This window comes from Solibacillus sp., from assembly GCF_040273735.1.
Taxonomy (GTDB): domain Bacteria; phylum Bacillota; class Bacilli; order Bacillales_A; family Planococcaceae; genus Solibacillus.
On record NZ_JBELZM010000002.1, the window covers coordinates 1 to 115,343 of the forward strand.

At 38.8% G+C, this 115,343-nt stretch carries 104 protein-coding genes, 2 pseudogenes, 2 riboswitches and 2 other annotated features (1 of these 110 running past the window's edge); of the genes and pseudogenes, 86 read left to right on the forward strand and 20 right to left on the reverse strand.

Translation table 11 applies throughout. The features are described from left to right. The 3 genes and pseudogenes from ABS917_RS02150 to ABS917_RS02160 all read right to left on the reverse strand — a co-directional run. Positions 1–164, reverse strand: a pseudogene (locus tag ABS917_RS02150) (GNAT family N-acetyltransferase); the annotation flags it as partial. After that, on the reverse strand, positions 164–844 hold the full coding sequence (locus ABS917_RS02155) for a GNAT family N-acetyltransferase (protein ID WP_350477467.1): 681 nt from the start codon (positions 842–844) through the stop codon (positions 164–166). The gene ABS917_RS02155 and the pseudogene ABS917_RS02150, both read right to left, overlap by 1 nt. Then, the gene (locus tag ABS917_RS02160; protein ID WP_350477468.1) at positions 834–1,712 is read right to left on the reverse strand and encodes a carbon-nitrogen hydrolase family protein; all 879 of its coding nucleotides are present in this window, start codon (positions 1,710–1,712) and stop codon (positions 834–836) included. The genes ABS917_RS02155 and ABS917_RS02160 overlap by 11 nt, the downstream gene beginning before the upstream one ends. Positions 1,713–2,018: 306 nt before the next feature. Between ABS917_RS02160 and ABS917_RS02165 the strand changes: the two genes are divergently transcribed. The 15 genes from ABS917_RS02165 to ABS917_RS02235 all read left to right on the forward strand — a co-directional run bounded on the left by ABS917_RS02165 (position 2,019) and on the right by ABS917_RS02235 (position 19,312). Beyond that, complete coding sequence (locus ABS917_RS02165; RefSeq protein ID WP_350477469.1) at positions 2,019–3,470, forward strand: aldehyde dehydrogenase family protein; 1,452 nt, start codon at positions 2,019–2,021, stop codon at positions 3,468–3,470. 393 nt (positions 3,471–3,863) lie between these two features. Beyond that, a complete protein-coding gene (locus ABS917_RS02170) occupies positions 3,864–5,060 on the forward strand; it encodes an HD-GYP domain-containing protein (RefSeq protein WP_350477470.1) in 1,197 nt (398 codons plus the stop codon). Positions 5,061–5,170: 110 nt separating this feature from the next. Next, on the forward strand, positions 5,171–6,355 hold the full coding sequence (locus tag ABS917_RS02175; RefSeq protein ID WP_350477471.1) for a zinc metalloprotease: 1,185 nt from the start codon (positions 5,171–5,173) through the stop codon (positions 6,353–6,355). A gap of 215 nt (positions 6,356–6,570) precedes the next feature. After that, positions 6,571–7,395: a methyl-accepting chemotaxis protein gene (locus ABS917_RS02180; RefSeq protein WP_350477472.1), complete on the forward strand. Its 825-nt coding sequence runs from the start codon at positions 6,571–6,573 to the stop codon at positions 7,393–7,395. Between the two features lie 442 nt (positions 7,396–7,837). Then, complete coding sequence (locus ABS917_RS02185) at positions 7,838–9,286, forward strand: aryl-sulfate sulfotransferase (RefSeq protein WP_350477473.1); 1,449 nt, start codon at positions 7,838–7,840, stop codon at positions 9,284–9,286. Positions 9,287–9,349: 63 nt separating this feature from the next. Further along, positions 9,350–10,357 carry an ABC transporter substrate-binding protein gene (locus tag ABS917_RS02190; protein ID WP_350477474.1) on the forward strand — a complete coding sequence of 336 codons (1,008 nt, stop codon included), beginning with the start codon at positions 9,350–9,352 and terminating at the stop codon, positions 10,355–10,357. Between the two features lie 17 nt (positions 10,358–10,374). Then, positions 10,375–11,154, forward strand: a complete 780-nt coding sequence (locus ABS917_RS02195) for an ABC transporter ATP-binding protein (RefSeq protein ID WP_350477475.1) — start codon at positions 10,375–10,377, stop codon at positions 11,152–11,154. A gap of 35 nt (positions 11,155–11,189) precedes the next feature. Continuing rightward, complete coding sequence (locus ABS917_RS02200) at positions 11,190–12,008, forward strand: ABC transporter permease (protein ID WP_350477476.1); 819 nt, start codon at positions 11,190–11,192, stop codon at positions 12,006–12,008. Between the two features lie 200 nt (positions 12,009–12,208). Continuing rightward, complete coding sequence (gene cobA / locus ABS917_RS02205) at positions 12,209–12,988, forward strand: uroporphyrinogen-III C-methyltransferase (RefSeq protein WP_350477477.1); 780 nt, start codon at positions 12,209–12,211, stop codon at positions 12,986–12,988. Positions 12,989–13,009: 21 nt separating this feature from the next. Further along, positions 13,010–13,738: a sirohydrochlorin chelatase gene (locus ABS917_RS02210; protein WP_350477478.1), complete on the forward strand. Its 729-nt coding sequence runs from the start codon at positions 13,010–13,012 to the stop codon at positions 13,736–13,738. Between the two features lie 20 nt (positions 13,739–13,758). Next, complete coding sequence (locus tag ABS917_RS02215; protein WP_350477479.1) at positions 13,759–13,902, forward strand: YezD family protein; 144 nt, start codon at positions 13,759–13,761, stop codon at positions 13,900–13,902. A gap of 24 nt (positions 13,903–13,926) precedes the next feature. Next, on the forward strand, positions 13,927–15,750 hold the full coding sequence (locus tag ABS917_RS02220; RefSeq protein ID WP_350477480.1) for an assimilatory sulfite reductase (NADPH) flavoprotein subunit: 1,824 nt from the start codon (positions 13,927–13,929) through the stop codon (positions 15,748–15,750). Between the two features lie 53 nt (positions 15,751–15,803). Continuing rightward, positions 15,804–17,543, forward strand: a complete 1,740-nt coding sequence (gene cysI / locus ABS917_RS02225) for an assimilatory sulfite reductase (NADPH) hemoprotein subunit (protein WP_350477481.1) — start codon at positions 15,804–15,806, stop codon at positions 17,541–17,543. Between the two features lie 2 nt (positions 17,544–17,545). Beyond that, positions 17,546–18,151 (forward strand): precorrin-2 dehydrogenase/sirohydrochlorin ferrochelatase family protein, encoded by a 606-nt coding sequence (locus ABS917_RS02230; RefSeq protein ID WP_350477482.1) that lies wholly within the window; start codon positions 17,546–17,548, stop codon positions 18,149–18,151. 213 nt (positions 18,152–18,364) lie between these two features. Further along, a complete protein-coding gene (locus ABS917_RS02235) occupies positions 18,365–19,312 on the forward strand; it encodes a sensor domain-containing diguanylate cyclase (RefSeq protein WP_350477483.1) in 948 nt (315 codons plus the stop codon). A gap of 369 nt (positions 19,313–19,681) precedes the next feature. Here ABS917_RS02235 and ABS917_RS02240 read toward each other — a convergent pair whose 3' ends face one another. Further along, positions 19,682–20,311 (reverse strand): hypothetical protein, encoded by a 630-nt coding sequence (locus ABS917_RS02240; protein ID WP_350477484.1) that lies wholly within the window; start codon positions 20,309–20,311, stop codon positions 19,682–19,684. A gap of 201 nt (positions 20,312–20,512) precedes the next feature. Here ABS917_RS02240 and ABS917_RS02245 point away from each other — a divergent pair, with 201 nt between their 5' ends. Further along, the gene (locus ABS917_RS02245; protein ID WP_350477485.1) at positions 20,513–21,163 is read left to right on the forward strand and encodes an SIMPL domain-containing protein; all 651 of its coding nucleotides are present in this window, start codon (positions 20,513–20,515) and stop codon (positions 21,161–21,163) included. A 173-nt stretch (positions 21,164–21,336) separates the two neighbouring features. Next, positions 21,337–22,395 carry a YkvI family membrane protein gene (locus ABS917_RS02250; RefSeq protein ID WP_350477486.1) on the forward strand — a complete coding sequence of 353 codons (1,059 nt, stop codon included), beginning with the start codon at positions 21,337–21,339 and terminating at the stop codon, positions 22,393–22,395. Positions 22,396–22,473: 78 nt separating this feature from the next. Here ABS917_RS02250 and ABS917_RS02255 read toward each other — a convergent pair whose 3' ends face one another. Further along, positions 22,474–22,815 (reverse strand): YwqH-like family protein, encoded by a 342-nt coding sequence (locus ABS917_RS02255; protein ID WP_350477487.1) that lies wholly within the window; start codon positions 22,813–22,815, stop codon positions 22,474–22,476. 308 nt (positions 22,816–23,123) lie between these two features. On the opposite strand from ABS917_RS02255, the gene ABS917_RS02260 reads away from it, so the two are divergent. The 18 genes and pseudogenes from ABS917_RS02260 (at position 23,124) to ABS917_RS02340 (ending at position 42,222) form a co-directional block, all read left to right on the forward strand. Continuing rightward, positions 23,124–23,417: a WXG100 family type VII secretion target gene (locus ABS917_RS02260; RefSeq protein WP_350477488.1), complete on the forward strand. Its 294-nt coding sequence runs from the start codon at positions 23,124–23,126 to the stop codon at positions 23,415–23,417. A 122-nt stretch (positions 23,418–23,539) separates the two neighbouring features. Then, a complete protein-coding gene (gene yukD, locus ABS917_RS02265; RefSeq protein WP_350477489.1) occupies positions 23,540–23,779 on the forward strand; it encodes an ESX secretion system protein YukD in 240 nt (79 codons plus the stop codon). A gap of 12 nt (positions 23,780–23,791) precedes the next feature. Then, positions 23,792–25,120 carry a type VII secretion protein EssB gene (gene essB / locus ABS917_RS02270; protein ID WP_350477490.1) on the forward strand — a complete coding sequence of 443 codons (1,329 nt, stop codon included), beginning with the start codon at positions 23,792–23,794 and terminating at the stop codon, positions 25,118–25,120. 91 nt (positions 25,121–25,211) lie between these two features. Continuing rightward, on the forward strand, positions 25,212–29,687 hold the full coding sequence (essC, locus tag ABS917_RS02275) for a type VII secretion protein EssC (RefSeq protein ID WP_350477491.1): 4,476 nt from the start codon (positions 25,212–25,214) through the stop codon (positions 29,685–29,687). After that, positions 29,684–32,473 carry a type VII secretion protein EsaA gene (esaA, locus tag ABS917_RS02280; protein WP_350477492.1) on the forward strand — a complete coding sequence of 930 codons (2,790 nt, stop codon included), beginning with the start codon at positions 29,684–29,686 and terminating at the stop codon, positions 32,471–32,473. The genes essC and esaA overlap by 4 nt, the downstream gene beginning before the upstream one ends. Then, complete coding sequence (gene essA / locus ABS917_RS02285; protein ID WP_350477493.1) at positions 32,463–32,981, forward strand: type VII secretion protein EssA; 519 nt, start codon at positions 32,463–32,465, stop codon at positions 32,979–32,981. Before esaA ends, essA begins: the two co-directional genes overlap by 11 nt. 39 nt (positions 32,982–33,020) lie before the next feature. Continuing rightward, on the forward strand, positions 33,021–33,323 hold the full coding sequence (locus ABS917_RS02290; RefSeq protein WP_350477494.1) for a YwqI/YxiC family protein: 303 nt from the start codon (positions 33,021–33,023) through the stop codon (positions 33,321–33,323). Beyond that, a complete protein-coding gene (locus ABS917_RS02295; protein ID WP_350477495.1) occupies positions 33,323–34,894 on the forward strand; it encodes a ribonuclease YeeF family protein in 1,572 nt (523 codons plus the stop codon). The genes ABS917_RS02290 and ABS917_RS02295 overlap by 1 nt, the downstream gene beginning before the upstream one ends. A 22-nt stretch (positions 34,895–34,916) precedes the next feature. Then, a complete protein-coding gene (locus ABS917_RS02300; RefSeq protein WP_350477496.1) occupies positions 34,917–35,702 on the forward strand; it encodes an ABC transporter ATPase in 786 nt (261 codons plus the stop codon). A gap of 13 nt (positions 35,703–35,715) precedes the next feature. Further along, positions 35,716–36,165 (forward strand): biotin carboxylase, encoded by a 450-nt coding sequence (locus ABS917_RS02305; RefSeq protein WP_350477497.1) that lies wholly within the window; start codon positions 35,716–35,718, stop codon positions 36,163–36,165. Continuing rightward, positions 36,162–36,611 (forward strand): DUF5085 family protein, encoded by a 450-nt coding sequence (locus ABS917_RS02310; protein WP_350477498.1) that lies wholly within the window; start codon positions 36,162–36,164, stop codon positions 36,609–36,611. Before ABS917_RS02305 ends, ABS917_RS02310 begins: the two co-directional genes overlap by 4 nt. 47 nt (positions 36,612–36,658) lie before the next feature. Beyond that, positions 36,659–38,344, forward strand: coding sequence for a T7SS effector LXG polymorphic toxin (locus tag ABS917_RS02315; RefSeq protein ID WP_350477499.1), 1,686 nt, complete (start codon positions 36,659–36,661; stop codon positions 38,342–38,344). Then, positions 38,334–38,795 (forward strand): toxin-antitoxin system YwqK family antitoxin, encoded by a 462-nt coding sequence (locus ABS917_RS02320; RefSeq protein WP_350477500.1) that lies wholly within the window; start codon positions 38,334–38,336, stop codon positions 38,793–38,795. The genes ABS917_RS02315 and ABS917_RS02320 overlap by 11 nt, the downstream gene beginning before the upstream one ends. A 257-nt stretch (positions 38,796–39,052) precedes the next feature. Beyond that, positions 39,053–39,763, forward strand: coding sequence for an endonuclease V (locus ABS917_RS02325; protein WP_350477501.1), 711 nt, complete (start codon positions 39,053–39,055; stop codon positions 39,761–39,763). A 206-nt stretch (positions 39,764–39,969) separates the two neighbouring features. Next, positions 39,970–40,443: a hypothetical protein gene (locus tag ABS917_RS02330; RefSeq protein WP_483316042.1), complete on the forward strand. Its 474-nt coding sequence runs from the start codon at positions 39,970–39,972 to the stop codon at positions 40,441–40,443. Between the two features lie 12 nt (positions 40,444–40,455). Further along, positions 40,456–40,620 (forward strand): annotated as a pseudogene (locus ABS917_RS18910) (PoNe immunity protein domain-containing protein); the annotation flags it as partial. A 98-nt stretch (positions 40,621–40,718) separates the two neighbouring features. Then, entirely contained in the window at positions 40,719–40,859 is a 141-nt protein-coding gene (locus ABS917_RS02335; RefSeq protein WP_350477502.1) for a hypothetical protein, read from the forward strand. A 172-nt stretch (positions 40,860–41,031) separates the two neighbouring features. After that, the gene (locus ABS917_RS02340) at positions 41,032–42,222 is read left to right on the forward strand and encodes a M14 family metallopeptidase (protein WP_350477503.1); all 1,191 of its coding nucleotides are present in this window, start codon (positions 41,032–41,034) and stop codon (positions 42,220–42,222) included. Between the two features lie 42 nt (positions 42,223–42,264). Here the strand turns inward: ABS917_RS02340 and ABS917_RS02345 are convergent, their stop codons facing one another. Further along, a complete protein-coding gene (locus tag ABS917_RS02345; protein ID WP_079528174.1) occupies positions 42,265–42,549 on the reverse strand; it encodes a hypothetical protein in 285 nt (94 codons plus the stop codon). A gap of 196 nt (positions 42,550–42,745) precedes the next feature. Between ABS917_RS02345 and ABS917_RS02350 the strand changes: the two genes are divergently transcribed. Then, positions 42,746–42,898, forward strand: coding sequence for a YpzG family protein (locus tag ABS917_RS02350; protein WP_008405111.1), 153 nt, complete (start codon positions 42,746–42,748; stop codon positions 42,896–42,898). Between the two features lie 64 nt (positions 42,899–42,962). On the opposite strand, the gene ABS917_RS02355 is transcribed toward ABS917_RS02350, so the two are convergent. Beyond that, positions 42,963–43,124, reverse strand: a complete 162-nt coding sequence (locus tag ABS917_RS02355; protein WP_350477504.1) for a hypothetical protein — start codon at positions 43,122–43,124, stop codon at positions 42,963–42,965. 134 nt (positions 43,125–43,258) lie between these two features. Between ABS917_RS02355 and ABS917_RS02360 the strand changes: the two genes are divergently transcribed. Further along, the gene (locus tag ABS917_RS02360) at positions 43,259–43,462 is read left to right on the forward strand and encodes a hypothetical protein (protein WP_008405113.1); all 204 of its coding nucleotides are present in this window, start codon (positions 43,259–43,261) and stop codon (positions 43,460–43,462) included. A gap of 76 nt (positions 43,463–43,538) precedes the next feature. On the opposite strand, the gene ABS917_RS02365 is transcribed toward ABS917_RS02360, so the two are convergent. Next, positions 43,539–43,979, reverse strand: coding sequence for a cell wall hydrolase (locus ABS917_RS02365; RefSeq protein ID WP_350477505.1), 441 nt, complete (start codon positions 43,977–43,979; stop codon positions 43,539–43,541). A 198-nt stretch (positions 43,980–44,177) separates the two neighbouring features. Between ABS917_RS02365 and ABS917_RS02370 the strand changes: the two genes are divergently transcribed. The 9 genes from ABS917_RS02370 (at position 44,178) to ABS917_RS02410 (ending at position 54,488) form a co-directional block, all read left to right on the forward strand. Further along, positions 44,178–45,434, forward strand: a complete 1,257-nt coding sequence (locus ABS917_RS02370) for a LysM peptidoglycan-binding domain-containing protein (protein WP_483316043.1) — start codon at positions 44,178–44,180, stop codon at positions 45,432–45,434. 131 nt (positions 45,435–45,565) lie between these two features. Further along, entirely contained in the window at positions 45,566–46,546 is a 981-nt protein-coding gene (locus tag ABS917_RS02375) for an NAD(P)H-dependent flavin oxidoreductase (protein WP_350477506.1), read from the forward strand. Between the two features lie 126 nt (positions 46,547–46,672). Then, positions 46,673–46,771, forward strand: a riboswitch (TPP riboswitch). A 66-nt stretch (positions 46,772–46,837) separates the two neighbouring features. Further along, positions 46,838–46,936: riboswitch (TPP riboswitch) on the forward strand. 75 nt (positions 46,937–47,011) lie between these two features. Next, positions 47,012–47,704, forward strand: coding sequence for a thiaminase II (gene tenA, locus ABS917_RS02380; RefSeq protein WP_350477507.1), 693 nt, complete (start codon positions 47,012–47,014; stop codon positions 47,702–47,704). Continuing rightward, positions 47,682–48,425 (forward strand): hydroxyethylthiazole kinase, encoded by a 744-nt coding sequence (thiM, locus tag ABS917_RS02385; RefSeq protein WP_350477508.1) that lies wholly within the window; start codon positions 47,682–47,684, stop codon positions 48,423–48,425. Before tenA ends, thiM begins: the two co-directional genes overlap by 23 nt. Continuing rightward, positions 48,422–49,234, forward strand: coding sequence for a bifunctional hydroxymethylpyrimidine kinase/phosphomethylpyrimidine kinase (gene thiD / locus ABS917_RS02390; protein WP_350477509.1), 813 nt, complete (start codon positions 48,422–48,424; stop codon positions 49,232–49,234). Before thiM ends, thiD begins: the two co-directional genes overlap by 4 nt. After that, positions 49,218–49,835, forward strand: a complete 618-nt coding sequence (thiE, locus tag ABS917_RS02395; RefSeq protein ID WP_350477510.1) for a thiamine phosphate synthase — start codon at positions 49,218–49,220, stop codon at positions 49,833–49,835. Before thiD ends, thiE begins: the two co-directional genes overlap by 17 nt. Positions 49,836–49,960: 125 nt before the next feature. Further along, positions 49,961–52,324 (forward strand): bifunctional 2',3'-cyclic-nucleotide 2'-phosphodiesterase/3'-nucleotidase, encoded by a 2,364-nt coding sequence (locus ABS917_RS02400; protein WP_350477511.1) that lies wholly within the window; start codon positions 49,961–49,963, stop codon positions 52,322–52,324. A 198-nt stretch (positions 52,325–52,522) separates the two neighbouring features. Beyond that, entirely contained in the window at positions 52,523–53,437 is a 915-nt protein-coding gene (locus tag ABS917_RS02405; RefSeq protein ID WP_350477512.1) for a glycine betaine ABC transporter substrate-binding protein, read from the forward strand. A gap of 142 nt (positions 53,438–53,579) precedes the next feature. Beyond that, positions 53,580–54,488 carry a glycine betaine ABC transporter substrate-binding protein gene (locus ABS917_RS02410; protein ID WP_350477513.1) on the forward strand — a complete coding sequence of 303 codons (909 nt, stop codon included), beginning with the start codon at positions 53,580–53,582 and terminating at the stop codon, positions 54,486–54,488. 92 nt (positions 54,489–54,580) lie between these two features. Here the strand turns inward: ABS917_RS02410 and ABS917_RS02415 are convergent, their stop codons facing one another. After that, positions 54,581–55,573 carry an EAL domain-containing protein gene (locus ABS917_RS02415; RefSeq protein ID WP_350477514.1) on the reverse strand — a complete coding sequence of 331 codons (993 nt, stop codon included), beginning with the start codon at positions 55,571–55,573 and terminating at the stop codon, positions 54,581–54,583. Positions 55,574–55,775: 202 nt separating this feature from the next. Here ABS917_RS02415 and ABS917_RS02420 point away from each other — a divergent pair, with 202 nt between their 5' ends. Both ABS917_RS02420 and ABS917_RS02425 read left to right on the forward strand, forming a co-directional pair. Then, positions 55,776–57,077 (forward strand): protoglobin domain-containing protein, encoded by a 1,302-nt coding sequence (locus tag ABS917_RS02420; protein ID WP_350477515.1) that lies wholly within the window; start codon positions 55,776–55,778, stop codon positions 57,075–57,077. A gap of 166 nt (positions 57,078–57,243) precedes the next feature. After that, entirely contained in the window at positions 57,244–58,335 is a 1,092-nt protein-coding gene (locus ABS917_RS02425) for an NAD(P)-dependent alcohol dehydrogenase (RefSeq protein WP_350477516.1), read from the forward strand. Positions 58,336–58,385: 50 nt separating this feature from the next. Here ABS917_RS02425 and ABS917_RS02430 read toward each other — a convergent pair whose 3' ends face one another. Continuing rightward, a complete protein-coding gene (locus tag ABS917_RS02430; RefSeq protein WP_350477517.1) occupies positions 58,386–59,069 on the reverse strand; it encodes a TraR/DksA C4-type zinc finger protein in 684 nt (227 codons plus the stop codon). A gap of 163 nt (positions 59,070–59,232) precedes the next feature. Between ABS917_RS02430 and ABS917_RS02435 the strand changes: the two genes are divergently transcribed. Further along, the gene (locus tag ABS917_RS02435; RefSeq protein WP_350477518.1) at positions 59,233–60,897 is read left to right on the forward strand and encodes a ribonuclease J; all 1,665 of its coding nucleotides are present in this window, start codon (positions 59,233–59,235) and stop codon (positions 60,895–60,897) included. A 105-nt stretch (positions 60,898–61,002) separates the two neighbouring features. Here the strand turns inward: ABS917_RS02435 and ABS917_RS02440 are convergent, their stop codons facing one another. Next, complete coding sequence (locus tag ABS917_RS02440; RefSeq protein WP_350477519.1) at positions 61,003–61,554, reverse strand: integrase; 552 nt, start codon at positions 61,552–61,554, stop codon at positions 61,003–61,005. Between the two features lie 284 nt (positions 61,555–61,838). Beyond that, positions 61,839–62,129 (reverse strand): KGG domain-containing protein, encoded by a 291-nt coding sequence (locus ABS917_RS02445; protein WP_350477520.1) that lies wholly within the window; start codon positions 62,127–62,129, stop codon positions 61,839–61,841. Between the two features lie 369 nt (positions 62,130–62,498). Here ABS917_RS02445 and ABS917_RS02450 point away from each other — a divergent pair, with 369 nt between their 5' ends. After that, positions 62,499–64,292: a carbon starvation CstA family protein gene (locus ABS917_RS02450; protein WP_350477521.1), complete on the forward strand. Its 1,794-nt coding sequence runs from the start codon at positions 62,499–62,501 to the stop codon at positions 64,290–64,292. 35 nt (positions 64,293–64,327) lie between these two features. Here ABS917_RS02450 and ABS917_RS02455 read toward each other — a convergent pair whose 3' ends face one another. Further along, positions 64,328–64,891, reverse strand: a complete 564-nt coding sequence (locus tag ABS917_RS02455) for a GNAT family N-acetyltransferase (RefSeq protein WP_350477522.1) — start codon at positions 64,889–64,891, stop codon at positions 64,328–64,330. 206 nt (positions 64,892–65,097) lie between these two features. Between ABS917_RS02455 and ABS917_RS02460 the strand changes: the two genes are divergently transcribed. Genes ABS917_RS02460 through ABS917_RS02470 form a run of 3 tightly spaced genes read left to right on the forward strand, consistent with a single transcriptional unit; the run spans position 65,098 to position 67,608 of the window. Continuing rightward, positions 65,098–65,874 carry an ABC transporter ATP-binding protein gene (locus tag ABS917_RS02460; RefSeq protein WP_350477523.1) on the forward strand — a complete coding sequence of 259 codons (777 nt, stop codon included), beginning with the start codon at positions 65,098–65,100 and terminating at the stop codon, positions 65,872–65,874. An 11-nt stretch (positions 65,875–65,885) separates the two neighbouring features. Continuing rightward, the gene (locus ABS917_RS02465) at positions 65,886–66,827 is read left to right on the forward strand and encodes an ABC transporter substrate-binding protein (RefSeq protein ID WP_350477524.1); all 942 of its coding nucleotides are present in this window, start codon (positions 65,886–65,888) and stop codon (positions 66,825–66,827) included. Between the two features lie 19 nt (positions 66,828–66,846). Continuing rightward, entirely contained in the window at positions 66,847–67,608 is a 762-nt protein-coding gene (locus ABS917_RS02470) for an ABC transporter permease (RefSeq protein WP_350477525.1), read from the forward strand. A gap of 15 nt (positions 67,609–67,623) precedes the next feature. On the opposite strand, the gene ABS917_RS02475 is transcribed toward ABS917_RS02470, so the two are convergent. Further along, entirely contained in the window at positions 67,624–68,052 is a 429-nt protein-coding gene (locus tag ABS917_RS02475; protein ID WP_350477526.1) for a winged helix-turn-helix transcriptional regulator, read from the reverse strand. A gap of 163 nt (positions 68,053–68,215) precedes the next feature. On the opposite strand from ABS917_RS02475, the gene ABS917_RS02480 reads away from it, so the two are divergent. The 3 genes from ABS917_RS02480 (at position 68,216) to ABS917_RS02490 (ending at position 73,177) form a co-directional block, all read left to right on the forward strand. Beyond that, positions 68,216–68,731, forward strand: coding sequence for a DUF4242 domain-containing protein (locus ABS917_RS02480; RefSeq protein ID WP_350477527.1), 516 nt, complete (start codon positions 68,216–68,218; stop codon positions 68,729–68,731). 20 nt (positions 68,732–68,751) lie between these two features. Next, positions 68,752–69,795 carry an acyl-CoA dehydrogenase family protein gene (locus ABS917_RS02485; protein WP_350477528.1) on the forward strand — a complete coding sequence of 348 codons (1,044 nt, stop codon included), beginning with the start codon at positions 68,752–68,754 and terminating at the stop codon, positions 69,793–69,795. Between the two features lie 196 nt (positions 69,796–69,991). Continuing rightward, the gene (locus ABS917_RS02490) at positions 69,992–73,177 is read left to right on the forward strand and encodes an SNF2 helicase associated domain-containing protein (protein ID WP_350477529.1); all 3,186 of its coding nucleotides are present in this window, start codon (positions 69,992–69,994) and stop codon (positions 73,175–73,177) included. Positions 73,178–73,219: 42 nt separating this feature from the next. Here the strand turns inward: ABS917_RS02490 and ABS917_RS02495 are convergent, their stop codons facing one another. Together ABS917_RS02495 and ABS917_RS02500 are read right to left on the reverse strand one after the other, a co-directional pair. Beyond that, positions 73,220–73,669: a universal stress protein gene (locus tag ABS917_RS02495; protein ID WP_350477530.1), complete on the reverse strand. Its 450-nt coding sequence runs from the start codon at positions 73,667–73,669 to the stop codon at positions 73,220–73,222. A 108-nt stretch (positions 73,670–73,777) separates the two neighbouring features. Then, on the reverse strand, positions 73,778–74,368 hold the full coding sequence (locus tag ABS917_RS02500; protein ID WP_350477531.1) for a biotin transporter BioY: 591 nt from the start codon (positions 74,366–74,368) through the stop codon (positions 73,778–73,780). Positions 74,369–74,568: 200 nt separating this feature from the next. Between ABS917_RS02500 and ABS917_RS02505 the strand changes: the two genes are divergently transcribed. After that, positions 74,569–76,032: a protein adenylyltransferase SelO gene (locus tag ABS917_RS02505; RefSeq protein WP_350477532.1), complete on the forward strand. Its 1,464-nt coding sequence runs from the start codon at positions 74,569–74,571 to the stop codon at positions 76,030–76,032. 123 nt (positions 76,033–76,155) lie between these two features. Here ABS917_RS02505 and nspC read toward each other — a convergent pair whose 3' ends face one another. From nspC to proC, 3 genes are all read right to left on the reverse strand, one after another. Next, on the reverse strand, positions 76,156–77,316 hold the full coding sequence (nspC, locus tag ABS917_RS02510) for a carboxynorspermidine decarboxylase (RefSeq protein WP_350477828.1): 1,161 nt from the start codon (positions 77,314–77,316) through the stop codon (positions 76,156–76,158). Between the two features lie 32 nt (positions 77,317–77,348). Then, the gene (locus ABS917_RS02515; protein WP_350477533.1) at positions 77,349–78,578 is read right to left on the reverse strand and encodes a saccharopine dehydrogenase family protein; all 1,230 of its coding nucleotides are present in this window, start codon (positions 78,576–78,578) and stop codon (positions 77,349–77,351) included. Positions 78,579–78,780: 202 nt separating this feature from the next. Further along, on the reverse strand, positions 78,781–79,590 hold the full coding sequence (gene proC, locus ABS917_RS02520; protein ID WP_350477534.1) for a pyrroline-5-carboxylate reductase: 810 nt from the start codon (positions 79,588–79,590) through the stop codon (positions 78,781–78,783). A 341-nt stretch (positions 79,591–79,931) separates the two neighbouring features. Here proC and ABS917_RS02525 point away from each other — a divergent pair, with 341 nt between their 5' ends. The 16 genes from ABS917_RS02525 to ABS917_RS02600 all read left to right on the forward strand — a co-directional run bounded on the left by ABS917_RS02525 (position 79,932) and on the right by ABS917_RS02600 (position 101,056). Beyond that, on the forward strand, positions 79,932–80,921 hold the full coding sequence (locus ABS917_RS02525; RefSeq protein WP_350477535.1) for a DUF3196 family protein: 990 nt from the start codon (positions 79,932–79,934) through the stop codon (positions 80,919–80,921). A gap of 109 nt (positions 80,922–81,030) precedes the next feature. After that, the gene (gene tig / locus ABS917_RS02530; protein WP_008405167.1) at positions 81,031–82,320 is read left to right on the forward strand and encodes a trigger factor; all 1,290 of its coding nucleotides are present in this window, start codon (positions 81,031–81,033) and stop codon (positions 82,318–82,320) included. Between the two features lie 384 nt (positions 82,321–82,704). Further along, positions 82,705–83,976, forward strand: a complete 1,272-nt coding sequence (clpX, locus tag ABS917_RS02535; RefSeq protein WP_350477536.1) for an ATP-dependent protease ATP-binding subunit ClpX — start codon at positions 82,705–82,707, stop codon at positions 83,974–83,976. A gap of 259 nt (positions 83,977–84,235) precedes the next feature. After that, on the forward strand, positions 84,236–86,578 hold the full coding sequence (gene lon / locus ABS917_RS02540) for an endopeptidase La (protein WP_350477829.1): 2,343 nt from the start codon (positions 84,236–84,238) through the stop codon (positions 86,576–86,578). Next, the gene (gene yihA, locus ABS917_RS02545) at positions 86,578–87,159 is read left to right on the forward strand and encodes a ribosome biogenesis GTP-binding protein YihA/YsxC (RefSeq protein WP_339172233.1); all 582 of its coding nucleotides are present in this window, start codon (positions 86,578–86,580) and stop codon (positions 87,157–87,159) included. Before lon ends, yihA begins: the two co-directional genes overlap by 1 nt. A gap of 124 nt (positions 87,160–87,283) precedes the next feature. Beyond that, complete coding sequence (locus tag ABS917_RS02550) at positions 87,284–87,457, forward strand: YjfB family protein (protein ID WP_350477537.1); 174 nt, start codon at positions 87,284–87,286, stop codon at positions 87,455–87,457. A gap of 142 nt (positions 87,458–87,599) precedes the next feature. Further along, complete coding sequence (locus ABS917_RS02555) at positions 87,600–89,294, forward strand: phosphate ABC transporter ATPase (RefSeq protein WP_350477538.1); 1,695 nt, start codon at positions 87,600–87,602, stop codon at positions 89,292–89,294. Positions 89,295–89,372: 78 nt separating this feature from the next. Continuing rightward, positions 89,373–90,806 carry an S-layer homology domain-containing protein gene (locus ABS917_RS02560; protein WP_350477539.1) on the forward strand — a complete coding sequence of 478 codons (1,434 nt, stop codon included), beginning with the start codon at positions 89,373–89,375 and terminating at the stop codon, positions 90,804–90,806. 12 nt (positions 90,807–90,818) lie between these two features. Beyond that, positions 90,819–93,779 (forward strand): vWA domain-containing protein, encoded by a 2,961-nt coding sequence (locus tag ABS917_RS02565; protein ID WP_350477540.1) that lies wholly within the window; start codon positions 90,819–90,821, stop codon positions 93,777–93,779. A 346-nt stretch (positions 93,780–94,125) separates the two neighbouring features. Next, positions 94,126–95,481 (forward strand): glutamyl-tRNA reductase, encoded by a 1,356-nt coding sequence (hemA, locus tag ABS917_RS02570; RefSeq protein WP_350477541.1) that lies wholly within the window; start codon positions 94,126–94,128, stop codon positions 95,479–95,481. Positions 95,482–95,619: 138 nt separating this feature from the next. Continuing rightward, a complete protein-coding gene (gene ccsA / locus ABS917_RS02575; RefSeq protein WP_350477542.1) occupies positions 95,620–96,447 on the forward strand; it encodes a cytochrome c biogenesis protein CcsA in 828 nt (275 codons plus the stop codon). 23 nt (positions 96,448–96,470) lie between these two features. Beyond that, positions 96,471–97,403 carry a hydroxymethylbilane synthase gene (gene hemC / locus ABS917_RS02580; protein WP_350477543.1) on the forward strand — a complete coding sequence of 311 codons (933 nt, stop codon included), beginning with the start codon at positions 96,471–96,473 and terminating at the stop codon, positions 97,401–97,403. Then, positions 97,393–98,136 (forward strand): uroporphyrinogen-III synthase, encoded by a 744-nt coding sequence (locus ABS917_RS02585; protein ID WP_350477544.1) that lies wholly within the window; start codon positions 97,393–97,395, stop codon positions 98,134–98,136. The genes hemC and ABS917_RS02585 overlap by 11 nt, the downstream gene beginning before the upstream one ends. Then, positions 98,133–99,113 (forward strand): porphobilinogen synthase, encoded by a 981-nt coding sequence (hemB, locus tag ABS917_RS02590; RefSeq protein WP_350477545.1) that lies wholly within the window; start codon positions 98,133–98,135, stop codon positions 99,111–99,113. Before ABS917_RS02585 ends, hemB begins: the two co-directional genes overlap by 4 nt. A 1-nt stretch (position 99,114) precedes the next feature. Continuing rightward, entirely contained in the window at positions 99,115–100,404 is a 1,290-nt protein-coding gene (hemL, locus tag ABS917_RS02595) for a glutamate-1-semialdehyde 2,1-aminomutase (protein ID WP_350477546.1), read from the forward strand. 64 nt (positions 100,405–100,468) lie between these two features. Further along, on the forward strand, positions 100,469–101,056 hold the full coding sequence (locus ABS917_RS02600; RefSeq protein WP_350477547.1) for an alanine racemase: 588 nt from the start codon (positions 100,469–100,471) through the stop codon (positions 101,054–101,056). Positions 101,057–101,107: 51 nt separating this feature from the next. On the opposite strand, the gene ABS917_RS02605 is transcribed toward ABS917_RS02600, so the two are convergent. Continuing rightward, on the reverse strand, positions 101,108–101,299 hold the full coding sequence (locus tag ABS917_RS02605) for a hypothetical protein (RefSeq protein ID WP_079528065.1): 192 nt from the start codon (positions 101,297–101,299) through the stop codon (positions 101,108–101,110). A 117-nt stretch (positions 101,300–101,416) separates the two neighbouring features. Then, positions 101,417–101,722 (forward strand) — a binding site (T-box leader). A gap of 57 nt (positions 101,723–101,779) precedes the next feature. On the opposite strand from ABS917_RS02605, the gene ABS917_RS02610 reads away from it, so the two are divergent. The 13 genes from ABS917_RS02610 to ABS917_RS02670 all read left to right on the forward strand — a co-directional run bounded on the left by ABS917_RS02610 (position 101,780) and on the right by ABS917_RS02670 (position 115,231). Beyond that, positions 101,780–104,422: a valine--tRNA ligase gene (locus tag ABS917_RS02610; RefSeq protein WP_350477548.1), complete on the forward strand. Its 2,643-nt coding sequence runs from the start codon at positions 101,780–101,782 to the stop codon at positions 104,420–104,422. 94 nt (positions 104,423–104,516) lie between these two features. Then, positions 104,517–105,788, forward strand: coding sequence for a bifunctional folylpolyglutamate synthase/dihydrofolate synthase (locus ABS917_RS02615; protein WP_350477549.1), 1,272 nt, complete (start codon positions 104,517–104,519; stop codon positions 105,786–105,788). Then, entirely contained in the window at positions 105,785–107,032 is a 1,248-nt protein-coding gene (locus ABS917_RS02620; RefSeq protein ID WP_350477550.1) for a bifunctional folylpolyglutamate synthase/dihydrofolate synthase, read from the forward strand. Before ABS917_RS02615 ends, ABS917_RS02620 begins: the two co-directional genes overlap by 4 nt. Positions 107,033–107,246: 214 nt before the next feature. Further along, entirely contained in the window at positions 107,247–107,843 is a 597-nt protein-coding gene (locus ABS917_RS02625; RefSeq protein WP_350477830.1) for a translation initiation factor 2, read from the forward strand. Positions 107,844–107,949: 106 nt separating this feature from the next. Further along, positions 107,950–108,543, forward strand: coding sequence for a Maf family protein (locus ABS917_RS02630; protein WP_350477551.1), 594 nt, complete (start codon positions 107,950–107,952; stop codon positions 108,541–108,543). An 11-nt stretch (positions 108,544–108,554) separates the two neighbouring features. After that, on the forward strand, positions 108,555–109,253 hold the full coding sequence (gene radC, locus ABS917_RS02635) for a RadC family protein (RefSeq protein ID WP_350477552.1): 699 nt from the start codon (positions 108,555–108,557) through the stop codon (positions 109,251–109,253). Positions 109,254–109,848: 595 nt separating this feature from the next. Next, positions 109,849–110,865, forward strand: coding sequence for a rod shape-determining protein (locus ABS917_RS02640; protein ID WP_079528052.1), 1,017 nt, complete (start codon positions 109,849–109,851; stop codon positions 110,863–110,865). Positions 110,866–110,877: 12 nt separating this feature from the next. Further along, a complete protein-coding gene (gene mreC / locus ABS917_RS02645; RefSeq protein ID WP_350477553.1) occupies positions 110,878–111,795 on the forward strand; it encodes a rod shape-determining protein MreC in 918 nt (305 codons plus the stop codon). Next, positions 111,795–112,313, forward strand: coding sequence for a rod shape-determining protein MreD (gene mreD / locus ABS917_RS02650; protein ID WP_350477554.1), 519 nt, complete (start codon positions 111,795–111,797; stop codon positions 112,311–112,313). The genes mreC and mreD overlap by 1 nt, the downstream gene beginning before the upstream one ends. Positions 112,314–112,404: 91 nt before the next feature. Next, on the forward strand, positions 112,405–113,073 hold the full coding sequence (locus tag ABS917_RS02655; protein WP_350477555.1) for a septum site-determining protein MinC: 669 nt from the start codon (positions 112,405–112,407) through the stop codon (positions 113,071–113,073). 87 nt (positions 113,074–113,160) lie between these two features. Beyond that, positions 113,161–113,958, forward strand: a complete 798-nt coding sequence (gene minD / locus ABS917_RS02660) for a septum site-determining protein MinD (RefSeq protein WP_350477831.1) — start codon at positions 113,161–113,163, stop codon at positions 113,956–113,958. A 121-nt stretch (positions 113,959–114,079) separates the two neighbouring features. Beyond that, positions 114,080–114,619, forward strand: a complete 540-nt coding sequence (locus ABS917_RS02665; protein WP_350477556.1) for a hypothetical protein — start codon at positions 114,080–114,082, stop codon at positions 114,617–114,619. Then, positions 114,620–115,231 (forward strand): site-2 protease family protein, encoded by a 612-nt coding sequence (locus ABS917_RS02670; protein WP_350477557.1) that lies wholly within the window; start codon positions 114,620–114,622, stop codon positions 115,229–115,231. It abuts the gene before it with no gap. A 45-nt stretch (positions 115,232–115,276) separates the two neighbouring features. After that, positions 115,277–115,343 (forward strand) — a sequence feature (ribosomal protein L21 leader region) (it continues 11 nt past the right edge of the window).

Below are 115,343 nucleotides of genomic sequence, written 5' to 3' on the forward strand. Positions count from 1 at the left end.
TCACCTTCGTGGACAGCGACAAATACGCGAATGCTTGAATCCTCCAGCGGTTCTTTCCATAAATCGAATGCTAATACTTCCTCCGGTGGAAACACCGTTTTTAATAGTTCATACATATCTGCAAACAGTGGGTCTGTAATCGATGTAATGCGATGATAATCCATTAATAAGCCTCCTTGATTTGGACGAAAGGATTTCGCCATTCCATTAATACACCATAATGATGCGACTCTTCATCCTCTAAATAATGGGGTACAACTTGTATCGGCATGCGACCGCAGCGTAGTAGAAATGAAATGACCTGATCGTGTATTTCACCACGCAAAACGGCTTCAATATAAGCTTCTGGTGAAAGTTGCTGGGCATGGCGATGATAGTCCGGAATCCGGCTGCCGCCAAGCAGACGAACGCGCTTTTGCTCAATGACGATTTCGTACATAGAAAGCATGAGCCATTTGCCAAGCCCTAAACTGCGGTAAGCTGGCCTCACACAAAGATCAACAATGTAGAGCGTATCGCCGTTTGGATTATGAGTACGAATATAGCCGTTATCCGTTATGTCTTCCCACGTATGTATGGGATCGTTTGGGTCAAAATCAACAAGCAAAGACGTCATGGAACCGACCAGTTTCCCGTTCACTTCAATGCAAAGTGTACCTTCCGGGAAATGTGTTACATGACTTATAAGCTGTTCTTCGTTCCACCATAGCTCTGAAGGGAATGGTGGAGGAAAGCAATCCTGTTGAATACAGATAAGGGCACCAAAATCAGCAGGCGTGTAATTCCGGATTGTCGCAAGGATTGGCTTGCTGTCATGAAACACATAAAACTGTTTACGGTACATTGATAAAACTGCTCTCCCAATCATTGTATAAATCGGTACGACGGTCACGCCACGTTGTTACAGAGCCCTTTTCGCGTACTTGATAAAGCAGTGCCAGATCTAAATCCCCCGTAACAACCATATCGTTATTGAGCTCTCCTTCGACTACGATTCCACGCGGCGGGAACGGAACATCATTTGGTGCAATAATCGCGGATTGTCCAAAATTCATGCGCATAAAATCTATGGTTGGAAGGGACCCAACAGTAGAAGCGGTAACGACATATACCTGGTTTTCAATAGCACGGGCATGGCTTGTGTATCGTACACGATGGAAGCCGTGGCGATCATCGGTACAAGATGGGCAGAAGATAACATCTGCGCCACGAGCTTTTACCATTCGAACGATTTCAGGGAACTCGATATCGTAACATGTTAAAATTGCAATTTTACCTTTTTCTGTATCAAAAAGGTGTAACTCATTACCCGCCGCCATGTTCCACTCGTTAACCTCGGTTGGGGTAATATGAAGTTTCGCCTGTGTGGCAACGGTGCCATCCGGATAAAATAAATGAGCGACATTGTAGAGTTTGTCATTGTTCCGTATGACATGGGTACCGCCAATAATATGCGTCTTTGTTTTAACAGCTAAGCTTGTAAATAAATCAAGGTACTGTACTGTAAAGTCAGGAAGCTCATTGATGGAAAGTGGCTCCCCCTTATTGTTGCCTATTGATAACAGCTGCGTCGTAAAAAACTCTGGGAATAAAATAAAATCCGTTTCGAACTCTAGGGCAGCTCGTACGTAATGGTCTACTTGCTGAGCAAACTCCTCAAATGATCGAATCGTATGAAGATGGTATTGAACAGATGATACACGTAGTTTCATATGGACCTCCTTACTATTTTTACATAATATTACCAATATATTGCTAGCAATAACAGTATGTTTTTCAGTTTATTTCAATGCGTAATTTGGAAATGAATCAGTAAATCACGTATACCGTGAAGATTTTCACTTATACTAACGTGGCAAAATACTTAAGTAGAAGATAATTTATTAAAAGAAAATGATATTTGTGGTAATAAAATGACGAATCAAGGGTACTAAGTGGAATATATACATGCTTTAAAGTAAGAGACAGAGCAACAGAGTTAAATTCTACTGCACTAAACGTTGGAAAGGATGATACCTATGAAAAAAAAATGGAACAAGCAGTTTATTGGTGGCGAATGGAGAGAAGGAAACAGCGAAAGAGTATACGTTGACCAGAATCCTTACAACGAGGAAACGATTGCGGAAATTCGTTTGGCAAATGAAAAAGACGTAGATGAGGCGTATAAAGCAGCAAAAGAAGCACAAAAAGAATGGGAACAGGTAAATGCATATCAAAGACAAGCAATCATAGAAAAAGCTGCCCAAATTGTAGAGCGAAAAAGAGAAGAAATTGTGCAAATTTTAGTGGAGGAAAATGGGGCTTCCCATACAAAAGCCAATATTGAGATTAGTGGCGCGATTGGCATTATGAAAGAGGCTGCAACGTTTCCTCTCCGGATGCATGGACAAATAATGCCATCCATTATTCCTGGGAAAGAGAATCGTGTATATCATAATCCTGCTGGGGTAGTGGGGATTATTAGTCCGTTTAACTTCCCTTTCCATTTAACGATGCGTTCTCTTGCTCCCGCTTTAGCAACAGGGAATGGGGTTGTGCTAAAACCGGATCTGCAGACAATGATTTCAGGTGGACTTATTTTAGCTGAAATTTTTGAGGAGGCAGGCATTCCTAAAGGATTATTAAATGTTACAGTTTGCAGCTCATCCGAAATTAAAGATGCATTTGTTGAGCATCCTATTCCTCAAATTATTTCTTTTACCGGATCTACAGAGGTAGGGCGCCATATTGGAGAGGTATGCGGAAGAAACTTAAAACGTGTAGCTTTAGAACTTGGCGGAAACAATGTCATGCTCGTTTTGAAAGATGCTGATGTTCAAAGAGCAGCTGCTTCGGCAGCCTTCGGTAAATTTTTAAACAGCGGACAGATTTGTATGTCTCTGAATCGGATTGTTGTTGAACGACCTGTATACGAAACGTTTATAAAAGCATTTGTGGATAGAGCATCCAAAATTAAATACGGAGATCCAAGAAATGATGATGTGGTTGTCGGCCCGCTTATTAATAATAAACAAATCTCCCGAATTCAACGATTAATCGACCAAAGTATTGAAAAAGGAGCAGAATACGCCCTTCAAGGGGAAGTGAAAGGTAATGTACTAGCTCCAACTATTTTGACGAATGTTACGAATGATATGCCGATAGCACAGGAAGAAATTTTCGGGCCTGCTGTAGGTGTAATCGTTGTAGATAGTGAGGAAGAAGCAATTCGCGTTGCCAATGACAGTGACTATGGATTGAGCGGTGCCGTTCATGCCGGTACAACAGAACATGGTGTCGAAGTGGCAAAACAGATAGTTACAGGAATGATTCACGTTAACGATCAGGGAGTCAATGATGAACCAATCGTTGCCTTTGGCGGAGAGAAAGCTTCAGGTTTAGGCCGATATGGCGGCGAATGGGCAATCCATGAATTTACGACGACAAAATGGATCTCTGTTCAGACAGACCCACGAGAATATCCGTTTTAAAATTTATATCAATAAGATTAGACCTAATCAACATTTAGATTAGGTCTTTTTATTTTTATAGTTATAAAAAGCTTTTTGGTTAATGAGTCTTTTGGTGCAGTCTCGATTAAAGTTTTTATATAAACATAAATTAAGTGATATGAAAAAAATTAGGAATTGAGTTGTATTATATAAAAGAGTATTGTTAAGATAGGCTTATTGAAATAGTAGTAAATAAATTCCTATTTTATTAGTGAATAGGTACAAAGTGAATATATTTTGGTTAATAGAGTAAATTTATAAAAAAATGAGAAATTTAAATCATAGATATATAGAACTAATTTCCAATCTCATGTTATAATGGTATGTGGAACATAAGGTCTAGTGATTGGTAATTTAATTGTGAGGTAAAAAATGAAAAAAACATCATTGCTACAAGAAGAAAAGAATTCCACGATTCTATTTTTATGGTTATTTTATGCTGTATTTTTTGTTTATGAAATCTTTTATTATAACCTTTTCCCCGCATTTCCGTGGATAGATGTAGATGCAAGGGATTCAGAATGGTTCGATTTTATGTTTGTAAAATATGGAGTTATCATTGCGCTCATCCCATTATCTATTTATTTGATTAAGACGGGAAAAGCAGAACCTTTAAAATACATAGTATTTTTTTGTTATTTTTTAACTAATGTAATTTCGGATATATTGTATTATAAAGACAGTACGCTTACTTATACTAGTGGAAACATGGTAGAACTTGTAATGATTCTTTTCTCTCCAATATTTGTGAATAAGAAATTTACATATTTTATAACAGGTGGTTTATTATTAAAATATATTTTGGTAGGTTTATTTATACAGGATCCATTGGTTTTGTTTCCGATTAGTATCATGTTTGTACTATCATTTATTTCCTTTTTACTACTACACCGCTTTTTAAATTATATTAAAGCATTAAAGTACTCATACGACGAACAATTGGAAGGTATTGTTAAAGGTGTCATTGCTATACTGGAGTTGAAGGATCCCTATACTCGTGGGCATAGTGAACGGGTTGCTGCCTATGCAATGAACATGGCAGAAGCTACAGGGAAATTTAAACCATCCGAATTAAATAATTTTTATTATGCTTGCTTGCTTCATGATATTGGAAAGGTTAATATACCGGACTCAATTTTGACAAAGTCTGGTAGATTGACAGATGAAGAATATGATATAATCAAGACACATCCTGTAGTTGGGGCTGAAGCTATTCGGGAAGTTGAAGGCATTGCCGATAATATTGATGTCATTTACCATCATCATGAAAGATGGGATGGAAAAGGGTATCCAGATGGACTAGCTGGAGATGATATTCCATTTTTAGCGAGAATTACGGCGGTTGCCGATGCTTTTGATGCAATGACTTCATCCAGATCCTATCGTCCTGCACTTCAATTGGAAGAGGCACATCAACGTATTCTCGATGGGCAAGGGAGCCAGTTCGATCCACAACTGATAGAAATATTTAGACAGATATACCCGGAATGGATGAAAATTTCTAAAATATATAGTAAGGGTATGGACATGAGAGGAGGGAAAAAACATGAAAATTCGCAAACTAAATAAAATTAAAGTTACTTGCTGGTGGTGTTGGTGGACTCCGAAAGCATGAGTAAGGAAGTTTTAGGATGCTAGAATTATAGCATCCTATTTTAATTTAAAGAGGAGGCTATACGTTGAAGGTATCCTTGCATTCCGAAATAACGTTATATCCGTTATCCATTCGTAAAGATAAAAAACATTATATTGTAGAAGAGCCGATTTCCGGGGATTTCTTTGAATTGCCTGAGATTGGTGTTGATGCCATCAAACGTATGGAACAAGGTGAGAAACTCGTTTCCATTGAATATGCATTAAAAAATTTATATCCAGATGAAGAAGTGGATATAATTGATTTTGTAGAACAGCTGTTGGAATTAGGACTTGTTCAGGAAGTGGATGGTGTGCTAATTAAAAAAGAACAGTCTAAATCCACATCACGTTCGGGTGGTTACTTATGGATTCCGCAATCGGTAGGGCGTCTATTTTTTAATGGAATGATGAACAAAATCTACTTGCTTCTGCTCGTTGCAAACATCATCATACTCATACTGAATCCGGAGCTTTTTCCCCATTACAAAGATTTATTCCTTTTCGATTCTATGGTGTTGAATATTCTTATGTATCTATCAATTTCTTTAGTATTAATTTTAATTCATGAATTCGGGCATGTTCTTGCCATTCGATCACATGACTTGCCGGCTAAATTAAGTATTGGAAACCGGCTGATATTTATAGTTTTTGAAACAGACCTCACTCAAGCCTGGAAGCTCGATCCAAAAAAGAGAAATATCCTGTATCTTGCCGGAATATCCTTTGAGCAGATCATTCTTTTCATTTCATTCGGTGTAATGCTTCTTTTTCCGGATGCAAGTATTATAGGAATTCTTGGAATCATCGTGTTGGATATTTTTATAAAACTTATTTATCAATGCTGTTTCTATATGAAAACAGATGTTTATTATGTTGTGGAAAATATAACCGGCTGTTATAACTTGATGGAAAATGGCAAAATCTATTTGAATTCTCTATTTAAAAAAAATCGAAAAGATGGAGAAAATTATAAAGAGATATTCCAAAATGAATGGAATTTGATTCGTCTGTATAGTGTATTCTACATAGTTGGAGTAGTTTTAACATTAATTCTAGCAGTTATGTATTTTGTACCTCAGCTTAATTTTACGTACTCTACTATTTATATGAACCTTCTCGGAGCAGGCGATCGTGCCGCGTTTTGGGATGCCATTGCATTTTTTGTAATGACATTGCTCATGTTTGTTCTGCTGTTATTAATCGCAAAAAAACAAAGGAATGAAAATTAGTTGGAACACTAGAATCTTTGAAATATAAAAGTATTTAATGCCTATGCTCTGCAGGGCATTTTTTTATTTATAAAATTAATTTCTTATCTAGACATATGACATTCAACCTAATCTAAGTTAAATCAATTAATATAATTGATGTTAAATATTTTACGGTAGGAGCAATTCCCTATTATAATAGAACTAAATATTCTTCATAAGGGAGCTTCTACAGTATGAAAACTTTTCCGCCTAACAATAACACTACGCAAATATTAAATGAAACATCTGTATTGACTGCACTAGAATCAAATTTGGCTATGATTGAATTCAACCTTAATAAAGAGGTTATTTGGGTGAATGAAAATTTTGCTAAAACATTAGGATATACAGTAAGTGAAATGATAAAGATGTTACATAAAGAGTTTTGCACACCTGCTTTCAAAAACAGTAGTGCCTATGAAGAATTATGGAATTGTCTTAGTAAAGGGGAAAAGTATCAAGGGAAAATTCAAAGGATTGGGAAAACCGGGAATCTGCTTTGGCTGGAAGCTACCTATATTCCAATTTTGAATGAGGAAGGTCAAGTAGAAGCTGTACTTAAAATTGCAACTAATATTACTGAGCGGGAAAATAGAACGATAAAAATTACTTCTCAATTAAAGGAAATGCCAACAGAGTTAGTAAATCTTGTTGTTGAAAATTCGATGGAAAAAATACAAGCAATTGAATCATTGGCGCAACAAATTAATTTGATTAATGATACGACTAAAAATATCCGAAATATTTCGATGCAAACGAATGTGCTTGCATTAAATGCAGCAATCGAAGCAGCCCGTGTAGGAGAACAAGGACGCGGATTTAAAGTTGTGGCAGATGAGGTACGAAAATTGGCAAGCAATGTTGATAATGCCATTAAAAATGTGGACATGAACATAGAAAATATTGCGAAAGAAGCTGGAAAAGTAAGTAAAATAACGGATGATTTACAAAGGACCGTCTCTGAAACTCAATCGAAATTTAGTAAGACCATAGAAGAATTTGAGGGGATTGTCAAATAGTGTGCCAACAAAACAAGACATTCATAATTTATAGAATGTCTTGTTTTAATTTAAAATATAATGAGTAAATCAAACAAAATAAACTGAAATTTTAAATTATTTTAAAAACCTACTTGACGAATAAGAATTAAATCGGTACGATACTGTTAACACTTTTAAAGTTAAGTAGTTTACTAGGGATTATATAAGTAACTACTACTTTAAAAATAATTTAATAAAGTGCTGATTAGACAACTAAAGGCGCTAAAAATACGTTCCTCTCACCAAACATATTGGAGGAGGCTGTATTTTTAGTGCCTTTTCTTTTTTTACTTTTGTTAAAAGGATGTCTTGAAAGGAGGTATCTAAACAACGTAAGCAATTGATAACTATTGAATGGTAATTTATTTGAACATAAAATACACGATTAACTTGAAAAAATAATAAAAAGGGAGCGGTATATATGGGAAATCCAACAATTCATCCGACAGGGGCAACAGTTTACAATCCGGAAAAGGCGGCAAGCGGTTTTACAATTTTTCAGGCTGCAAATGAAGGAGCATTACTGATTGATATGAACGGGAAAGAAGTTCATTTATGGAAAGGGCTACGCGGCTTCCCGAACAAAGTATTTCCAGGTGGTTTTGTGCTTGGGCACACATTTAACCGTGATCCACAGTATGGTTTTCAGGATGAGGGCGATTTAGTACAAATCGATTTTGAAGGGAATGTTGTATGGAAATTTGATAAGCATCAGTTTATCGAAGATCCTGGTCACGAAGCAAGATGGGTTGCACGTGCACACCACGACTATCAGCGTACGGGCAGTCCTGTAGGATATCCGGCACCTGGTCAGGAGCCGCAAACAACAGGTGGAAATACATTGATTTTGGTTCACCGTGATGTAGTGGACGAAAAAATCTCCAAACACCCATTATTGGATGATGCATTCATTGAAGTTGATTGGGAAGGCAATATCGTTTGGGAATGGAACGCACATGAGCATTTCGATGAGCTTAACTTTAGTGAGGAAGCGAAAAAGGCGATTTACGAGGAGCCGAATCGACGTTTCTTCGGTAATCATTCTGGCGACTGGCTTCACATCAATTCAATTTCATTAGTTGGTCCGAACCGCCATTACGATAATGGAGATGAGCGTTTCCATCCGGACAATATTATTTGGGATGCGCGTGAGGCAAATATTATCGCGATTACAAGCAAAGAAACAGGTAAAATCGTATGGCAACTTGGTCCTGATTATGACACTCCGGAGACAAAACATTTAGGATGGATTATCGGGCAGCATCATGCACATATCATCCCTAAAGGATTGCCAGGTGAGGGCAATGTTTTAGTATTTGACAACGGAGGCTGGGGAGGATACGGTGCACCGAATCCAAACTCGGTTGACGGTAATAAAGTAGCAATCCGTGATCATTCCCGCATTTTGGAAATCGATCCGGTTACACTTGAAATTGTATGGCAATATACTGGGCTTGAAGCGAAGTTTTCGGTACCAACGGATTCCTATAAATTCTACAGTCCTTATATTAGTTCGGCACAACGTCTGGAAAATGGAAATACACTTATTACAGAAGGCTCGAATGGTCGTATTTTTGAAGTGACTGCAGACCACGAGATTGTATGGGAATATATTTCTGCATATAAAAATGAACGAGGGTCAAATATGGTCTATCGCGCATATCGTGTTCCTTACAACTGGGTACCTCAATTGGAAACGCCGGTTGAAGTAGAAATCAAGCCGATTGATGTGAGAGATTTCCGCGTGCCAAATGCGGCAGAAGGCGGTGCTCATTCGGTTGCTGAAATCAAAGAAGCTTTTTCTTATGGAGAAGGAGCGCTTTGCGTTGCGCGTTATGATGAGACAGTGGCAAAGAAAATTACAACATAATTTCTAAAAAAATAATTCCTAGTATAAAAGTAAAAATAGTTTGTTAATGGAAAGAGTGAAAATATGAAATTAAAAGGATCGATACATGTACTGCTCTTATTTGTGATGGCTCTTATATTGGCTGCATGCGGTAATGATGCAAATTCAGCCAATGCTGGAGGCAAAACAATTCGGGCAGCAATTGATACAGCAGCAGGAGGCTCATTCCAAATTCGGGCTGCTGCCCATAACAGTTATTTTGCGGATAGAAAATTAAATGTAGAGCTTTCCAATTTTGCCTACGGAATTGATACTGTGAACGCTGTTTTGACAAAGCAGGCAGATACAGGATTGGCAGCAGATTATGCATTACTGAATTCACTAGGGAAAGGTGATTTCGTCGTCGTTTCTTCACTGACAGGGAGCGATGAGCAATTCAACTCTGTCAGTCTGTCGGAAATTTTGGCAGTAAAGGGCATAGAGGTACCGGCGGATATTAAAGGTAAAAAAATAGGTGTTGCAAAAGGAACTGTTTCTGAATACCAATGGGCTAAATACTTAGAGCATTACAGTATCAGCGAGGACGATATTAAATATGTACCGTACAGTACACCTGATGAAGCTATCGTCGGAATGAAAAAAGGGGATATCGATGTCGTTATTGGATCGGGTGCCTTAATAGAGAAATTCAAAAAAATTGATGATGTGCATGAAATCGACCGATTGAGTTCTGTACCTGATTTAAGTGTATCGAGCTATTTAATTGTGGACCGTAAATTTGCAGAAGCAAATTCAGAAGAAATCGGGAAGTTCCTTGAAGGCATTGAACAAGGAGTTGAGTATGTAAAGGGAAATCCGGAAGGAACGGCGGACATCGGCTATAAAGAGTTGAAAATCGCAAAAGAAGACATACTGCTTGATTTAAAACGAGTAAACTATACGCTCGGTTTTACGAAAGAAGATTATACACATTTATCCAACATGAAAGAGTATTTGCTGGAGCGCGGTATTTTGGATGAAGATTTTGATTTGGATGAAAAGCTGTATCTAGATCCGGCGAAGCAAGTATTGCAAGACAAGGTAACTTACTAAATAAGGGGGAAAAGGCAATGCTGAATACGATGACAGAAGAAGCAATTGTAATTAAAAATGGTGCCAAAACATTTCAAACAGATGTTGAAAATCCGGCGTATGTATTAAAAAATGTAGATTTATCGATTAAGAAGGGCGAGTTTTATGTCCTTCTAGGACCAAGTGGCTGCGGTAAATCGACACTGCTGAATATTATTGCGGGATTTTTGGATTTGTCGGTTGGCGAATTGCAAATTGTGACTTCTCGTGGAGAAAACCGAGATGGACGTGGTTTCGTTTTTCAGTCAGCGGATTCAGCATTGTTCCCTTGGTTAACTGTTGAGGAGAATATTTCATTTGGCTTAAAAATGAAGAAGGTGCCTGCAGAAGAGCGAAAAAAGGTAGCCAATACTTTCATAAAGCTAACGGGTTTACTTGGCCATGCAAAAAAGTTTCCTGATAATTTGTCGGGCGGGATGAAGCAGCGTGTACAGCTTGCTCGTGTTTTGGCAAATGAGCCTGAAATCTTATTAATGGATGAGCCTTTTGGAGCACTTGATGCAATGACACGACGAACAATGCAAAATGAGCTTATCCGAATTTGGAAAGAAACAAATAAAACCGTTATCTTTGTGACACATGACATTCAGGAAGCGATTCTTTTAGGTCAGAAGATTGGCATTATGTCTGTTGGTCCGAATTCCCGGATCGAGACGACTTATGACGTAAACCTGCCTTATCCTCGTGATATAACAAGTGTTGATTTCAACAAATATTATAAGCAAGTTCAGACCCATTTTGAGGACTTTTCGATTTAATAAAAGCTTTAATTGAAATAAAAGGAGGCAGCTTTATGACGACGATTGAACTGAAAAAAGGACAGCAAGTGGCACCTGTCGTAAAGGTAAAGAAGAAAATCCGAATCGGTAAATTGATATTACAGTCAGGTATTATTGGCTGGTTATTCATTCTGCTCGTATGGCAAATTGCATCGATGTTTTCCGAACCGATGTTTTTGCCAAGCCCATATTTAACATTGATTGGGGCGATTGAAATTGCCAGTGATGGGACGTTGTTTCTCTATATGGGTTACAGTTTCTTACGGGTGCTGGCAGGATGGACACTCGGGCTTCTAATTGCTGTACCATTTGGTCTGCTAATAGGAACAAACAAGTTTGTGCGGGCACTGTTTGAACCGGTTATTAACTTTGTGCGATTCATCCCGCCGCTTGCATTCATTACTTTATTTATGCTGTGGTTTGGGATTGGCGAACAGTCAAAAGTATTTTTAATTGTCTATGCAACATTTTTTGTCATTACGATCAATACATTAACAGGGGTACTATCTATTTCGAACGATAAATTGTTATCTGCTAAAAGTATGGGGGCTTCGAAATTCCAGACGCTTATTTATGTCGTTATTCCTGCAACAATCCCATACATATTCACAGGTGCGAAGCTTGCAATGGGTTCATCTTTCATGGCGATTGTCGGTGCGGAAATGGTCGCTGCAAATGAAGGAATCGGTTTTATGATCTGGAATGCACGACTGTACTTTAAAACAGATTGGATTTTTGTAGGGCTTGTTGTTCTTGGGCTAATGGGCTTTATTATGGACCGGGTTTTCGCATATACAGGACGCAAGCTGCTTAGTCGCTATAAAGTTGTGTAACATAAAAATGGGCTAAACGAAATTGTTTAGCTTATTTTTTGAAAGACTTTAAGAGCAATAACAAATAATCGGTTTGTACTATTAATCTAATTATTCATATTTTTTTACTTGGTTTTATTGATTTGTAGAAAATTTCCATGTATCATATGGTTTATTATACAAATATTTGGACTTTTGTTTTTATAAAGGAGAGTAACTTAATGGGGAAAGTATATATTGTTGGTGCAGGCCCTGGTGATGTGGATTTAATCACCGTAAAAGGGTTGCGTTGTATTCAAGAAGCAGATGTAATTTTATATGATCGATTAATTAACAATGAGTTGCTTTCTTATGCAAAGCGTGGGGCACAGTTAATATTCTGCGGGAAATTGCCGAACCGTCATGCAATGATTCAGGAAAATATTAATCTTTCATTAGTTCATCATGCTTTGCAAGGTAAAACGGTGACCCGATTAAAAGGTGGCGATCCATTCGTTTTTGGACGTGGCGCTGAAGAAGCGGAAGTGTTAGCGGAAAATGGCATACCTTTTGAAGTTGTGCCCGGAATTACATCTGGCATTGCGGCTCCGGCCTATGCAGGTATACCGGTTACCCATCGCGAATTGGGTTCCAGTTTTGCGATTGTCACAGGACATATGCGCGAAGGAAAGGACGATTCTATTCAATGGGAGAGTCTGGCAAAAGGCATTGATACTCTTGCCATCTATATGGGGGTAGGTAATTTGCCGTATATTTGCCGGCAACTTTTAACGTATGGACGTGACGCATCAACACCTGTTGCATTAGTACATATGGGAACTTTTGAGCAACAGCAGACGATTACAGGCACACTTGGTACGATCGTTGATATTGCTAGAGCAAACGATGTAAAAAATCCAAGCATCATTATCGTGGGAGAAGTCGTAGCGTTACGAGAAAAAATAGCTTGGTATGAGCAAACAGTACAACAGGACAAAAGATTGAAAGAAAAAATTGTGTAAAGCAGGAAGCAGGTGACTCTGATGAAGGCAATTTTGTATGTTGGGCACGGAACACGTTTGAAGAAAGGTGTTGAAGAAGCGATACGTTTTCTTGATAAAACAAAGTCTTTTTTAGAAGCCGAAATTCAGGAAACCGCCTTCTTGGAACTAGTCGAGCCGAATATTGTTGAAGGCGTTACAAATTGTGTCAATAAAGGTGCAACACATATTTCGGTTGTCCCGATTCTATTATTAACGGCTCAGCATGCTAATGAAGATATACCTGCTGAAATAAAAATCGCAAAAGAACGTTTCCCGCATGTAACCTTTAAAATCGGACGCCCTTTTGGAATTCATTCAGCTTTAATTGAGACAGTTTATGAAAGAATTGCTGAACAACAGATTCCGATCAATGCCGATGCAGAAGTTATATTGATCGGCAGAGGAAGCAGCGACAATGCCGTTGTGAGAGATATGGCGATAATCAGTGGACAGCTAAAGGCAACTTACGGCTTCCGGGAAGTAAAATCTTGTTTTTTATATGGTGCAGGTCCGTCTTTTGATCAGGCATTAGTTCAGCTGAAATCAAAGCAGTCGAAGCAAGTTTTTATTGTACCTTATTTATTGTTTTCAGGACTTTTAAGTATAGGAATTGAAAAGAAAATACGGACGCTTGAGCTTGATCCATCTTCCGTAATTTTATGTAACCATTTGGGCTATAACGAAAAAGTACGGAATGTTTTGCTGGAAAGAGTGCAAGAGGTCATCTGAAAATTAGGAGGCATTTAATTATGACGAAATCAAAAGATATTTCCGAAACGATTGAGAAAATTAAAGATACGGTTGCATCTGTTAAATATGGAACAGTGACTTTAGTTATTCAGGACGGCCATGTTGTACAAATTGAAAAAAACGAAAAAATAAGATTGAAATAAAACAAGATTCGCGAGGTGGAAGTTTTGACGTTAAATCTGCATAATAGCCCATTTTCCGAGGCACAGACAAAATTAATCAATGAGCTATATCCAACATTAACGGACTATCAAAAAGTTTGGTTGAACGGTTATTTAAGCGCAATACAAACAATTGGAGATTCCAGTCAGCCCCTTGAAGTAACGGTTACTGAACAAGGGCAAACTGTTGCAGTACTGGAGGCAGTCAAACAGGAGGCAACAATTTTATATGGTTCACAAACAGGCAATGCACAAAGTGTTGCAAGTAAATTGAAAACTGCTTTAGAGTCACAGGGGGTCGAGGTAGCTCTGTCAGCAATGTCTGATTTTAAGACTAATAATCTGAAAAAACAGAAAAATATTTTCGTTATTACAAGTACGCACGGTGAAGGCGATCCACCGGATAATGCTATTTCCTTCCATAACTTCCTATATGGTAAACGTGCGCCGAAACTGGAGGATGTATCTTTCTCTGTTTTATCGTTAGGCGATAGCTCGTATGAATTTTTCTGTAAAACAGGAATTGATTTTGATGAACAATTGGAAAAATTGGGAGGAAAGCGGCTAGTACCCCGCATTGATTGTGATTTGGATTATGATGATCTTGCATCAGAGTGGATCGGGAGTATCGTAGAAGCACTGGCACAAAATACGCCGAACAAACAGCTGGAAGTACAAAAAAAACCGGTTGCGGTAAGTGTATGCGAAGAATCTATATACAACAAAAATAATCCCTTTTATGCGGAAGTACTGGAAAGTATCAATTTAAATGGCCGCGGATCGAATAAACATACGCAGCATTTGGAGCTTTCATTGGAAGGGTCCGGTTTGACTTATGAGCCGGGCGACAGTGTCGGCATTCTTCCGGAAAATGATGCAAACCTAGTAACTGCATTACTTTTATCGCTTGGCTTTGAAGGGTCAGAAATAGTATCTGTGAAAAACCAGTCTATAACATTAAGTGAAGCGCTCACTTCCCATTTAGAAATTACAGTACTTTCAAAACCATTAATACAAAAGCTGGCAGCCTTTTCAACGAATGAAGAGCTTAAGAATTTGCTGGAAGATGATGTCAATTTGAAAGAATATATTTATGGACGCGACTTGCTGGATGTTGTGCAAACTTATGGTCCTTTCAACTGGACTGCTCAGCAATTTGTTGATCAGCTTCGTAAAAATCCAGTACGCCTATATTCGATTGCAAGCAGCCAAAAGGCGAATGAAGAAGAAGTTCATTTAACAATCGGTAAAGTATTCTATGAAGTAGATGAACGTGAGCGTCTAGGTGTTATTTCGGGCCAAGTGACAGAACGAATTGAAATTGGGGATAAAGTTCCGGTATATATTCATAAAAACCCGAATTTCCGTCTGCCTGAAGATACAACAACACCAATTATTATGATTGGTGCCGGCACAGGCATTGCGCCGTACCGTTCATTTTTGGAAGAACGTGCTGAAGAAGGAATAGAAAGTAATGCATGGCTGTTTTTCGGTGACCAGCATTTTGTTACAGATTTCCTGTATCAGACTGAACTGCAGCGGTGGCTCAAAGATGGGACATTGACGAAGTTATCTGTGGCCTTTTCACGCGATACCGAACAGAAAGTTTATGTACAGCATCGATTGCTTGAAAACGCTGCAGAAGTATATAGATGGATAAATGAAGGTGCGGTTATCTACGTATGTGGCGATGAGAAACATATGGCACAGGATGTGGATCAGACATTGCGCAAAATTGTTGCGGAACAGGGCGGCAAAACGAATGCAGAAGCTTCACTGTTTTTTAATGAGCTTAAAAGTCAAAAACGGTATCAGCGAGACGTTTATTAAACTATTTAGCTTGTAATTGACCGTTAAGTTTATCATAGATTGGAGAGAGATATATGAGCCAGAAAATCGTACTCCCCCCACAGCCGGGGAAACCGAATGATGTCGAACGAATTAAAGACGAAAGTAATTATTTGCGGGGAACTTTAGAAAAAACAATGCAGTATCCAATTAGTTCAGGAATTCCAGATGATGATAATCGTCTCATGAAATTTCATGGCAGCTATTTGCAGGATGATCGGGATTTACGTACAGAACGTGAACGACAAAAGCTGGAGCCAGCCTATCAATTTATGGTCCGTGTCCGAACTCCAGGAGGTGCGGCAACACCGGAACAGTGGCTTGTAATGGATGAGATGGCGGAAAAGTACGGGAATGGGTCACTAAAGTTAACGACTCGTCAGGCATTCCAGGTGCATGGCATTTTAAAATGGAATGTCAAAAAGTATATGCAGGAAATTCATGAAGTACTGCTTGACTGTATCGCTGCATGCGGTGACGTAAACCGAAATGTGATGTGTAATGTTAACCCGAATCAATCAGAATTTCATGAAGAAGTATATAATTGGTCGGCGAGGTTAAGTGAACATTTACTGCCTCGTACTCGTGCATACCATGAACTATGGCTCGATGGGGAAAAAGTTTACGATGGAACACAAGATACAGAAATAGAGCCGGTTTACGGTGCCTTGTATTTACCGCGTAAATTTAAAATCGGTATTGCCGTTCCTCCGAGCAATGATATTGATGTATTTTCACAGGATATTGGTTTTATTGCCGTTGCTGAAAAAGACGAGCTGCTAGGCTTTAATGTCGCGGTAGGCGGCGGGATGGGTATGACACATGGTGATAAAGAAACATACCCGCAATTAGGACGTTTAATCGGTTATATTCCAAAAGAACGTCTGCTTGAAACAGCCGAGAAAATTTTAACAATCCAACGCGACTACGGAAATCGTGCGGAACGTAAAAAAGCCCGCTTTAAATATACGGTGGATACAAAAGGTTTGGATTTTATTAAACAAGAGCTGCATCATCGTTTAGGGTGGGAACTTGAAGAAGTAAAACCGTACACATTCAATCGTACAGGAGATGAGTACGGCTGGATTAAAGGCAAAAATGGAAAATGGCACTTTACATTATTTATTCAAAATGGCCGTATTAAAGATTTTGAGGATTATCAATTAAAAACAGGCTTGCGTGAAATTGCGAAAGTGCATACAGGGGTTTTCCGTTTAACACCAAACCAGAATCTTTTGATCGCAGATGTAACACCACAGAAAAAAACGGTCATTGATAAGCTATTAAAAGCTTACAACATTACGGACGGTGCACATTACTCAGCACTGCGCCGCAATTCAATTGCCTGTGTATCATTACCGACATGCGGTTTGGCAATGGCAGAGGCGGAGCGTTATTTGCCTTCGTTAATTACAAAAATTGATGAAATACTGGCGGATAACGGGCTGCGTGAAACCGAGATCGGTATTCGTATGTCAGGATGCCCGAACGGCTGTTCACGTGCAGCAATGGGCGAAATCGGCTTTATCGGAAAAGGACCTGGCAAATATAATTTATACTTGGGCGGCGATTTTAAAGGACAGCGCCTAAATAAAATCTACAAAGAAAATATTGGTGAAGAAGAAATATTGAGCATCCTTGCACCAATCTTTTCTGAGTACGCAAAAGAGCGTATCGAAGGTGAACATTTTGGTGATTTCACGATACGTAAAGGTTATGTAGAAGCAGTAACAGATGGCCGACAATTTCATGAACTAAGCGAAGTGCGAAGCTGACGATGTTTCCAATGATGGTCGATTTACGAAATAGGAAATTGGTTGTAATAGGAGGCGGAAAAATCGCAACTAAGCGAATCGAGTCGTTATTACGCTTCCAACCGAAAATTACAGTTGTAAGTCCAGTGCTTGAGGCAAGTTTGCATGCCCTTGCTAAAAGTGGTGAAATCGAGCATATTGCTAGAGCATTTCAAATTGGTGATGTGCAAGGAGCCCTTCTCGTCATTGCCGCTACAGATGATGCAGTGGTAAATCAACGGGTGAAAGAGAGCTGCAACGCCAATCAGCTCCTTAATATTGTTGATGATCCGGCCAATAGTTCGTTTCATTTTCCGGCAATGTATGAGAAAAATGAAATTACGATTGCGGTGACGACGAGCGGAATAAGTCCGATACTCGCCAAAAATCTGCGGGACGAGTTTGCAGCCATTGTTGATGGATTTGAACCGGAATACTTATTATTTTTAAAGGAAGTTCGTCGGCTGGTAAAAATGAGTCAATTTTCAAAAGAGCGGAAGCTTACTCTGTTAAAGGATTGCTTGGAAGAATGTTATCAATCCAATTCGATTCAACGGAAAATTTTTCTGGAAAAGATGTTTGACTCCTAATAAAATCAACAAATTAATAATAAAGGAGCAGTCACAATTGGCTGCTTCTTTTTTTATTTCCATATTTGTCACAAAAATTGGGTAAAGTATCAGAAAATCAATTACAGAAAAAGACAAATTTAATTATGTTATATTAAATAAAAGGTAAGTAACTTTTAACTTAATAACTTCAATCGGATATAAAGATATGTAAATAAGAATGGAGGTACTTTCATGGTAATACCACTCCAGGAATTACAGATGTATAAAAATTTTCAGGAACTCGCCAGTGATGTATTAGAACTAGCTAAAGAGATTATGCCTGACAAACTCATTTATTTAAGCTCATTTACTGAGAGTGAGCAAGTTATTCTTCAACTTTCAAATTCAAATACACATATTTATTTGACTGAAGGAATCGCAATAAAACTTAATCAAACAGCCTGTAATCTAATTGATTTCGAAAAAAATCAACCGTTAATATTTGAGGATATAAGTAAAGAAACTGATTTTGAAGAGCTGAAAATGATAAGTGAAAGAATTAATATTAACGCTTATTTGGGTATTCCAATTACCCTTGCAAATGGTGAAAAGTTTGGAACGTTATGTGTGGTACATCATGATGCCGCTCACTTTGATACAAAAAGCGTCAGTTTGCTTCAAAAGATAGCAAAGATGTTTTCGTACTATTTATTGTTGGAAAAACTGGCCTATAAAGATTCATTGACAGGGCTTTACAATAGGGAATTTCTTTTTGCGTTTTTCAAAGAATATTCAAAATTGGGAGGGACTTTGTTCTTTCTCGATTTGGATGGTTTTAAAATGGTAAATGATCTGCATGGTCATAATGCAGGGGATCAGATTCTCAAAAGTGTAGCATTAAGAATTCAAAAATTTATAAAAGATGAGGAAAATGTATTTGCAGTGAGGTTGGGGGGAGATGAGTTTATTATTAATTTCCCGCTTATTTCTTCTAAAACAGAAACTGCCAAGCAGGCTGATAAACTTCTTGATTATCTAAATACATGGGATTACGAATATCAGCTTTCCGCAAGTATCGGCATAGTTCAATATGTGGCAGAAGATATTTCCTCTCTTGAAACAATACTAGAACATGCGGACAATGCTCTATATCAAGCAAAAGTGGCAGGCAAGAACACGTATAAGTTTTTTGGGGATTAATGGTTTTTGGCTGGAACCACGTTGAAAAAATAAAAGAGAAAATAAAAAAACCGAATTCGCTAAAAATCGTAATTCGGTATTTTATTTTGCACAACAATAGCTGCCTGGTGGGCCCACAGACGGTCATGTATCGGCATACCTTAACCATGCTCCAGGATTTGAACAAGCTTTATTATTTAAACGTTGAGCTTTAAAAGTTAAGAGCTTTGAAATTTAAAGTTTCAGGTTTGACCTTTATGCTTTGACCTTTTTTATTGAAAGTACAATTAATAATTGTAGGTTGAGGGACTGTTTGGTTGTTTTAACTCGCACACAGTCAAAGCACGAGCGCCGATCCGTTTACTGTTTTCGCTATGCTATGCATATTAGTTAAATCTCAATAAATGTTGTGGCATTTGATTCTGATAATACAGCGTCAACTTCTGATTCAAATTCCTCGATTTTCGCTGCAAGTTCATCGATGATTTTCTTTACTTGCATCGGGTCGATCAGTTCGTATTCATTGCGCTTCATAAAAGTATCTGTATGGAGCCTTACTTCTTCTGAAGATGATTGCTTTTCCTTACTGCCTAAAATATTGATTAAATAGTTTTCAAGCTTTTCAGGAAGTGCTTCGTTGGCAGTTGTTACTTCCTCAATCGCTTCAAAATATTGTCGGCGCATGTGATTCAGCAACTCCTTCTCGTATGCAATCGATTGTTTACGTTCAATTGCTTCAGCCACTGTCATTTCAGTTGCACCAATTTTAACGATTGTATCGGCATTTGATTCAACAACGAGTGCTTTCAGTTTATTGCGGTATTGGATTAGGCTTGTGACCTTGTCATACGATCCCTGCATTTCCTTTTTGTATTCATCAATAGACATACCTTCAATTTTCTCATTGCTTTTACGGTTTGCTCGAGTCAGCACTACACGGTAGGTCGCCGATTGGATCCGTTCATTAAGCATTTTTAACTCAGACAGTGCACGATGCAGCGATATTCTTTTCGTCTCCATGATGAACCTCCATCCAATAAAAATTTAGTAGATTCTACTATAGCATAACGATGGCTCATACTGCCTGATAATCAAGAAAAAACCAAAAATATCTTTTGAAGTCTTTTGCGGTAAAATGTCCAGAATAAATGCCCTTTAAACAACTACCTGGTATGTAGTGCATAGTATAATAGAAAAAGGTTATAGGAAAGGTGGAAGCTCTTGTATCATCCACAAATGATGTTTCAACCAGTCGCTAACGCAAGGGAAATGACCGTTACAGGGAATGGTGAGATAATTGCTCAGCCTGATTATGCGCAAGTACAAATCGAAGTTCGGACGCAAGGGGAAAATGTCAGAACGATTCAGCAGGAGAATGCGGTCATTATGAATCGCGTAATAGACTCACTAATAGCTTTAAATATACCAAAAGAATCGATTCAGACTGCTGCTTACAATATCTTTCCAACCTATGATTTCATAGACGGAAGACAAGTGCTAAGGGGCTACGAGGTACAAAACGCAATAACAGTGAAAATAGCCGATATTAGTCAAGTAGGTACGGTAATTGATACGGCAATTCGAAATGGAGCTAACCATGTATCCGCTATCGAGTTTAAAATAACGGATACAGATGTTTACTACCGGCAGGCACTTCAGTATGCTCTGATCGATGCCGTTGGGAAAGCAACAGCTATGGCTAAAACGATGCGTGTCACATTACACACGGTGCCGGTGGAAATAATCGAAGAGCAAACGATTGCTCCGATTCCATACAAGGCGATGCAGTTAAGTAGCCAACAGGTAGTGACACCGATAGAACCTGGAACAATAACAGTAAGCGCATCAGTTCGTGTAAAGTTTAGTTATTAGAAAAATTATATTCCATTCTATAATACTTTAACCGTCTAAAAAAATAGCGGTTAAGGTATTTTTTATTGCGGCGATTTTCATCCTGAATTCTCTTCTTTTTATATTCAAGCATGTTTTCTACCTGCCTTTACATAAAGTATCTATGATAAATAGAAATATAAAGAAGGTGCGAATTGAAAAAGAGTATTCAAATTGCAGGGGCGTTTGTCAGTTTAGTTGTCGGTGCAGGTTTTGCTTCGGGACAGGAAATTATGCAGTACTTTACAAGTTTTGGGTTAATGAGTGTGTTTGGATGTATTGTAGCAACGATTATATTTACGATGTTGGGGATGACGCTCGCGCAGATTGGCTCGGATTTGCAGACGACTTCCCATAAGGAAGGTATTCATTTTATTGGTGGACGCTTTTTTGGTCCGGTACTCGACCAGCTGATTTCCTTTGTGCTGTTCGGCATTGCGGTTGTTATGTTGGCTGGAGCGGGTTCTACATTCAATCAGATGTACAGTATGGATGCATCGGTAGGCAGCTTGTTAATGGCGTTACTTGTTGTAGTGACACTGATGCTTAATGCGGAAAGTATCATTAAAATGCTGGCGGCGCTCATGCCTTATCTACTTGGTATTATTTTTATCCTTTTAATTTATTCTTTATTTACGATGAATTATCCGATAAGTGAACTAAATGCAATCGCAAAAAGTCAGCCTTCTGCAACCCCGCATTGGTTTTCTGGTGCTGTTATATATGTTTCGTACAATATTGCGGGTGGTGCGGCGATGCTTATTGTAATGGGGGGCACGGCTACAAATAGAAAGGTTGCAAGAAGAGGTGGTGCTTTAGGGGGCATTATTCTTGGTTTGCTTATAATGCTCATTAATATCGCCTTATTTGTCAAAATGGATATTGTGGCAGGTGTGGAAATGCCAACACTGGAACTGGCAAAACAAATTCATCCTGCTGTAGGAATCATTATGTCCTTTGTGCTTTTAGCGATGATTTACAGTACCGCTGTAGGAACCCTGTATATACTCGCTGTACGAATCGTAAAACCGGACCGTTTTGCATTTAAGATTGCGGTCAATTTGCTTTGTATCGTTGGCTTTGCAATTAGTTTAGTAGGCTTTACAACATTGATCAGTAAGTTGTATGTCGTAATGGGGTATTTAGGTATAGGGCTAATTCTTTGTGTTTTAATTTCAGCATTATTCAAACCGAGTAAACAGAAGGTAACTTGAATGACGAAGAATTCTATGCTAAAGATTCTTCCTATTTTTTTCATGAAATTCTTCGTCATTCCGCCTATAACGAACTTATCAATTGTTCTCTTCCGCTTCAAGACGTGCAATCGTAGCGCGGATTGACTCAATCTCCAGACGGATTTGCTCCATTTTATCATTTAAAGTTGAAAAGGTTCTGGAAAATTGAGTATTTTGGATTTCTCCATAGCTAGCTAGAATACCATCGATTCGAATGTCATCGAATCGTGCAGCTAAAGTCCCTTTCCATGTAGCTGAAGTAAGTTCTGGCTTTGTCATAAGATGCTGATTGCTTGAGAACTCACTTTGCTTTCCGGTTAATTGACCATTGCACGTTTGTAAACGGCTCAAATCATTTTGCTTTTTATTTAACAGAGCATACCAGTACGCTAAAGACATTCTATCACCTCTCAATTAATTGGTTTAGTCTTTTGAAATATGGGTACCTATATAGAGTAAATAATTGGTTTTATAGCAAATTGTAGGGATTATTATATAATACCACTTAAATATATCACAAAGAAAATAACATAAAATGGTATACTTTGCTTATTTTATTCCAAAATAATTAGTATAAAATTCCTCTTTTGCTATATTCTTATTGACCTTATTTGCGAAGTTTCTATAGAATGAAATTGAAAATTAGGATTGTTAAATTTTGTGAATTTGATTGCGAAATTTAATAATGCCAAAAAGGAGAGAACTTCATGTCAGGAATTATTCGTGTTACCCCAGCAGAACTTGAGGCAATGTCGAATCGCTATGGGAGTGAAAGTGCTCAAGTAGAAGAACAAATTTCGCGTTTAGATAACATGATTCAAGAGCTGCAGTCAATGTGGGAAGGTGAATCAAGTCGCGCATTCGCGGATCAATATGCAACTTTACGTCCATCAATTCAAGATATGCAGCGACTTTTACAGGACGTTTCAGTTCAACTGAAAAATACTGCACATGCTCTTTCTGATGCAGATCGTCAAATTGCAGGACAAATTCGCGGCTAAATTTCATCGGTGTTTAAGATTCAAAGAGCGTCATATTCGGATGAAGGCGCTCTTTTTGTTTTTGTCGACCGTTTTGACCAAGTTTATCGCTATGTTGCAGAAGATGTGTTGAGGTGAAGGATATGTACATAGAAGTTTCAATAGATTTAAAACAGTATAACGGGGAGCGCTTCGATCTTCGTCTATCAAACTCCTATTCCGTCAAAGAGTTAATTGAAATCGTTTGGCAGGTAAAGTCGATTCCCTATCCACCTAAAGAAGGATTCTGGGTACGAAATACAAATAAGCAACGAGTTTTATCCGGGAATGAACTCCTGGTGAACAGCGGCATCACAACAGGTGATCGATTAGAAATTTTGTAAGGAGTCATGGAGATGACAGATAAAAAAACATCCTATTTAGAAAAACAGTTAGAGGCGACCTTCAAGTTTGAACAGGACCAGATTGTATTAACGTTTCAACGGGAAAAAATTAAATTATCCAATGAACTGGAAATTATGTTGTTGCAAGAAAACAATCCTTTTATTGAGAAAAATATCACATTAACAGAAGATGAATTAATTTTTACATTTAAAAAAGAATCAAACTTTATGACATTCGGGAAATTACGAACATTAGATGAAAGAAGTCGATGGATGTTTGCATCAAAGGTATTAAGGTTTATCATGCTACACCAGTCAAACCGGCTTCATCTCATTGTTTGTCCTGAAAATATTCTGATAGATGAAAGTTTGACCGCTTATTTTTTGCATTATGGAGTAAAAGAGAGTATTCCTCCTTATGAAAGAAATAAGGAAAGACTTTGGGCTGAAACAAAAGCAATCATTGCAGCTGCGGTACAGCCGAAATATAAGTTTGACCAATATATTCAGTTTTCCAAGTCAATTGAATTAAGTCCGGTGGCAGTAAAAATAATGGAAGCAAAAGACGAACAAGAACTTTTGACCATCATCCAAGATCAGCTGCAGCTACTGGAAAAAGAAGAGAAAAAATACACAAAAATTGCAAAATCAAAATGGAATTGGGTGAGGTACAGTCTGATTGGGCTTCTAGTAGTGTTATTGCCGTTAGGAATCTATACCGGATACGCAGCTCTCGTAATACAGCCGCAACAAGAAGCATATGTAGCTGTACAAGCACCGTACATCCAAGGGAATTACAGTGAAATTATCGATCAGCTTGCACAGTATGACGTTGAAAAAATGCCTAATGTGATTCAGTACGAGTTATCGCTTGCCTACATTGTTAATGAAACTTTGACGGAAGAGCAAAAGGAAAACGTCTTAAAGACCATTACACTGCAAACAGATCCAAATTATTTTAAGTACTGGATTTACATTGGCAGGGGACAGGCAGAGGAAGCGTTAACGGTGGCGAGGCAATTGGAAGATTTAGATTTGATTATGCTTGCGCTGTTGCATTATGAAGAATCGATCAAGGCAGATCGAGAATTAGACGGCGAAGAGCGCGAACAGCTGCTTGACAAAGTTCAAACAGAAATAAACGAAGTAACAAAACAGCTTGAAGAATTAAAAGAAGCGCTGGAATCGGAAGATGTGAATACAGATGACCGGAAAGATTCCGTTTCAAAGCAAGAGCAGGAAATAACAGAAGAAAAAAATACAATTCCTGAAAGTACGAACGAAGCAAAAGCGGAGAAGACTGCCCAGCCGGAAAAAACCAAGGAAGCGGGAGCCGAATAACTTCAGTTAATGTTTTTCAAAACGAAAATTGTAAAAACACTTTCGAAAATAACAATACATGATTAGGAAATCCCTAATAGAAGGTGATTTGATGAGTACACTTATATTTTTCTATGACAACTATTATCAATCTATAGATTTAGATCAACTAAAAAAGAATTCCATTACAGTAGGGAATAATTCATCTGATACTGTAACAATTCAAAGCATTCCATTTACAGATGGCCCGCTCCAGATTACCGAGGATTCCTTTGGTTTTACGGTAAAACAGAATGGAAGCCAGCTTGGAAAAGTGAATCCTAAGCAATTTTTTGAGTGGAAAGACAGTACCGGCAAAAAAATGCTGAAAATCATTCTCTTTCTTTCAAGACCTTCAAGTGAGACGTATTTTGTAGGGAATAGAACGGAAATTTCTCTTTCTACAATAGACGGTCAGGCAGATGTTATTTGGCAATCTGAAGCTGAAATCCAGCAGCAGTCTTTTTCACTGCTGAAGGTGGGGCAACAATGGATTGCTGAACTTCCGGAAAATACTATGCTCTACATAAATGGACAAAAAAAGCAGTCAACTAAGGAAATCCAAATCGGAGACTTGATTTTTACACCATTTATTTTCTTTCGTCTAGTGGAAGAGGATGTTCTGGAAGTGACGAGCTTTGAAAAGTTTGAAACAAGGTTTTCGGTTATCAGTGAACCTGAATCGGAAATGAAAAAGAAATACCCGATATACAGAAGAACGCCAAGAATGGTCTATGAACTGCCGAAAGAAAAGGTTTCACTGTCATTTCCTTCACAGGAGAACGACCCGTCAAACCGTGGTTTATGGCTCATCATTTTACCGCCGCTTGTCATGCTGATTGTGATGGGGATTATCGCGGTTATTCAACCACGCGGAATTTTTATACTGATTACGATGGTCATGTTCGTCATGACGCTCATTACATCAACCGTGCAGTATTTTAAAGACCGTGGTAATGAAAAGCGCAAGAAAGAAAGACGCATTCGTATCTATTCAGCCTATTTGGAAAACAAACGGCAAGAGTTGCAACAGCTGTCCGAAAAACAGCGCTTTACAATGGAGTTTCACTTCCCGAAATTTGAGCGTTTGAAATATTTGACGTATCAGATTTCCGATCGAATTTGGGAACGTTCCTTGGAAAGTAATGATTTTCTGCAATTACGGTTAGGAACAGGACACGTTCCTTCTAGCTTTACCATTTCCTTGAACTCGAATGATATGGCCAATCGCGAAATGGACAATCTAATCGAACAATCCCAAAAACTTGAAAAAGTATACAAAGAGATTTCAGATGTCCCTGTTATAGCGAATTTGGCAAAAGGACCGATTGGACTAATCGGGAAAGAGCGAATTGTAAAAAAGGAAATTCACCAGATTATAGGCCAGCTTGCATTTTTCCACAGCTACCATGATTTGCGCTTTGTTTTTATTTTTGATGAAGCCGATTATGAGAAAGTTGAATGGATGAAGTGGCTGCCGCATTTCAATATTCCGAATATGTATGCACGCGGGTTCATCTATAACGAGAAAACCCGGGATCAACTGCTGTCAACGATTTATGAAATGATTCGCGAGCGTGATATTAAGGAGGATAAAGAAAATCTCCGTTTTACTCCGCATCTTGTTTTCATCATTACAAACCAGCAGTTAATCTCTGATCATGTCATTTTGGAATATCTTGAAGGTGACCATAAAGACTTGGACATCTCAGTCATTTTTGCAGCAGATGCAAAGGAAAGTTTGTCGGACAATATCCATACTCTTGTTCGATACTTAAATGATACAGAAGGCGACATATTAATTCAGGATAATAAAGCGGTAAATATTTCGTTTAAACTTGATTCCCACCGTCAGGATAATAATGAACATTTTGCCCGTCTATTAAGGACACTGGATCATCAGACAGGGATGACAAATTCAATTCCTGAAAGTGTAACATTCCTCGAAATGATGGATGTGAAAGAAGCCGATGAACTTCAAATCGGCGATCGCTGGATGGAAAATGAATCCTCCAAGTCCCTTGCTGTACCAATCGGCCTGAAGGGAAAAAATGATCTTGTGTATCTGAATCTTCATGAGAAAGCACATGGACCTCATGGACTATTAGCCGGTACAACAGGGTCAGGGAAAAGTGAATTTCTGCAGACCTATATTTTATCATTGTCTGTTCATTTTCATCCCCATGAAGTTGCATTCCTGCTGATCGACTATAAAGGCGGAGGGATGGCGCAGCCGTTTAGAACATTACCGCATCTTCTAGGGACCATCACAAATATTGAAGGTAGCGTGAACTTTACGAATCGGGCACTTGCCTCGATCCGCAGTGAACTGAAGCGTCGTCAACGTCTTTTTGACCGCTATAACGTGACCCATATTAATGACTATACGGGGTTAGTAAAGCTACAACTTGCTGAAGAACCTCTGCCGCATCTATTTTTAATTTCGGATGAGTTTGCGGAGCTGAAAAATGAAGAACCTGATTTCATTCGTGAATTGGTGAGCGCGGCTCGTATCGGACGGAGCCTGGGAGTACATCTGATTTTGGCAACACAAAAGCCAGGCGGGGTCATAGATGATCAAATATGGAGTAATGCCCGCTTCAAAGTGGCATTAAAGGTTCAGGATGCAAACGACAGTAAGGAAATCCTTAAAAACGCCGATGCCGCATCCATCACTGTTACCGGCAGGGGCTACTTGCAAGTTGGCAACAATGAAGTTTACGACTTATTCCAATCAGCATGGAGTGGAGCTCCATATCAATCCGAACACATTGGCGGGGAAGATGAAGTTGCAATTGTAACAGATTTAGGGTTGATCCCATTATCAAATATAGCCGCAAAAGATAGTAAACAAAAAGGGCTTTCCGAAATCGAAGCAATTGTAGACAAAATTAAAGAAACCGAGGAAATGTACAACATCGAAAAGCTGAAAAGTCCTTGGCTTCCTCCACTTGCAGAACGATTGCACAAAAACGGCATTACATCAGAAATTCAGGAACATATTGCAATGGCCTTCGTCGATGAACCGGAAAAACAAAGTCAATCGCCATATTATTATCGCGTGATGGAAGACGGGAACTTAGGTATTTTTGGTTCAACTGGTTACGGCAAATCAACTACCGTGCTGACATTATTATTAAATATTGCAGAAAATTACAGCCCTGAGGAAGTCCATTATTACTTGATGGATTTTGGGAACGGTTCATTGCTGCCATTAAAACAACTTCCGCATACAGCTGATTTCTTCTTAATGGAAGAAGGGCGCAAAATGGATAAATTTATGCGAATGGTTCGAGATGAAATTGCAAGAAGAAAACAGCTGCTTCAGCAACTGGAAGTAGGCAATATCAAGCTTTATAACCGCATTGCAGATATAAAGCTGCCACTTATCTTTGTTGTTGTAGAAAATTTTGATTTCATTAAAGATGAAATGCCGGATATTGAAACATACTTCAACCAATTTGTCCGGGATGGACAGTCTTTAGGCATTTATATGATTTTCACGGCGACCCGTATTTCTTCGATTCGTCAAGCGGTCATGAACAACCTCAAGACGAAAATTGTCCATTATTTAATGGATCATAGTGAAGCCTATACAATCCTCGGGAAAACCGCTTTAGTACCTGAAGCAATACCGGGTCGGGCGATTATTAAAAAAGACGAAGCAAACTTCTCGCAACTTCTGTTGCCGGCAAACGGGGATAATGATCTCGAAGTAATTGAAGGTATTAAAGAAACTGTAAAGACATTAAAAGAAAAGTATAAGGATCATATTGGACCATCACCGATTCCGATGCTTCCGACTAATTTAACCGTGAAACAATTAGCTGAATACAGCGGATTAATGGGTCAGCAGCATTTATATCCGATAGGTCTGGATGAAGAATTTGTTCGACCTGTCGCAGTGAATTTCCTGACGAACAAGCACCTTCTGATTATGGGACAAGCCCAAAAAGGAAAAACAAATGTGCTTAAAGTATTGTTGACGAATGCAGTAGAGAACAACGTCCTGCATATCGGCGTTTTTGATTCGTTTGACAGAAGTCTGGCTATGTTTACCGACAATGAATCGATTTCGTATCTGGAATCTAAAGATGATGTGGAAGAATGGATAACGCAAATAGAAGGGCAGCTTTCAATACGTGAGATGACTTATGCCAATTCGGCGATAGCTGAGCGCAAAACGTTGCAGTTTACACCAATTTTGCTGGTTGTCGATGATTATGCCCGTTTCAATTCGGGCATTGATGCAAAATTGCAGGAACGGATTACAAAGTTGATGAAAAATGCTGGCTATTTAGGGTTCAACTTCATCGCATCAGGAAATTCTACAGATTTAACGAAGGGATACGATGTGTTAACTACGGAAGTGAAGCAAATTCGCCAGGCAGTTCTATTAATGAAAAAATCTGATCAAACATTGTACACGCTTCCTTATGACCGTAAAGAAGAAGAGATACAAGCAGGGTTTGGCTATTATATCCTAAACAATAAAGAAACGAAAATCCAAATACCACTTTTTGATAGTGAAAGGAAGATCTATTCATGACGGCTCAAAAAAAGCTCATGTTAAAAATCATAATCGTCATGATTTTGATAGTAGGGGCACCTGTCCTTTATTTTATGGCAATTGGAGAAAATCCGTTTTTCGATTCATCGAATGGAACGAAAAAAGTCGCGGTTGTCAATGAAGATACAGGTTCAAAAAAAGAAGAAAGTTCACTGGAATTCGGAAAAGAAGTGCAGCCGATTCTATCGACGGATTCCGAATATGAATGGTCTGTTGTCAGCAGAAGCGCAGCCGAAAAAGGGCTGACAGATCGAGAGTACGATGCGGTCGTATATATCCCTTCGAATTTCTCGGAAAACATCATGACATATGAAGAGCAACAGCCGGTAAAAGCGGAGTTTAAGTATACTGTTTCCGGTCAGCTGAATGCGGCAAACCGTGAAAAAGTATTGCGAGAAATTGACAATGCAACTGCAAGAGTTAACGGGAAAGTCTCAACATTATACTGGAGTTATGTATCTCAGGATTTGGAGAAAGTACGAAATGAATTTGATACGATTCTTCAAAAAGAGATGGAGTTTTTAAATACGATTTCCAACTTTTATCGGCCGAATTTAGCAAGCGTAGTTGGTGATATTGAAAGTCAAAAGAGCCTGCTCGATAATTTGGCTGCCACTGTTAAAGACACTCCGATTGAGGGGAATATCGAAAACGCAGGTGAATTTGAAGGGCTGCTGGCACAATTTGTTACCTATGTGGATACATATCGAGAGTATCACAGTACACAGCCGCTGCTTTTACAACCGTTGCAAAATGCAAATACGGCCTCAATCATCGCGCTGAAAAGTGAGCATAACCCCCGCTATGTGGAAGTAAAATCGTATTTAATGGAGCATAATGAAAAGTTCAATTCCGATATACAAAAATTGGAGAATCAACTGGCCAAAAATAAAGATAATGTTAGAAATTTATCGGATGAAGTAGTCGTTCAGCGTAATGAGATTATCAGCCTCCTGAAGCAAGTAGAAGGGGAGCTATTAGTGCAATACGAAAATCAAGTGATTGGTCTAAAGAATCAGCTTGATGCTAGTACCCCTACAGCAGATCCGACAACACAAGCGAAAAATGGTAGCGGCAAAGTTACAGACAATACAAATAACTTTATCGCTTCATCAAAAATTACAGCGCTCGATTCGGAACGCGAAAAACTGCTCGGCTTAGTCCAGAACATGAATTCACTGAAACAGGAAGTGGGTGCTACAGCGGTAAATCCGGGCGGAACGACACCGGAAGCCGCAGTTAATGCGAGTGCTACTGCAGCAGTTAACGAAAAGCTTACACAAATTTCATCACAGATGACAACAATTGAAGCAAATATCCAGCATATCCAACAGCAGGAAAAACAATTGCAGGAACAATTTGTACAATCTCAAAGTGAATTGGTTAAAGAGACAGTAGTTGAAAAAAAACCAACCTTTGAAAATGCAACAGCCGTAATCGAAGAAATCGAGCGTAAAGAAGCGGAAATTATGGCGCTGCCTATGATGAATAACGGTAAAATAGAGCGTCTGAAAAACGTTTTCTCGAAATCTATCGGAAGTAACAATACGACTAAGCTGATGGAATATTACGGTGCACTGGCCCAGTATGAAGCGGTCGTGCAAACGAACTTAAGCGAAGAATCCAACTTCAAGGAGATTTCTTCGCATGTCAATACGATTTTAGGCCTCAATGATCGGGGAACGACAATTTTAGATGAATTGCAAATGGACGTTCCCGCTTCACAAAACCAATTAGCAACTTTGGAAAAAGGAGTTAATTCTTTCTTCCTGACGTATATGGAAAAAGTCGATGCAGACTATGAAGCGATTTCTGCACAGCTGGATGCAATTGAGACAAGTGCGGACAGTATGCAGCAAAGCCTTGATGCCTTTATTGCCGGATCTGAAGAAGTTGCCACGCCGCCAGCTGACGGCAGCAGCCTTGTCACGAATCAGCAAAGCATCAGTCAAAACTTAATGGCGATGAGTAATGCAATGAACAGTATTATGGCAAACCAGGACAACATAATCTCGGTTACAAATGACTTGGAATCAAAAGCGAAGAACGTCAACGCAGATACAGAGGAATTGAATTACAAGTGGAATGAAAATGTGGTGACGACAGAAAAGTACCGGAACGCGATCCATGATGTACTTAACAATGCATTTATCGATGGACAAAGGAACGGTCATATCTACAATCATTTATCAACACCGCTTGCGGCGAAAAGCTTGAATTCTTCCGTGCAGGAAAATAAAATACCGCCCGTAATTGTACTCGTAATCGTTCTGGTCAGCGGATTATTAATAGGCTACTTCTGCTATTATTTAAAAAATAATAAACGAAGTGTGCGCATTGCATTGTTTGCTTTGCTTAATCTGATTGTCGGACTAATTATCAGTATGTACGGAATGGATATTTATTCGTTAAATGAAACGAGCTCGATTGAGTGGACGATATTCACAATTTTATTATTAACAGCAGTTTCCACAATTATTGTTGCCGGCTTTTCAGTGGGCCCGTTAATTGGGTGGTTTGTAACCGTTGCAGTAATTGTATTCTTTGTCACACCAATGCTGACACTTCTCGCTTCCAATATTGATTATGAGGATCCGATGTCGAAGGTGTACTTATCGATTCAATATGGTCCGGAGTCACTGATTATTTCTGCAAGTATTGTGCTTGCGTTTCTTATTGCGGTTTTTGCACTTGTACCGCTCATTGTAAGCAAAATAAAAAATCGTAAAACCGAACAAGATGAGGAAACGATTTATGAAATGTAGGAAATTAGCAGTTGTTTTTGGATTTTGTATATTAATGGGAGTCGGATTCGAAATTGAATCCGGCTTTCCGTTAAATTTAGAGACAAAGCAAGTGTCTGCAGCTACTGAATTGAATAACCTCAATCCTAATGAATTTAAAGAAAAAGAATTTAAAGACAACAAAGAGTACCTTCATAATGAATCCCTGCTAGACAACCGGAAAAATATCAGGGAGGAGCAAAAACAGTTGGATTTCAAGCCAAAAGTATTAGAACGAAACGAGAAAATAAAGGAAGAGCTTTTTGTAAGTGATTTTAAAGAACGGAAAACGATTGCTTACGATTCGATGAAACATGGTCTGTTTTCAAATGAAAGAGTAATAGTGAAAACCAAACTAACCGAATCAATTCCTGATGACGACAGCAAAAGCAATGGGTTGCAATTTTTCTATATTGGTCTCTTGATTGCCTGTATATTCGTTGTCTTGTTATGGCTAATACCGAAAATGGTACAGGGAGAAAGAAACTAAAGTTATAAGAAGGATGAAATCGGAAAGGAGAGAAGGAATATGTCGAATGAAGTGAAAGTCGTATATGCGGATGTTGAGGAACAGCTGGGGGTAATGGAGAATGCTGCGTCAACACTGAAACCTAAAGCAGAACCGCCGATTGAAGGGAATATGTTAGATGTTGTTACAAAATTAAACGAGCTGTCGCTGCAATTGGAACAGGTTTTAACAAGCTACCAGGCTGTGCTGCAAAATAATATTCAAACAACGGAAAATTCTGTGCAATATTTAAAAGAGCAGGATCGGCGGATATCAACAACTATTAACGGTGCCGCTTCTAGTCATGGGAGGATGATGGAATAATGAAAGTATTGGATGCAGAAAACTTTCATAGCGGTCTTGCGCGCAGTATTACCATGCTGACTAGTCTTGATACCGAAATGAAAACAATTGAGACATCTATACAGGGACTTATTCAGCTTGAGGAATCTTTAAAAGGGCAAGGAGGGAATGCAATACGTACATTTTACCGCGATTGCCACATGCCCTTTTTACAATTTTTTTATCTATTTAAAAACAGCTTTCAGGAAGTTCTTCAGCAAACAGAAGCCGCGTTAACCAGCCTCGAACCAGATCAAAGCGGATATATTCAACAAACATTTCTTGAAAAGGATGTTGAACAAGGTTTGAATAATGCGAAAGAAACTGCAGAGGGCCTAACATCTGAAGCGAATGGAATTATGGACAATGTGGCAGATATTGTTTCATTGCCGAAGCTCGATGATACTGCAGTACAAAGCGAAATCCAGGCTGCCAAAAACCACCGGGATACAACAATTGAAAATTTAATGATGTTTGACAATAGCCAAACAGCTATGCTCGCAGGAGTGGAAAGCGATCTGGCAGCGATGAGTACTTGGATTAAAGACCTTGAAACGATGATTACAGAAGGGTTGACCGATGTGAATTTCCCTGCTGAACATTGGGCGCAATATGCTTCAACGACAGCCCTTATAACAAATTTAACAAGCAGAACAAATCCAGTCGAAGAAGTGACAGAAGAGCCTGTAGAGGAAAAGCCGGGCGATGTCACATCTGCAGACGAAACAGTTATGGGACATAAAGAAGATGTAGGGAATGCAAAGAAATTTAATACCGCGGTCAATGGCGCAGTTGAAAGCTTTGGCATGTTCATGGCAGGGAAAAACGGCGGACTGAAAATGGAGTTGGTGCGTGATGCGAGAACAGGCCGAAATGTATACCGTATGCTTGCCAGTGAACGTGCCCTCCATTATTTACGTGTAACACCGGATGCAAAAGCAATGCGCGAGTTTAATTATAAATTGCCAAAAGGGAATAAAGCATGGAAACCAAAACATTACCAGCAGCAGGCAAATAATCGGGCAACTTTAAAGTTTGCTACGCAAAAAAAGGGACAATCAGGCTGGTCCAAAGTTGGGGAAGCGGCCTTAAAAGAGCATACATCGCTAAAATACTGGAATGATCAGGCGACCATTGCCGAAAAAGCCAAAACGGTTGGTAAAGCTACTGTAGCAGGTGCGGGTAAGTCATTCAAAGATGCTGTAGATGTAAAAGGGATTTTTACCAATGGGGCTGCAAAAGGATTTACAAAAGCACTTGGCCCTGTATCGGCCGGTCTGAACTACTACAGCAATTACCATAATGCGAAAGATGACGGGCTAACAGGAGCCGAGGCCCACACACGTGCCACAGTGGATACGGCAATTGATACTGCGGTGGGCGGTGCGGTACAGGCTGCAAGTGTTGCATTATTCACAGCCGCTGTTCCAATTCCGGGTGTCGGTACTGCTGTTGGTGTTGCAGTCGGAATCTTCGCCAATACGCTTCTTAACAAAAAAGACAAAAAAACAGGGGAATCGGCCATGGATAAAATTAAAGGCTGGTTCCACTGATGAATATGGAGGTAATCACCGCATGCTAAAAAAACTATCAGAACAAGATTTCGCAGTATTACGAGGACCGCTGGAGTCTGGTAGACAAAGTCCGAATTCGTTGGCATCTGTGCTTGTATTAGGCATTTTCCTGCAGGCACTGTTTTTCTATCTAACTTATAATATTGCAGGTAAATACACAATCTATCCAAATTTCGAAAGTATTAAAACAATTCATATGTGGCTTACAGGAATCATTATTTTATTGTCCCTTCTATTCGCTATTCCTGTCGTTTTTAAAAAGACGGAGAAGCTGCAGTACTTCCTGTCGATTATCGTGACACAAAATTTTTCCGTATTTTTATTCTTGGCCCCGTTATTTCTTTTAGGGGAACAGGACGCTGCAACAGTTGAATCGCTACTAAATTTAACTTGGATTACGCTTGCCATCGCAGGTATATTGTTTATCGCTACGTGGATCCGCTTTTATTTACTGCTTAAAAAAGGGCACTACCGGGCAGGGTCAAGAAACGAGGAAATGCGTGGGAAATTTGAAACCAAATCCTATATTCCGATTGCGATCATCGGCAGTACGGCGCTTGTTTTTCTTATCCAATTTGTCATGAAAACGGGTTCGTCCGATTTATTTGAAACAATCATGCTCGTCTTTTTACCTTTTGGCATATTTTATACACTCATTTTCGTATTGCCGGAGCAGCTTGTCATTCTCTATTGCAAAATCCGATTTAAAAGCTTCAACTTTGATATTAACGGTTATCTGAACACGGAAAGAGCAGTCAAAAATAATAGAAAAGTAAAACAAAGTTAGGGGGAATGAATATATGGAGATTCGCGGATTGCATTTCGATCATTTAATTACGTTTCGTATAAGAGACCAAAAGGAGAACTGGCTTGAAGGTATAAAAGTAATGGAAGATTTTCCGTTAAATCATGAAGTGTATAAAAATGGCCCGGTGTTTTTCTCGTTTGAAGAAGAGGAAAATGGGGAAGGTTTGTTTACTTATTATATGCCGATCAATACGGAAATCGAATTTGAAGAAGGGATTACGGATTTCGCCTATTTGAATCAATTTCAATTGAATCAATCTCTGCTATTGCGCCATGCACAGGAAGAATTCGATTTCAGAACTGCTTATGAGAAAGTAAAAGCGTATGCAGCAGCAGAAAATCTTTCCGTAGAGGATTCATATATCTGTGTACTGTTAAATGTTTACGGAGAATATATCATTGATTTGTATGTCCCATTGAAAGAGTGGAGCGAAGTGCAATGATTATTGAAAACCATCAAATTGCATACAGAAATGTAGCTTCAAAATATTATAATTTTGTCCCGGAAGAAATTGATCTGGCTATCCAAGATTTTGATCAAATTTTATCGAGTCATGGTTACAATACAGCCGATGTCATGTATTTTTCTATTATCAGTGACCCGACCGCATCCGTTATGACTGCTGAAATTTTCCGGCAGATCGAAGAGAATGAAATTTCGCAAATAAGTTCTGAAGAAGATGTTAATTTCAGAAGCTATTTTTCAATTGATGGCATGCTGATGACGCGGATTACCGATCAATTTGATGAACAATCTCAAGTGAAGTTTTGGGAACTGGCAGAGCACATACAACAACATAATTTCTCGCAGAGCAGCCCTTACTTTGTAGAATATAAACGCAGTCATTCCGGGGCAGCATATGTGGAAATGAGTGTCGGAGTAAGGTGAAAAACGGAGGCCAATTCAAACGTAATGAATAAAAAGATGGTGATAAATTGAAGGTATTGGATGTAAATGAGTTTCAGCAAGGACTTGAAAGAACTGTTAATCAGTTAACCCGCCTGGAAAGTGAAATAAAACAAATTGAGAGTGCTGTTCAAGGTCTCACACAATTAGAAGAATCGCTAAAAGGTCAAGGTGGAGAAGCATTACGTGCTTATTACGAGAGTTGCCATTTGCCATTCCTCACATTTTTCAATACCTTTAAAAATAGCTTTACTAGTGTTCTTCAAGAGATGAAAACAGCCCTTTCATCGCTTGAACCGGATTCATTGGGCTTTATTCGCCAAGCAGCATTGGAAGGCGAAATCGAGCAAGGCCTTAATCGTGCCAAACAAGTGACGGAAGAGTTGACAGACGAAGCCAATAATATCATGGACCAAGTGTCAGATATCGTGAGCTTGCCAAAACTGGATGATAGTGAAGTCCATCTGGGTGTACATGAAGCGAAACGACATCGGGACGAAACCGTTGAAAAACTGATTGAATTTGACGTATCCCAAACAGATGCATTAACGACAATTCAAACAGACCTGATGCATATGACAACTTGGCTTACAAACATAGAAACGATGATGACAGAAGGGGTAACAGATGTTAACTTCCCGGCAGAACAGTGGCAATCATTCGCTAGTCAGAATCCGTTAATGATTGCACTGGCCTATCGTACGCAATCGTTGGATCAAGTGATTAATATGAATCCATTACTAGCACCAGGTATGATCGAAGGAGCGAATCCATACACACTTTCGGGTCTTTATCATAATGGTCAGCAGTCTTTAGTTACTTTCGGTCTTAGCGGAGCGATGGTTTCAACAAATTTCGTTTCATTTATGAAGCAAAAAGAAAAAGAAATCGCAAAAGAGCTTTCCGCTACAGCCACAACAGTAGATAATGTGAAAAAAGAGGGGAATGGTTTTCTTAATTTCCTAGGAGATGTGGGAAGTGGCGCTACAAAAGTCGGAAAAGGTTTGTTGGATTTCTTAATATTGGACGACTTGAACACGCTAGCTGATAAAAATGCTTCGGGTCTTGATAAAGGTATTGCGTTAGCATCCTTCATCCCGATAGGAAAAGTTTTGAAAATCCCGAAAGCAATTGATAAAATTGTAGATAGTAACGTGGGTGAGGTTGTTAAGAAGAGTAATGTTGATGAGATTGTTGGTAAGGGGACGGGGAATAATCGTATAGATTATCTACGTAATAAATATGGAAAATTCACTCCAGAAGAATTGAATTATAGGATTAATTTACGCGGTGAAACACTTAAGGAATTGCAAAAGTTAATGGATTCAGGGATAAGTAATAAAAAAATGGGTCCAGCATTTGCGGGAGCGTATGATAAAACAACAGGTATTATTTATTATTCAATAAACGACTACCTTGGAAAAGTACCTGATTTACATCCTTTATTAAAATCAAGATATGATTCTATGCCACAAGAAACTTTTGATTCATATACATTTACGAAGGGTGCGGGTTCACACGCTGAGGTAATTGCATTAAATAAAGCATTAAAAGCTAATCCTAACGCTAGTTTAGATAATTTTGTTATAAACGTAATTCGTACTGGTCAGAATAAAACAAAACCAGCTGGAATGATGTTTCCTAGATGCTCGCATTGTGCTTATCTTACAGATGAATTTGAAATAATCACGGAGGTTTCAAAAAATGTTAAATAATATATTAACGAAAGAATATATAGTACAGAACGGGGTAGAGTTTGAAAATCATTTAGGGTACGGAGGCCCTAATGATTTAGGTATAGTAGAGTATACTGATGATAACAAAGAAAAATTGTTTACGGGCATAGCTTACGATATTTATGAAAATGGAAATATAGAGAGTTATTTCTATGTAGAAAATGGTGTTAAACAAGGTAAGTATGTGGAGTTTTATCTGAATGGTAATATAAAATTAATAGGGAATATGGATAGAAGCTCTGCAGAAGGCTTTCAAGTTGAATTCTATGAAAACGGGGCGAAAAAGTATGAGTCTGAATATATTGCCGGACGTGAGATGACATTTAAAAAGTACGACATTGATGGAAATATTATGGAACAAAAAGCAGAACCAAGTGAATCCGATTTATTATATGCCAAAAGGTTCGGTAAGGAACCAAAAATCAAATAAAGGTAAATCTATAGATATTAATTGTAATGGTCAATGGTCAATAGTAAGGAGATGTTAATTTACATTTCGAGTAAAGTATAGTTAGAAGGTATACAGTAAGTATGCACTAAAATTGGTATGAAAGAAGAGAGATAAAAATATGAAGAGAAATTTAAATAATTCTAAGAGGGATCAACAAGGAAATATAGTAAAACCAAAGCTTGAACCAACCAAAGAAAAATTAACGCTTATTGAAATGGGTTTATAACGTAATCTCAATGGATAATACTAAATTAGATCAATTAATAGAAAAATTTAAAAATGAACAGCGTGCACTTTTACCAAAAGTACACCTTAAAAATAACTTTCAACTTGAAGAAATTCAATTTGTTGCTGGAGTTGATATAGCGTATTGGGAAGTAAATGAAAATACGTTTGGTACCTGTTGTATTATAGTCATTGATTATATTACGCATGAAGTTGTTGAAAAAGTATACAGTGATGGTAAAATTACAATCCCTTATATTCCAGGTTTTCTTGCTTTTCGAGAATTACCATTAGTAATGGAAGCAGTAAAAAAACTTACGAACCAACCGGATTTATATATGTTTGATGGTAATGGTTATTTGCATTATCGTCATATGGGAATTGCTACTCATGCTTCATTTTTTTTAAATAAACCAACGATGGGTGTGGCAAAAAGTTATCTTAAAATCCAAGGTGTAGATTTTATTATGCCAAAAAATATAAAAGGATCTTATACCAATATTGTAATTAATAATGAAATATATGGTCGAACTTTAAGAACAACAGAAAATGTAAAACCCATTTTTATTTCCTGTGGGAACTGGATTGACTTAGAAACAAGTACTGAAATTGTTCTGAACTGTATTAATAATATGAGTCGTTTACCTATTCCCGTTAGATTAGCAGATATAGAAACCCATAAAATTAGAAAACAATTAATAGAGAATGAATTGGGAGGATAATCTCTATATACAATAAGACATAATTACTAATAAATAATGTTTCAGCTAATAAAGTTTTTCATAGTAATTAACAAGGAAAACAAATAGATTTTTAAGCACTTGATTGTCTAAATTAGGCGACATGTGCTTTTTTGTTTTCAATATTCCTGGCGAGTGTTAACTTCCAGGTAGAATGCTGGCAATCCTTCTCACCCCGGAATCCGTTAATGATTGCACTGGCCTATCGCATTCAATCGTTGGATCAAGTGATTAATGAGGTGAAAGAAGAGGAAAATGGTTTTCTTAATTTCCTAGGAGACGTGGGAAGTGGCGTTACAAAAGTCGAAAAAGGTTTATTGGATTTCTTACTATTGGACGATGTGAATACGCTCGCTGATAAAGATGCTTCGGGCCTTGATAAAGGTATTGCGTTAGCCTCCTTCATCCCAATAGGAAAAGTTTTGAAAACCCCGAAAGCGATTGTTTCTAAAGATCAGTTAAAAAGTTTATTAGATTTAATAAAAAAAGAAGAGTTAAATGATAAATTGATCGATTTTTTAGTACAGTATATTGATTCAGACTGGGAAAATAACGGATCGGAATACCTGTTTTCAAATCCATATGGATATGTTCAAAATATTATTGAGGCGGAAAATCAAAATACAGCTTTGGAGTTGTTAAAAGTTTATCTGGAAAAATAATGGTATAAAGGGCACAATGATACAGGATGGTATGAATCTCATAAAGGCAATAAAGATATCTATAGTGGCTATTGGAGCTATGAAAGTGGTGCAGTTGCAAAAATCCTTCGATTAGATGATACGCTATTAAGAGAAGTTCCATACTATCCTTATGATTTGGTTCATTTTGAAGAATGATAATATAAATATAATTCATTAATATAGCACCTTGATTGGCTAATGCCTTTCAAGGTTTCTTTTTTGAGGGCACCTAGTATGAGGGGGTATTGGAGAACATGGTTTTTCTGATGTTATCGGTAATTATTCAAGATTTACAAAGGAATTTCCATTTAACATACATCGATAGAGCAGAAAAGTACTGGTATGATGAAAATGAAGTTGATTTATTAAATTTGGAGCGAGGCAGTTGTAATTGACTGCTTCTTTTTTGTGCTTTTATTTTCTGCCATAGTATAAAGATGATCTCGAAGAATTTGGGGATAATGAAAGCGATTGAAGATCATGAATTAGTCATTTCTCGAACCGTGTTAAACATTCCACCGCATTCATATACTTTCCTATTGATGATTTTATTGAGGGAGGAGCTTTGTGGAGATTTTCGTAAGACCGGGTGATTCCTTGTGGTATTATAGCCAAGTTTTCAATGTTCCTTTTCAGCTGATACTTGACTCAAACCGGAATTTGAATGCACAGGCACTGATGCCCAACCAATCTGTTCAGATTCCAGGTTATGTGACAAGTCCATATACGGTTCAACGTGGAGATACGGTTTGGTCGATAGCACAAAGAATCAATATGCCGATGGATGCGCTTTTTCTGCTCAATCCGGTACTTAGTCCATACGTACTTCAAGTCGGTCTACGGCTGTTGCTGCCTGTTCGTGTAACATGGAGAGTTGTGAACGGTGAACAAAATTATGATTACAGGACGATGGTGCAGGATATTCAATCATTGCAGGCAATCTATCCGTTTATATTTAACGACCTGATTGGCAATTCCATATTAGATAAAGAAATTCCGGGGCTCACGATTGGGAATGGGCCGAAACGTGTGCATTTTAATGCTTCTTTTCATGCCAATGAGTGGATTACGACATCGGTTGTCATGACATTTCTTAATGATTATTTACTGTCGCTTACGAATAATGGTGCAATAAGAGGGCTTTATACATTGCCATTGTATAATCAGACGAATTTAAATATTGTGCCTATGGTAAATCCGGACGGAGTGGATTTAGTGCTGAACGGACCTCCGGAAGATGAAACAATCCGAAATAACCTAATCGAATGGAATAGCGGCAGTACAGATTTCTCTGGTTGGAAAGCGAATATTAATGGGGTTGATCTAAACGACCAGTTCCCTGCTGAATGGGAACGGGAAAGAGAAAGAAATCCGAAAACACCTGGACCGCGAGACTATGGTGGGGAAAGTCCGCTATCAGAACCGGAATCCATCGCGATGGCCGAACTGACTGTTGAACGGGATTTTGCGCGTGTGTTGGCTTTCCATACACAAGGGCAAGTTATTTATTGGGGATTCATGGGATTGGAACCTCCTGAAACAGAACAGCTTGTCAATGAATTTGCTAGGGTAAGCGGATATGAGCCTGTACAGACAATTGAAAGCTATGCGGGATATAAGGACTGGTTTATTCAAGATTGGCGCCGCCCAGGTTTTACAGTCGAACTGGGACTAGGAACGAACCCATTGCCAATTAGCCAATTCGGTGAAATTTATGAAGAAGCTTTAGGGATTTTTTTAAGTGCGCTCTATATGTAAATAAAGTCCCCCGTTACGTCCATAGATGTAACGGGGGAACTTTTATGAATCCTTCAAGCTTTCATCAATTTCCAGGATGCTTTGCTTTAGCTCATCTAGTTTGGATATATTTTGCTCGACAATATCCAAATGCTCCTGTCTTTGCAATGCATTGGCAAGCGCATTTTCGGTACGCTCCATTGAATTGAATGCATGTTCAACGGCAAACTCTTCCGGGTGGGACATTGCCTGTTTTACTGCACGTTCTGTTCGTTCAACGGAATTGGATAATAAAGTAATCGGGTGATTTTGTTTCCAGCTAGGTGTACCTGAACTTTTTTTAGCCATTGTTCTTCATCCTTTCCAAAGAAAATTGACTGATTCACACTTTTAGTATTGGTGGTTGCAATGATTCCATACGCGGAAGAAATTCGAAATTGTTAGGAAAGATACCGACATCAATTTTTATCTTTATAGGGAATAATTGCAGCGAGTACAGCCATACTACAATTGATTCACTTTTAAACATAGGGAGGCGGAACGAATGGATAAGAAGGGTTTCACAGATCCAAAATCTAAGAAGATCCACCAAAACTGGGCGAGCGACAAGCATCAAAAATCTCAAATCAAAGGGGAAACAGAGGTAACTCTGCATAACCAGATTTTGAGAATTAATGCGAAGGCGAGACAGTTCTAACCTTTGTCTTGAAGTAAATCAGGCCTTCATTACAGTATGTACTGTGGTGAAGGCCATTTACATATCAATACATTTTTCTTTGCCCTTTTTTTGCTTGCTGATGGAGTTCGGTCAGTTCATTCGCAATTTCTTCCTTTACTTTGTTCGGTGCAATTTTCATGTTTTTCGGTGTTTGCGGTAATGATTGTTTATTTGTTCCTTTACTTTTACTATCGTCTCTGCCCATGTGAATGCTCCTTTCAATTTTGATTCCTTCTTAATATGGCTATACAACTTTTTTTCATTACAAAAATCGTGGAAGCCTGAAAAAAGCATAAAACCTCCTATCCTGAGCACATTAAGCCAGTAGGAGGTGATGAAATGAGCAAAAACAGCAAAGAAACGATGAATACGCGAACACATAATCCTTTTTCTACTTATAAAGAACTGCACCGAAATACAACAAGTCATAACCGGAATCCGGAAGATAATACAGCGGAATTTGCTGAAGAATTCGACTCGAAATTAAAAAATAAAAACAATAAAACAAATCATGATAAAAACCAGCAGTCAAATAAAAAATAGCTGATAAAGAAATGGATAAAAGCCTTGTCACATAATTTGTGCAAGGCTTTTTTATATATTTGGGCAGTAAATACAGTTAACCCTGATAAACACTGTCACATGTACCGCCTATCGGTTCATAAAAGCAATGCTGTTTAAATTGACCTGTAAATGGTTGATCGTACCATGTTGGAGGACAAGGACCATATGGGTTGAAATACCAAAGTGCATACTTCGCTGGATGTTGTCTCCAATAGTCCAGCGCCTGTTTTGCTAATCTTCTTTCTGTCTCTCTGGCCCTTTGATAAAACATGTTTCCTTTTTGTACTGCCTCAAAAGAATAGTTATTGCCCTGTACTTGGAAAATAACCTGCTCGATTGTTCTTACATCATTAAAGTCCAAGCATGAAGCAACTGCTCGGTTAACGATTACATTTCCTACATACAGCATCCCTTGTTTTCCTTCGCCTTCTGCCTCGGCCCGCATCATTCGAGCCATCAAATCGACATCGGCATCCCGGTATTTTACTCTTGGCATTTTTTCACCTCACAATTATAGTATGAAACAGTTGGCCCGGTTGCGCATATGAATAATTGGAAATCCTAAATTGTTTTTATTAATGCTTTTGTATTTCTAACCTATCTTTCGCATTAAGACGGTATATTGTTCATAAATTAGTACATAGGAAAAGGAGGACGGACAATTCAAATTCATGTTGTACAACCGGGAGAATCATTGTGGGCAATTGCACAAGCTTATGGAACAACAGTGCAAAGTATAGTGGAAGCCAACCAAATTCCGGAGCCGGCTCGGTTAGTTGTCGGGCAAGCATTGGTCGTTCCACTGAAAGGTCAATATTATATTGTACAGCCCGGCGATAGTTTATGGTCAATTGGTCAACGTTTTCAGGTGAATTATTTAACGCTCGCGCAAGCAAATGGCTTGAATCCGGATGCATTGCTAATGATCGGAACATCATTGTATATACCGGAACCGTCTAAAAGGTCGGCAGAAATTTTGGCATATGTAGAACCGAGAGGCGACGAGATAAGTGAAATGCTGCTGGATCAAGTTCGTGAGGCGAGTCCATATTTAACTTACTTAGCTGTATTCAGTTATGAAGCGAGGAGGGATGGTTCATTAAAGGCACCGACAATAAACCCATTACCAGAGATCGCTGAACAAAATAATACAAGTATAGCAATGGCGATTACTAATCTCGAAGATTATCAGTTTAGCGCTGAGCTTGCACGTGATATTTTCCAAAGTGTAGCTGTTCAGAATTTACTGCTGGACAATATTATAGCTGAAGCAAAGCGCATCGGAAATATTTCAGATATCCACTTTGATTTTGAACGTATATCGGGCGATCAGAGAGAAGCCTACAATAATTTCCTTCGAAGAGCTGTAGAGCGTTTGCATGCAGAAGGGTATACAGTTTCTACTGCATTGGCACCAAAAACGAGAGCCGATCAGCCGGGTGAGTGGTTTATGGGGCATGACTATAAAGCGCATGGAGAAATAGTAGATTTTGTTATGCTGATGACATACGAATGGGGATATTCTGCTGGTCCTCCAATGGCCGTTTCTCCGCTGCCGCAAGTCGAGCAAGTAGTACAATATGCATTAACAGAAATTCCTGCTAATAAAATTTTACTTGGTCAAAATTTGTATGGCTATGATTGGACATTACCTTTTGTACAAGGAGGAGATTATGCAGAAGCAATAAGCCCGCAACGCGCAATAGAAGTGGCAAAACGCTATAATGCGGCAATTCAATTCGACTATACAGCACAGGCACCTTACTTTAACTACTATGATGAGCAAGGACGTTCACATATTGTCTGGTTTGAAGACGCCCGTTCCATTCAGGCGAAGTTTGATTTAGTGAAGCGCTTGAATTTGCGCGGTGTCGGCTATTGGAAATTAGGATTGCCATTCCCCCAAAACTGGCAGCTTATCGGGGCTAATTTTAATGTCGTGAAGAAATAGCAAAAGTAAAACTAGACGGTCAGATGAAAAGAGACAATTCATCTGACTTTTTGATTGTCATTCATTTAAGAAGGAGATTTTGTTGATACTGATGAAGTATTAGTAGTAGTTGAATAAAAGGGGGATTATTGATGGGAAATGTTCCGGAAATTTTAAAAAACTTACGTATCCCGGTAATTGGGGCACCGTTGTTTATTATTAGCAATCCAAAGTTGGTCATTGCACAATGCAAGGCAGGTATTGTGGGGTCGATGCCAGCATTAAACGCAAGGCCGGCAAGTCAGTTGGAGGAATGGTTAGCCGAAATTACAGAAGAGTTGGCAAGTTATAATGCCAGAAATCCCGAGCAGCCGGCAGCACCATTTGCAATTAACCAGATTGTCCATAAAACAAACGACCGGCTGGAACAGGATATGGAGCTTTGTGTGAAATATAAAGTTCCAATTATTATTACTTCACTTGGGGCACGCGAAGAAGTTTTTGAGGCAGCACATAGTTATGGAGGCATCGTTTTCCATGATGTCATCAACAATTATTTTGCAAAAAAAGCAATTCAAAAAGGCGCGGACGGAATCATAGCAGTAGCAACAGGTGCGGGAGGTCATGCAGGGCAGCAAAGCCCATTTGCGCTCGTACAGGAAATCCGTGAATGGTTTGACGGTCCATTAGCTTTATCAGGATCAATCGCACGAGGCCATTCGGTATTGGCTGCACAGGCGATGGGGGCTGATTTTGGCTATATTGGCTCACCGTTTATCGCGACAGAAGAAGCATTTGCTCGTCAAGAATACAAACAGATGATTGTTGAGAGTAATGCAGAAGATATTGTATACAGTAATTTATTTACAGGAATTCACGGGAATTATTTGAAAGGTTCTATCATGAATGCAGGGATGGATCCGGATAATCTAAAAGAAAGTGATCCTTCCGCAATGAACTTCAATGATAATACGGCAAAAGCCTGGAAAGATATTTGGGGAAGCGGGCAAGGAATCGGCGCAATTAAAGAGATTACTTCTACACAACAATATGTTGATAAACTGGCAGAAGAATATGCACTGGCTTATCAAGAACTGACTGGGAAAAAATCAACAGTAGCCAATTTACAATAGATCACAGCGCATCATTAGTATGTAAACATTTACTAATGATGCGCGGTAGTTTTAACTGAATAATTTCGTAATTTTTTGAATTCACTTGCCCGGTTTGAATTAATTTGTTACACTCGGGGTAATTAAATGCATTTGCGGGGGGACACATTCGTGTTGAGAAGGTTAAAACCTGACCCTTAGAACCTGGCCGTTAATACGGACGTAGGGAGCAAAGTACACGCTATACATATGTACTTACTTTGGCTCCGCGTATCTTTTACGTGGAGTCTTTCTTTTGCAAATACACAAGCATTTGATTTGCGGGGGGACACAGTAGTGTTGAGAAGGTTAAAACCTGACCCTTGGAACCTGGCCGTTAATACGGACGTAGGGAGCAATGAAAAGTGGTACTTACACTTTTTGGGGACGTCTCTCTATATTGAGGCGTCTTTTTTGTGCTTCCGTCAACAAAAAGGAGGAGTAACAATGGGATTTTGTGAAGAGGTAAGAAAAGAAACGGATTTTTATTGGGAGGCTAGCTTCTATCATCCTTTTGTACAAGGGATTGCAGATGGGAGCTTACCGCTGGAGAAGTTTAAGTTTTATATGCTGCAGGATGCGTATTATTTAAAACATTATACGAAAGTTCTTGCTCTGGCAGCTGCAAAAGCGACTACGGATGACGATGTTCAATATTTTCTGCAAACAGCAAAATTTATTCATGACGCAGAGCTGGAGTTACACCGTACAACGTTTAAAGAATTAGGTGTTACAGCGGATGATTTGGAGCAATTCGAACCGGCTCCTGCAGCCTATAACTATGTGAGCCATATGTACAATGCAGTGCATAACGGAGATGTAGCAGAAGCATTTGCGGCAATTTTGCCTTGCCCATGGCTGTATCAGGAAATTGGGCAAAGGTTAAAAGATGCATGCCCAAATGTCCCTCTTTATGAACAGTGGATTGCACTATATGCTTCCGAGGAGATGCTTCAAAATATTGAAGTACAAAAATCGATGCTTGATCGATATGCGAAAGAACAGCCGGCAAAGCTAAAAATATTACAGGAACATTTTAAGAAAAGCTGTTATTACGAATGGATGTTCTGGGAGATGCCTTGGACAAAGCAAAGCTGGGAACAAGGGGTGTATGTAAATGAGCCTGCAAGCAATTCATAAAAATCAACCGTTAGTACATTGCATTACAAATTATGTCGTCGCAAACTTTACAGCGAATGGTTTGCTGGCGGTGGGTGCTTCACCAGTAATGGCCGATGCGATAGAAGAAGCGGGAGAAATGGCTGCTCAGTCAAATGCATTACTTTTGAATATGGGTACTTTGAATGAAAGGACAGTAGCATCGATGAAGCAAGCTGGACTGAGCGCAAATAAGCATCAAAATCCGGTTGTTATTGATCCGGTAGGGGTTGGGGCAACGAAGTTCCGAGTTGAAACAGCACAACAACTGCTCGACCTTTTAAAGATTGATGTAATCCGCTGCAATATTGGAGAACTGGCGGCTCTCACGGGAGCGAATTGGGCTTCCAAAGGTGTTGATAGTGGAAAAGGGGAGATAGATGTTGAAGCGACTGCTAAAAAGTTGGCTAATAACTATCAATGTATTGTGATCGTTACAGGAGAACAAGATGTTATTACAGATGGGGAAAGAGTGGAATTTGTAACGGGCGGTCATGAAAAAGTAACAAAAATGACGGGGAGCGGCTGCTTGCTTAGTGCCTTTTGTGCAGCGGTGCTTGCAAACAGTATAGAGCCGTTTGATGACTTACTAACGCTGCTGAATGAATATAAACAGGCAGGTGCCAATTCTGTTGCAGCTATAGGAACTTTCCACACAAATTTCCTGAATGAACTAGAAAATTTAGCGGAGGGACGACAATGATTACATGTACAATTGCAGGCTCAGATAGCGGTGGCGGTGCAGGCATCCAAGCAGATTTAAAAACGTTTCAGGAACTCCGTGTATTCGGCACATCGGTCATCACTGCACTAACCGCACAAAATACCCAAGGAGTGCATGGGATTTTTCCGACAACGGCCGATTTTGTTCAGGCTCAGTTAAAAGCGGTACTTCAAGATTTTGATGTTAAGGCAATTAAAACAGGAATGTTGTTTAGTGCTGAAATTATCGAATCAATTGTCGCTTTACTAAAAAATACAGAAATTCCGCTAATCGTTGATCCGGTCATGATTGCAAAAGGGGGGGCAAGTTTACTCGAACAGGAGGCAACAACGGCCCTTAAAGAAATGTTATTGCCGCTTGCAACCGTTTGTACACCGAACATTCCGGAAGCGGAAATTCTGACTGGTTATACAATTCAAAATGATGAAGATATCACATTAGCGGCGCAGGATCTATTAAGTCTAGGGCTTGAATGTGTTGTCATAAAGGGTGGTCACTTAAATAGTAAGCATGCGACAGATACAGTTTTCATTCGGGGGGAGCAACCATTTAAAATGAAAACTGAGCGTGTGGATACGAAGCATACTCATGGAACAGGATGTACATTTTCGGCAGCAATCACCGCGGAGATGGCAAAAGGAAGATCGATAGAGGCAGCCATTATAGAAGCAAAAAAATATGTGCAGCTTGCGATTCGTCATCCGCTCAATATCGGTCACGGGTTTGGGCCGACAAATCATTTCGCCTATCATGAACAGCGGGGGATGTGTAATGTTCATGTCCTTTGATTTAAATAAATATTTTGTTATGGGAACGATCAATTGTAATCGTGACCCGCTGCTTGTTTTAGAAGAAGCGCTACAGGCAGGAATTACGGTGTTCCAGTTGAGGGAAAAAGGCAAAAATGCTTTAAAAGGCGATGCGTATATTCAATTTGCACGTCAATGCCAAAAACTGTGCCAAACATATAAAGTGCCATTCCTTATCAATGATGATGTCGAACTTGCATTCACATTAAATGCAGATGGAATTCATGTAGGACAGGAAGACACTGAAGTAGAAAAATTTAGATCTTTTGCGAAGAATAAAATTGTCGGAGTATCTGTTCATACAATGGAACAACTGGAATTGGCCATTGCAAATGGGGCAGATTATGCGGGGATCGGTCCGATTTATGAAACTACCACAAAAGATGATGCTAGAGCACCAGTAGGGCTGACGTTATTGGAAGATGCGAAATCTAAGTTCCCTAAATTCCCGATTGTAGCAATTGGCGGAATCTCCACTGAAAATAGTTTCATTCTGAGACAAACCGGAGTAAATGGAGTAGCAGTTATTTCTGCGATTAGTCATAGTAATAATATAAAAGAAACTGTAAATATGCTCTAAATTAAAAATTGTCATAAAAATACTATTTATATAAAAGAATCCTGTACCAATATACTCTTTTCTACTATTCTGGCAATTTAGTATGATAGTTCTGTTATACACTACAGAATATGGGAGTGAAAGAAATGTTGAAAAAACTATCTGCTTCAGCCTTAACGCTAACACTTTTAGCAAGTGGCATGTCAGCAGTTTCAGCGGCACCAGCATCTACGAATGAAGATATGACACGTGGAGAGTTTGTGAAGGCCGTAATTGATGCATTGGGAGTAGAGGTCGGTACTGGACAGTCTGTAAAATTCCAGGATGTACCTGATTCACTTAAGCCTTATATTGAAAAAGCGGTGGAATTAAAGTTGATTAAGGGAAAAACTCCTACTAAATTTGCTCCAGACGAAAAACTGACACGCACACATGCTTTCCTTATTGCGGCAAGAGGATTACAAGATGAGGAAACATATTCTGAAAAGGTATTGGATCAGTTTAAAGATGCAAACAAAATTGGAAAAGGCAATCGCCAGGAAATGGCCAAAGCGGTAGCGACAGGATTACTGACAGGCTTTGATGACGGAACGATTCGCCCGAACGATTTTGTAACAAAAGCGCAGATGCAAAAAATTCTTCAGCGCTTTTTGGAAGAATACAGTCCGGTAAAAGCAAATACGACTGTTTCTTTACGTATTTTAGGCACGACTGATATTCATACAAATATTGTAAACTATGATTATTACAAAGATACTCCAACGAACAGTTTAGGTTTGGCAAAAACTGCGCTACTTATCGAAAAGGCACGTGAGGAAAATCCAAATACAGTGCTGTTTGACAATGGAGATGCAATACAAGGAACGCCGCTTGGTTCGTATATTCAGTCCGTAACGAAATTAAAAGACGGGGAAGTTCACCCATCGATTGCTGCAATGATTGCACTTGATTATGATGTAGCGACATACGGTAACCATGAGTTTAACTACGGTTTGGAATTTATCGATGAAGTAACGGATGATGCCCCATTCCCGTATGTTAATGCCAATGTGCGCAATGCAGCGACAAAGGAATTAATGTATAAGCCATATGTCATGATTGAAAAAGAAGTGGTTGATTCAAAAGGTGAAAAGACAACAATTAATATTGGGGTAACAGGTATTGTACCACCTCAAATTTTGAAATGGGATAAAGCAAATTTAGAAGGAAAAGTAACAGTTGATGATTCGGTAGAGGCTGTTAAAACAGTCGTTCCGCAAATGAAAGAAGCAGGAGCGGATGTTGTCGTAGTACTTTCACACTCAGGTATGGGAGATGCTACACATGAAAAAGGCGAAGAGGATGTATCGTATTTACTTTCTACAATTGAAGATGTGGATGCAATCATTACAGGGCATGCCCATGGCGTATTCCCTGGTAAAGTGGATAGCTCTATAACAAATGTGGATATTGAAAAAGGAACAATGAACGGCAAGCCGATAGTTATGGCTGGCAAATTCGGTAGTCATTTAGGGGTCATTGATCTAGAGCTCGAGAAAAAAGACGACGCTTGGGATGTTAAAACAGGTACTGGCGCGGTGCGAGAAATTGCAAAAGATAATGACACTGTCAGCGCTGAGGTTGTAGAAAGTGTGAAAGAAGCACATGAAGGAACGATTAAATATGTGCGTCAGGCAGTGGGGACAACGACAGCTAACATTCACAGTTACTTCTCGCAAGTACAGGATGATCCTTCTATTCAAATTGTAACGGATGCTCAATCAATTTATGTGAAACAAAAGCTGAAAGGTACAGCATATGAAAACCTTCCTGTCTTATCAGCGGGTGCACCATTCAAAGCAGGAACAAGAAGCGATCCGGAATACTATACATTTGTACCAAAAGGCCAGCTTGCAATTAAAAATGTAGCAGATTTATATTTATATGATAATACACTTGCTATGCTGAAAGTAACAGGGGCGGATGTGAAAGAATGGCTGGAAATGTCTGCAGGCCAATTCAATCGAATTGATGTAGCAAAAGCAGATGAACAGCAATTAATCAATGCCGAATACCGTTCGTATAATTATGATGTTATAGACGGTGTGACGTATGAAATTGATGTAACAAAACCGGCAAAATACGATGTGAACGGAAATGTAGTAAACGAACAAGCATCACGTATTATCAATCTGCAATATAACGGCAAGCCAATTGATGCGGCACAGGAATTTATCGTAGCGACGAATAACTATCGTGCGAACGGTACATTCCCGGGTGTTCGTAATGCGACAGCGGTTGAAATTTATCCGGATGAAAACCGTCAGGCAATTATCGACTATATTTTAGCCGAAAAAACAATTGATCCGACAGCAGATGGTAACTGGAAATTCGCTCCGATTCCGGATAGCGTAAACGTTGTATTTGAATCTTCTAAAAAAGCAGTTGATGTTTTAGATGAAAACAGCGCTATTAAGTATATTGGAGACGGTACAGACGGTTTTGGTAAGTATGGTTTAAAAACAAAATAATTTTAAAAATGCCTGTAGGCGAAGAATCTATTTCTTCTGTCTGCAGGTTTTTTATATTATTGGAATTCCAGTCACGAGTAAGAATGAAGGACTTTATAGTAACTATATTTAAGATAAATCCGTTTGACATAGTAACAACCTGTTGTTAGTATTGAGTTGTTACTTTTGGATATAAATTTCAATTTAGGGGATGAGAAGATGAGCAAAATGAAAACAGTAGGTATTACTTTAGGGGTGTCTTCTGCACTTCTGCTCGCCGCTTGCGGAGATGATACGGAAAATAAGGAAAATTCAACAGGCGAATCATCATCCAGTATTGGTGAACAGGTGAATTATACCGTTGTTGCCACTGAACCTGGAGCAGGACTAACTGGTCTTTCCCATGAAGTGTTGGAGCAATATGAAAATCTGGAAGGCTGGACATTACAAGAAAGTTCAACTGCCGGAATGCTGAGTACATTGGATAAGGCAATCCGGAATGAAGAACCGGTTATTGTGACAGGCTGGACACCACACTGGAAATTCTCAGCGTATGATTTAAAAATACTTGAGGATCCTAAAGGTATTTTAGGCGGTGCTGAAAACATTCAAACACTTGCCAGAAAAGGTTTAGAACAGGACCTGCCTGATGTATATACAGTACTTGACCGCTTTTACTGGGAACCGGAAGATATGGAAAAGGTAATGTATGATGCACAAGAAGGTGGAGACTTTGATGTAGCAGCAGCGGATTGGGTTGAAAATAATCAGGATAAAGTAAGTGAATGGACAAAAGATATAGAGCAAGGAAATGGCGAAAAAGTAAAAATCATTTCTACACCATGGGATTCGGAATTTGCATCAAGCAGTGTAATAAAAGTAGTGCTGGAACAATTAGGGTATGAGCCTGAAGTGACTCCTGTTGATCCGGCTATTATGTTCCAGTCAATCGCAACAGGTGAAGGAGACGTAACAGTCGCACCATGGTTACCGACAACGCACAAAGCCTTTTATGACAAACATAAAGACGATATTGTTGATTTAGGTGAAAATCTGGAAGGTACGCAAAATGGTTTTGTTGTCCCGGCATATGTAGAGATTGATTCAATTGAAGATTTAAAACCGAAAGAATAAATAGAAATATGCCCCGTAAATAGCCTATACGGGGCTTTATTTATTTGTACCTCAAGTTTGACAAAAGTAACAACTCGTATATAAAATGGAGTTGTCGCTTTTTCGGGAGCAGATAAATTCAGGTTATAGGGGATGAAGTATTTTGAAACGATTTAAAATTTTAGGTTTAACTATAGGGATGTCTGCAGCATTGTTATTAGCAGCATGCGGAGATGATACAGGCAACAGTGATAATTCAAACAACGAATCTGCAAGTATAGGTGAACAAGTAGGTTATAAAATCATTGGAATAGAGCCTGGTGCGGGGATAACAGGTTTGTCACATGATACATTAGAACAATATGAAAATCTGGAAGGCTGGACATTACAGGAAAGTTCAACAGCTGGCATGATCGGGACGTTGGATCAAGCGATTCGCAATGAAGAACCGGTGATTGTAACTGGCTGGACACCACATTGGATGTTTTCTGCCTATGACTTAAAATTTCTTGAAGATCCTAAAGGCGTTTTAGGTGGAGCGGAAAATATAAATACTGTTGTAAGAAAAGACCTTGAAAAGGATTTACCGGACGTCTACACAGTGCTTGACCGATTCCATTGGGAAACGGAAGATATGGAAAAAGTGATGTATGATGCACAAAAGGCAGATTTTGAAACTGCTGCAGCAGAATGGGTAGAAAAGAACGATGATAAAGTAAAAGAGTGGACGCAAGGTATTGCACAAGGCAATGGTGAAAAAGTGAAACTTATTTCAGTACCGTGGGATTCGGAAATTGCTTCGAGCAGCGTAGTTAAAATAGTGTTGGAGAATTTAGGGTATGAAGTGGAAGTAATCCCTGTTGACCCGGCAATTATGTTCCAGGCAATTGCAACAGGTGAAGGGGATGCCACTGTGGCACCGTGGTTACCAACAACTCATCAGTCATTCTACGAAAAACATAAAGATGATATCGTCGATTTAGGTGAAAACTTAGAAGGTACACAAAATGGTTTCGTTGTCCCAGCATATATGGACATTGATTCAATTGAAGATTTAAAGCCAAAAGAATAACGAGTGAAAACCTCTTCATAGCTAACTAATACAATGAGTATATTAAAAACTATGTGCAGTAGTGGGAAACCACTTTGCACATAGTTTTTTTCTTATGCAATAGAACGCTGTGGTTCAACGCTTGGTTTTCCAAATAAATAGCCTTGAAAGAGCTCATAGCCTATTTGTTTTAGCCACTCAAAGTCTTCCTCATTTTCAATACCTTCAGCAAGTGGTGTTGCACCAATTTCAAGTGCTTTCTTTAAAAACTGTTTAGCGGTATGTTGTTTTTCGCGATCATTTTTTACACCTTGTACATACTTCATATCAAGCTTCATATAATGCGGCTTTATGTCTGAGAGCATTTCCAGTGTGTTATACCCTTCACCTACATCATCCAAAGCATATTGAAATCCCTTTTCGTTATAGTAATTCAAAATTGATTTTAAATGCTCAATATCATCGACCTGCTCCGATTCGACGACTTCAAAGACAAATTGATTCGGGTCAATTTGCAGAAGTTTAGCAAGCTTCACCGTTGACTGGAGGCAATATTCCGGAGAATAAATCGATGTAGGAATGAAATTGATAAATGTTTTTTTCTTAAGCACAGCAGCGTATTTTACAGCAGCCATACGACATAGACGGTCCAATGCATACAAGCGGCCTCGGGTTTTTGCTGCCGTGAAAATTTCATTTGGGTAAATTAGCGACCCATCTTCACGGCTAAAGCGTGACAGTACTTCGTAAGCATAAATTTCTTTTCTGATATTTACGATAGGCTGTGAATAGCTGACAATCGCATTTCTATATATGACATCATCAATCCATTGCATTTCCAAAACTGTTTCGATTTCAGCAATAGTCTTCCAAGTCATCTCATCAATTCTAAAATAAATCTGTTCGGGCTCCATATAATCTCTGCTAAAGTCAAGAAACTCCTTAACGCCAGATTCTTGTATTGTTACGAGCTGTGCCTTTTTACTAATCATTAAATTCCGACGGTTAAAGTGGTCGACAATCATATCCATCATAGCTATATTGTTTTCGCCTTCTAATAAAATATCAAACTGTAATTCAGATATGACACAGTTTTTACAGGACATGAGTTTCCCCTCACTTTATAAGTTTTAATTTTACTGTATACCATTAAGTACAAATATACTATAAAAAAATTTAATGATATATACATTTACTTATATAAGATGTACAATGTTTGTATATTAAAAGGATTAAACGCTACTGAAATTTGCAAAAAATAATGCATTATGTTGTACAAATACTATACAAAATGTAAGGGTGAAGATAATGGTGATATGGTGGAAGCGAAAATCGATAGCTGGAATTAGTAAATATGAAGAAATGGGTTACTTTAAGCCTATTATACAATTTACAAGCATGCCGGAATTAGCACATCAGATGAAATTAATCGGAATAGACGAAAATAATTTACGGTACATAAAATCGTATCAACCTGCAATTACAGTTGGTGTATCAGAGATTACGGATGTATTTTATGAAAATGTATTAGCTGTACCATCATTAAAAAAAATAATAGAAGAGCGCACTAAAATCGATCGTTTAAAGAAAACATTGAATTCGTATATTATTTCAATGTTCGATGGCATATTTAATGAAAAAACGATCGAAGTGAAACGGAAAATCGCCCGCATGCATTTCAAAATTGGCTTGGACCCAAAATGGTATATGGGTACATTTCAGAAATTGCAGGAAACGATGATTGAACTTATTAGTAAAAACACGGATCTTGCACTTAAGGAACAAATTACATTAAATGTCTCGAAACTTATTAATCTGGAAATGCAGATTGTATTGGAAGAATATGAAAAGGAAAATCAAAAACTTCGAAGTGAGCAATATAATGTTGTCAAACAAGAACTAAAAAATAAGTTATCGGTCATTATTCAAAATCTTGCTGATTTAACTGAAGAAACGAATCAATCGGTTGAACAAGTAAACAGCCATACATCACATATAAGCAATACAATCAAATCGAATGTCGCAATTGTCCAACATATTCATACAGATGCTTTGACAGGGAAAAATGAAGTTACGAGGCTGGAACAAGAGATGCTTGAAATTAAAGACAGCACGGTTGAAATGGGACAATTAATTGGAAATCTAAAAACCTCTTCAGAACAGATAATCAATATTGTGGCCCTTGTAAAAAATATTGCCGATCAAACAAATTTACTTGCATTAAACGCCTCCATAGAAGCAGCAAGAGCAGGGGAGCATGGAAAAGGGTTTGCAGTTGTCGCACAGGAAGTACGTAAACTGGCAGAGCAATCGAAAAGTTCAGTAGAAAATATAACAAACCTTATCCAGACATCCACGTTGTTGACGTCGACTGCTGTACAAATGATTGATGCTGTCCAGTCAAGGGTAGATTCAGGTCTGGACGTATCTATTAATACTCAAATGAAATTCCAGCAAATTTTAAAGGCAATCGAACAAAATGAAACACAAATAAAAGAAGTCGCAATGGATATAACAAACTTAACAAGTGTCATTAGCAACATCGGTGAAGAAACGAGAGATGTTGCAACTACTGCAGATGAACTATATCAAATGACTACCCACATGTAATAATTTTTTTAGTGTTAAGTAATGAATAATGATGTGTAAAAGTGCAATTGCTTTTACACAATTTTTTTGTTTTACGATCTGCTTTTTATTATTAAGTGTAATTACAAAATGATTGGGAATAGTAAGGTAGGTGAGAATAAATTAACAAATAAGGAGACACAAAGAAATGAAAATTACAGCAGCTGTAACTGAAGCACAAGGAAAAGATTTCGTCTTGCAGGAAGTGGAACTTGCATCTCCTAAAGCAAATGAAGTATTGATTAAAATTGTAGCAACTGGTGTTTGTCATACGGATGCGGTAGCACGTGATTTAGCAATTGCTCCACTTCCTGCCGTTCTTGGTCATGAAGGATCGGGAATTGTGGAAGAAGTAGGTGAAGGCGTATCAAGTTTAGAAAAGGGTGACCATGTTGTCATTTCATTTGCACATTGCGGTTCATGTCCAAACTGTTTGACTGGCCATCCTACAGTATGTGATACGTTTAATCCACTCAACTTTGGCGGTGTCCAAAATGACTATACAACACGCCTTTCAAAAGATGGTACCGAGTTAGCAACATTCTTCGGCCAGTCTTCATTCGGGACATATGCAATTGCACATGAGCGAAATGTTGTAAAAGTAGATAAAGATGTTGACTTAGCGTTGCTTGGTCCTCTAGGCTGCGGGATTCAAACAGGTGCCGGGACAGTATTAAATCGCCTTCGACCACAATTTGGTTCCACAATTGTCATATACGGATGCGGGGCTGTTGGTTTGTCCGCATTGATGGCAGCAAAAATTGTAGGCTGTAAACAAATTATTGCCGTGGACGTCCATGATTCCCGATTGGAGTTTGCAAAAGAACTAGGGGCGACACATGTATTGAATGGACGAAATGTTGATGTCGTAGCCGAAGTGAAAAAGATTACCAACGGCGGTTCAAACTATGCTGTTGAAACGACAGGTGTACCGCCCGTTGTCAAACAATCCCTAAATGCATTACGCCCATTAGGTACTTGTGCCATTGTAGGTGTAACACCTGAAATGGCAATTGATGTCCATAACGATATTATGGCAGAAGGAAAAACAATGATGGGGGTCATTGAAGGAGATTCGGTACCCCGAGTTTTTATACCGGAGTTAGTCAATTATTATAAAGATGGTAAATTCCCGTTTGATCGACTCGTAAAATTTTATGAATTCGAACAAATCAACGAAGCATTTGAAGACTCTAAAAAGGGGACTACTATAAAGCCCATTTTAAAAATCGCTAAATAATGATAAAAGCCGAGAACACAGAAATTCTCGGCTTTTTGATTATATTGCGGTCATTCTAAATAATCGTGTTTACGTGCTTCATCTGCATATTCTTTGGAAATTTGCCCCTGAAGATAATCTTCTTTTGATACATGCAATATTTCCAGTGCGGAATAAGTATCTTCATCATCTTTGTCTTTATATAAATCATTGTAGTGATCGAAATCCCCTTCAAAATCTGCTGGTGTATCGGAGTTTCCATACTGTGCAACAATTTGGAAGGAGTCTTCGTTATCTTGAAGTTCATCATCCTTTTCCCGATTTGAAAAAGAGTTGTCAACAGCCGGATGGAGCAGTTGTTCTTCAACCGGTCGATCTGTTGCAGGAGTTTTTGCATTACTATGCTCAATACAAAAAGTAGTATACGGAATTGCTTGCAGCCGATCATATGGGATTTCTGTTTGGCATTTTGCACAAACTCCATATGTACCGTCATTCATCCGTTCAAATGCTGCTTCGATTTGGTCCAATAAGTCATCACTATGCACTTTTAGCGCCATATCTTTTTCACGGTCATATAATTCTGTCGCCAAATCCGCGGGATGATTGTCGATAGTAGAGAGTTCATCCGTAGAATCCCTTAAACTGGCACGAGCAATAATTTCATTTTCATTTGTATTGACATCACCAATCAATTCTCTTTTTTGTTCGATGAGCAGACGTTTTAATTTGGTAAGCTGTTTTTCGTTAAGCATCATAATCAATTCCTTTCGATTTTAGTATGAGCGAAATACGATGAATTATTTCAGAACATGGTGAACTGCTTTCGTATAGTTTCTTTTTAAATTAGAAATACTAGTAGATAAGGCGAAAATTTATGCACACATAAAAATATCCATCCTATAGGAGGACTCGAAGTTGCTAAATACTGAAAATACATTATCCATCTTTGCACTTGGCGGCATTAATGAAATCGGAAAAAATATGTATGTCATTGAATATGGACAAGAATTAATCATTGTTGACTGTGGGGGAAAATTTGCGGATCAAAGTTTATTAGGAGTCGATTTGATTATTCCGGATTTAAGTTATTTGGAGGAAAATAAACATAAAATCAAAGCTTTAGTTGTAACACATGGACATGAAGATCATATTGGCGGTATCCCGTATTTGTTGAGGAAAATTAATATGCCAATTTACGCTTCCAGATTTACACTCGGTTTAATTGAATTGAAATTGAAGGAGCATAAATTGCTCCGCGATTCAGAATTAAATGAGATTAATGCAGAATCGAAAATTAGTTTCGATCAATTATCACTCACATTTTTTAAAACGAGTCATAGTATCCCTGACTGTTTAGGGATTGTTTTTCATACACCTGAAGGGAAAATCATTCATACAGGTGATTTTAAGTTTGATTTTACTCCTGTCAATGATCAAACGTCGGATATTCACAAAATGGCAGCACTCGGTTCGGAAGGGGTGCTTGCGCTTATTTCCGAAAGTACAAACGCTGAACGTCCGGGATTTACACCATCCGAGCAAGTAATTGGACGTCATTTGGATGAGGCGTTTCAAAAAGCGACCGGAAAAATCTTCATTTCTACATTTGCATCCAATGTAAATCGTATTCATCAAATTGTCGAAGCAGCAAAAAAGACAAATCGAAAAATTGTATTATTAGGTCGCAGCATGGTCAATGTTACGTCTGTAGCGATGAGACTAGGCTATCTGGATATTCCAGGGTGGATGCTGATCGAACCAAGAGAGTTAAAAGAGTTACCACCGGAACGGGCAGTAATATTATGTACAGGAAGCCAAGGGGAACCATTAGCTGCGCTTTCCCGACTCTCAACTGGTCGTAATCGAGATGTCAAGGTTGTCCAAGGAGATACGGTTATTTTCGCAGCTTCTCCTATACCGGGAAATGAAAAAGATGTTTCAAAAATAGTTGATAATCTGTTTCAGCTTGGCGCAAAAGTAGTTTACGGAAATTCAAGCATTACCGGTATGCACGTTTCCGGACATGGCTATCAAGAAGACTTAAAAATGATGCTGACACTCATGAAACCCAAATATTTTATTCCGATTCATGGAGAATACCGCATGCTTCATATTCATCGTTCATTGGCGGAAGCGGTTGGAGTTGAAAAAGGGCATACATTTATTCTTAAAAATGGTGAAATCGTTGATATTAAAGGCGGGGAAGCACGGCAAACACGTGCAATTCCGGCGGGAGATACGTATGTGGATGGTACTGGAAGTGATGAAGTCGGTGAAATCGTACTGCGGGATCGAAAGCAGCTATCCGAAGATGGGATGCTTGTTATAGTCGTCACAATCAGTAAATTCGATGGTTCCATTATTTCAGGTCCGGACAGTATTTCACGAGGATTCGTCTATGCAAGGGAATCCGAAGGATTAATAAATGATATTAACGAAATTGCTCAGGCAGCTGTAGAAAACTTTAATGAAGCCAATCCTTTTGCTATGAAAAAAGCGATTAAACACGCGGTAGATCAGTATATTTTTACATTAAAAATGAAAAAGCCAATGATTTTGCCGATAGTTATTGAAATATAAAATTAAATTAAATTATTAAAGAAAAACGATCTTGAAAGGAAATATTCGCTTTCAAGATCGTTGTTTTATTACATGCATTAATTCTTTTTTTGGGGCTCACTAAAATTAGGCAGGCAGAAGCTCTGTTTGTTCAAGCAGCTGTTTGTATGCCGCCAAATCTTCTTCATAATTTCTAATATATGTGGAAAGACTATGTTTTTTTATCAATTCAAATGAATTTTGATCGATGAATTGTAATTTTTGATTCAGGGTTTCTGCATTAGCCCATGCTGTTTCCTCAAAAGCAATGTTCATTTGATGTTCTTCAATAATCATACCTAGTAATTCAGGATTATTAAAAATTTCTTTAGTAGAATATTGATCTCGCATATCAAAATAATCGAGGGTTCTAGTTAAAGAAGCATCTAGTGCAGGACGGTCAATAGCATGACCTAGTTCATGAAGTGTAATGGTTTTTACATATTGATCAAATGGAATGCCGGATAGTTCTCCAGCTGCTTTCACTAAACGGTTTGCATCAAAACTAACAACATTTGTTATAAAGTTATAGCTCATATTTACGCCGGTATGATCCTCTTCCAACATTGTAATGAGGCCGGTAGCCTTTATAGTGGAATAAATTATTTCATATAAAAATTCGTTTGTAGATTGTTGCATGTTTGCGCTCATTTCCTTTTCTCTATATATAAAATAAATAAGAAAACACAATAAAGCGCTTGCGTAAATTAACGCAAGCATAAAATAATATATAATTACTATATAATATTTTCAAGTAATTTGTTTGATTATGTATACTGTTGGAGAGAAATTTTGGATAAGCGAATAAAAGCATACAAAAAGGATGTTTGCCATTCTTCTAAATGACAAACATCCTTTGTTAACGTAAATATTTAAGATTTACATCCGGAATTAACCTATCTTCAAGGTCAATTAAATGATTATTATTTATTATTGTTGTTATTGTTTTTACGGCTCGCTTCTCCGCCTTTGCGGCCAGCTTCTTCACGGCTCATTTTGCCGCCGCTGTTGTTATTGTTGTTGTTGTTGTTGTTGTTGTTGTTATTACCGCCTTGGTTGTTTCCGCTGCTCGCTTCTCCACCTTTACGGCCGATTTCTTCATAAAATTCTCTACCATGGTTATTAGATGTAGCTTCTCCGCCTTTACGACCCGCTTCTTGAACCGTCATTTGTCCGTCATTCTGATTCTGATTACGTTTGTTGTTATTAGCCATTTCTTACATCCTCCTAGTGAAAATTTTTTAGCTTATTGCTAAGCTTACTAGTTAAATTCCCATCTCGCACAATATTAAACATTAATTATATTTCATTTATATTACAAAAAAATGATATAAAGTTATTAGAAATAACTGATGATGTTCTTTCAATTGAAGAAATTTTTCATATAACATAGGTATGTGAAGCATTGTAAGGGAATATTATTTATATTATTTAGATAATTTATACAATTTCGGTAGTTTAGTATGATAAAATAGCTATTATGCATAATTTTCAGTTAATTTTAAATATTGTGATACAACAGTTTAAAACTTTGTTATTGTTATATCACAACATAAGAAAGATACATAAGGGGGGAAAGCGAAATGAATGCAATTACACTAGTAATTGGGGCGATATGTATTTTAGTAATTGCCTATCGTTTTTACGGGATTTTCTTTACAAAAAAAGTATTAAAGATTAATGAAGATACGCCAACACCTGCAAATGAAAAAAATGACGGACAAGATTACGTGCCGACAAATCGTTGGGTAGCTTTCGGGCATCACTTTGCAGCAATTGCAGCAGCAGGACCGTTAGTTGGACCAATTTTAGCCGCACAATTCGGTTATTTACCGGGTTATCTTTGGTTATTAATTGGTGCTGTTATTGGGGGAGCAGTACACGACGCCGTTGTATTGTTTGCTTCGATGACAAAAGGCGGGAAGTCATTATCGGAAGTTATGCGTGAAGAGCTTGGGCCTGTAGCCGGTTTTTGTACAGGATTAGCGATGCTATTCATTATTACAATTACAATGGCTGGTTTATCAATGGTTATTTTAGGAGCTTTAGCAGAAAACCCTTGGGGAACTTTTGCTGTTGCCGCAACGATTCCGATTGCGATGCTCATGGGTCTGATCAATAAATTTACAGGGAACTTGAAGATTTCAACGATACTTGGGGTCATCCTCCTCGTTGGAGCCGTTTTCTACGGACCGTCAATTCAAGGTACTTGGTTAGGTGATGTACTAACATTGGACCGTGAAACATTATCGATTCTATTGCCGATTTATGCTTTCTTTGCGGCGGCTTTGCCAGTCTGGTTCTTACTGGCACCACGCGATTATTTAAGCAGTTTTATGAAAATAGGGGTATTTGTTGCTTTAATCATTGGTGTGTTTATTATTAACCCTGCAATCCAGTTCCCTGCAATTATTCCAGACTTCCTGGGAGGCGGTCCAATCGTAGCAGGTCCTGTGTGGCCTTTCGTTTCGATTACAATCGCTTGTGGAGCTATTTCCGGTTTCCATGCATTCGTAGGGTCCGGTACTACACCGAAAATGTTAAATCGCTGGGATGATATCCGCGTAGTTGGTTTTGGTGCAATGCTCGTAGAATGTGTCGTTGGGGTAATGGCACTGATCGCTGCAACTGTATTACACCCGGCAGATTACTTTGCGATTAACTCATCACCGGAAGCATTTGCGAAATTAGGAATGACCGTTGTCGATTTACCGGTGCTCTCAGAAGCGATTGGCATGGATTTAGAGGGGCGTACCGGTGGTGCTGTAACCCTTGCAGTCGGTATGGCATCCATATTTGCCGGGGTAGAATGGTTTAGCCATCTAACCGCTTACTTCTATCAATTTGTTATTATGTTTGAAGCTGTATTTATATTAACTGCAATTGACGCAGGTACACGTACAGCGCGTTACTTAATTCAAGACTTTTTAGGAAATGTGTATAAGCCGCTGAAAAAGACGGATTGGCTCCCGGGGGCAATTGGGGCAAGTGCATTGGCCTGTATCATGTGGGGATACTTATTAAATTCGGGGGATATTGCTTCTGTCTGGGCATTGTTCGGTGTATCCAACCAGTTGATGGCCTCCATTGGACTTGTATGTGGTGTAACATTCGTATTGAAAGTAGCAGATAAACGGATTTATGCATTAACTTGTTTTATTCCGTTAGTGTATTTATATATTACGGTAAATGTAGCCGGATTCTGGATGGTGAAAAATGTCTACTGGAACGAGATGGCTGGTGGTTACAATATTTTAAACGGTATTTTATCAATTATTATGCTGACATTAGGATTGATCATTGTAATTACATCATTCATAAAATGGCGTGAACTTTGGGCGCATCCTCGTTTCACAAAACAAGCAACTGCTAACTAAAACAAATAAAAAAGAACGGAAAATTAGAGTAATCTCTAAATTTTCCGTTCTTTTTGTGTTGGATATAAATAGTTGAGAAAGTCGTCCCTGAAAACAGCATTTAAAATACACGGCTGCTTTTGTCTTTTTTCCAGCAGTAAATGTTCTTCGGGAAATTGCTGTTCGATATTTAAAGATATGAACGGGAGTTTTTCCTGTGCTTTTTGGGAACGCAAATTGACTGTACGTGCACCGGCGAATACTACCTCAAGATGCAAGTATTCAAATGCTATTTTCAAAAGTTCTATTTTAGAGGCCAGGTTATAGCCTTGTCCCCAATAATCCACTCCAATCCAGCTTCCGATATGGCATTGCTTATTGGACTGATCGATAAACATCAGTGTCGTAATCCCGATCAATTGATCCTCTTCATTCAAAATTAAACGGGAAATAGTTTTCCCTTCAGATTCCTCCATTATTGTATTAATAATAAAGTTTTCCGTATCCTCCACAGATTGTGTAGGGAGTCCGAGGGCATTCTTTACTTCGGGCGCCTGTGATAAACGGTGGATTTCTTTGGCATAGCTAAGTGCTTGTGGAATCAATGTTACTTTTTTCATTCATATAACCTCACTTTCCGATAAAACATACGAAATCTACAGAGAGCAGATTGCTCTATATTACATTATATTCTAAAAATATCCGATTATTTTTTAGAAAATAAAAATAAATTAAAAAATAAGGTTGTTTTATTTAAGTAAGTATAATAATATAACTCATATAATATAAAACCAAGTTGAATAATCGGTATTGGGGTGAGAAATAATTGTCGACAGCTAAGATTGAAATTAATGAGGTTTCAAAGTCGTATGGAGAAAAAGGTCCGACGGTATTAAAAGATGTTTCCTTTAATATAAAACATGGCGAAGTGATTGCCATTCTGGGGAAAAGCGGTTGCGGTAAAAGTACATTGCTAAATTGTATCGGTGGTTTTGAAACGATTAATCATGGACAGATTCTGCTTGATGGGATTGCCGTTACAAAACCTAGTAAACGCTGTATTATGCTTATGCAAAATTACGGACTGCTGCCATGGCGCTCTGTTCGGAAAAATGTGGAGCTTGGGATTGAGAATTCGGGGTTATCGCCTGCTGAAATTACAAAAAGAGCGTCCCATTATTTACAGATGGTCGGATTGGAAGACCGTGCAAATGCATTGCCTAGCGAGTTGTCGGGCGGCATGCAGCAACGCGTCGCAATCGCACGTGCATTGGCGATTCAGCCAGAAGTTATTTTAATGGATGAACCATTTGGAGCGCTTGATACATTTACACGCTATTATTTACAGGATGAATTGAAACAAATCCAGCAACGCGAGAAAATGACGATTGTATTAGTAACCCATGATATCGATGAAGCAATTTATTTAGCAGATCGGATTCTCATCATGAAGCCAAATCCTGGTGAAATCCATAAAGAAGTTGTACTGAGGTTGCCAAAGGAACGCAACCGTGCTGATATGGATTTTCAGCATTACCGTGAAATTATATTCAATGAATTCCAATTTACTCATGATAAAGCAGCAATCGAATTTAATATTTAGGAGGATAGTAGATGAAAAAAGTAGTGTTAATCATGACAATCCTGTTCGTGGCATTGTTGGCTGCATGTGGGACGAATGAAACAGGCGGTTCTGCAGGTGACGGGGAAAAGCCAACGATTAAAATTGGTTATTTACCGATTACACACGCAGTTCCGTTATATATGCAGAATGATGAAAAGTATGAAGATTACAATTTAGAGCTCGTGAAATTCGGTTCTTGGCCGGAGCTGATGGATGCACTGAATACTGGTGCAATTGACGGGGCATCTGTATTGATCCAGCTAGCGATGAATGCAAAGGAAAAAGGCATTGATCTAAAAGCAGTGGCACTAGGTCACCGTGATGGCAATGTATTAATCGGTGGTAAAGATATAAATTCCGTGGAAGAACTGAAAGGAAAAACTTTTGCGATCCCAAGCAGGTTTTCAACACACAATATTTTGTTGTATGAAATGCTGAAAAAACATGGCATTGCTTATGACGATGTAGATGTTATCGAATTGCCGCCGGCGGAAATGCCTGCAGCTTTAGCGGAAGGGCGTATTGCTGGTTATGTAGTTGCTGAGCCATTCGGTGCGATATCCGTGGCATTGGAAAACGGGAAAGTACTTTATCAGTCAGAAGATATTTGGAAAGATTCAATTGATTGCGGTTTAGTATTGCGCGGTCAGTTTATTAAAGACAATAAAGAATTGGCAGGGAAGTTTGTCAATGACTATGTAGCAGGCGGAGAGCTTGCACAAGGGAAAGACGACCATATGCATGAAGTAGTTGGACAATATTTGACAGTTGAAAAAAATGTATTGGATATTTCATTAGATTGGATTTCCTATGACAATTTAAGCATTGAACAAGACAGCTATGCGATTCTGCGTGATGCATTACTGGAAATGGGATTATCCGAAAACCCGCCTTCCTATGAAGATTTTGTTGATGCTAGCTTTGTAAATTAGTAGAGGATGGAGGGATATTATGGCGATAGTGAAGAAGTTGTCCCCGATTGCACTTGGCTTTCTATTATTACTTGTCGTTTGGCAAGCTGCAATTATGATAGGCGGGCATCAGTCGGCACTTTTCCCTCCGCCTTTAAAAGTGGGGGAAGCATTACTTGCGATCATTTCCGATGGCTCGCTGTTTGCACATATACAAATTAGTTTATTACGATTTTTCTCAGGTTATCTAATCGCAGTCGGTGCAGCTATTTCGTTAGGGTTGATTTTAGGAAGGTTGCCGGCTGTCTGGAAAATGCTCGACCCGGTAGTTCAAGTACTGCGACCGGTTTCGCCGATTGCGTGGTCACCGTTTATCGTTTTATGGTTCGGCATCGGCAATATGCCTGCAATCGTTATTATTTTTATCGCTGCATTTTTCCCGGTCCTATTGTCGACGGTATCAGCGGTTAAAAAAGTCGACAAAACATATTTACGCATTGCATCGAATTTTGAAATGAGTCCTTTTGAAACAATGAGAAAAATTATATTGCCTGCTTCATTTCCGATGATCGCTAATGGGCTGCATATGGCGCTAGGTTCTGCCTGGATTTTCCTCGTAGCGGGGGAAATGGTCGGTGCGCAATCGGGTTTGGGATTTCTGATTGTCGATGCACGAAATTCTTTAAGTCTGGATTTAGTCATGGCAAGTATTGTTGTAATCGGGGTACTTGGCCTTTTACTGGATAAAGGCATTCATTATTTTGAAAGCTGGGTAAATCGCATTTGGGGAGGCGCAAAATAAAACTGCCTAAAGATTTTAGACAGTTTTTAACGGCCGTATATGAATCGTGTCGACGCGTTCGCCTGTTTCAGTAGAATAATATCCGACCTCTACACGCTGTTCATCAGGACCAACGATTTCTTTATAGCAGGTTTCCAGATGATCAGCACCCCATATAATCATTGCATTGAAAACATGGTCAAGGGCGGTACCTTTTTCGGTTAATGTATAACGGTAGCGTGGGGGATGGACGGAATATAGCTCACTTTGAACGATCTGTGCTTCTTCCAATTCTTTTAACCGGTTTGACAGAATATTTGCTGACAAACCTGGAAGCTTCAGCTTAATATCATTGAAGTTAGTTTCACCGATCAGCAGTTCATGAATGATGAGAAGCGTCCAACGATCACCAAGAATATTTAATGTTTGTGCAATGTTACAAGGTAAGTCATAACGTGTTTTCATGTTTTCGCCTCCTTGTTACAAGTATAAACATTAATTTTATGCAATGCGAGTTAATTTTTTTAACCTGTAAAAGTCATTAAAAATGGGTATTCATAGTGCGCTCTATCAGAACGCCTATTTGAATATATAACAATCTAACATTTACTATTAGGAGGAAAATACAATGAGTTTATATTTAGTAGAATCAACAATTAACGAGGTTTCTTCAAAGGAAGCATTTTCGGCTTTAGTCGAAAAAGTGCATACTACAGAAGGTGTTGGAGTTATCGAAGTTCAAGTGGCGAAAGATTTTTCACGTGGCTATTTCATTATTGAAGCATCTGATGAGGAAGCTGCAAAAACAGCATTACAAACTCAAGGCGTTGCGATTGATTTAGTAAAGGAAGTACGTTTAATCGGTAAAGAACTTGATGAAGTCAAAGCAGGCGGCGAGCAAGTAAACTACCTAGTAGAATGGGAAATTCCTGCAGAAATCACAATGGAAAAATATTTGGAGCGTAAAAAGAAAAATTCGGTAAAATACGAAGAAGTTCCAGATGTAAAATTCTCTCGTACGTATGTATGTGAAGATATGACAAAATGTTTATGTTTCTATGATGCACCAGATGAAGCAGCTGTAAAACGTGCACGTGAAGCAGTACAAACACCGATCACTTCATTAACGGAATTGGCAGACTAAAAGGAAAGGATGCGGGGACAATGGCATTGAACAAAGAATTGTTAGAACGAATCATCGATGATAAACTGAAGCCCGTAGTGAAGAAGGTCGATGAGCAGGCACATTATGCAGAAGATTATATTTTAGCGCTAAGTGAGGCTGGTTTCTTCCGATCGGCAAATAAGGACCAATCGACGCTATTACAAGATGAGGCAGCGGTTGTTCGTGAAACAGCAAAGGTTTGTATGACAACAGCGTTTTGTGTTTGGTGCCATTTAGCCGCATTAACGTATTTACGTAATAGTAGTAACACGCATTTAAAGCAAACAATATTACCTGAGCTGGAAAACGGCGTAAAACTTGGTGCAACAGGTTTATCAAATGCAATGAAGTACTATTCTGGATTAGAAAAACTTCATCTGAAGGCAGAAAAGACAGAAGAAGGCTATGTCATTAATGGAACATTGCCTGCTGTATCAAACTTGGGGAACCGTCATTACTTTGGTGCAGTTGCAACAGTCGATACTCGTGAAGTTTTGGTACTTGTTCCAACTGATATCGAAGGTCTTGAAATGAATGAAAGGCTTGGTTTCCTTGGAGTAAATGGCAGCGCGACATATTCATGTAAATTTGATCATGTCGTAATTTCGAAAGACTTTGTCATTTCCGAAGATGCAAAAGCATTTTGCGATATTATTCGCCCTACGTTTATTTATTATCAAGTTCCGCTTGGTGCAGGTGTAATTGCCGCAGCAGTTGAAGGTATTGAAAAAGTAAAGGCTAAGCAAAACGGCTGTAATGACTATTTAAAAGTACAGGCAACTGAACTGCGCGATCAATATGAAAGAATTAATGCAGAGTTGAACAATTTGGCAAGTAATTTGTCATTGAAGGAGATTGTCAACACACGTCTGCAAGCAGTGCACGACACATTGGCTGCGGTACAGGCGAACATGATTCACAATGGAGCTGCCGGTTATGTTGCAGGAAGTGTACCATCCCGTAAACTGCGTGAAGCATACTTTTTTGCCAACTTGACGCCGACAGTCCGACATCTGGAAAAAATTAAATCATCTTTTGCTTGAGTTTAAAGAGGCAAGGATAACCCGAAAATATCATTTTCTCAGTGAGAAAAATGATATTTTTTTGCTCTTAATTATATTCATTTTCCTACCTCATATCGCGATTATGGAAGAGTTAAAGGTTTTTCATCTTCGCTTTGAACTAGTAATTCAATGGGTGACATGAGAAAATGGAATGAATAGAAAAAGGGGGATCGGCATGGATATTAAATTATCGGAAAAACAAATAAAAAATCTATGCGGAACCGTTTCTTTTAAAAAAGGGCAAACTTTTTATCAAACAGGGAAAGTGAATTTCCTGAAATATACGGAGATGTATGGAGAAGCGCTTGTAAAAAGCACGGAACAATTCGTTGTCCGTATTGAAAAAGAGGGAGCAGGTCAATTTAAGTCATCGTGCAGTTGCCCGACTTTGGGTGATTTCAGTAAAAGCTGTCAACATGTAGCGGCAGTTCTTATCGCTATTTATCATCTCAACAAGAATAAGGCTCAATCGCTGCCAGACGTTGAGTACGATGAAAGTTTTATTTCTGAAAACAGCTTTCTTTCTATTTTTAAACAACAGACAGTACAAACGACAAGGCAGCAGCGTCACTTTGAGAAGCGGGAAGTATTGGATGTACAGTTCCTAATAACACCTGTTCACTTTACAGAACAAGAACCCGTTATTGGGATGCAACTCCAAGTTAATGGAGATCAAATATTATCTATTCGGGAGTTTTTAACGCATATAAAAAATAAAAAGCCATACCGGATTTCTCATAATACAAATTATAATTTTAAGCAGTTTTGTTTTGACGAACAGCATGATGCCATCTTACAGCTCCTTATAAAAATTGTGGAAGATGATGCACTTTATAATGACGCACCTGTACAAAATAAGGAGCAGCAATTACTGATCATTCCGCCTTCCTCCTGGTATGTACTTTCTTCACTGATTTCGAATACGAAAAATGTTTCGTTATTTTATCAAGACGAAAGCTATGACGAAGTAGTGATTGAAACACAGCCTACAGCACTTCGTTTTTTCATTGAAGCAAAAGGGGAAGAGTATCAGCTTTATATAGAAGGAATTGAACGTACAGTCTTGCTTCCGAGTTACCGGTTAGTGTTATTTGACGGCAAACTGACGCAAATGAGTGATGACAGCATGAAGCAGCTTTTCGAATTAAAGCAAATGCTTAAGCAAAAATCTATAATAACAATTGAGCATTCACACTGGGATTACTTCCGGGAACGGGTAATACCTAAACTGAAAAAAATAGGTGTTGTCGAAATGGCTCGGGAGCTTTCGGTAAAACAGATTGAAACCCCCTTAGTAGTAAACGTTTACTTAGACCGTTTGAAAAACCGTTTCCTTGCAGGTATTGAATTTCAGTACGGGCAATTTGTCATTCAACCATTGGATGATCAGCTTTCGGATGACGTATTCATCATACGTGACATCGAAAAGGAAGCGACGGTTTTAGCGATGATGGATGAAAGCGGCTTTACAAAAACGGATGGCGGCTACTATATGCAAAATGAAGAACTTGAATATGAGTTTTTATATCACCAGCTTCCAAAGCTCACAAAACTAGCTAAAGTCTATGCAACAAATTCTGTTAAGCTGCGGATTGCCAAAGAAAATAACTTTCCGAAAATCCGGGTGAATGTCCAAAAGGAACGGACAAATTGGCTTGAATTTAAATTTGAAATGGATGGTGTTTCGAATAAGCAAATAAAAGAAATCTTAGCGGCAATCAAAGTGAAGCAAAAATATTATCGTTTACAAGATGGGGCATTGCTGTCCCTGGAGACGAGGGAAATCGAAGAAATTCAGCGCTTCCTTAGAGCAATTCCAGCTCAGGATGATGAGTATGAATTAACGTTTAATATGCCAATATTGGATAGTCTACCGTTTTTGGAGCAGTTTGAACAAAGTGAGATATTCGAAGCGGAAGAATCGTTTAAACAGTTTACAGGCCAGTTATTACATCCTGAATCATTAACATTTGAAGTTCCGGAAAGCCTGGAACCAATTCTTCGTGATTACCAGAAACATGGTTTCAACTGGTTGAAATTGCTCTCGAATTATGGATTCGGCGGTGTACTAGCCGATGATATGGGGCTTGGGAAAACAATACAGAGTATCGCTTTTATCGTATCTGAATTACCGATAATCCGTGCTAACAAACAGCCGGTACTAATTGTTTGTCCATCATCGCTTTCGTACAATTGGCTTTATGAGTTCATGCAATTTGCACCGGAAGTCGAAGTGATTGTCATTGATGGGGAAGTATCGGAGCGGCGTCATTTACTGCGTACAATGGAAAATCATGATGTCATTATTACAACTTATCCGTTATTACGTAAAGACAGCGCATTTTATGAACGTCAGCATTTCCATACGGTATTTTTTGATGAAGCGCAGGCCTTTAAAAATCCGGTAACACAGACAGCAAGAGCGGTGAAAAGAATTAATGCGACAAATCGCTTTGGTTTATCAGGCACACCAATTGAAAACTCATTATCGGAATTATGGTCGATTTACCGTGTCATCTTTCCGCAGCTGTTCCGCGAGCTAGAAGAGTTCCGCCATATGCAGCGAAAAGATATTGCAAGAAAAGTAAGGCCGTTTCTCCTTCGCCGAATGAAAGAACATGTATTAGGTGAATTACCTCAAAAGGAGGAAATGATTGAAAAAGCTGAACTGTTACCGGAGCAAAAAGCGTTATATGCTGCCTATTTGGCAAAGTTGCGTGTCGATACAATGAAGCATCTAGACAAAGAAACATTCCATAAAAACCGAATTCGTATTTTGGCGGGAATTACGAGATTGCGTCAAATCTGCTGTCATCCAGCCTTATTCATCGAAGGGTATAAAGGAAGTTCCGCTAAGTTTGAGCAGCTGTTCCGATTGTTGGAACAATCGAAGGCATCCGGCCGCAGGGTATTAATATTTTCACAGTTTACGCAAATGCTGAAAATGATTGCAACAGAGCTTTCCAAGCGCGGGGAACCGTACTTTTATCTTGATGGACAAACACCTTCAGAAGAGCGTATTGCACTTTGTAATTCTTTTAATGATGGCGAGCGGGATATGTTTTTGATTTCATTAAAAGCGGGTGGTACTGGACTGAATCTAACAGGGGCAGATACCGTCATTTTATATGATTTATGGTGGAATCCAGCAGTCGAGGAACAAGCAGCTGACCGTGCCCATCGTATGGGGCAAAAGGAAGTTGTACAAGTTATTAAGCTTATCGCAAACGGAACGATTGAGGAAAAAATGAGTGAGCTTCAACAAAAGAAAAAAATGCTTATTTCGGATATTTTGGACGGTGATGAATCATCGAAGGGAACATTGACCGAGCAAGATATCCGGGAAATTTTAATGATTTAAAAAGGTTATGAGGACATTTTTGTGCACCTCATAACCTTTTTTTTATTTTTCTGGTGTACGTACAATCAAAACATCACATTTTGCATGTCGGACGATTGCTTCTGTAGTGGAGCCCATGAACATCTGCTCGGCCGCATTTGATCCGGTTGCACCACAAATGATAATATCTGCTGGCGCATGCTCTGAAAGCTTTCTTGCTAAAATTGTTTTAGGTGTACCTTTTGTTAAAATTTTATTGACCAAAGGAATTCCTGCATCTTTTGCTTCCAATTCATAGCGGTCCAATAAAACTTCGCCATGTTTTCGAACCAATTCAACCATATTATCATAAAGCATATCAAAAGATGCGGAGAAGCTCGTATCGATTACATGGATAATATGTAAAGTCGAGCCAATATTTCTTTTTGCTATATCAATCGATTTTTGAAAAGCAAGTTCGCTTATTTCTGAACCATCTACTGCAACAACTATATTTTGATAATGATTTGCCATATGAAATTCCTCCTTCATCTATTGAATAAAGTATATCAAATATATGAATCTCGGTATAATGATGACGCCGAGAATATGAGATGAGGAATTCTACTGAAATTTACTAGATTATTTTGTAGGCAGGATTTTCAGGATTTTTTGAATACGATAAGCAAAGAACCCGGCAAAAATTGAAAGAATAATATCTTTTGGCATTGGGGGAATCATCCAAAGCCATGCCATTTTAAATGTAAAACCTTCAGGTGCGGATGCCCATAATGTATAAGCAAAATACATCCATGTTGTTCCTATAATATAGTTAACTGCCATCGCAATAAGTGCGCCAATAATATAGGCAAGTCGCGTTTGATACTTTTCGGCAATTTTACCGGCAATATATGCACTAATAATAAATGTTACGATAAAACCGAAAGTCGGAAGTAGAATCGCCGAAAATCCGCCCGAGAATTTAGAGAATACCGGTGCCCCTGCTAACCCGATAAACATATACACTGTACATGCAATGGCTCCTTTTTTTGATCCAAGCACTAAACCTGCTAATATTGCAAAAAATGCTTGTAATGTTATCGGTACACCACCGACCGTTAGAAAAGGTACAAATGATGTAATATTTGCTCCAATCATAATAAGTGTCGCAAAAAGTGCACTGTAAATTAAATCGATTGTTTTAAAGTTTTGTGTTTTGTGAACAGTCTCCATACATTACTCCCCTTGTTGTTAACTTCTATATTATTTTGGTTAACATAAATATAAAGTGAGTTTTGTTTTGTGTCAACTTTTATTTTAAATAGGTTAACATACAGGAGGTGTTTATATCAACATGACCGGACGTAATTTTGGTTAACTTGTATAAAAAAGTTTATAATAAGTGCATCTTTGAAAGAAATGAGGCGAAAACAATGACAGATAAAAAGCAGAATTTCGGTTTTCGTTTTGATAACAGTTACATGGAGTTGCCGCAAACTTTTTATTCCCATGTAACGGCTAATGAAGTGACATCACCTTCAATCGTCATCTTTAACCGGACATTAGCAGAGCAGCTTGGTTTAGAGGCTCAGGAATTAAAAGAGCAAGGTGCCGCTATTTTGGCGGGACACGAAATGCCGGATGGTGCAGCTCAAATTGCACAAGCCTATGCGGGACATCAATTTGGACATTTTAATATGCTAGGCGACGGAAGGGCATTATTAATCGGAGAGCACCTCACGCCAAATGGGGAACGGTTTGATCTTCAGTTGAAAGGATCCGGTCGTACACCATATTCTCGAGGTGGCGATGGACGTGCTGCACTCGGTCCGATGCTGCGGGAGTTTATCATCAGTGAGGCAATGCATGCACTTTCGATTCCGACAACACGCAGCTTAGCCGTTACGGCTACAGGGGATGTTATCTACCGGGAGACAGCTTTGGAAGGTGCTGTTTTAACTCGTGTTGCTGCAAGTCACTTGCGGGTCGGGACGTTTCAGTATGCGGCTGCATTTGGTGAACAGGAAGATTTAAAAGCTTTGGCTGATTATGCAATTGAGCGCCATTATCCTGAGATTTTGCAGGAAGAAAACCGCTATCTTGCATTGCTCGAGGCGGTGCTTGACAGACAAGCGGCTCTTATAGCGAAATGGCAAAGCGTCGGCTTTATTCATGGTGTAATGAATACCGATAATATGACAATCAGCGGGGAAACAATCGATTACGGTCCATGTGCGTTTATGGATACGTATGATGTGGCAACTGTATTCAGTTCGATTGACCGTCAGGGGCGCTATGCTTACCGCAATCAGCCGCCGATCGCATCATGGAACTTAACACGTTTTGCAGAGAGCTTGCTGCCGCTCCTACATGAAAATGAAGAGGAAGCAGTTCAACTAGCACAAAATATTCTTGGAAAATTCCCATCAATTTATGAAGCTTATTATTATAGTGAAATGCGTGAAAAATTAGGTCTTCTTTCAATTGATGAACAGGATGAGAAGCTGATTGATGATTTGCTGAAATTAATGGAAAAACATGAAGTGGATTTTACAAATACTTTCCGTGCATTGACGGAAGGTAAGCGACCGAATAATGACCTGTTCCAGTCAGAAGCATTTAAACAGTGGGAAAAAACATGGTTTGAACGGATTGAACAGCAAGACACGACAATTGATGAAACGATGCAAGTAATGCAGTCTGTTAATCCGGCCGTTATTCCAAGAAATCACTTTGTGGAACAGGCAATTGAACAATTTGCAGAAGGCGATCCGTCCATGTTTGCCGAGATGCTGCAAGTGCTGACAAGTCCGTTTGACGTGACAGAGCAGTACAAAAAATATACAGAACCGCCGACAGACGAAGAACCACCATTTGTAAGCTATTGTGGGACTTAAAAAAACGAGCATGGTACAACGTAAAAGTTGTTGCCGTGCTCTTATTTTAGAATACGGAAAAAACAGAAAAACATCCATTTTCCTCACGGAGAAAATGGATGTTTTGTTACCATGGATTGTTAATTAAGATAGACGGTTACGGTAGTCTTCGTATTGGAAAGTACGAATAACTTTTACACCATCTTGTTCATTGTAAGTGCAAATACTTGGCAGATTTACACCATTGAACATATGCGTTTTTACCATTGTATAATGGGCCATGTCCGTAAAGACAAGTTTGTCGCCTGCTTGTAGCGGCTCATCAAAAGAATAGTCTCCGATAATGTCACCTGCTAAGCAAGTCATACCGCCTAAACGATATGTGTAAGCTTTCTCGTTTGGCTGACCTGAACCTATAATATGCGCACGATAAGGCATTTCAAGTGTATCCGGCATATGGCAAGTAGCTGAAGAGTCGACAATCGCAAGCTCCATACCGTTATGCACGATATCAAGCACAGTCGCCACTAAATAACCTGTATTAAGCGCAATTGCTTCGCCTGGCTCTAAAATTACTTTTACGCCGTATGTTTCTTGGATACGGTTGATTAAGCTGACTAATAGCTCAACATTATAACCTGGTTTCGTAATATGGTGACCTCCACCGAAGTTGATCCACTTCATCTGATGCAAGTATTCACCATATTTCTCTTCAAAGTGTACTAAAATACGCTCTAGAACTTCAGCACCTTGCTCACACATTGCATGGAAGTGAATGCCTTCAACACCGTCAAGTTCATCCGGACGGAATGACTCCACCGGAATACCTAAACGCGAGTTAATATAGCAAGGGTCATATAGAGGTGTTTCCACTTCTGAATAACCAGGATTCACACGTAATCCAATTGAAATATTTTTCTCGTGATTTAACACTTTATCTTTGTATTTATTTAACTGATCAAATGAGTTAAATACAATATGGTCGACATAAGTTAAATACTCATCGATTTCATGCTCTGCATACGCAGGGGCGTATGCGTGTACTTCCTTGCCGAATTCTTCAAAACCAAGACGTGCTTCAAATAGTGAGGAAGATGTAATCCCCGCTAAATAATTGCGCGCCATCGGAAATGTTGACCACATAGAAAAGCCTTTGAGTGCAAGTAAAATATCACAATTCGTACGATCTTGTACGGATTTTAACAGTTTTAAATTGCGCTCAAGTAATCGCTCGTCCACTACGAAGGCTGGAGATGGTGCCTGTGACCAGTCTATGCCTGTTTCATCTGCAAGTGCAGCCGCCATCACAGGTTTTTTCGTATTTTTAATATCTGTCATTACGCTTTTTCTCCAGCAGAAGTGAATTCCAAGTCGATTAATTCAGGGTTTTCTGTTTCGTGCCATGGTAATCCCCATTTATTTAATGCATCCATGAATGGGTCTGGATTGAAGTCTTCCACATTCCATACACCTGGTTTTTGCCATTCGCCGTTCATTACAAGCATAGCACCGATCATTGCCGGTACACCAGTTGTGTAAGAAATCGCCTGTGAGCCAACTTCTCTGTAGCATTCTTGGTGATCACATACATTGTATACATAGTAAGTTTTCTCTTTACCGTCTTTAATACCGCGAACGATACAGCCGATGTTTGTTTTACCTTTTGTAAGAGGACCTAATGTAGCTGGGTCTGGTAGAACAGCTTTTAAAAACTGGATTGGCTGAATCATTTGTCCTTGGAATTCGATTGGCTCAATTGAAGTCATACCTACATTTTCAAGAACGTTTAAATGTGTTAAGTATTTTTCGCCAAACGTCATCCAGAAGCGGATTTGTTTTAAACCTTTAATGTTTTTCGCTAAAGATTCTAATTCTTCATGGTATAGAAGGTAGCAATCTTTTTCACCGATTTCCGGTAAGTTATAAACTGTTTTATATTCTAAAGGCTCCGTTTCAACCCACTCGCCTTCTTTCCAGAAACGTCCGTTCGCAGTAATTTCGCGAATGTTGATTTCAGGGTTGAAGTTTGTTGCGAATGGAAGTCCGTGGTCTCCACCGTTTGCATCAACGATATCGATGTAATGAATTTCATCGAAATGATGCTTTTGTGCATGCGCTGTGAATACGCCTGTTACACCTGGGTCAAAACCTGAACCTAGAAGCGCAGTAATACCTGCTTCTTCAAAACGCTCTTTATACGCCCATTGCCATTTATATTCGAATTTAGCAGTATCCAAAGGCTCGTAGTTCGCTGTATCTACATAGTGAGTCTTCGTTGCTAAACATGCATCCATAATAGTTAAGTCTTGATATGGTAAAGCTACATTGATCACCACATCTGGATTAAATCCATTGATTAGGTCAATTAGTTCCTCAGTGTTATCCGCATCCACTTGTGCTGTGTGAATAATCGTTTTTCCACCATCTAATTTTTCTTTTAAAGCATCACATTTTGATTTTGTTCGACTTGCGATCATAATCTCTTCGAATACTTCTGAGTTTTGTACACATTTATGTACGACAACGCTAGCAACTCCGCCAGCTCCAATAATCAATGCTTTACCCAATTTCTTGTCACGCTCCAAATCTATAATTTTTTGGTTTCATTTTTGAAACAAGATTGATTATATATAATACTACGGTAGTTAGCAATTATGTTCTCATATTTTTTTCGAAGAATTAATAGAAATTAAAAACATAAATTATTATCATTTTTGTATATGAATAGAAAATGCCCAGTGAGAAGTTAAATCCACTGGGCACTCATTTCTATTTAACTGTCTGTTTTTGTAAAAATGTATCACGATTCGTAACAGCATCTACGGCTTCGTAGATGGTACTTTCAAAGTGATTGACTTGAAGAGAAGTGACACCTTGAATTGTTGTTCCTCCAGGTGAACATACTTGATCGATTAATGCCCATGGGTGGGAATCGGACTGTAATACCATTTGCGCACTCCCTAATACAGAGCTTGCTGCAATTTGAAGTGCCATATCTTTTGGCATTCCTTCACGAACTGCCGCACGTGCCAATGAGTCGATATAAAGGTAAGTGAAGGCAGGAGAAGCACAACCGATTGTGGTAAAAATCGAGAATAGGTTTTCAGGAAGCTCGACAATTGTTCCGACTGTGGCAAAAAGCTTCTCAACGATTGCTTTTTGACCGGCACTAGCATTCTGAGTTGAATAACAACTTGTCGATGCCCCGATTGTTGCGTTGATATTCGGCATAACGCGGAAAATAGACGTTTCGCTTCCAAGTTCCTCGTGTAAATAATCGATTGATTTTCCGGCAGCGATTGAAATGACGATATGTTTATTTGTGAGATGTTGTTTGATTTCAGGCAAAACATCTTCAAACATTTGAGGTTTTACAGCGATGACAATAACGTCAACTTGTTTAATTAACTGTTCGATCGAATCGGCTGCCTGAATGCCGTATTTATGTACAAGGTCATCGGTTTTTTCGCGGCTCCGGTTCATCCCGTATACATCGGCAGCATTAAATTGCTCGCTTGTGATCATGCCGTGAATAATCGCGCCAGCCATGTTTCCAAGGCCGATAAATCCAAATTTCATTTATAAATCCTTCTTTCAATTTTAATTATATCTATTACGTAAATATTCATAGCGCTTAGTATACCGCACTGGTCAGTCAATGCAACCAGAACGACTTTTATCATGCACAAAAATAACCTTCATTCTGCCGCTATTATCAATAAATCAGGTTATTTCCAAGCAAGAACGGGAACATTGAGTAAAAAGGGCAACGACTTCGGATTAAATCATGCATTCGAGTAATAAATTGTATATAACTATAATTTTTGAGTACTTATTGTTGGAATGAATAAACAACGTTAAAATAAATGCAATGGACGAAGAGTGCAACAGCATTACTTTGTCGCCGATGGAGTGATTAGATGAAAGAAAATAAAAAAAATAAAGGTCATGGAAAAGTAATTTTATTCCCAGGGATGACAGACCGATTATTTAATGAAGCGAAACATATGGCCGAAAATAATCAATACAAAGAAGCGAATGAGTTATTTGAGCAAGCATTGTTGCTAGGTGAGGGAGATGAAATGTCGCTTAGTATATTTGCGTACTCATTATATGAAGAAAAAAATTTCGAACGTGCTAAACAAGTATGTGAGGAATTGCTTGCGATAGGTCCTAACATGTACTTTGAAGTAATGGAACTGTACTTAACTATCTGCATGCAATTACGCCAATTTAAACAAGTTGAAAAAATCATTGAATCATTGTTTGATGAACAGTTAATTCCTGATCATGAAGTGGAAAAATTCGAACGTTTAAAAAACTTGAATGCCCATATTGCCGAAAATCAGGAATCCCATTTTCAAGCACCTATTATTGAAGATGACGAACTTGAAGAATTTATGGCAACAGAATTTTTAAATATGTCCGCACAGCAGCAAATGATGCTGATTCAGGAACTTACGGAAAAGAATATCCGTCCATATTCAATTGAATTGAAAGCAATCATTGAAAACGATGCAATCCAACCGTTTATAAAAAGTTTACTGCTTATCCTTCTTGTTGAACAGGAAATCAATATGACGGTTACTGTTACAAAACTTGATCAGTCTAAAGAATTAAACCCGGTGAATTTTCCGTTACCGACGAAGCTGCCTCAATATAAGGAAATTACGGAAATTATAGCGGATCAATTGGCGCAGGAGCCTTCGACATTAGAGTTTGCGCAGCACTTAATCGATAAGCATGCAATCGTCCTTTACCCGTATGAATGGTCCGGATATTCAAGTGAAGAAGTTGCTGCAGGCTATATCGATTACGTGAAAACAATGTTCGGTGAAGAGAGAGAAAAGAATGACGAAATAGTAACTTTTTTACAAAACATAGAAAAAATGTCGGATTTGCAAGAGTAGTGAAAAAAGTTGAAACATTGAGCATCTATGTTATACTAAAATGGTTGTCAAACAATATATATGACGAGTTTGTTTATTCAAACGAATGTTAACTTTGGAGGTAATATATATGTCAGTAAAATGGGAAAAACAAGAAGGTAACGAAGGTTTATTAACGGTTACTGTAGAAGCTGCAGAAGTTGATAAAGCTTTAGACCAAGCTTTCAAAAAAGTAGTAAAACAAATTAATGTACCAGGTTTCCGTAAAGGGAAAATGCCTCGTAACGTATTTGAAAAAATGTACGGTGTAGAAGCTCTTTACCAAGATGCTTTAGAAATCGTTATCAATTCTTCATACCCAGTTGCTTTAGACGAAGCTGGTATTGAGCCAGTTGACTACCCAGAGATCGCGGGTACTGAGAATTTCGCTAAAGGCACTGACTTCACATACACTGCAACAGTAACTGTGAAACCAGAACCTAAATTAGGTGAATATAAAGGTTTAGAAGTAACAAAACAATCTGCTGAAGTAACAGACGAAGAAGTTCAATCTTTAATCGACGCTCAATTAGCTAAAAAAGCTGAATTAGAAATTAAAGAAGATGAAGCAATCGTTGAAGGCGATACAGCTGTAATCGATTTCGAAGGTTTTGTTGGTGAAGAAGCATTCGAAGGCGGTAAAGGTGAAGACTACGCATTAGAAATCGGTTCTGGTTCATTCATTCCAGGTTTCGAAGAGCAATTAGTAGGTGCTAAAACTGGTGAAACGAAAGATGTAGTAGTTACTTTCCCGGAAGAATACCATGCTGCTGAATTAGCTGGCAAAGAAGCGAAATTCGTTGTAACAGTTAAAGAAGTTAAAACAAAAGTATTACCGGACTTAACTGATGAGTTCGCTAAAGAAATCGATCCAGAAGTTGAAACTGTAGAAGCATTACGCACTAAATTAAAAGAAACAACTTTAGCTAACAAAGAAGCAGACGTTGAAGCTTCTTTACGCGACGAGTTAGTTGAAAAAGCGGCTGCTAATGCAGAAGTTGAAATTCCACAAGGAATGATCAACACAGAAGTTGACCGTATGGTTCAAGAATTCGGCCAACGTTTACAAATGCAAGGCATGAACTTAGACTTATACTACCAATTCTCAGGTCAAAACGAAGAAGCATTACGCACTCAAATGGCTGAAGAAGCTGTAAACCGTGTACGTGTATCTTTAGTGTTAGAAGCAATTGGTCAAGCTGAAAATATTGAAGTATCTGAAGAAGATATCAATACAGAAGTTGAAAAAATGGCTGCTCAATTCGGTATGTCTAACGACCAAATTTTAACTGCTTTAGGTGGAACTCAAGTTCTTGAGAACGATATCCGCACTCAAAAAACAGTTGAATTCCTAGTTGAAAACGCTAAAATTTCAAACTAATTATTTGTTTTGAATAATCGAGTTCGAATTCAATCCTGTACTGATTCATGACCATGGTGAAGCAAGAATCAGTACCGACAAGTACCGGTTTTATTCCTGGGCTACCGTCTAACATAAAGATAAACTAGTACGGATTGAATAAAATGAGATTTTGACAAGGTACGGTATACCCGTGCCTTGTTTTCTACCTTTGAATACATACATATAATAGTTGGTTCATTTGAATATTTAATGATAAAAAGTTACAATATAATTTCATTAACTATTGAACAGCCAGCAAAGTTTAATAGGACATAAAATAAGCTAGTAACAACGCGCAATCAATTTATTTGATAAAACAACTAGAATCTTGTAAGATTGTTGCTTGAATAGGGGTGAACCAAATTGTTTAAATTTAATGATGAAAAAGGCAATTTAAAATGCTCTTTTTGTGGTAAACCACAAGAACAAGTTCGTAAACTGGTTGCAGGACCAGGCGTATATATTTGTGATGAATGTATCGAACTATGCTCAGAGATCGTAGTGGAAGAGTTAGGGATCGAAGAGGAAATCGAGTTCAATGAAATTCCAAAACCTAAAGAGATTTTAAATATTTTAGGTGAATATGTAATCGGACAAGAACGTGCAAAAAAAGCATTGGCAGTTGCTGTATATAATCACTATAAACGTATTAATTCGAATTCGAAAATTGACGATGTTGAATTATCAAAATCGAATATCGTATTAATCGGACCAACTGGTAGCGGTAAAACTTTACTTGCTCAAACGCTGGCGCGTATTTTAAATGTACCATTCGCAATTGCTGACGCAACAAGCTTAACTGAAGCAGGTTATGTTGGTGAGGATGTTGAAAATATTCTTTTAAAACTAATCCAGGCTGCAGATTATGATATAGAACGTGCAGAAAAGGGTATCATTTATATTGATGAGATTGACAAAGTTGCTCGCAAATCTGAAAATCCTTCAATTACACGTGATGTATCAGGCGAAGGTGTACAACAAGCATTACTGAAAATTTTAGAAGGTACAGTTGCAAGTGTTCCTCCACAAGGCGGACGTAAGCATCCACATCAGGAGTTCCTTCAAATCGATACATCGAACATCCTATTTATCGTAGGTGGAGCATTTGATGGAATCGAAACAATTATTAAACGTCGCCAAGGCGAAAAAGTAATTGGCTTTGCTTCAACACAGAATAAAGGTATTGAGGAAGATGCTTCAATTATGTCTCAGTTAATTCCTGAAGATTTATTGAAATTCGGTTTAATTCCGGAATTTATCGGACGTTTACCGGTATTGGCTACTTTAGAGCAGTTAAATGTTGATGCATTAGTACAAATTTTAACTGAGCCTAAAAATGCTTTAGCAAAACAATACCAAAAAATGTTGGAGCTGGATGATGTAGAGCTGGAGTTTGAAGATGAAGCACTTGTTGAAATTGCTAAGTTGGCAATCGAACGCAAAACAGGTGCACGTGGTCTTCGTTCAATCATCGAAGCGACAATGCTTGATGTAATGTTTGAATTGCCTTCACGTGAAGATATTAAAAAATGTATCATCACAGCTGAAACAATTCGTGATAAAGCAGATCCAAAATTAATTTTGGATGATGGTTCTGAATTAAAAAAAGACGACAACAAAAAAACTTCAGCTTAATTTACAGCTGAATGGATTCCAACTATGTAGCTGACTTAGACTTCTCAAGCAAGTCCAAAGTCAGCTTTTTCTTACAAAACGTATATACATAAAGTTTCGGATACTTTCGCCGAATGTCACAGGTTTTGAAGCGTTATTTATGGTTTGCTTCAGTTTTTGGAGCACATAAACTCGGAAAAATCTGGACTCAGTTACGCTTAGGCGTAATTGACAAGGAACTAACACATACTTATATTGCGGGTTGTTTTTTACGATTTGGATGGAGGTGAATACCCGCGTGACAAAAAAATTAACTAATATGCCAGTTTTACCGTTAAGAGGACTTCTTGTATACCCAACGATGGTTTTACATATTGATGTGGGTCGAGAACGTTCTATTGCTGCACTAGAACATGCGATGCTTGAGGACAGCACAATCTTTTTAGTAACTCAAAAGGATTTACGTGTTGATTCACCGGGAAAAGCAGATCTTTATAAAATGGGGACATTAGCGAAAGTAAAACAAATGCTAAAGCTGCCAAATGGAACTTTACGTATTCTGGTTGAAGGTTTAAACCGTGCGGAAATGGTTCGTTATGAAGATTCCGGTAAATTTACAACTGCTGATTTGGAACTATTTGAAGATGAACTGCACAAAGATGCGGAAACAGAAGCTTTAATGCGTACTGTGTTAGCGTATTTCGAAAAATACGCAAAATCTTCAAATAAAATTACGACGGAAACAATCGAATTGGTACTTGATATTGAGGAACCGGGCCGATTAGCAGATGTCATTGCTTCTCATCTGCCTTTCAAAATTAATGAAAAGCAGGAAGTGCTCGATATTACGAACATTAAAAAGCGTCTAGACCACTTGATGATTCGTTTGCATGATGAGCAGGAGATTTTAAATCTCGAGAAAAAAATCAGTACAAAAGTGAAGCAGGCGATGGAGCGCACACAGAAAGAGTATTATCTGCGTGAGCAAATGAAAGCAATTCAAACAGAGCTTGGTGACCGCGAAGGAAAAACGGGTGAAATTGCCGAACTTCGTAAAAAAATCGATAGTGCCGGAATGCCGGAGTCTACACAAAAAGTTGCATTTAAAGAACTGGACCGCTACGAAAAGTTACCTGCTGCAAGTGCAGAGAGTGGGGTCATCCGTAACTATTTGGAATGGCTTGTTTCGATTCCTTGGACAGAAAAAACGGAAGACCGTATTGATATTGCCTATGCTGAAGAAATTTTAAATCGCGATCATGATGGGTTAGAAAAAGTAAAAGAACGCGTTTTGGAATATTTATCAGTACGTCAATTAATGAATTCATTGCGCGGTCCGATTTTATGTTTAGCAGGACCTCCAGGCGTAGGTAAAACGAGTTTAGCGCGTTCTATCGCAGAAAGCCTTGACCGTAAATTTGTCCGTGTTTCACTTGGCGGTGTACGTGATGAATCTGAAATTCGTGGTCACCGTCGTACGTATGTGGGCGCAATGCCGGGACGTATCATTCAAGGAATGAAAAAAGCGGGCACGACAAATCCTGTATTTTTACTTGATGAAATTGATAAAATGTCAAATGACTTCCGTGGAGACCCATCTGCTGCAATGCTTGAAGTATTGGACCCGGAGCAAAATAATACATTCAGTGATCACTTCATTGAAGAGCCATACAATTTGCAAGATGTATTATTTATCGCAACAGCAAATGATTTAAGTACGATTCCAGCACCATTACTTGATCGTATGGAAGTCATTAATATCGCAGGTTATACAGAATTCGAAAAAGTAGAAATTACTAAGAACCATTTGATTCCGAAACAGATGAAGGAACATGGTTTGAAGAAAACGCAAATGTCAATGAAAGACGAAGCAATTACGGATTTAATTCGTTACTATACACGTGAAGCTGGTGTTCGTGGATTGGAACGTCAAGTTGCGACTGTTTGCCGTAAAGCAGCGAAAAAAATCGTATCTGGCGAGAAGAAAAAAGTAACGGTCAACTCTAAAGTATTAGTGGATATGCTTGGTAAACACCGCTTCCGCTATGGACAGGCGGAAATGGAAAACCAAGTAGGTGTTGCTACCGGACTTGCCTATACGACAGTCGGTGGTGATACATTGCAGATCGAGGTTTCATTAACCCCTGGTAAAGGTAAATTAATTTTAACAGGGAAGCTTGGCGATGTAATGAAGGAATCCGCACAAATTGCGCTTTCATTTGTCCGCACTTTAACAAACGATTTAGGTGTGGATGCTGATTATTTCGATCAGCACGATATTCATGTCCACGTTCCGGAAGGCGCAGTACCAAAAGATGGTCCATCAGCAGGTATTACGATGACGACTGCTATTGTATCTGCAATAACTGGAAAAGCAATTAAACGCGAAATTGGAATGACTGGAGAAGTAACATTACGGGGTCGTGTACTGCCGATCGGCGGCTTAAAAGAGAAATCATTAAGTGCCCACCGTGCAGGATTAACGACGATTATCATTCCGCAAGACAATGAACGTGATATTGATGATATTCCTGAAACAATTCGTGAGCAACTCACATTTAAACTAGTTTCACAAGCGGAAGAAGTTCTTGCGCTCGCACTAGATGGAGGTTTTAATAAGTAATGAAAGTCCATAACGTAGAAATGATCGGCAGCTTTGTCCGACCAGAACAGTTCCCGGAAGACGGGTTACCTGAATTCGCTTTAGCGGGTCGTTCAAATGTCGGCAAATCTTCGTTTATCAATCGTATGATTGGCCGTAAAGCAATGGCACGTATTTCGTCAAAACCTGGTAAAACACAACAGCTGAACTTCTATAAAATTGAAGAACAGCTCTATTATGTTGACGTACCAGGATACGGCTATGCAAAAGTTTCAAAATCAGAACGTGCAGCATGGGGAAGAATGATCGAACAGTACTTTATGAGTCGCGAACAGTTAAGAGCGGTTGTCTTAATTGTTGATATTCGACATAACCCAACTTCAGATGATTGCATGATGTATGATTTTTTAAAGCATTACAATATCCCGGTAATAGTTGTCGCAACTAAGGCCGACAAAATTCCGAAAGGAAAATGGGATAAGCATAAAAAGATTGTTCGCGAAACATTACAAATGGAAAAGCAAGATCCATTAATTGTGTTTTCTTCTGAAAAAGGTCTTGGTTTTGAAGAAGCTTGGGCCGAAATTGAATCACGCATGTAAACAATGCAACCTCGAATTAACTTTCGGGGTTGTTTTTTATTTTGGTCAATTTACTCTCATTAATAATAATAATTACTTGATATTCATAGTATTTTGCCGATAAAGGTAAATAGGAGGTGTACATTTGGATATTGCTGCATTAGCGATGTCGATGAAACATACTGAATTGATGCAAGAGGTTTCATTGGCCATGACGAAAAAAACGATGGAGTTTCAGCAACAAAACGCGGAACAAATAATCGAAGTGATCGATGCGTCACACCCCATATTAGGTAAAACAATCGATATTTCCGTATAAATAATTTCGACAACCAATGCCAATAGTCGGCAAATTTGTTACACTAAAATAGGTCCTGCGTCAATATTTGGAATTGAATGCAAATATTTCAGACGTTTACTATGAATTAAAAGAAAGTTACTGAGAGAAGGAGGCGGAAAAATTGCTAAAAAAAATCATTATCATATTAATGGCAATTACTTTTGCTTTAGCGATCTTACCAACAGGGCAGCAAGCTGAAGCATCGAATACATATACATTTATGAAAGCAAATTATAATGAAACTGAAGATAAGAAAGGGAATGTCACACGAACATTAAAAAGTGTCACATTAAAAAACAGTGCAGGGAAAAACGCAACATTTAACCTTGCCAATACTGGGAAATACTATATTAATAATACGCTGACAACAATTGCAGGGTTTAAAGCAGGAATGAATGTCACAATTAAATTAAACTTAGGCAAAATTACAGAAATGCGTGGTTCTACAAATGTAGAAGGCGGTTCAATCGTCGAAAACAGCAAACAAGTAACAGGTGCTGTGACACAGATTGATCCTAACGGTTTGCAGCTCCGTGTGAAAATCGATGGTTCTTCAACGAAAAATTATACAGTGACAGATAATACGGAAGTGTTCAAAGGAAACTCATCTGTAGATTTAAGCACACTTTATGTAGGGGATCGTGTCCGCTTAAAATTTGCAACAGCCAATACTTCCCGAATCGCTGAAATTACGATTATGAGCACAGCCAATATGGTGTCAGAATTATATAAAGCAGATTTAAATACGGTTAATACAAACAAAAATTCGCTAAATGTTAAAAATGCACATCCTTTACTAAACTGGCGCTTTGGAACAGTAAGTACGAAAACACAGGCTACATTTAATTTTACAAACAATACAAGCATTTATGTAGGAAATAAAAAAATCTCAAAAAGCCAATTAAAAAAATATAAAAATAGTGAGCTTTATTTTGTAACAAAAACTCAATTCAGCAAAGAAGTAATCGATAAGATTATCGTATTGGCTAAAAATGAGCGTACTTTCTATCAACCTATTACAAGTGTCAATCTTGGTGTGAACACGCTGCAACTTAAAAATTCTTTAAAATTAAATTACCATAACGGTTCGATTTTAATCCGCAATGGCCGTTTAGTAGAACCTGAAGGTCTTATTGCTCTTGATTTAGCGCAAAAACCGATTTCGACAACGGCGTTTGTATTAACGGATGGTACAACTAAGAGTGATTATGCTCATATCGTAAATATAACAAATGATGCTTATTTAGCGCCGAATCTATCAAAATATAAACTTTACTTTGGTCGAATTGATGTGGCGGATTTAGATGCATATGAAGTGGAGTTATCAGACTTACAACGTTTCGATAATCATTTCTGGAATACGGATAATTCCGTTGCATCATTTGCTTACAGTAATTCAACAATCGCTTCAGAACTGGATGGAACAAAGCAATTTAAAGTCATTCCGGAACTGGATCTCGATTTATACGATAATTATACAAATTCACCAAATCCATATTACGGATACTTCTTTGTAAATGATGGTCATATTGAGGGCATTCATTTTGTGCCAAATGAGAAACTGGCTACGTTAACATTAACTGGTCGTGTAAGTTCGATTAATGTGAATACGAAAAAGATTTCTGTTGTTAACAGCAGCCAGTGGAGTAAAGATGGTCACTGGAGCTACCGATCCGGTTCACTTTCACTCGACTTATCAAAAGCGATGGTTATTAAAGATGGTGAAGTAATCGATATTTCTGATATTAATAAGGCAGATCATGTAACAGCAATTGCACGTTCAACATCTGAAGTTTATGTATTATTAGTAAACTAGTTAAAAAATGCATGCGGGACCAGTTACCCGCATGCAATTTAAACAAATGTGAATTTTAAAGAAATGAGGGACGAATTTGTGAGAAAGAAACTTTGCTTCACCTTCCTATTGGCATGCTCATTTTTTCTGATGCTGCTCCCTTCATCAAGTTCCGCACAATCTATTGATTTAACAGGCGGTATAAAAAACGAATATGAATATGAAGAATACTTTTTCTTAACGGGAAAACCGATTAAATTTACGGGCACAAATAAAAATGTAACGATTTCAACGAAAGAATCTAAGGGCAAGCTAACTGAAACGTATAAGTTTACGTTGGCGGGACCAAATGGAGAGAAGCTGACGCGGAATTTTACGTATACATACGATGTTACAAACTATGACCAAGTAGGGCAAAGCTCGGCAACGGGTGAGGTTACAAAATTTACCGAAAAAATTACAGTTGGCGACAGAACATTTACATTGGCGGATTATCAGCTTTCAAAAAGTACAATTACAGACAAGCGTCCGGCATCCGACTATTATTCAGGAAATGCGATTGCCCGCAAAACATATACCGAAACGACAGGCCGTGGTAAGAACGCTGTTACAAAAACGATAACGGTGAATGCAGATAGCCGAAATGAAGGTTATGAGAATTTCTGGGGAGCTACTGAAACACAAATAACGGATCTTGAAATTGAATTTGATGACGGGACGATCGGTACAGTGAAAAATAAAGTATCGACATCCAAATCACGAACACTGGAATATAACGAAAACGATGCATCTTTATCAAGTTTTAACGGTAACTATAAAACGATTAGCTCTGCCGATTCGCTTTCGGAATACGAATACGATTTGCCTAGTAGCAAAGGAACTGTCGCAAGCAATATCGATTATATGCCGAAACTGGAAATGCTGAAAATTCCTAAATTCCGTGATTTATCTTCCAACTGGGCACGCGAGCAAATTGAAAAACTGTATTCACTGGGAATATTGGATGACCAATCCAACTTCTACTCACCAAATACACCTGTACAGCGCTTTGATTTTGCAATCGCAATTGGTAAAGCAATTGATCTGCGTGTATTGGAAGAAACGAACCGTAAGAAGACACAGCCTTCTATTTTTAAAGACGTGAAACGTACAGTAAAGGATTACAATTACTTAGTGGCAACGGTCGATAAAGGAGTTATTAAAGGGAAAAATCCTACGACATTTGATCCGGATGGTTTTTTAACACGCCAGCAGGCAGCGACAATTTTAGTGCGCGCACTTGGGCTGGAAGGAAAAGCACCTGATCCTGGCTATTCTACAGACTATAGAGATGATTACAAAATTACGGATTATGCACGCGATGCAATTTATGTTGCAACACAGTTAGGATTAATGTCAGGCAGCGACGGTTATTTCAATCCGAAAGCAACACTGACACGTGCACAGTCTTCTGCGATTATTGAACGATTTTTACGTTATTTAGAAGCCGATCTAAAAGAGAATTACCGAGACAATATTCTGTTCTTTAACTAAGGGGTTGCAAACATGAGTAAAATGAAGAAACTAATGGCCATACTGCTCTGTTGTCTTCTAGTATTTTCCGTGGTATTTCCGTTCGGTGCTTCGGAAACGGAAGCCGCAAGCAAGCAAATTACGGATATAGCGAGTAATAATTCGAAATATAAAGCAGCAAAATGGACAATAGATAATGATTATTTACAGTTATATAAAGGAAATAAATTCCAGTCCGGGACCCTCGTAATGGAATGGCAGATGCTGCAGTTTTTAGCGAAGATGGACAAAAACTATCATTTCAATACAAATGATAAAGATATGCTATATAAATATTATGGTGACTTGAATATTCCGTTATATGGCGTTAATAATAAATCAAAACGCAATGCCAATATTTCAAGGGGCCACTTTGCAAGGCTCTATGCGGCGGTAAATGGTCTTGATTTATCAGAAATCCAGGCGGTCAGATATTTATATATGAACGAAATTACAACAGGTACAACCGGAAAACGCACATATGAAGACTATAAGCCGACACGCAACATTAATCGCGGTGATATGGCGGTCTTCATGTACCGCATCAACCAGCAAGGGAAATTGGCGATCGAAGGTCTGGCAAGTACACCTGGTGGAAAAGACAATAATAAAATTACATTACCGGTGAACTTTGTTGAGAGTAAAAACGGTACTGTAACGATTCCGACAACTCCAGGTAAAAACACGGATGATAAAGTGACACGTCCGGATGTTTATAAAGCGGTTAAAAAAATTAATGTAGAAAACGAAGAGCTTACAGCAAATGGTGTTGATTCTACTTTAATTACCATTGATTTACGCGATAGTTACGGCAATGACATTTCATATGATGAATCATTGGCATTCAAAGTGACTTCAAAAGCTGGGGCAAAAGTTTCCGAAACGAATACAAGTACAAGCGGTCAATCAACAACGGTTTATACCGATGGACCACAGCTTAGCGTATATGTAACGGCGCCTGCTTTAACGAAGTCAGTAGTCGATACAATTCGTTTTGAGATGATTAATCCATCAGAAAAGTATTACACGTACAAAAATCAGGTTATTGAAGCATCTGTCCGCTATGTGCCAAAAGCGGAACTTCGTATTACTTATGAAGTGTTTGATCCAGAACAGACGGAATGGAATGGCGGAACGGTTGATCCGGGGGTAAGACCATTACCTGCATTACCTCAAGGTGTTGTAGGGACAACGACAGTACCATTTACACAAAACGGGGTTATTACAATTTCAGACTACGATCCCGATTTAAAAGTAATGACAGGATCTAAATGGGAAAGCTATACAACTGCTGATGGAAAACTGACACAAGGCCAGGTTACTTCCAAAGAAATTCAGTACGGGAATGCAGATTTGAAGCTGGAAGGTCAAATTATTTCGGTTTGGCTGTTCGAACAAATTCTCGACTATATGATTGAAGGACCAAAAGAGGAGTCTTCTTGGGGCGGTCTCGGCAATGCTAAAGTAATGTACACGGTCAACAATGAGGGACGTGCCACATACGATTTGCAAGGTGTTATGAGTGAAGAAGATACTAAAGCATTCGATTCAATGCTCCATGCGGTCATTATTTATTTAACAGACAAGTTTTTACCGATTGCTGATCAGGTAACATTAGCGCATGAAGAATCGGTTGAGGTCATTAAGGCGATGTATGATCGATTAGGTCAAATCGACAAAAACTTATTGCGAAAAGATTATGCGGACGTAATCGGGAAGCTGGAAGGTGCCGTTGCGAAAATTAAAGTATTGCTTGCAGGAAAAGAACTGCAGCAACGCCCGGATGGCATGGACCGTTATACGAAAGTAATCGTCAACCTTGTCGCGCCAGGCGGGGTAATTATTACCGACTATAAAGGAACGGTGGAAGTTACATTTAACGGCAAAACACGTGTCGTATCATTTGATACAAATACGAAAGACTATAATAACGGCACAGGCAGCCGCGGATCTGCTGTAGTATACTTTGACGATATTTTATACGGTAAAGCTCAAGTTAAGGCACGCTTGATCGATTTAGATCCACGTTATGAAAAAGTCGTTCAAAGTCTGAAAAATACAACGGTCTCTGAACAAATTTTTGCCAATCCGCGCTATGAAAACAATTTATGTTCTATTGAATCGGAAGTAATGTTCGTCGTAGACCACTCAGGCTCGATGAAAGCACGAGATGCAAAAAATTATACAGCGAATAAAGTGAAGCAAACGATAAAACAAATCGGAGCAAACCCAAGTCATGTGTATCGGTTCAATAATCGTCCAAATCATGAAGCGACAGATAAAGCGGATGTCGTTTCAAGTATCGATAGCTTATTGACGTATAAAAATGAAAACCGCTCGACAAATATTGTGAAAGCTCTTGAAACAGCAATCGGTAATTTCACGACAAACCAATATACAAGTAAAGCCATTGTCCTTGTGACAGATGGTTATTCAAACAGTAATGGGCTTGATAAAGTGCTGAATGATGCCAAAAAGAAAGGCATAGCAATCCACACAGTATCGGTTGGATCATATACAACTGTAAATGAAAAACTACTGCAAGATATTTCATCCGAAACAAAGGGCACATATCAAAATATTACATCTATTGAAAACTTGCACAGCTCCTTACAAGCGATCATTACAACGATTTTATGTAAAACACCTGTTATGAACAATAGTTGTCTAGTTGGGGATACAATCTTTAACAATACCGATGTGCGTATCGAAACATCAAAAGTTACAATTTTGGCGGATGTGAATACAGGATGCGACAATGTGAAAGGTGTACGCGTTGTATTTATTTCACCTAGTGGAGATGTTAAATACGACTTGCCGGCAAGAGGTTCTTCGCGCTATATGCATCGACCGAACCTTTATGAGTTCCCGGAATTTGATTTGTATGTAGAAGTGGAATTCCAGGCAATCGATACAACAGGAAACATTATTGGGACTAAAATTCATAATATGTGACAAAATAGAGGCTCACTCATAAAGTGAGCTTCTTTTTTGGTTTGAATGATTGAAATCTGTGTCGAACTTTGTTAAACTTACATTAGAATAATTCTAATTTAAAAATAAAAGTTCCTTTCTCGAAAGTACTTCATCTTGCGCTCTATGTGACAAGATGTATTTTTCTGAAGTTAGGGTATAGATACTAAGGTTTAAACATCCACTGACAATTTAAAAGTTGTTTTTGGATTTAAATAAGTACGTTTAGTAAATACTTTCAAAGCATGTTCACAAACTAATCTGGAATCATGCTGTCATTATGTTACAATAAAATCAATGAATTAGAACGTGTGAGGTGTGGGGGTTCATGCATACATTAGTAGTAGGCCTGAATTATAAAACAGCGCCAGTAGAAATTCGTGAAAAGCTCTCGTTTATCGAATCGGATCTTCCGAATGCTATGGAAGCGCTACAAAAACAAAAAAGCATATTGGAAAATGTAATAATCTCTACTTGTAACCGTACTGAAATTTATGCGGTTGTTGATCAATTACACACTGGTCGCTATTATATTAAACAATTTTTGGCGAACTGGTTTAACATACCGATGGAACAGTTTGAGGATCACTTATTCATCCGTGAAGAAGATGAGTCATTAAACCATTTATTCCGTGTAACGGCTGGTATTGATTCAATGGTGCTTGGGGAAACGCAAATTTTAGGACAAGTAAAGAAAAGTTTTTTACAAGGTCAGGAAATAGGTACAACTGGTACAGTCTACAACCAATTATTTAAACAGGCCGTAACATTCGCAAAACGCGCCCATAGTGAAACAGCAATTGGAGAAAATGCTGTTTCTGTTTCTTATGCTGCCGTGGAGCTTGCCAAAAAAATCTTTGGTTCCCTAAAAGATAAGCATGTAGCCATTTTAGGTGCGGGTAAAATGGGTGAGCTTGCAATTCAAAACCTATACGGAAATGGTGTAGGAAAAGTAACGGTGATTAACCGTACATTTGAAAAAGCTCAAAACTTGGCATCGAAGTTTGATGGAGATGCTAAAGCAATGAATGAGCTGCAATGTACTCTTTTGGAAGCAGATATTTTAATCAGTTCAACTGGGGCAACAGATTATGTCATCGATCAGGACTTGATGAAAGATGTTGCGAAATTCCGTAAAGGCGATCCGTTATTTATGGTCGATATTGCGGTACCGCGTGATCTAGATCCGCGTATTGGCGATGTGCCAAATGTCTTTCTGTACGATATTGATGACCTTCAAGGAATTGTACAAGCAAACTTGGCTGAACGTGAACGTGCTGCAAATGAAATTACGGCGATGATTCAAGAGGAAATTATTCAATTTAAAGATTGGTTTAATACACTTGGTGTCGTGCCTGTTATTTCTGCCTTACGCAAAAAAGCGGCATCTATTCAAGAAGAAACAATGATGAGTATCGAAAACAAAATGCCGAATTTAACAGAGCGCGAGCGTAAAATTTTAAACAAGCATACAAAATCGATTATTAATCAGCTATTGAAAACACCGATTCTACAAGCAAAAGAACTTGCGAACGAGAAAAATGCGGAAGCTCAGCTTGCATTATTCCAGCAAATCTTCGGTATTGAAGACGAAGTGCAGCAAGAGGTCCAGCAACTTCGCCCGGAAGTAAAGAGCAGTGAAACAGCAAAAGAGGTATCCTTAAAACCAGGTTTCTCTTATTAATTGAACAATAGCCAATAGACATTGAGCCTTATTGAAGCACTTTATTCAAATAAATCATAAGCGTTTTCGTATCTATATGGTAAAATTATAGATAGCGAAAGCGCTTTTTTAGTAAGTTTCCATCAGGAGAAGGTGCATATGACAGAAATGGTAATGACAAGATTGTACGAGCTTATGATCATTCTCTATGGGCTCTGTATCGTACTTTATTTTACAGACTACCTTTATAAAAATATAAAATTCAGACGTGTAGCCTTCTGGTTTGTTTCAATCGTCTGGGTGTTGCAAACTTTATTTATCTTCTTGTTTATCATTGAAACAAAAAGATTTCCGATTTTGTCGTTGTATGAAGGGGTATTCTTTTATGCATGGCTCTTAACAACACTTTCAATCGTCCTGCATTGTATAGTACGAGTTGATTTACCGGTGTTTTTTATTAATGTATTGAGCTTTGTATTTATGACAATTCACTTATTTGCACCGCAAACCAATGATCAGATCGTTGGTGATTCATTAGTTTCGGAAATGCTGTTAATCCATATTAGTTTTGCGATTGTGTCATACGCCGCTTTTTCGGTTGCGTTTGTCTTCTCGCTGCTGTATTTAATTTTATATCGCATATTAAAGCAAAAAAAGTTTACGAATTTATGGTCACGATTGCCAAGTTTACAGCAAATGGTTAAGTGGATTAATTTATCGACCATTGTTGGCATTCCATTGCTATTAATAAGTTTAATTTTAGGGTTGGAATGGGCATTTTTAACATTAGAGAATGTTTCTATTTTCGATGTAAAAATTTTAGGCTCGTTTATCGTATCGATTGTTTACTTAATTATCTTTTTGCTGCATCGGAAAGGGAAATTAATCGGCATGGTATATGCACAGGTGCATATTTATTTATTTTTACTCGTTGTCATCAATTTCTTCCTCGGCAGCAAATTATCAAATTTCCATCTGTGGGTTTAGCAGAATAGAAAGGTCGGAGTAACGTGAGAAAAATTATTGTAGGATCTCGAAAAAGTAAATTAGCATTAACTCAAACAAACTGGTTTATTAATGAGTTGAAAGAAGCTGGCGTACCATTTGATTTTGAAATCAAGGAAATTGTAACAAAAGGCGACCGCATCTTAGATGTACAGCTTTCTAAAGTTGGCGGTAAAGGTCTATTCGTTAAAGAAATCGAACAAGCTCTATATGATAAAGAAATCGACTTTGCTGTGCATTCGATGAAAGATATGCCTGCCGTATTGCCTGAAGGGCTGATTATTGGCTGTATTCCTCCACGCGAAGATGCGCGCGATGCCTTTATTTCAAATGGTCATGTGAAGTTTGCGGATTTGCCAAAAGGTGCAATCGTTGGGACGAGTTCATTACGTCGTAGCGCACAATTATTACAAGCACGTCCAGACCTTGAAATTAAGTGGATTCGCGGAAATGTCGATACACGTCTAAAAAAACTGGAAACAGAAGATTTCGATGCGATTATTTTAGCTGCAGCAGGGCTAAAACGACTTGGCTGGAGCAATGAAGTCGTAACGGAATATTTTGATACAGATATTTGCCTTCCAGCTGTTGCACAAGGTTCATTAGGAATTGAATGCCGCTCGGATGATGCGGAACTTCTTGAGCAACTGGCAAAATTGACGGATGCCACAACATGGGCTACAGCACATGCAGAGCGCTCGTTTTTAGCTGCGATGGATGGGGGCTGCCAAGTGCCGATTGCGGGCTATGCTACAGTAGACGGTGACACAATTACTTTAACAGGTTTAGTGGCAGCACCGGATGCTTCTGTAACGTATAAGGAAACTTTAACAGGGACTGACGCGGATGCAGTTGGTAAAGCAGTTGCCGCAAAATTAACTGAGCAAGGTGCCTTTGACTTAATTCAAAAAGTAAAGGCTGAGTTAGATGCCGAGTAATGCACTCTTAGGAAAAACATTGATTATTACAGGCTCGGCGGTTGTAAGGTCTGTAGAGCAATTGATTGAGCAACATGAGGGGAAATTTTATAATTATCCATTAATCGAAACAGTAGAAAAGATTTCTAAGGAAGATGAATTTTATTTTCATGAATTACCTGCATATCAGTGGCTCATTTTTACGAGCCAGAATGCGGTGAAAAGCTTTATCGATAAATGTATACGGCATGTACAGACGATTCCGGCCACCATGAAAATTGCAGCTGTCGGTGAAAAGACGGCTGCTATATTGCAGGAGCACGGCTATGAAATTCACTTTATGCCAACTGTTTACAGTGCGGATGTATTTGTGAAGGAATTTTCGATGGAGCCAGGTGAACGTGCATTATTTGTACGAGGATCGATGGCGAAAAAGACGATTCATGAAGGTACTGGAGCGGATGAATGGACCGTTTATGAAACACGTCCGTGCACAAAATATTTTTCGCAGTTAATACAGTGCCTGCTGACAGAAAAACATCCGATTGTAATATTCGCCAGTCCTTCTGCGGTAGATATTTATGCTGAGCATATTGTTCCGCAAGTAGATTGGCAAAATGTGAAATTTGCATCGATTGGTCATGTAACAACAGCAGCCCTTGAAAAATACGGGGTGCAGCCAATGGTGCAACCGAAAATCTATACGATGCAAGCTGTAATTGAACAGCTCATCCTGGAGGAACAGACAAAATGACAGAACTATATTTCCAACGTCACCGTCGCTTACGTCAAAATGCAGCGATGCGTGCACTCGTAAAAGAAACATACCTGCAAAAAGAAGACCTTATTTATCCGTTGTTTATTATTGAAGGCGAAAATATTAAAAACCCTGTAAGCTCGATGCCGGGCGTATTCCAATTTTCTTTAGATAACTTGGCTGCTGAAGTAGATGAAATTGTAGACTTAGGCATTCGTGCGGTATTACTTTTCGGAATTCCTAAAGAAAAGGATGCAGTCGGTACTGGTGCTTTCCATGATCACGGCATCGTACAGAAAGCAACACGTTTAATTAAAGAGCGTCATCCAGAGCTTTTAGTCGTAGCAGATACTTGCTTATGTGAATTTACGGACCACGGTCATTGTGGTGTTATTGAAGGCGATCAAGTGTTAAATGATCCATCACTTGATGTGTTGGCGCGTACAGCAGTTTCTCAAGCAAAAGCCGGTGCTGATATTATTGCACCATCGAACATGATGGACGGGTTTGTAACGGCAATTCGTGCAGGATTGGATTCAGCAGGATTCCAGCATATTCCGATTATGTCTTATGCGGTGAAATACGCTTCTAGCTATTATGGACCATTCCGTGAAGCGGCAGAAGGAGCACCCCAGTTCGGTGACCGCAAAACGTATCAAATGGACCCTTCCAATCGAATGGAAGCGATCCGCGAAGCAACTTCGGACGTTGAAGAAGGTGCAGATTTCCTAATTGTGAAACCGGCATTAGCATATATGGATATTATCCGTGATGTGAAAAACAGCTTCCCGCTGCCTGTTGTGGCGTATAATGTATCAGGCGAATATTCAATGGTAAAAGCAGCTGCACAAAATGGCTGGATCGATGAAAAAGCGGTTGTGCTAGAAACATTATTAGGTATGAAGCGTGCAGGTTCCGATTTAATCATTACTTATCATGCAAAAGACGTCTGTCGTTGGTTGGAGGAAAAATAATATGCGTAGTTATGAAAAGTCAAAAGCAGCATTTACAGAAGCGGTTGATTTAATGCCAGGCGGAGTAAACTCTCCTGTACGTGCATTTAAATCAGTAAACTTGGATCCGATATTTATGGATTCGGGCAAAGGTGCAGTAATTAAAGATATTGATGGCAATGAATATATTGACTATGTCTTATCATGGGGTCCGTTAATTTTAGGACATGCACACCCGGAAGTTGTTTCGGCTATTCAGGATCAGGCAGCTAAAGGCGCATCATTCGGTGCACCTACTGTTTCAGAAAACAAGCTGGCGAAGCTTGTAATGGACCGTTTGCCTTCAATGGAAATGATTCGTTTTGTATCATCAGGTACAGAAGCAACAATGTCTGCACTTCGCTTAGCCCGTGGATTTACTGGACGCGATAAAATTTTAAAATTTGAAGGTTCATATCACGGCCATGGGGATTCACTGCTGATTAAAGCAGGTTCGGGTGTAGCGACACTTGGTTTACCTGACTCACCGGGTGTTCCAGCTGATATTGCCAAAAATACATTAACGGTTGCGTATAATGATCTGGAATCTGCAAAATTAGTATTCGAAAAATTCGGCGCTGATTTAGCTGCAGTTATTCTAGAACCGGTTGCCGGCAATATGGGTGTTGTTCCGCCACAGCCAGGTTTCCTTGAAGGGCTGCGTAAACTGACAGAAGAAAATGGAACGGTTTTAATTTTCGATGAAGTTATGACGGGCTTCCGTGTAGACTATGGCTGTGCCCAGGAATATTACGGAATTAAACCTGACCTTACTTGTCTAGGTAAAGTAATCGGCGGAGGTTTGCCTGTTGGTGCCTTTGGCGGAAAGCGCGAAATTATGGAGAAAATCGCTCCGTCAGGACCGATTTACCAAGCAGGTACATTGTCAGGTAATCCGCTTGCAATGACAGCCGGCTATGAAACATTAAGCCGCCTGAACAAAGACTCATATGAATACTTCCGCAAACTAGGAGACAAGTTGGAAGACGGTTTCCGTGCAGCGGCGACGAAATACAATATTCCACACACAGTGAATCGTGCAGGGTCGATGATTGGTTTCTTCTTCACAAACGAAGATGTAATCGACTTTGATTCGGCGAAAAGTTCGGATTTAGAGTTATTTGCAGAATACTTCAAGCTAATGGCCGAAGAAGGAATTTTCCTGCCGCCATCACAATTTGAAGGACTATTTATTTCTACGGCGCATACAGAAGAACATATCGCAAAAACAGTCCAGGCATTCCATAATGTCTTTGAAAAATTAGCGAGATAATCTCATAAATAAAATCATAAATCTCCTTTCTATGCATAATGTAAGCGTAGGGAGGGGATTTTTTATGCAACAGTGGGAAATGAAAGAGACATTTACATTTCCGAAGCAATTAGGAAATGTTCAAGAGAATTCTAAAATAGTAGTAGAACCGAAATGGCATGAAGAGATTAGCGAAGATTCCGTCGTAGTAAGAGGAATTTATGTAGTAAAAGGGAATATTCAATTTGATCATGTAGCACGCGAGGATGAAATTGAGGAAGGTATCTATATCGAGCATATGGATATTGAAAAAGATCATGGTTATTTCGAATACGCCCTGCCTTTTTCAGTAGATTTTCCGAACGATGACATTGAAGCTGTTTCACTTCGCATAAATGATATTAAAGTGGAGCCGAATAATGGCTATTGCTCGTGTAGCTGGGCAGTCCATTGCGATGTGGAAAAGAAAGTACAAGCAATTGCTGAAGTAGAGGAGCCGGCACCAGTTGAAGAAATCGTTTATGAACAGCCTGCAGAAGAAGTACAACCCCGACTTCAAGCGGAAAAAGAAGTAGAATCAACGCAGATGGCCCAGACCGTTCCCCATGAGCTTGATTTTCTGGAACAGTTGGCCGATGCATATAGTCGCGTGCAAATACAATTGAAAAAATAAATAAATGTTCCGTAAGAATCGAAGCTTACGGAACATTTTTTGTTGTGAATTTTAAATGAAATCTGTGAGCAGTAAGTAGGTAAATAAAATTAGAATAGCCAGCAATAATATATCACCCGTTGTCGGAAGTAAGACCGTACGGATCGCCTGAAAAATCGTAATCGGCAAAATACAATGGCGCATAAAGAAACGGAATTTTCGCAGCCATGGAGGCAATAAATAAGGGTTGTAGTTTTTTCGCAATGTCCAGACTCCTTTTGCATAGTATATGTGAAGAGCACAGATAACGTGTTAAAGTATATTCCCCATTCGTGCTTGATATTTCATTAAAAACAGCTTAAAATAAAGTGCAACTATATAATTGAAGCAAAGATTAGGAAGAGTACGTATGTGATCGATGGCAAGAGAGGAAACGGTAGCTGAAAAGTTTCTCCATCAACCATGCAGAAGGTAGCCTAGGAGCTGACTTAGTGAACTAATAGTAGCTAGGATCCGGTTAAACACCGTTATCGAATGAAGTGCCGATTGGGCATTCCAAGGCTGCATATTGACTGCTTGCGCTTTTTTAAATTTAAAGAAAGCGTTTGTGGGTAAGGAATGCGAACGCTTGACTAAACCCGATCGGAAATAAAGGTGGTACCGCGAATTAACTCCCTCGTCCTTTTTTTAGACGAAGGGAGTTTTTTTATGTCCAATAATAAGGTGACAAAGGAGAGATTCATCATGACGGAAATTACAATGCCAACAAAATACGATCCGCAGCAAACTGAAGCCGGCCGCTATGAATGGTGGTTAAAAGGCAAATTTTTCGAAGCAGATCCAACAAGCGATAAGGAACCATACTCTATCGTTATCCCACCGCCAAACGTAACAGGTAAGCTGCACCTTGGCCACGCTTGGGATACAACATTGCAAGATATTTTAATTCGTATGAAACGCATGCAAGGATATGACGCACTATGGTTGCCGGGTATGGACCACGCGGGTATTGCGACACAGGCGAAAGTAGAAGAAAAATTACGTGGTGAAGGTATTACCCGCTATGATCTTGGCCGTGAAAAGTTCCTGGAAAAAACATGGGAATGGAAAGAGGAATACGCTTCTCACATCCGTGCACAATGGTCGAAATTAGGTTTAGGCTTAGACTATTCAAAAGAGCGTTTCACACTTGACGAAGGTTTATCGGATGCTGTAAAAGAAGTGTTCGTTAAATTATACGAAAAAGGCTACATTTACCGTGGTGAACGTATTATTAACTGGGATCCAGCTGCCAAAACAGCCCTTTCAGACATCGAAGTAATTCACAAAGAAGTAGAAGGCGCATTCTATCATATGGAATATCCGCTTGCTGATGGTTCAGGTAAATTACGCGTTGCAACAACTCGTCCGGAAACAATGCTGGGTGACTCTGGTGTAGCTGTACACCCGGAAGATGAGCGCTATGCACACTTAGTAGGGAAAACAGTTATTTTACCTATCGTAGGTCGTGAAATTCCAATCGTTGCAGATGACTATGTAGATATGGAATTCGGTACAGGTGTTGTAAAAATGACACCAGCACATGACCCGAACGACTTTGAAGTTGGGAACCGTCATAACTTAGAACGTATTTTAGTTATGAATGAAGATGGTACAATGAATGACTTAGCGGGTAAATATGCTGGTATGGATCGTTTTGAATGCCGTAAGCAAATTGTTGCGGATTTACAAGAGGCAGGCGTATTAATCGAAATCGAGCCACATGTACACCAAGTAGGTCACTCAGAGCGTACGAATGCTGTTGTAGAGCCATATCTTTCTAAGCAGTGGTTCGTAAAAATGGCTCCGCTTGCTGAAGAAGCATTAAAAATGCAGGCTGATGAAAACGAAAAAGTAAACTTCGTACCAAATCGTTTTGAAAACACATATAACCGCTGGATGGAAAATATTCATGACTGGTGTATTTCTCGTCAATTATGGTGGGGTCATCAAATTCCAGCTTGGTACAACAAAGAAACAGGCGAGCTTTATGTAGGAAAAGAAGCACCTGAAGATGCAGAGAATTGGACACAGGACGAAGATGTTCTTGATACATGGTTCTCATCTGCTTTATGGCCGTTTTCTACAATGGATTGGCCGAATGAAGAATCTGAAATGTTCAAGCGCTATTACCCAACAAATACGTTAGTAACGGGCTATGACATCATCTTCTTCTGGGTAAGCCGTATGATTTTCCAAGGGAAAGAATTTACAGGCGAGCGTCCATTTAAAGACGTTTTAATTCATGGTTTAGTTCGTGATGCTGAAGGACGCAAAATGTCTAAATCTCTTGGTAACGGGGTTGACCCGATGGATGTAATCGACCAATACGGTGCGGATTCATTGCGTTATTTCCTTGCAACAGGTTCATCTCCAGGGCAAGATCTACGTTACTCTACAGAAAAAGTAGAATCTACATGGAACTTTGTAAATAAAATCTGGAATGCTTCTCGTTTTGCATTGATGAACATGGAAGGCCTGACATATGAGCAAATTGATTTAACAGGTAACTTATCAACAGCGGATAAATGGATTCTTTCACGCTTGAATGAAACGATTGACCGTGTTACAACATTATCTGATAAATATGAGTTCGGTGAAGTAGGCCGTGAACTTTATAACTTCATTTGGGATGACTTCTGTTCATGGTATATCGAAATGGCGAAATTGCCACTATACGGTGAAGACGAAGCAGCTAAATTAACGACTCGTTCAGTACTTGCTTACGTTTTAGACAACACGATGCGTTTACTGCATCCATTCATGCCTTTCGTAACAGAAGAAATTTGGCAGCACTTGCCGCATGAAGGGGAGTCAATTACAGTTGCTGCATGGCCGACTGTAAACACGAAGTTCAACTTTACGGCAGAAGCAGGCGATATGCAGCTGTTAATGGATATTATCCGTGCTGTACGTAATATTCGTGCAGAAGTGAATACACCAATGAGCAAAAAAGTACCGATGACAATTTCGGCAAAAGATGAACAAACATCGGCAGTGCTTGAAGTGAACAAAGGCTATATTGAAAAATTCTGTAACCCTGATGGCTTAACAATCGGGGCGGATCTTGAAGCGCCAGCACAGGCGATGTCAGCAGTAGTTTCAGGAGCAGAAATCTTCATGCCACTTGCAGGTTTGATTAATATTGAAGAAGAAATCGCACGTCTTGAAAAAGAGCTCGACAAATGGGCGAAAGAAGTAAAACTAGTTTCCGGTAAGCTATCGAATGAACGATTCGTTTCAAAAGCACCGGAAGCATTAGTAGCAACAGAGCGCGAAAAACTTGCGGATTATGAGGCAAAATACGCAACAGTTGAAAAACGCATTGCAGAACTGAAAAACATGTAATGCCAAAGTGAGGTACCGTATAACGGTGCCTCTTTCTTTTAATTCAGCTATAATAAAACATATTACATATTAGCCGTATTAGGGAGAGAACATAATGTTTCAAACGATGGAGCAATGCACAGATTATATTTTTAAACTAAAAGCAAGCCAATATAAAGGTGAACCATTACAGTCAGCGAAGATTATCCTGGATGCGCTTGGCAACCCGGAACAAAAAACAGAATTTATCCATTTTGCCGGTTCCAATGGAAAAGGTTCAACATTAAATGCGACACGTGAAATTTTTATCGAGCACGGCTTAACCGTCGGCGCATTCATATCTCCGCATCTTGAGCGTGCAAATGAACGGGTGACAATCAACAAACAGCAAATTTCCGATGAGGACTTTTTGCGTATTGCAAATGAGATTGCGGAAGTCATTAAAGATAAATTGGGCGGTAAATTCCCGAGCTTTTTTGAGTTCATGACATTGCTTGCCCTAAAATATTTTTCGGAGCAGTCATTGGATATCGCATTGCTTGAAACCGGTATTGGAGGGCGTTTGGACTCGACAAACGTTGTGACACCGGAAGTAAGTGTGATAACAACAATTTCGCTTGAGCATACGGATATGCTTGGTGAGACGTATGCGGAAATTGCCGCAGAAAAAGCAGGAATTATTAAGCAAGGTAAACCGGTCGTAGTCGGAGTGAAAAATACGGAGGCGCTGGCGGTAATTCAGCAAACGGCAGCACGGCTACATGCTCCGGTCTATACATTGGGTGAACACTTTTATGTGGAGAATCAAAAAAGTGCTTATTTTGACTACCGAGGCACTATTAACATCGACAAAATTAAACTTGCGATGGCAGGGGAACATCAAATGGCGAATGCCGCGCTTGCTATTACAGCAGCACATTTATATCTTGCGTCTTTTAATGCCCAAAAAGTAAAATTGGCCTTGCAGCATGCGAAGTGGGAAGGGCGTTTTGAAAGAGTGCAACACAATATTATTTTGGACGGTGCCCATAATTCGGAAGGGACGACTGCCCTAATAAATACATTAAAGGAAACTGCGCCACAGCATAAAGTAAAGTTTGTCTATGCTGCTTTACAGGATAAGGACCATGGTGTAAGTATAAAATTAATGGATGATGTCGCATCTGAAATGCACTTCACTCAAATTAGCTTGCCGCGCGCGGCAACAGCGAAGCAGCTATATGAACAAAGCATACATTCAAAAAAGTTTATGCATTCGGACTGGCAGGAACTAATTGAAAACGAAATGAACCATTTGGCTGAAGATGAGCTGCTCGTTATTACCGGCTCATTATATTTTATCGCTGAAGTGCGCAGTCTGTTTGCAGAAAGAGGGTGGATTTCATGATTCCATTACTGGATGTATACAAAGAGCGTTGGCAAGTGAATAGTGAACGAGCGATCAAGCCGGGTTTGGACGCAATTAAATCCGCACTGCGTCTTCTTGGACAGCCTGAAAAACAGCTGAATGTAGTCCATTTAGCGGGAACGAACGGAAAAGGTTCAACATTGTCATTTATTGAAGGGGTGGCACGTGAATACGGATTATCAGTCGGGAAGTTTATGTCACCTTGTATTGTAGATGTTCATGATCAAATACAGATTGATGGCCGATCAATCACAAATGAGCAGATGGACCGGATGTTTCAGCAGTTTGCGAAAGCAGGGCTTAGCGGGAAACTGACGGACTTTGAACTACTGACAGCGGTTGCGTTTTTATATTTTGCTGAGCAAAAGCCGGACTTAGTGTTAATCGAAGCAGGAATGGGCGGCAGGGAAGACAGTACAAATGTTGTGACACCGATCGTTTCGATTGTCCCGAGTATCGCTTTGGAACATACAAATTTTTTAGGCAATACATTAACGAGTATTGCATATCATAAAGCCGGCATATTGAAAGAAAATCGTCCGGCAGTAATTGGGGAAATGACAGAAGAGGTTACCGAAGTTTTCGAAAAGGAAGCCGTTCAGAAAAATGTGCCATTATTCAAGTTAGGTACCGACTTTTTCGTTTCCAAAAATGAAGGAACAGAAGTGTATGAGTATCCATTACTGCAACTCAACATTTCCGATTTAAAGCGTCAGCTACTAGGAAAACATCAGGGGCATAATATGGCATTGGCCATTACTGCATTTCTGCAAGTTTTAAAGAATTTCAAATTGCCGCTAGATGTTCAAAAAATCCGTACGGGTGTGAACAATGCAATACTTGCCGGGCGCTTTGAACAAATCCGGCCGAATCTTTATTTTGACGGAGCACATAATCCTGCAAGTATTCAGTCATTGGTGGATACGGTAAAAGAGCACTTTCCGAACAAGCGAATCGAATTTGTCATCGGTTTACTGGCAGACAAGGATGTCAAAACAATTCTGCGGTCATTGGAAGAAGTCGGTGACGCTTTTTATTTCGCCGATATTCATAATGAACGGGCCATGCAGGCAATGACTCTTTACGAAATTAGTCAGGCGAAGGAAAAACAAATAATTGAAGATGTAAACGAATTTCTACAGCGCCCAGTAATAGGTGAAACAGTTCGAGTCGTTACCGGTTCACTCTATTTACTGAGTGAAATTCGACGAAATATGCACTGATTCCGACATGGCAACAAACTTTGGGGGAAGTGCGCATATTGCGATTTACGGGAATTTGAAAAATATGAATTGCCGTAACCGTAATAGAAAAAGCAGACTGCAAATAAAGAAGAATAATAGCGAAAACTTTTTAGTGGGAGGCGACAGCAGTCTCCTCTTTTTTTATCGCTATTTTGCTATTGTTGTATGAAAAAGAGATGGAGCTGTGGCAACGATGAAAGCTTTAAGGAATAATGCCATTTTTCAAGCAATGTTCATTGGAAGTATTACAGGGCTTGCTGGCGTCATACTATTTGTTTTTATTCTGCAACTACCTTCGACAACCGAAGAAGCTGCAGAAACAATCCCGACTGTTCAAACACCTGAGGAGCAGCAAGTACAGCAACAGTATTTTGCATTGCAGCACGGTGTTTTTTCAAATTTTGATAGTGCCGCACAATTTTTAGGGACTTATCCTACGTTAAATAAAGCAGCAGTTGTTAAAGTGGACGATCAGTATTTTGTCTGGTCAAGACTGGATACAGAAAAAGTGGAAACCGCATTAACGATTGTGCCTACCGGTTTTTATAAAAAAATTAAGATTGCGAGCAGCTGTTCTAATCCTGCAGAACTGCAGCTGCCGGTCACATTGAAAGATCCGAAATTGTTCTCGGCTGAGGAAACTGAAGCGATTGACAAAAAACAGGTACCAGAAGATTGGACAGGGATTATGACTGAAGTTTCAAAGCTTTCGACGAATCCGAATGTTGTTCGTCTGCATATGTTTATAAATTATTTTGAGAGTCTTGATTGCTTGAAAGTAACATTTTAATTGATGAAAACATAATCAAATTGTGCTTTTCGCATATTTGCAAATAGAGTTGGCTGTTGTTCAAATTTCCTTTTCTCAGTTACTATAGAGTGTAGGAGGATTGGAAATGAATTTTACTACAAATGAACAACTAATATTAGCTTCTGCTTCACCAAGGAGAAAGGAATTGCTTCAAATGCTGAATGTACCGTTTGAAATTGTGACAAGCGATGTTGTCGAAACAAGCGTTACTGGCGATACGGCCCATGAATATGTGACAGAAGTGGCATTATTGAAAGCGCGGGATGTGGCCCAGAAATGTCCGAATCATTGTATTATCGGAGCGGATACAATTGTTGTGTTTAATGACCAAATACTGCACAAGCCTGTTTCGGAGGAAGAAGCCGTAGAGCATTTAACGAAGCTTTCCGGAAATCGTCATGAAGTGATGACTGCTGTAGCTCTTATTTTGACGGACGGAACAGAGCATACATTTGTTGAAGTAACAACGGTTCTATTTAAAGATGTTTCTCCCCAAATGATTAAGGCCTATGTTCAGACAGCTGATCCTTTCGATAAAGCAGGCGGATACGGAATACAGACGAGTGGCGCCATGCTCGTTGACCGTATTGAAGGAGACTACAATAATGTCGTCGGTTTACCGATTGCTACATTAGTTCAAAAAATGCTTACATTACAACTACTAAAACTACCATTTTAGGAGTGATGTAAATGACGGTTCAACCGTTACTGAATATGAAAATCCATGACGTTCATGAAGCAGACCGCCCGCGTGAGCGCCTCATCCGCCAAGGTGCAAGAAGCCTGTCAAATCAGGAGCTCATAGCCATATTGCTCGGCACCGGAACAAAAAGAGAATCTGTATTGACAGTAGCCAATCGGGTATTGATCAACTTCGAAAAATTGCATAATTTAAAGCATGCAACACTCGAAGAAATGACCGGGATTAATGGAATAGGCGAAGCAAAAGCAGTTTTGCTGCTTGCTGCAATCGAACTGGGAAGAAGACTCGCATCGAAAGATTTGGAAGAACGCTTTACGATCCGCTCGCCGGAAGATGCAGCCACCTTTTTAATGCAGGATATGACATCATTACAGCAGGAGCATTTTGTCTGTCTTTTTCTCAACGTAAAAAATCAGGTTCTCCATAAACAAACCATCTTTGTTGGGAGTTTGAATGCCAGCATTGTCCATCCACGGGAAATTTTCCGCGAAGCTGTAAAACGTTCCGCTGCTTCTATCATTTGTTCCCACAACCATCCAAGCGGCATCCCGACACCAAGCCCGGAAGATATCGATGTCACAACAAGACTTTATGAAGCCGGCAAAATAGTCGGAGTCGATTTGCTCGACCACGTCATCATTGGTGATCATCAGTTTATAAGCATGAAGGAAAAGGGATATTTCTAGAGGATTCTAGGTAAAACATGGGAATAGCGAAATTTATTTTACGAAAGCGAAGCGGCAGGAGCACTGATGCCTAAAGCTAGGAACAAAAGCTAAGACCGCCACGTCCTGTGGCAACGCTTTGTGACCAATATCCAGTTGGCCTCATGCCCGCGGGAAGCGTCACGAAATGGAAATCAATTTATACGCACAGCGAACAAACACCATTTTTTCTCACAAAGAAAAAAATGGTGTTTTTAAATTGTGTCTCACATCTAATGTTTGTAGTTATTTTATAATTAGGAATTATTACATTGCGATAACAATTATTACGGATTTAAAAATTCGTCGACAATTTTCGCAATTGCAACTTTTATTTGTTATATTCGTCATAAGCATGTGGCGATTTTGTTAAATCTTACATATTAATTTTATTTGTCTCGTAACGGAAATAGAAATACAATAGTAAAGTAGTGTTGTAGAAAAAAACATTCGACAAAAGTCGCGATTCGGTGCTTGTAACACTATAATTTTTTGATGTAATTCGTTATAATAGAGCGTATGATTTTGCTAGCATCATAAATTAGAAATTGTTTTAATAAGAAAGGGAGTACTTAATTTGTTTGGATTAGGGAATAAAGATGTCGGGATCGATCTTGGCACAGCTAATACATTGGTATTTGTAAAAGGTAAAGGAATTGTATTACGTGAACCTTCAGTAGTAGCGAAAAATACAAAAACAGGCGATATTGTAGCAGTCGGAAATGACGCAAAAAATATGATCGGTCGTACACCAGGTTCAATCGTGGCTATCCGCCCAATGAAAGATGGCGTTATTGCTGATTTTGAAATTACAACAGCAATGATCCAATATTATTTAAAAGAAGCTATGAAAGCATCGGGTTCTAACTGGAAGAAACCGAATGTCATGATTTGTGTGCCATATGGTATTACATCAGTTGAGCAACGTGCTGTTATTGATGCAAGCCGTCAAGCAGGCGCAAAAGAAGCATTTACAATTGAAGAACCATTTGCGGCAGCCATCGGTGCTAACTTGCCGGTATGGGAGCCAACAGGTTCGATGGTAGTAGATATCGGTGGAGGTACAACGGAAGTTGCTGTTATTTCTCTTGGCGGTATTGTAACAAGTGAATCAGTACGTGTTGGTGGTGATGCAATGGATCAATCCATCATTGCCTATATCCGTAAAACATATAATTTAACAATTGGTGAGCGTACAGCGGAAAGCATCAAAGTAGAAATTGGTACGGCACGTGCTGAAGGACCTGCTGAAACGATGGAAATTCGTGGACGCGACCTGTTAACAGGCTTACCAAAAACGATTGAAATTACATCAGATGAAATTTCAAAATCTTTACATGAAGCTATTGTAGTTATTTTAGATGGCGTTAAGAAAACATTGGAACAAACACCACCTGAATTATCTGCAGACGTAATGGAACGCGGCATTGTTTTAACAGGCGGTGGTGCATTATTGCGCAATTTAGATAAAGTAATCAGTGATGAAACAAAAATGCCTGTATTTATTGCTGAAGATCCGTTAGATTGTGTTGCAATCGGAACGGGTAAAGCATTAGACAACATCGCTCTAATTCGTGCGCAACAATTGAAGTAAGGAGGACTGGCAGTGCCACATTTTTCTAATAAAAAGTTAATTGTCCTATTAGTAAGCGTGATTTTTCTAGTGGCATTGATTGGTTTCTCTTTACGTGATCGTCATAACGCAACATTACCCGAGAAAATTATTAAAGATACAGTTGGCTTTGCACAATCGCTTGTCGCAAAGCCGGCTAATTACATAACAGGTATTTTTAGCAATATTGATTCGCTGTTGAATACGTATGAAGAGAACCAGCGCTTAAAAATGCGTCTAGAAGACTTTGCCGTCCTGAAGGCGGAAGTAAGTACATTAAAGGCCGAAAATTCTTCATTGCGTGAACTCGCATCAATCGAGGAAAGTTTGCGTGATTTCGACCCAATTCAGGCGACGGTCATCGCGAGAAACCCTGATCAGTGGGAAGAAAAAATTATTTTAAATAAAGGGACAGCACATGGTGTTGAAAAAAACATGGCTGTTATGACTTCTCGAGGGCTAGTTGGTAAAATTGTCATTGCGACACCTTATACTTCCGAAGTGGAATTGCTTTATACGAATAATGAAAACTATCGTGTATCAGCAGTAGTACATGATGAAAAGAATAAGGAAATTCATGGTTTAATAGAAGGTTATGACGTTGAGCGTAACGAATTATTATTAAAGCGTATCGATTCCAAAGTTGACCTGAAAGAAGGCGGAAAAGTATTGTCTTCAGGACTTGGTGGAATCTTCCCGAAAGGTATCTTAATCGGTGAGATTACAGAAGTAACAACTGATGATTTCGGTTTAACGAAGATGGCCTATGTCAAACCAGCAGCAGATTTTTCAATGATCGAACATGTTATTATTGCTAAGCGCAAAACAATTTCGGTAGATGGTTCTGACGGTGGCAGTACAAATGAAGATTTAGTAAATGGACCAGCCGATGAAAATGAGGGGGATAAGTAATGCTCGCTCGATTTTTAATTGGCTTCGTTGCTGTCTTGCTGTTTTTGCTAGAATCTGAATTTGCCGTATTCTCCCCATTGCAATTGGGCGAAGGAATCTATTATTTGATTCCGCGTTTTTTAATTTTATATTTAATTTTTCTAGCCATTTATTACAGCCGCAAAAAAGCCATGATTTATGGTCTTATTTTTGGACTTTGTTTTGATGTGTTTTATATTAATATTATTGGTCTTTATACGGTGTTATATCCCGCCATCTGCTATATTGCGGCATGGTGTGTAAAACGTGTTCATCCACATTTAGTATTTTCTACGATTTTGGCATTATTGCTAATGATTGTTTTCGAATTTGTTGTATATGAATTTTTCTATATGCTCCAATTTACAACGATGGCGCTTCAGCCGTTTCTAGTGAATCGATTAGTTCCGACAACAATTGGTAATCTATTATTTTTGATAATGCTTGCATGGGCGTTTAAATATTGTCTTAGCGCTCGTGTATTTCAACGGGCACAATAGCATTTTAAAAAAGCGAAAAGAAACAAAACGGACCTGTAATCCGATTGTTTTCTTTTCGTTATTATGTAGCGCGAGGTGACTTGAAAAAGCTATGAAAAAACAAATTATCCATATTAAAGGAACAAAAGATGGGTTAGTACTTCGTTTGGATGACCAATGTTCTTTTATCGAGTTGGTAGAAGAACTTGGAAAAAAAGTTACAGACGGCCATCTTGATGGTAAAATAGATGTACAATTGCACTTAGGAAAACGTTACTGTACACAAGAGCAAAAAGACCAGCTAACCGAAATTGTGGAACAACAGCAAAAACTATGTGTGAAAAAAATTCAAAGTGATGTTATTACATTAGAAGAAAGCCATAAACTGCTTGAGACAAGTCGCTTCGAAACATATGTAGGCATTGTGCGTTCCGGACAAACGATTCGTGTAACGGGTGATATACTTGTGTTAGGTGATGTCAATCCAAACGGACGTATTGAGGCAGGGGGTAATGTACATATTGCGGGTAAGTTAAAGGGCATTGTGCATGCAGGCATGGGTGGCAATGAACAAGCAATTGTATCCGCGTCACATTTTGAACCAACACATATATTAATCGGGAATTATGTGGAAGTAATGACGAACGAGTCGCAATATATATTAGACAATACCGATCAAATTTTTGCCTATCTTGGAGAAAATAATGTAATAGCATATGATAGAATCCAGGAAATAAGAAATGTACGACCGAATTTATCAACATTCAAAGGAGGAAGCTAAATGAGTGATGAAGAATTATTATTCTCTAAGAATACTGATGATACTGGAGCTCAAAAAGCTACCTTATATAAGGAAGGGGCCGCTAATGTGGGAGAAGCAATCGTTATAACTTCAGGAAAAGGTGGAGTAGGGAAAACTACTACGACTGCAAACCTAGGAACGGCATTGGCACTTCAAGGAAAGAAAGTTTGTCTAGTCGATACGGATATCGGACTGCGTAATTTAGACGTTATATTAGGATTGGAAAATCGGATCATTTATGATTTAGTGGACGTAATTGAAGGCCGCTGTAAAACGCATCAGGCATTAGTAAAGGACAAACGTGTAGATGAACGTCTATACTTGATGCCTGCTGCCCAAAACACAGACAAAAACGCCATCAACCCTGAACAGATGAAAGCTTTGATCGATGAGTTGAAGCGTGAGTTTGACTATATTTTAATTGATTGTCCGGCTGGTATTGAGCAAGGCTACCGCAATGCGGTCGCTGGTGCGGATCGTGCCATTGTTGTGACGACACCTGAAATTTCAGCAGTAAGAGATGCGGATCGAATTATCGGATTGCTTGAGCAGGAGCCGATTGAACCGCCGAAACTTATTATTAACCGAATCCGTAAAAGCTTAATGAACAACGGAGATGCGATGGATATTACAGAAGTAACTACACATTTATCGATTGATTTATTGGGAATCATCATTGATAGTGAAGATGTTATCAGTTCATCCAATAAAGGTGAACCAATTGTCATGAATCCGAACAACAAAGCATCATTGGGATACCGTAATATTGCACGCCGTATATTAGGTGATTCTGTGCCGTTAATGTCCTTGGAAGATGATCAGCCAAAAGGCGTTTTCGCGAAATTAAAAGCATTGTTTAAATAAGAAGTAAGCTGTAAAGAATAAAATTATTTTATTCTTTACAGCTTTTTTTCTATGTACAGGCTTTCTTGAATTGTATTGTCGTTCCTGACATATACTAGTGCAAAAAGATTGGATGGTGAGCTTGAAAAAATGGCAGTGGCTCATCGCGAGTATTGTCTTTGTTATTATTTATAGCTGTAATTATTATGGGGATATCGCTACAAAACGTGTCATTCATTCCGTTGTCTATAGTTCAGATGATTTAGTTATGATGCGAAAAGCGGTGGTGAATTTGCTGTCTAATGAAGACCAGCAGCTCCCTGTTAGTGCAGATGTATCGATTAGTCAATTACAGCTCTTTGAGACGATTGATCGTTTTAATGACGGATTTTTACTCGTGTATGATGAACCGTTCGTATTAAATGCATTGTATGATGGGATGATTGTGTTTACGGGCCATACAAAATACAACGGAAAAACGGTCTCAGTTGTTTATGATACAGGCGATACGGTTACATTTGGATTTGTGGACGACTTCTATGTATTACCTTATACAACGGTAACAAAAGGAGCAGTTGTCGCAACGAAAAAAAGCGGGGAACTCTATATTCAGATTGAACGTAATGGGGAAGTTTTAAATATGGAAGAAACGATTCGCTGGCTAAAGGAACAGCCGTTTTAGATGAAAGTAACGATTCACCCATTATTTTTGTTACTGCTCTTATCAATTGTTTTATATGGAGATATTGCTTTATACAGTATTATTATTGTTTCGCTATTATTTCATGAATTAGGTCATTTTATCGCCGCAAAGCTAGTCGGAGCCAAAATAACACAATGTAAAATTGTTCCGTACGGCGGAGAGATGACAATTAAAGATGAATTGCAATTATCCTATCAGCAGCTGATCATTATCGCTATTGGAGGACCGATTGCAACATGTGTGGGAATCTTTATCAGTTTATTTCTGCCTGATATGCTGAGTGCGAGATTAATAGAAGTGCAGTTATTTATTCTTGCAATTAATCTTGTTCCCATTTGGCCACTTGATGGTGGTAGAATAGTATGCTACAGCATTTTGAAACGGCGGCCGTTTTCTAAAATTTTCGAATTTTATTTAACGGCTTCTTTTTATTTACTTACGGTAACAATTATCGTACTATTATATTTATTGCCACAAACTTTATCTTTAGCAATTATAAGCCTGTTTTTATGGAGCAAAGTAATTGGAGATTGGAAATATCGAAAATACCGTTCTGCTTTTGAAAAAATAGTAATGAAGCGGTTGACTTGATAATTTCGGTGTGGTAGTATTTTAATGTTATTGTTTGTAGCACCCGTGCTACTGCAACCGCGCTGAACAGGTTTAAGTACCTTTATGGGTCACCTGCAATTCCGGGCGAGTC

Bases quoted from the DNA above. Each gene is read 5' to 3' on its own strand.
- ABS917_RS02155 (WP_350477467.1), bottom strand. From the start codon at position 844: ATGTACCGTAAACAGTTTTATGTGTTTCATGACAGCAAGCCAATCCTT.
- ABS917_RS02160 (WP_350477468.1), bottom strand. From the start codon at position 1,712: ATGAAACTACGTGTATCATCTGTTCAATACCATCTTCATACGATTCGA.
- ABS917_RS02165 (WP_350477469.1), top strand. From the start codon at position 2,019: ATGAAAAAAAAATGGAACAAGCAGTTTATTGGTGGCGAATGGAGAGAA.
- ABS917_RS02170 (WP_350477470.1), top strand. From the start codon at position 3,864: ATGAAAAAAACATCATTGCTACAAGAAGAAAAGAATTCCACGATTCTA.
- ABS917_RS02180 (WP_350477472.1), top strand. From the start codon at position 6,571: ATGAAAACTTTTCCGCCTAACAATAACACTACGCAAATATTAAATGAA.
- ABS917_RS02185 (WP_350477473.1), top strand. From the start codon at position 7,838: ATGGGAAATCCAACAATTCATCCGACAGGGGCAACAGTTTACAATCCG.
- ABS917_RS02190 (WP_350477474.1), top strand. From the start codon at position 9,350: ATGAAATTAAAAGGATCGATACATGTACTGCTCTTATTTGTGATGGCT.
- ABS917_RS02195 (WP_350477475.1), top strand. From the start codon at position 10,375: ATGCTGAATACGATGACAGAAGAAGCAATTGTAATTAAAAATGGTGCC.
- ABS917_RS02200 (WP_350477476.1), top strand. From the start codon at position 11,190: ATGACGACGATTGAACTGAAAAAAGGACAGCAAGTGGCACCTGTCGTA.
- cobA (WP_350477477.1), top strand. From the start codon at position 12,209: ATGGGGAAAGTATATATTGTTGGTGCAGGCCCTGGTGATGTGGATTTA.
- ABS917_RS02210 (WP_350477478.1), top strand. From the start codon at position 13,010: ATGAAGGCAATTTTGTATGTTGGGCACGGAACACGTTTGAAGAAAGGT.
- ABS917_RS02215 (WP_350477479.1), top strand. From the start codon at position 13,759: ATGACGAAATCAAAAGATATTTCCGAAACGATTGAGAAAATTAAAGAT.
- cysI (WP_350477481.1), top strand. From the start codon at position 15,804: ATGAGCCAGAAAATCGTACTCCCCCCACAGCCGGGGAAACCGAATGAT.
- ABS917_RS02230 (WP_350477482.1), top strand. From the start codon at position 17,546: ATGTTTCCAATGATGGTCGATTTACGAAATAGGAAATTGGTTGTAATA.
- ABS917_RS02235 (WP_350477483.1), top strand. From the start codon at position 18,365: ATGGTAATACCACTCCAGGAATTACAGATGTATAAAAATTTTCAGGAA.
- ABS917_RS02240 (WP_350477484.1), bottom strand. From the start codon at position 20,311: ATGGAGACGAAAAGAATATCGCTGCATCGTGCACTGTCTGAGTTAAAA.
- ABS917_RS02255 (WP_350477487.1), bottom strand. From the start codon at position 22,815: ATGTCTTTAGCGTACTGGTATGCTCTGTTAAATAAAAAGCAAAATGAT.
- ABS917_RS02260 (WP_350477488.1), top strand. From the start codon at position 23,124: ATGTCAGGAATTATTCGTGTTACCCCAGCAGAACTTGAGGCAATGTCG.
- yukD (WP_350477489.1), top strand. From the start codon at position 23,540: ATGTACATAGAAGTTTCAATAGATTTAAAACAGTATAACGGGGAGCGC.
- essB (WP_350477490.1), top strand. From the start codon at position 23,792: ATGACAGATAAAAAAACATCCTATTTAGAAAAACAGTTAGAGGCGACC.
- essC (WP_350477491.1), top strand. From the start codon at position 25,212: ATGAGTACACTTATATTTTTCTATGACAACTATTATCAATCTATAGAT.
- esaA (WP_350477492.1), top strand. From the start codon at position 29,684: ATGACGGCTCAAAAAAAGCTCATGTTAAAAATCATAATCGTCATGATT.
- essA (WP_350477493.1), top strand. From the start codon at position 32,463: ATGAAATGTAGGAAATTAGCAGTTGTTTTTGGATTTTGTATATTAATG.
- ABS917_RS02290 (WP_350477494.1), top strand. From the start codon at position 33,021: ATGTCGAATGAAGTGAAAGTCGTATATGCGGATGTTGAGGAACAGCTG.
- ABS917_RS02295 (WP_350477495.1), top strand. From the start codon at position 33,323: ATGAAAGTATTGGATGCAGAAAACTTTCATAGCGGTCTTGCGCGCAGT.
- ABS917_RS02300 (WP_350477496.1), top strand. From the start codon at position 34,917: ATGCTAAAAAAACTATCAGAACAAGATTTCGCAGTATTACGAGGACCG.
- ABS917_RS02305 (WP_350477497.1), top strand. From the start codon at position 35,716: ATGGAGATTCGCGGATTGCATTTCGATCATTTAATTACGTTTCGTATA.
- ABS917_RS02310 (WP_350477498.1), top strand. From the start codon at position 36,162: ATGATTATTGAAAACCATCAAATTGCATACAGAAATGTAGCTTCAAAA.
- ABS917_RS02320 (WP_350477500.1), top strand. From the start codon at position 38,334: ATGTTAAATAATATATTAACGAAAGAATATATAGTACAGAACGGGGTA.
- ABS917_RS02325 (WP_350477501.1), top strand. From the start codon at position 39,053: ATGGATAATACTAAATTAGATCAATTAATAGAAAAATTTAAAAATGAA.
- ABS917_RS02330 (WP_483316042.1), top strand. From the start codon at position 39,970: ATGATTGCACTGGCCTATCGCATTCAATCGTTGGATCAAGTGATTAAT.
- ABS917_RS02335 (WP_350477502.1), top strand. From the start codon at position 40,719: ATGGTTTTTCTGATGTTATCGGTAATTATTCAAGATTTACAAAGGAAT.
- ABS917_RS02345 (WP_079528174.1), bottom strand. From the start codon at position 42,549: ATGGCTAAAAAAAGTTCAGGTACACCTAGCTGGAAACAAAATCACCCG.
- ABS917_RS02350 (WP_008405111.1), top strand. From the start codon at position 42,746: ATGGATAAGAAGGGTTTCACAGATCCAAAATCTAAGAAGATCCACCAA.
- ABS917_RS02355 (WP_350477504.1), bottom strand. From the start codon at position 43,124: ATGGGCAGAGACGATAGTAAAAGTAAAGGAACAAATAAACAATCATTA.
- ABS917_RS02360 (WP_008405113.1), top strand. From the start codon at position 43,259: ATGAGCAAAAACAGCAAAGAAACGATGAATACGCGAACACATAATCCT.
- ABS917_RS02365 (WP_350477505.1), bottom strand. From the start codon at position 43,979: ATGCCAAGAGTAAAATACCGGGATGCCGATGTCGATTTGATGGCTCGA.
- ABS917_RS02375 (WP_350477506.1), top strand. From the start codon at position 45,566: ATGGGAAATGTTCCGGAAATTTTAAAAAACTTACGTATCCCGGTAATT.
- tenA (WP_350477507.1), top strand. From the start codon at position 47,012: ATGGGATTTTGTGAAGAGGTAAGAAAAGAAACGGATTTTTATTGGGAG.
- thiM (WP_350477508.1), top strand. From the start codon at position 47,682: ATGAGCCTGCAAGCAATTCATAAAAATCAACCGTTAGTACATTGCATT.
- thiD (WP_350477509.1), top strand. From the start codon at position 48,422: ATGATTACATGTACAATTGCAGGCTCAGATAGCGGTGGCGGTGCAGGC.
- thiE (WP_350477510.1), top strand. From the start codon at position 49,218: ATGTTCATGTCCTTTGATTTAAATAAATATTTTGTTATGGGAACGATC.
- ABS917_RS02400 (WP_350477511.1), top strand. From the start codon at position 49,961: ATGTTGAAAAAACTATCTGCTTCAGCCTTAACGCTAACACTTTTAGCA.
- ABS917_RS02405 (WP_350477512.1), top strand. From the start codon at position 52,523: ATGAGCAAAATGAAAACAGTAGGTATTACTTTAGGGGTGTCTTCTGCA.
- ABS917_RS02415 (WP_350477514.1), bottom strand. From the start codon at position 55,573: ATGTCCTGTAAAAACTGTGTCATATCTGAATTACAGTTTGATATTTTA.
- ABS917_RS02420 (WP_350477515.1), top strand. From the start codon at position 55,776: ATGGTGATATGGTGGAAGCGAAAATCGATAGCTGGAATTAGTAAATAT.
- ABS917_RS02425 (WP_350477516.1), top strand. From the start codon at position 57,244: ATGAAAATTACAGCAGCTGTAACTGAAGCACAAGGAAAAGATTTCGTC.
- ABS917_RS02430 (WP_350477517.1), bottom strand. From the start codon at position 59,069: ATGCTTAACGAAAAACAGCTTACCAAATTAAAACGTCTGCTCATCGAA.
- ABS917_RS02440 (WP_350477519.1), bottom strand. From the start codon at position 61,554: ATGCAACAATCTACAAACGAATTTTTATATGAAATAATTTATTCCACT.
- ABS917_RS02445 (WP_350477520.1), bottom strand. From the start codon at position 62,129: ATGGCTAATAACAACAAACGTAATCAGAATCAGAATGACGGACAAATG.
- ABS917_RS02450 (WP_350477521.1), top strand. From the start codon at position 62,499: ATGAATGCAATTACACTAGTAATTGGGGCGATATGTATTTTAGTAATT.
- ABS917_RS02455 (WP_350477522.1), bottom strand. From the start codon at position 64,891: ATGAAAAAAGTAACATTGATTCCACAAGCACTTAGCTATGCCAAAGAA.
- ABS917_RS02465 (WP_350477524.1), top strand. From the start codon at position 65,886: ATGAAAAAAGTAGTGTTAATCATGACAATCCTGTTCGTGGCATTGTTG.
- ABS917_RS02470 (WP_350477525.1), top strand. From the start codon at position 66,847: ATGGCGATAGTGAAGAAGTTGTCCCCGATTGCACTTGGCTTTCTATTA.
- ABS917_RS02475 (WP_350477526.1), bottom strand. From the start codon at position 68,052: ATGAAAACACGTTATGACTTACCTTGTAACATTGCACAAACATTAAAT.
- ABS917_RS02480 (WP_350477527.1), top strand. From the start codon at position 68,216: ATGAGTTTATATTTAGTAGAATCAACAATTAACGAGGTTTCTTCAAAG.
- ABS917_RS02485 (WP_350477528.1), top strand. From the start codon at position 68,752: ATGGCATTGAACAAAGAATTGTTAGAACGAATCATCGATGATAAACTG.
- ABS917_RS02490 (WP_350477529.1), top strand. From the start codon at position 69,992: ATGGATATTAAATTATCGGAAAAACAAATAAAAAATCTATGCGGAACC.
- ABS917_RS02495 (WP_350477530.1), bottom strand. From the start codon at position 73,669: ATGGCAAATCATTATCAAAATATAGTTGTTGCAGTAGATGGTTCAGAA.
- ABS917_RS02500 (WP_350477531.1), bottom strand. From the start codon at position 74,368: ATGGAGACTGTTCACAAAACACAAAACTTTAAAACAATCGATTTAATT.
- ABS917_RS02505 (WP_350477532.1), top strand. From the start codon at position 74,569: ATGACAGATAAAAAGCAGAATTTCGGTTTTCGTTTTGATAACAGTTAC.
- nspC (WP_350477828.1), bottom strand. From the start codon at position 77,316: ATGGCGGCTGCACTTGCAGATGAAACAGGCATAGACTGGTCACAGGCA.
- proC (WP_350477534.1), bottom strand. From the start codon at position 79,590: ATGAAATTTGGATTTATCGGCCTTGGAAACATGGCTGGCGCGATTATT.
- ABS917_RS02525 (WP_350477535.1), top strand. From the start codon at position 79,932: ATGAAAGAAAATAAAAAAAATAAAGGTCATGGAAAAGTAATTTTATTC.
- tig (WP_008405167.1), top strand. From the start codon at position 81,031: ATGTCAGTAAAATGGGAAAAACAAGAAGGTAACGAAGGTTTATTAACG.
- lon (WP_350477829.1), top strand. From the start codon at position 84,236: ATGGAGGTGAATACCCGCGTGACAAAAAAATTAACTAATATGCCAGTT.
- yihA (WP_339172233.1), top strand. From the start codon at position 86,578: ATGAAAGTCCATAACGTAGAAATGATCGGCAGCTTTGTCCGACCAGAA.
- ABS917_RS02565 (WP_350477540.1), top strand. From the start codon at position 90,819: ATGAGTAAAATGAAGAAACTAATGGCCATACTGCTCTGTTGTCTTCTA.
- hemA (WP_350477541.1), top strand. From the start codon at position 94,126: ATGCATACATTAGTAGTAGGCCTGAATTATAAAACAGCGCCAGTAGAA.
- ccsA (WP_350477542.1), top strand. From the start codon at position 95,620: ATGACAGAAATGGTAATGACAAGATTGTACGAGCTTATGATCATTCTC.
- ABS917_RS02585 (WP_350477544.1), top strand. From the start codon at position 97,393: ATGCCGAGTAATGCACTCTTAGGAAAAACATTGATTATTACAGGCTCG.
- hemB (WP_350477545.1), top strand. From the start codon at position 98,133: ATGACAGAACTATATTTCCAACGTCACCGTCGCTTACGTCAAAATGCA.
- hemL (WP_350477546.1), top strand. From the start codon at position 99,115: ATGCGTAGTTATGAAAAGTCAAAAGCAGCATTTACAGAAGCGGTTGAT.
- ABS917_RS02600 (WP_350477547.1), top strand. From the start codon at position 100,469: ATGCAACAGTGGGAAATGAAAGAGACATTTACATTTCCGAAGCAATTA.
- ABS917_RS02610 (WP_350477548.1), top strand. From the start codon at position 101,780: ATGACGGAAATTACAATGCCAACAAAATACGATCCGCAGCAAACTGAA.
- ABS917_RS02615 (WP_350477549.1), top strand. From the start codon at position 104,517: ATGTTTCAAACGATGGAGCAATGCACAGATTATATTTTTAAACTAAAA.
- ABS917_RS02620 (WP_350477550.1), top strand. From the start codon at position 105,785: ATGATTCCATTACTGGATGTATACAAAGAGCGTTGGCAAGTGAATAGT.
- ABS917_RS02625 (WP_350477830.1), top strand. From the start codon at position 107,247: ATGAAAGCTTTAAGGAATAATGCCATTTTTCAAGCAATGTTCATTGGA.
- ABS917_RS02630 (WP_350477551.1), top strand. From the start codon at position 107,950: ATGAATTTTACTACAAATGAACAACTAATATTAGCTTCTGCTTCACCA.
- radC (WP_350477552.1), top strand. From the start codon at position 108,555: ATGACGGTTCAACCGTTACTGAATATGAAAATCCATGACGTTCATGAA.
- mreD (WP_350477554.1), top strand. From the start codon at position 111,795: ATGCTCGCTCGATTTTTAATTGGCTTCGTTGCTGTCTTGCTGTTTTTG.
- ABS917_RS02655 (WP_350477555.1), top strand. From the start codon at position 112,405: ATGAAAAAACAAATTATCCATATTAAAGGAACAAAAGATGGGTTAGTA.
- ABS917_RS02670 (WP_350477557.1), top strand. From the start codon at position 114,620: ATGAAAGTAACGATTCACCCATTATTTTTGTTACTGCTCTTATCAATT.